Origin of the sequence: uncultured Jatrophihabitans sp. (assembly GCF_964246335.1) — a bacterium.
Classification (GTDB): Bacteria; Actinomycetota; Actinomycetes; order Mycobacteriales; family Jatrophihabitantaceae; genus Jatrophihabitans.
Window position 1 is genome coordinate 1 of sequence record NZ_CAXTQF010000007.1, and the last position, 86,715, is coordinate 86,715.

The following is an 86,715-nucleotide window of genomic DNA, read 5'->3' on the forward strand; positions in this document are numbered from 1 at the left end:
CGAAGCCCTCGCGCCACTCGTTGGTCTCCGGGTCGAAGCCCTCCGGGTAGATGTAATTGCCCTTGTCGTCGTACTGGGCTTCCATGCCGTACTGCGCCGGGTCGAAGCTGTCCTCGGTCAGCGCACCCTCGTTGGCCTGCTTGAGCGACAGCGAGATGCGCCGGCGCTCGAGGTCGATGTCGATGACCTTGACCAACAGGTCGTCGCCGACCTGCACGACCTGCTCCGGGATCTCCACGTGCCGCTCGGCGAGCTCGGAGATGTGCACCAAGCCCTCGATGCCGTCCTGGACACGCACGAACGCGCCGAACGGGACGAGCTTGGTGACCTTGCCGGGCACGACCTGGCCGATCTGGTGGGTGCGGGCGAAGTGTCGCCACGGGTCTTCCTGCGTCGCCTTGAGCGACAGGGAGACACGCTCGCGGTCGAGGTCGATGTCGAGCACCTCGACAGTGACCTCCTGGCCGACCTCGACGACCTCGGACGGGTGGTCGATGTGCTTCCAGGACAGCTCGGACACGTGCACCAGGCCGTCGACGCCGCCGAGGTCGACGAACGCACCGAAGTTGACGATCGAGGACACGACACCGGTGCGGACCTGGCCCTTGGCCAGCTTGTTCAGGAACTCGCTGCGCACCTCGGACTGGGTCTGCTCGAGCCACGCACGGCGCGAGAGCACCACGTTGTTGCGGTTCTTGTCGAGCTCGATGATCTTGGCCTCGAGCGTCTTGCCGACGTAGGGCTGCAGGTCGCGCACGCGGCGCATCTCGACCAGCGACGCGGGCAGGAAGCCGCGCAGGCCGATGTCGAGGATCAGGCCACCCTTGACGACCTCGATGACGGTGCCTTCGACGACCTCGTCGTTGTCCTTCTTCTCCTCGATCGTGCCCCAGGCGCGTTCGTACTGTGCGCGCTTCTTGGACAGGATGAGCCGGCCCTCCTTGTCCTCCTTCTGGAGAACCAGGGCCTCGACCTCGTCGCCCACGGAAACGACCTCGTTGGGGTCGACGTCGTGCTTGATCGAGAGTTCGCGGGAAGGGATGACACCTTCGGTCTTGTAACCGATGTCGAGCAGGACCTCGTCCCGGTCGACCTTGACGATGGTGCCTTCGACGATGTCGCCGTCGTTGAAGTACTTGATGGTCTTGTCGATGGCGGCGAGGAAGTCATCGGTGGAACCGATGTCGTTCACTGCGACTTGCGGCGTTGCGGGTCGGGCTTCGATGGTGGACGTCATTGAGTGGGTTGGTCCTGACGGTTGGTAGTCGGTGCAGACGAATCCGAACCGGGCCGGCTGTGCCGGTACGGGCGATCCACTCCATGTCGAGACCGCGGATTCATCCATTCACAGCCTAGCAATTCCGGGCTTCGCGTGGAAATCACGCTTGCGGGGAGCGGCGGTGGCCGGCGTTCGACGCCGGGCGAACGGCTGATGTGTTCGAAACGCGCGTCAGAGGTGTGCTATTCCGCCGGCGCGACCACGTCCGCGGACCGCTCGACCAACGCATCCTCGAGCACCGCCACCGCCTCGCCGAGTGCCTGGTCGGCACCGATCGTGACGTTGCGCAGCGACACGTAACCGTGCACCGCCCGGACGTAGTTCGTCAGCCGCACCGAGACGCCGGCCGCCCGCAGCGCCGCCGCGTAGACCGCACCCTGGTCGCGCAGCGGGTCGTACTGCGCGGTCTGGATGAGCGCCGGCGGGAGGTCGTGGTGCTCGGCGTAGAGCGGCGAGGCGTACGGGTCGTGCATCTTCGACTCGTCGGGCAGGTACAGGTGCCACGTGGTGTCGAGATCCTTGCGGGTGAGGACGGGCGCGTCCGCGTTCTCGTGCTTGGACGGGTAGTCGGCGCCCAGATCGACCGACGGGTAGATCAGCGCCTGCAGCCGGATGCGTGGGCCGCCGCGATCGCGCGCCATCAGACTGACCACCGCCGCCGCGTTGCCGCCGGCGCTGTCGCCCATGACGGCGAGCCGATCGGCGTCGACGCCGAGCTCGCGCGCGTGCTCGGCCACCCACACGGTCGCGGCATAGCAGTCCTCGACCGGCGTCGGGAACGGATGCTCCGGGGCGAGCCGGTAGTCGACGGACACGACGACCGCGCCGGCGCCGGCTGCCACGCCGGCGCACCACCACTCGGACTGCCACGGGTCGCCGGACACCCATCCCCCGCCATGGAAGTACATCACCACCGGCAGCGCGTCGGCCGCGGCATCGGTGGTGCGGACCTGCGGGCGGTAGATGCGCAGCGGCAAGGTGGTGCCGTCCGGCAGCGTCGCCGCGGTGTCCTCGGCCACGGCGCCGCGGTCCGGGCGGCCGGTCAGCAGCGAGCTGCCCGGCATCCGCGACATCTTGCGTCGGCGGTCGCTCGCGGCGCGCACCTTGTCCGCGCCCTGCTGCATCACCGGGTCGCGCTCGACGCGGCGATAGATCGACCAGAAGACCTTGGTACGCAGCGGGAGCGACATCGAAGCACCGTAGCGCCGATCTCCATCGCCTTCCCACCTGAGGTGGCCGTTCTCGCGCTGCAAATCACGACCACCTCGGGTGGGAAGGCGATGGATGGTTAGGGTCGGGGCGTGCCTGAGCCGCCGGACCGGCCTGCCGCGGTCGGGGTCGGTCGCCGCCACACATCGCCGGCTGCGACCGTGCGCGCTAACCGCGGCTCGTGGGACGCCGACGCCGACAACTACCACGACGAGCACGGCGCCTTCCTCGGCGTGGCCGACTTCGTGTGGTGCCCGGAGAACCTGCGCGAGGACGACGCGCACCTGCTCGGCGACGTCACGGGCAAGCACGTGCTCGAGGTCGGCTGCGGGTCGGCGATGTGCGCGCGCTGGCTGGCGGCGCACGGCGCGCACCCGGTGGCGTTCGACCTGTCCGCGGGCATGCTGCACCACGCAATCGAAGGTGCACGGCGCACCGGCATCGAGGTGCCGCTGCTGCAGGCCGACGCGCAGCATCTGCCCTTGCGCGACGAGTCGTTCGACATCGCGTGCACCGCGTTCGGCGCGGTCTCGTTCGTCGCTGACAGCGCGCGGCTGATGCGCGAGGTCGCGCGGGTGTTGCGCCCGGGCGGCCGGTGGGTGTTCGCGACGACGCACCCCACCCGGTGGTCGTTCCCCGACGACCCGGGGCCCGCCGGGCTGACCGCGACGATGTCGTACTGGGACACCACGCCGTACGTCGAGTTCGCCGCCGACGACACCCCGACCTACGTCGAGCACCACCGCACGCTGGGTGAGCGCGTCCGCGAGATCGACGCGGCCGGCCTGCGACTGGTTGATGTCGTCGAACCGCGGTGGGCGCCCGGCCATACGCAGATCTGGGGTCAGTGGTCGCCCCTGCGCGGCGCGATCCTGCCGGGCACCGCGATCTACGTCTGCGAGAAGTAGGTCAGCGCGCGCCGACGGGCTCGTGCGGACCGTCGGACGGGACACCGCCGGCGGGTCCGCCCGTGGGATGCGTTCCGCCGTCGCGGTGCACGCCGCCCTCACCGTTCGGGCCGTGTCCCGCGCGGCGCGAGCGGCGCAGTAGGAACACGCCCAAGACCAGCAGCACGAGGCCGACGATCCCGGCGATCAACGGCCCGGTGATCTTGGCCTGGTTCAGCTTGTCGATCTTGCCCTGTGCGAAGTTCGTCTGGTACTTGATCGCGGAGTCGTCGAAGTTCAGCGTGGTGTCCAGCGCGACCTGTCCGCTGTCGAGCGTCTGCACCTGGTGCTCGGTGCCGTTGACGATGGTGCCGGTCTGCGGCTCGACGTAGACGGTCCGGGTGTCGTTGTAAGTGCCGGGCAACGTCCCCAGGATCTTGTACGGCTGGGTGCCCGTCCGTGAGACGAATTTGTAGACGGTCAGGCCGTCGACCTTCGTCGTGCCCTCGTATCTCGCCGGGAACGCCTTGGCGACGTCCGGCTGGAAGAACTGATACGTCGTCTTCTTCGTCGGGATCGGGAACTTGTAGCTGAGCCCGGTGTGCCGCGCGGCCTTGCCGTTGATGTTCTCGTTGTACTTGGCCACGTGCACGGACTCGGCGCTCTTGCGATCGGCCGTGACCCGGTCGGTGCTGACCGTCAGCAGCCGCGAGTCGGTGGCCGGCACGCAATTGGGCGTCGTGCCGCGCACGACGACGATGCACAGCGACTCGACGACGGTGGTGTTCGTGTCGTCCGAGGCGTGCGAGTCGGTACGCACATGGCGGGTGGCCCGCAGCTGCACCGTGTCGATCTTGCCGGTCTGTGCGTTGAGCAACCGGGCGCTGCCGCTCGACACCTGCGTGATGTCCAGGTTCAGCGGCGTCTTGCTGGACGCCGGGACAACGACGAAGGGCAGCAGGAAAGCAAGCACGATCCCGAAGATGCCGATCCCCACCAGCACCGCACCCAGCGCCTTGCGCACTCTTACCCCACAGTCAAGTTGATGTTACCGGCAGGTTAACCGCACGGTATCAGCACGCGAACCAAGCGGATAGCATCCAGTTGCCCGGTACGGGGCTGGACGAAATGGAAACGCGCCGTGAAACCTGACGTGGCCGAGGCGCCGACGCAGCCCGCCGCAGGCGACACGTCGACGGCCCCGGACGCGGCGCCGAGCACCCGACGCCTGCGACCCGGACTCGCGCTCGTGCTCGTTGCCCAGGCCGCATGGGTCGCCGTGCTCTGCGCGCGCGGCTGGTTCTACCAGGACGACCTCAGCTCCATGGACGCCGCGGCGGGCCGTCCGCTCGGCTGGCGCTACCTGACCGATCCGGTCAACGACCACCTCGTCCCCGGCCTGCGCCTGGTCTTCTGGCTCCAGGAACGGGCCGGGGCGCTGGACTGGGCACCGACCGTCGTCGCGCGGGTGGCCCTGCAGACCCTTGCCGTCTACCTGCTGCACCGCCTCTTGACGATGCTGTGCGGAGATCGTCCCGGCGTATTGGTGCTGACCGCGCTGTATGCGCTCAACCCGCTGATCGTGTGCAACCTGACCTGGCTGACCACCGCCGCCGGCCTGGTCCCTGCGCAACTGACCGCCATCCTCGCTGTGCACCACCACGTGCGGTACACGATCACCGGCCGGCTCCACGATGCCGGTTACGCCGGACTCGCGTTGCTGGTCGGGATGTGTTTTTGGGAGAAGACCGCGATCATCGCGGTGCTGCTGCCAGTGATCTCCGCCGGATACCTCACGTCCGGTTCGGCAAGATCACGCGTCAGCATGCTGCTGCGCCGCTGGCCGGGCTGGCTGTGCACGCTGGCGCCGCCGCTCGTCTTCGTCGGGTACTTCGTGATCGGCGGCTACGGCGGCCACGCCCGCGGCGTCAGTGCGACGAACCTGCTCGCGGTGCTGCGCACCACGTGGTGGCGCACGATCGCGCCGTCGATGCTGGACGGTCCGTGGAGCTGGACGAGCACCCCGGAACTGGCGGTGTCGTTCACGGCGTCACCGATCTGGTTGTGCGTCGTGGCGCAGGTGCTGACGGTCGTCCTGCTCGTGGCCGGTTGGCGGCGCAACGGCGTGCGGTCGCTGTGGGGGTGGTCGCTGCCGCTGATCTCGCTGGTCATCGGCACGGCGCTCGTCGCCGTCGGCCGCTACCAGTTCTACGGCGAACTGCTCGCGACCACGATCAGGTACAGCTTCGACGTCACGCTCGTGCTCGTACTCGGCATCGCCCTTGCGCTGCTGCCGAGTACGCCGACAGCGATCGCCGCTCGCGTGGCCGGGAAACTGCCGCCGGCCGCTGCCGTCGCGACCCCGCGCGTCCGGTCCCGCCGCGCTGCGCTGCTGCGCACCGGGATCGCCGTGCTCACCGTGTTCGCGATCGTCGACGCGGGACTGTCGGCGCTGCGGTTCGAGCGACGCTGGGTCGAGGACCCGACACACGCCTACGCCGACACCCTGTCGCGCAGCGTGCGGACCGCCGGCCCCACAGCGAACCTCTACGACACCTCGGTGACCACCCGCGTCCTGCCGTCGTTCGGCGGCCCGACGGTCCACGTCTCACGGCTGATCGGTTGGCTGGGGCTGCCGGCCCGCTTCGACCGGACCGACACGGACGCGACGATCGTCGATGCCCATGGGCGGCTGCGACCGGCCGGTCTGTTCGGCGTCGCCTACGCGCGCACCGCGGGCCCGAACAGCCTGTGCAACGACCTGGTCCGCGGCGTCGGCACCCGGACCCAACCGCTGATCGGCACGCCGTCGAAGAACGAGTACTTCCTGCACATCGAGTACTTCCAGCGGCGACCCACGACGGTGTACATCCGGCTGCTCGACGCGCAGGGAAAGGCCGTCGAACCCGTCCGTGGCACGCGCGTGTCGCTGACCCGGACGCTCGGCGCGCTCACCCTGCGGCTGCCCTACGCGACACCACGGGTGCTGCAGATCCGCAGCGAGAACGCCAGCACCAACGTGTGCGTGGCCAACGCGATGATCGGGTTTCCGGTCGCACGGGGCACCCGATGACCGTGGGCGCGGGTCGAGCACCCGTCGAACCCGACGCCGGCCGCCCCGGCACGACGCACCTGCGCTCACTAGACGGCCTGCGCGCCGTCGCCGCCTTCGGCGTCATCGCGACGCATGCCGGGTTCAACACAGGCCGCTCGCTGCAACGCAACGCCCTGGCGCCGTTCCTCGCGCGGCTGGACATCGGCGTCACGCTGTTCTTCCTGCTGTCCGGCTTCTTGTTGTTCCGACCGTTTGCGGCGTCGATCCTGGCCGGCTCCCCCGCGCCGCGCGCCGGGGCATTCTGGTGGCGCCGCGCGTTGCGCATCCTGCCCGCGTACTGGCTGGCCGTCGTGGTGACCCTGTCGGTGCTCTCCGCACGGCAGGCGACCCCGCGTGACTGGCTGGCCTATCTGACGTTGACGCACACGTACACGTCGCACGATCTCGATCCCGCCCTGCGCCAGATGTGGACGCTCGCCACGGAGATCTCCTTCTATGCCGTCCTGCCGCTGCTGGCGTGGCTGACCCGGCAGGCTGCGCGCCGGCTGGCTCCGCTCACCTGCCTGGTCGGGCTCACCGCGCTGATGATCGCCGGGGGTATCGCGGCGCAACTGTTCATCCACGCCGTGTCCGGCGCCACGACCGCCGCGCTGCAGTGGCTGCCGGCCTACCTCGACTGGTTCGGCCTCGGCATGCTCGTCGCGGTGATCAGCTGCGTTCCCACCGGCCGGGTCGCCGGCTTCGACGCGGTCCGCGCGTGGGCACAGCGGGCGCCCGGGACCTGCTGGGTCGTCGGCGGGCTGTTCTTCTGGCTCTCGACGCTGCCGGTCGCCGGACCCTACGACCTCAGCCCGCTGTCCACGTGGCAATGGACGATCCGGCACCTGCTCTACGGTGCGGCGGCCCTGTTCGTGGTGCTGCCGGCGATGCTGGGCCGGTCCGCGCTGACGCAGCGGGTGCTCGGCAACCCGGTGGTGGCGTGGCTCGGCGTCGTGTCCTACGGCGTGTACCTGTGGCACCTGCCGCTGCTGCTGGCGTTCCAGCGGTGGTTCGGCTGGCGGACCTTCGGCGGCCACTTCCTGCCGCTGTGGCTGCTGACGTCTGCCGCGGCGACCGCCGTGGCCGCGGTGTCCTGGTACCTGCTCGAACGCCCGTTGCTACGGCACGCCAGTCGTCCCTGGCGCCCGCGACCCGCTCGCGGGCTCGACCAGCGCGACGCACAGCGCGACAAGGCAGAGCACCTGGGACAGCCAGCTGCTCGTGAACGGATCGGCTGAGCCGGCGGGGTGCAACGCCGAGAGGGCGGCGACGAGCAGCAGGGCGCCTGCGACGACCGGCACGACCGGGAGGCGACGTCCGCCGCGCGCAAGGACGATGCGCGCGCCGAGCGCGACCACGCCGACCACGAGTCCCGCGACGCCGCCGAGCAACAACCCGGCGGCGACGCATGCGACCCCGGCACCGACCGGGCCGAGACGCCATCCCGCGAGGGCGGCCGCGCGCACCGGCCGGCGCGGCCGGAGCAGAGCGAGGACGGCCAGCGCGAGTACCGCCACCGCGCCGACGATGAGGCCCACGTCGACCGACCGTTGCGGCGTGTAACGCAGCACCGCGACGCCGTGCGCGCCGGCCGGTAGCGCCCAGCCCTGCTGCCAGCCGTCGACCATGACCGGGTGCAGCGTGCGGCCGTGCAGGGTGGCGCGCCACCCCGCGTTGAGGTTCTCGTGCACCACCAGCAGCGACGCTCGTGTGGTGTCCACGCGCACCGTGCGGTCGGTGCGCCCCCATTTCCCGATGCGCAACCGCGCCCCCGGCTCCGCCGCCGCCGGCGCCGGGGCCGTGCCCTGCCGCCGCAGGTCGAGCGCCTGGGGCAGCGCGAGCGGCGAGGCGCCCAACGCAACCTCGTGCCGGCCGGTCGAGAGCGGCACGCCCGACGTCCCGCACGGCGTCGCCGCGACCGGCGCGCCGGCCAGCACCTGCGCCGCGGGGCCGTTCACCTGCAACGCGGTCTCCCGGCCGTCCACGCCCAGCTGCAGTCCGCCGAGGCAGCCAATCCCTACGGTCGCGCTCGCGCGGCCGACCGGTACGTCCGAGCCGAGCAGCCGCACGTCACCGATGCCCACCGGCAGCAGATGTGCCTGATTGGTCAACGAGTCGGTGCTCGCCCGCAGCGTCGCCGTAGTCACGGTGATCGTGATCCGGTCGGCGCGCACCGCGGCCGGGAAGTGGATCGCGCCGTCCGCCGGCACGCGCGCGGCAAAGGTGCGACCGCCGACGTCGATGCGCACCGAACGCGCCCGGGTCACCGGCGCACCCACGAGCGGGTGCACAACGAGACCCGTCAGCGGGCGCACGGTCGGCAGCTGCAACGTCAGTGCCGGGTTGCGGTCGCCCTGGGCGGCCACCCACCCGGTGCGGTCGTCGCCGTCCACCGCCGCACCCGGCCGCTCGCGCGGGTCGGGCGCGTCGGTCGAACTTGCCGCGGCGCGGATGGGGTTCCCGGCGTCCAACAGGGCGTCGAGAGCCGGGCCCGGCCGCAGTACGAACCGTGCGACGGCCGAGTACGACGCCGCGCGGTCGAGGCTGAAACCGCGCACGAGCGCGTCGTCCTCCTCACCGGACCGCGCCCAGCCGCGCTCGCAGGCCGCCGCGGTGAGGTTGACGGTCAGGCACGCCGGCCGCCGTCCCGACTCCGCGGCGAAGGCAATTGCGTCCGGCGCCGACGGCCCGACGACGTTGAGCACCCGCGCGGGCACGACGCCCGGGATCGTCAGCGTCGCGATGCCGACCTGCTTGCCCACGTCCGAGCGGCGCACCCCGAGCACGGCGATGCGCAGGCGTTGCGTGGGTCCGGCCGGCAACCGCAGCTGCTGCCGCCGGGTGTCCGGGGAGACGTCCTCGTCGCGCGACCCGGCATCGGTGCTGATCCGCACCCGCGTGGGCACGGTGCCCGTGTCACCGGCGAAGGCCACCCCGACCGTGGCCGCCGTGACGGCGTGCGCCAGGTCGACCTGCAACCACTGGCCGACGCCGCCGCCGTACGTCGAGCTGCGCCAGGCAGACGCGGTGTCCGCGTCGAGCGCGGCCCACGGCGCGTACTGGGGGCCCAGGTACGCCGGCGACGTCGGGTCTGCCGCTGTGCTGGACGCCGTGACGTCGCTGATGCCGTTGTACGCAACAGTCGACAGCGTCCCGGCATCGTCGGGCAGGTAGTCGTGCGCCGCGCGGGCGTTGTGGAACGCGGCCGTCGGCGTGAGTGTCTGCGAATACTTGTCGATGCTGCCGAAACCGAACTCGCGTCGTCGGATGCCGTCGGTGAGCACCGCAGTGGTGCTCGCCGCGGCACGCACGGCCTTCGGGACGCGGCCGAACAGCACCGGCGTGCTGGCCGGCAGCCCGCCCTGACTCAACGGCAGGATCTCGTCACCGGACCCGTTCGCCACGACAGCGCCGGCGGTGGCGTCGAGGGCCGCGCGCCCGGTCCATGCAGTGTTCGCGTACACGTCCACCGCCCCCTGTGCCCGGGTCAGTCCGAGGTCGACGAGCCGGTTCGGATCGTCCTTCGGGCTCAGATCGGGACCGAACTGGGCGACCTTCGTCAGCCCCGGGGTGTTGTCCACGGCCGCGTGCACGAATCGCAGTGGGGTCGCCTCCGACTTCTGCGTGTCGAGGTCGTTGCGCACGACCACGTAGCGGATGCCGGACCGCGCGAGCACCGCGGGCAGCGCCGGATCGCCCCGGCCGCCGGCGAGATCGGCCTCGATCGCGTCGAGCAGCCGCACGTACCCCGGCTGCGCGATCGGCGCGACGTCGCGGACGGTCCAGGGCGAGTCGGCATAAGGCTGCAACGCGTCATCGCGCGGTTCACCCCACACGTAGGCCGGCGCGGCGGCGCCGGGCACCACGAGCGCCCGGCCGCCGTGCGCGTGCGTGCCGAGCCACGCCGCGGTGTGCGACCACCACGACGGGTCGTTGATCGCTCGCGTCTGCGACACCACCCGGCCGGTCAACGCCGGCAGCACGGCGACCACCGCCACGACGAGCACCGCGCCCGCAGCCACGAAGCGGGTCGTGAGTCGCCCGCCGCGCGGCACGACCAGGGTGGGCCGCGCGCGGATTCGCTCGGCGAGGGCGGCCGCCGTGTGCCCCACGCCGAGCGCGAGCGGCAGACGGATCAGCGCATCGAACTTGTGCACGTTGCGGAACGCGTTGAGGCTCCCGTCGAGCAGCGTGCGCAACGGGCCGGCGAACACCGGCCCCACGGTGCTGACGTGGCCCATCGAGAGCAGCAACGCGCCGACGACCACGGTGACGAGCAGGAAGCTGCGTTCGGGAATGCGGCATCGGGCCAGCCCACCTATCCCTGCTGCCGTGACGACGCCGAGCGCGAACACGACGCCGGACGCGGCGATGAACGCCCAGCCGATCGGCCACGCCGACGGACCGAGCAGGCTCTCCCAGTGGTCGGTGCCACGCAGCATGTCGGCCAGATCGGTCGGGAATGTCGTCACCGCGCTCGACTCGATCCAGTCGAGGAACGGCGGGCTGTACTTCCCGAGCGCGATGAGCGGCAGCGCCCACCAGAGGCAGGACAGCACGACCGCGACGATCCACCAACCGAGCAGGGAACGGCGCCGCGGACCGCCGCGTCGCGTCAGCAGGAAGAGCAGCGGCATCGGCAGCACGGCGAGCGTGGCGGTCGCGTTGATCCCGCCGGCGAACAGCAGCGCGACGCCCGAGCGCGCGGCGGCCCGCCGCGGCGAGCCGACCCGCGCGCCACGCACCAGCGGCACCATGATCCACGGCAGCACGACGTCGGGCAGCAGCTCTGAGGAGATGACACCCAGCTCGGTGAGGATGCGCGGCGAGAGTGCGTACGCCAGCCCCACGGCCACCCGCGGCCACGTCCCCGGCACGCGCAGCAACCGCGCGAGCCGCACCGCCCCGAGGAACGCGACGATCACGAGCAGCGACTCCCACGAGCGCTGCACCACCCACGGCGGCAGGGCCGACCACTTGCCCAGCACGTAGAACGGCCCCATCGGGAAGAGGTAGCCGTACGCCTGGTCCTGTGTCTGGCCGGCCCCCGAGGTCGGGACCCACATCTGCAGCGCGTTGCGCAGGAAACGCAACGGCGTGACGGCGAGGTCGAGCTTGGTGTCCGCGGCCCCGGCGCCCGCGCTCTGACTGAAGGTCAGCAGCGCGAGTCCGAGGCAGATGGCCGCGAGCCGTAGCCGGTGCACGCCGCGGGCCGAGCGGCGTGTCGGCAGCGCGTCGGACTCCGCGTCGTCCACGGCGACGTCGTGTGTCGCGCCGCGGCCGGCGCCGCGTTCCAGCACGTCCGGCACTCCGGCACGGTACCTGCGCCGGCACAGCGGGCCGAACCAGCGCCACCCGTCGCTTGCTAACCTTCGGTTAACTGATCACGACCTGCCGGGGTTCTTGTGAAGTCGGGTTCGCGCACCGTTGCGCGCCGCGTGGTTTTCCTCTCGTGGCGCGATCTCGCGCACCCCGAAGGCGGCGGCTCCGAGCTGTTCGTCGAGCGCATCGCCAAGCACCTGCACGAGCGCGGTTGGGACGTGACGATCTGCTGCGCCGCACACCCCGGCGCGCCCGGCGACGAGGTGCGCGACGGCGTCCGCTTCCGCCGCCGCGGTGGGCGGCTGACCGTCTACCTGCACGGGCTCGCCTTCCTGCTTCGCCGGTCGGGCCGGCGCGCCGACGTCGTCGTCGACGTGCAGAACGGACTGCCGTTCTTCTCCCCGCTGGTCCGCCGGCGGCGGCCGGTCGTCAACCTGCTGCACCACGTGCATCGCGAGCAGTGGCAGATGATCTACCCGGGGGCGGGCGGCCGGCTCGGCTGGCACATCGAGTCTCGGTGGGCGCCGAAGCTGTACCGAAGGGCTCGCTACGTCACCGTGTCCGCAGCGACGCGGGACGATCTCGGCTGGCTCGGTGTCGACGCGTCTCGGGTCGAGCTCGTGCACAACGGCATCGACACACCCCATCCGGACCGGCTGTCGCCGCGCAGTGTCACGCCGCGCATCGTCGTGCTCGGCCGGCTCGTGCCGCACAAGCAGGTCGAGCACGCACTCGAGGTCGCGGCTCGGCTGCGGGCGGCGATGCCGGAGCTGGTCGTCGACGTGATCGGGGACGGTTGGTGGCGGCCGACGCTGGACCGGCTGGTGCGCGATCTCGACATCGAGGACACGGTGACCTTCCACGGCAACATAACCGACGCCGAGCGCGATGATCTGCTCGGCCGGGCGTGGGTGATGCTCGCGCCGTCGGTCAAGGAGGGCTGGGGCATCGCGATCATGGAGGCCGCCGCGCACGGGGTGCCCGCACTCGCCTACAGCAGCGCAGGTGGCGTGCGCGAGTCGATCGTCGACTCGGAGACCGGCTGGCTGGTGACCGACCTGGACGAGCTGGGCAAGCGCACCGACGAGCTGCTGCGCGATCACACCCTGCGGGCGGCGATGAGCCGGGCGTGCCGCGAGCACGCCGACGGGTTCAGCTGGCAGAGCGCGGGAGCGCGCTTCGAGCAGGTTCTGGACCGGATGCTTACGCGCGGCACGCTGCGCTGAGCCGCGCGCGGCCGGTCAGCGGCTGCCGTAGTTGATGATCTGGCTGGAATCGGCCGGGTTGTGCTTCGGCGCGGCGGTGTTCGTGGACACGACACCCCAGGCGGTGAAGGCAGCGAGCGCAGCACCGACGAGGCCGGCGGCCGCCGCTGAGATCCACTTGGTCATGCCCTGCCTCCAGTTGTATTGACGAAACTATAACAAGAGATCACCCCGTCGGCGGCCCGCGCAGACCGCGTCGGCGGCGCAGCAGCGGGTAGCCGATCGCGGCCAGCACGGCGAGCGCTGCCACGGCGTCGCCGCCCAGCACGACGGCCGTGACCGCACCGGACCGACGCTCCGGCGCGACCCTGCCCGGCACCCGGTACAGCGAGACGTCCGCACCGTGGCGCACCGGCTGCAGGCCGGGCAGCGCCGGCACTGCCCCGGGCGTGCGGTGCTCGACGACGACCCACCCGACGTGCGCGGCAGCGAGCGCGTCCGCCAGGTCGGGACCGCTCGCCAGCGCGGCCGCGACCCGACGCACCCGCGGGTTCTCCCCGCGCAGGACAGTGCCGCCGACGGGAAGCCGGTCGTCCACCACGGTCGGCACCGGCAGCAGCCGGGGGGCCGGGTCCAGGACGGTACGGCCGGGCGCCCACGGGAAGCTGCGGTAGGCGGCGAACGGCAGTACGACGGCGTCCCGGGGCGGTTCGCTCGCCAGCGCGCGGGCCACCGCCGACCAATCGCGCGGGTAGTGCACCGGCCGCAGCGGCGTGCGCAGCGTGCCGGGCGCGTCGGGCAGCACGACGAGTGGGAGCGCCGCGGCAATCACGAGCAGGGTCAGTGGCCACGCACCGCCCGCGCGGCGCCGGACGAGGTCGGCTGCGCGGTCGAGCGCCGCGCCGATCAGCGATGCCTCGAGGACCACGAACGGCACCAGCCACTTCTGCGAATCGCGCAGCAGGCCGGCACCCGGCACGGCGTCGATCGTCGCGCGCAGCACGGCGCCACCGCCCGGCACGGCGGGCAGCGCGGCGAGCACGAACCCGATGGCCGCCGCCACGGCCGACCCCGTGACGGCGCGGGCGCCGAGCAGCTCGCGCAGTCGCGGCCAGCCGAAGGTTGCCGCGAGCACTAGCACGGCGAGCCACACGAACGCGTGCGGTCCGCCGCGACTGGACGGAACGACGTCCGCGTCCCAGATGCCGCCGCCGCCGAGCAGGCTCAGCACCGACCCGCCGGCGTGCTCGGCGCGCGGGCCGAACGCCGCGACCGCGCGCGCGTCGCTGGTGCCGGCCGAAGCGGACGTCAGCCCCGGCAGCAGCCAGGGCAACTGCACGGCGAGCGCCAGCCCCATGACGCCGAGCAGCGCACGCCTGCCGGGCCGCCCGACCGCCGCCATGATCACCGCCGTCGCACCACCGATCAACGCGCCGGTGGGCGTGATCGCCGCTGCCGCGAGCGCCACCGCGCCGATCGCCCAACTGCGCCGCCGCCGCGTATCGCGGAAAGCGAGCACCAGCCACGGCAGCGCCGCGTAGGACCACAGCAGCGCCCACTGCCCGATCGCGAGCCGCTCCACCACGAACGGGTTCCACACGCCCGCGGTGGCCGCGGCGATCCGCCCGGCGAGCGAAGCCCGGGCCAGTAGCGCCGCGCAGCCGAGACCCGCGCCGAGCAGGGGCACCAGCACCGCCACCCGCGCGACGACGGCGCCGTCGACGACGTGCTCGACCATGGCCACGAGCGCGTCCACCGGGACGGCGCGCGGCGCGGCGGAGGAGATCCCGAAGCTCGCCGCGTCCAGCGGCTGGTGCGGCGTGAACACCATGTCGTGGGCGAGCAGGTAACCGCGTCGGGTGATCGGCCACTCGAGCAGGCCGGCGAGGACCAGCAGCCAGACCGTCACGAGCACCCCGCCGCTGGTCGTCACCCGGCGGTCCGGCCGCGCGCGCTCGGTCAGGGGCGCGGCCGGCATCGCTGCACGATAGCCAGCACGCGCTGTCGGCCAAGCCGTCGGCTGCCGACGGCTCGGTACAGTCGGCGCGGCACGAGGAGCAGGAGGTCGCCGGTGACTCTCCCGAGCATGCGCACCGCCCGCTGGACTGCGGCCTCGGTGCCGGCAGCCTTCCTGCTGGCCAATGCGCTCAGCTACGCGCTACTGCTCGTGGCAGCGCACCGGATCTCCGCGGCTGCCTACGGCGAGCTGTCCTCGCTGCTCGGCCTGCTGCTCGTGGCGACGATCCCCGCGCTCGCGCTGCAGACGGTCGCCGCGCGCAGGGTGGCGGTGCACGGTACCGACGAGGGCGTGCGCGCCGGCACGGTGCGCTTCGGTCTCGGCGCCACGGTCGTGCTGGCGCTCGTCTCCCCCGCCCTCGCCGCGTTCCTGCACCTGCACGGCGTGCTTGGCGTGCTCCTGGTGGCAGCCACCGTGCCGCCGCTCGCGCTCATCGGCGCCGCGTCCGGCGTGGCACAGGGGCGCCGCGAGTTCCGCCGACTCGGTCTGCTGATCCTCGGCGGCACCGGCGGCCGCGCGCTGGGCGGCCTGGTGGCGATAGTCGCGTTCGGCACACCGGACGCTGCGCTCGCCGGGATCCTCGTCGGCGCAATTGCCGCCGCAACGTGCACCGCGCTCGACGTCGCCCGGCACTCCGCGCCGCAGGCATCCGGCACGGGAGCACCCGGCCTGGTGCTCGAGGCGGCCCACGCCACGCACGCACACGGGTTGTTCCTGCTGCTGACGAGCCTGGACGTGCTGCTCGCCAGACACGTGCTGACGTCCTCGCAGGCCGGCGTCTACGCCGTCGGCGCCGTCCTCACGCGGGCGGCACTGTGGCTGCCGCAATCGCTCGTCCTCCTGCTGTTCGCGTCACTGGCACAGCAGGCGAGCCGGCGCGCGGCAGGGCAACGCGCGGCGCTGATCACCACCGCCCTCGGTGCGGTTGCCGTCGCCGGCACGGCATTGCTCGGACCGTTGGTGGTCAGCGCGGTGGGCGGCAGCAGGTACCACCGGCTCGACTCGGTGGTCTGGCTCTGGGCCCTGCTCGGGGCGTTGCTCGCCGTCGTGCAGCTCGCCGTCCTGGCCGGACTCGCCCGACGCAGCCGACGTCGCGCCGTCCTGCTGTGGGCCATGCTCGTCGCGGACGTCGCGGTGGTGCTCGGCATCGGCGCCGTGAACACCCCGCAGCGACTCGTCGTCGGTCTGATCTGCGTCGCGGCCGTCGGGGCCGGGGTGTCGCTGTGGCTCGTGCTGCGCGAGCCACACGCGATGTTCGCGCCGGATGCGCCCGGCCACGCCGGCGGTCCGGCGGACCGGACCGCACTCGAGAGCCGATGAACAAGGCTGGCATCGTGCACGGTGTGGACGAGTCGTTCGCCGCGGCATGGGTCGCCGCCGACGCCGTCCCCGGCTGGCTCACCTGCGCGCAGGCACGGCTGCTCTGGGATGCCGCCGGATCGGTCGGACCGGACGGTCTGATCGCCGAGATCGGCAGCCATCAGGGCCGCTCGACGCTCGTGCTGGGCCGTCGCGCGCAGGCCCGGGACGCGCGGGTGGTCGCCATCGACCCGTTCGTCGCCGGCGGCATGTTCGGCGGCACGGCGACTCGTGCGCGCTTCGAGCAGAACATCTTCGCTGCCGGGCTGGACGATGTCGTGCGGCTCGTCGCGCGGCCCAGCACCGAACTACGCAGGACGTGGCGCGAGCCGCTCGCAATGATCTACGTCGACGGCAAGCACGATTATTGGACGACCCGCGACGACCTGCGCTGGCTGCAGTTCCTCGACGACGGAGCACCACTGCTGGTGCATGACTCGTTCTCATCCATCGGGGTGACTGCCGCATTGCTCGCACACGTGCTGCCCGGTCATCGGTTGCGATTCGTCGAGCGTGCGGGCTCGCTGGCCCGGTTCACGGTCGGCCGGCCGAATCGTGCCGACCGGCTGCGGCTGATCGCCCAACTGCCGTGGTTCGCCCGCAATGTTGCGGTCAAGGGCGCACTGCGCGCGCTGCGGGTCGTCGGTTACCGGCGCGCCGACCCGTACTGATCGTTACTTGGCCTGCGGCGCCGGCCACGGCGTGGGCGTGAACGCCGGATCGAGACCGGGCCCGAAGGCTCCACTCACGCCCTGCGGCGTCGGGTACACGCCCTTCTGGACCCAGTTGTTCAACGTGTCGATCAGTCCGACCCGCTGCTTGACGGAGAAGATGCAGTGCCCGGCACCGTACGGCGCGCCCGACGACGTCGAGTACGTGGTCGGCGGCGCGACGTAGAGCTGCACGAGGTCGCCGCTGCTCTTGCGCGTACGGGCGCGTTGCGCGAGCACCGATTCGTTCGAGACGAGTACGAGCGGGTCGTTCTCGGTGTGCATGGTCAACGTCGGCAGTTGGATCTTGCCGGTGGTGTCGCCGAGCTGTTCGAACCTCTTCCGCGCCGCGGCGTCCGCCGAGATCCGCGGTGCCGCGGCGAGCTGCTTCTCGTACGCCGCCGGATCGCCGCCGACGAGCTTGATCAACGCCGACTCGGGTGCAGAGATGCGTTGCGCGTAATCGGTGTCCACATTGGAGGAGGCGTTGCCGCCGACGCGCTGCTCGATCTCGTACCGGGCGGCGGTGCCGAACGCCAGCGCGGTGAGCGCCGACTCGACGACGGCCGCCACCTGCGACTGGATGTCGTGCCCGTCGTAGGTGGCGGTCTTGTGCGGCGCATCCACCAGCGAACCGATGAACAGAGCCTTCGCAGTGCCGCCGTGCGCGGTGTCCTTGGCGGCGGCGATCATCTTGGCCGCAGCCTGTTTCCACTGCGCGTCGGCCTGCTCGGCGCTCGCGTAACCGGTCAGCTGCAGCTGCGGGTCGATGAGCGTCTTGATGGCGAACGCGACGTCCAGCGCGACGTCGAAGTTCAGGTTGGGGCCGGCCACCGCGCCGCACATGGGGGCGGCGCCGTCGACGAACGACGAGTCCTTCTCGGCCAGGATCTCGGTGATCAGGCCGCCGAGCGAGTCGCCCCACACGTACGTGCGCTGGGGCTTGCCCACGAGCCCGACGAACTTCTTGTACAGCTGCTCCCCCGCCTGCACACCGTCGGCCACCGCCCAGCCGTTCGACTTGTACGACGAGCCGGCCAGTGCGTAGCCCTGTGCGAGCAGAGCCTTGCTGACAGCGTCGGTACCGCTGCCGTCCGCATCGAGCGAAGTCACCTGCGCGTTGGTCTGCACGGCCGAGAAGTCCGGTGGCCCAGGCGTCGCGAACCGGTAGCCGTGCGAGTAGAGCAGCAGTGTGCCGTTCCACTTGGCCGGCAGCTTGATCTCGTACTTGGCGCCGTCCAGCGTGCCGTCGCACTTACCCGCGCACTTGTGGAAGGACACGTCGGTGGACGTGGACTGGACCGTGCGTTGCCGGCCGGACACGGCGGTGGTGTCGCTCGAGCATGCGGTGAGCGCAAACGCGGTGACGGTGAGGACGGTGGCAACAGAGAGCACGCAGCGACGACGATGCATTGAGCCATCTTGCCCGACGGCGTGGAGCAGACGGTCGTGCGGCGTGCCGCGCGCGTTCGTGCCGCCTCAGACGGGCGCCGGCGCGGGCGCGGGCGCCGAGTTCAGTGCGGTGGACGTCAGCTGGCATGCCTCACGCAGCGCCGGGATCAGCCGGTGCGCCTGCGCGGTGTTGCCCTGGTGCGCTGCCTCGGCCATCTGGCGGCACACGCCGGCGAGCCGCCGCGCGCCCACGGTCTCGCTCGATGCGCGGAACACCTCGGCCGTCTCGAAAACATCCCCCGGCGAGGAGCGACGGATCGCGGCCTGCAGTCGTAGCCTGCGCAGGGGCAGCTCGGCGACAAAGGCCCGCCGCAGCTCGACGACCATCTCCGGCGCGTTGAGCTGTTCGGCCAGCACGCCCAGCACCCCGTGGTCGATGATGTCGTCCTGCGTGGTTGCCCGCGCGAGCGAGGCCGCCACCCCGTCCAGCGCGGCGCGCAGGTCCTCGAGATCGACCGGTTTGGTCAGGAAGCCGTCCATGCCCGCGGCCATGCACTCGTCGCGGTTGCGCGCCATCGCGTCGGCAGTCATCGCGATGACCGGGGTGCGCTGGCGTCCGGCACCGGCTTCGCCCGCCCAGATCTCGCGCGCCGCCTGGACGCCGTCGAGGTCGGGCAGGTGCCGGTCCATGAGGATCACGTCGTAACCGCCGTCGAGCGCGCACCGGACGCCGTCGGCGCCGCGGGTCGCGACCTGCAGATCATGGCCGAGCAGTTTGAGCTGGCGTTGCGCCAGGATCGCGTTGACGGCGTTGTCCTCCACGAGCAGGACGTGCAGGCGGCGCGGTGCGGGGCCGGCCACGACAGGCGGGGGCGCGTCAACTCGGGCCGGTGCCGGGTCCGCTTCCATCGCCGCGGGCGGCGGGTCGGCGGGCGGCACAGCGACCCGGACGCAAATCGTGTGGCGGCCCCCGGCGCTCGCGCTGTCCGTGACGCTGCCGCCGAGCCGCACGGTCGTGCGCCGCACCAGGTGCAATCCGACGCCGTCGCCCGGCCGCCCGGCGTCTGCACGGCCGCGCGTCAGGATGATGCGCTCGATGTCGGACAGGCCGCCGCCGCCGTCGGAGACCGAGAAGGCGAGCTCGTCCACGCCACCATCGCCACGCGACACGTGAACGAGGTAGGGACCGCAGGCATGCGTCACCGCGTTGTCCACGAGCTCGGTCAACAGCCGCCGAAGCGCGGCTTCGTCGCCGACGAGCCGCAGCGGGACGTCGACGTCGACCTTGACCGCTACCTCGGCGTGTACGCCGGCGGCGACGGCGCCGAGCAGCTCGGGCAGGACGAACGGTCGCTGCGCGACCGGCCCGTCGGCGATCTCGACGTGGCACAGCGACCGGAGCCGCTCGACGGCGTGCGCCATGCCGTCCGCCTCGACCATCAGACCGTCGAACGCAGCGCGCTGCTCACCGTCCAGCTCGCTCATGCCGAGCAGCTCGAGCGACCCGAGCATGGACCGAAGGGGCAAGCGCATGTGCTGTTCGAGAAGCCGGTCCACGGCGGTGGCGAGAATGTACGCGTGCTGGGACGACTGGTCGGTCATGGTGATCCTCCGGCGTGGGCTGCTCGACCCCTGGTGTTCTCGTCGGCGAGACCATGGGCGACCTGATCGGTTAGACACCCTCAGTGATCAGAACGACTACAGTGCGCCACGCGAGGCTCATTTACTTCACGCAGACCTTATACCCAAGCAAGAGTAAAGATCAACGGCCAACGGGGTGCCGAACCGGCTTCATGACCGGCCGTCGCTGCCGATGACGAGGACATGTCGCACGTCCCGGACACGCTCGCGCAGGCCACACCGCCGATCGGTGCTCTGTTGGGCGGCCTGCTCGACCCCGATAGCCTCGCCCGCGCTGTCGACGACGCGGTGCAGTGGACCAGCGAAGCCTTCGGTGCTCGAGCAGTGCGGCTCGTCGCGGCCGACGCCGACGGCCCATCCCTGTTGCACCGGCTGGGGCAGGACGGCTTCGGGAGGGGCGCTACCGCCGGGCTCGCCAGCGACGCCCTGCCGAAGCAGTTGCTCGCCCGCTGGCGGGCCGAGCCATCCGGGTCCGCCATCCGGTGCGAGACCACGGACCCGGTTGACGGTTCGCCGGCGACGCTCCTGCTCGTGCCGCTGCGCACGGCCGACCGTGCCCGGTACGCCATGGTCGTGCAGGTTCCCGGCGTGGCCGGGTTCGACGCGGCCGCGCTGGGCCAGCTCGACGCAATGGGTCTGCTGATCAGCGTCGCGCTCGCTCGGGCGTTCGCCATCGAGCAGGACCGGCAGCGCGCGCAACTCGACCGACTGTTGACGACGGTGTCCACCGACCTCATCCGCTTCCACGCGGGAGGCATGGAAGCGGCCATTCGCGAGGCGATGGGCTCGGTCGCGCAGTTCGTCGGCGCCGCACACGCACACGCTTTTGTCACCGGTCAGCTCGATGTGCACTGGCACATGTCCGGGGCGTCCCCCGAACCAGGCGACGAACTGGGCGCCGGCGTGCCGGACGGATGGCTCGCCCGTCTCGCGGACGGCCCGTTCCTGGCAGCGGGCGACGGCACCGCGGCCGATGCCCTGGTGCTGCCGTTGCGCGCGGACGGCGAGGTCATCGGCCGGGTCGTCCTCGTCGCCGGTCCGCGCGCACGGTGGGACGGCGCTTTGGCGCTGACCTTGCGCCAGCTCGGCGGCATGATCTCCCAGGTCGTCACGAGCGAGCGGCTGGGCCGCCAGCTCGCCGCGTCGGAGGCGCGTTACCGCTCCGTGGTCGAGCAGGTGCGCGACGTCATCGTGCGCATCGACGGCACCGGCAAGATCGTGTTCGTCAACCGGGCATGGACCGAGCTGACGGGTCTCACGATCGAGGAGACGCTGACACGCACGCCGTTCGACAGCATCCACCCCGACGACCACGCCGTGGCCGCGGCGCACCTCGCCTCGGTCGTCGCCGGCGAGGATCGCCGGGAGCGCGGCGTCCGCTTCGTCGCGAAGGACGGCAGCCACCGCTGGATGGAGATCCGCGGCCGGGCGATGTTCGACGCCGCGGGCGGTTTCGACGGGCTCAGCGGCGTGCTGCACGACGTCACCGAGCGACAGCGGGCACAGGATCGCGCGCAGCAGGCACTCGACGACGCGGTGGCGGCGCGCGACGAAGCGCAGCGCACCAGCCGCAGGCAAGCGCAGTTCCTGTCGCGGATGAGCCACGAGCTGCGAACCCCGCTCAACGCCATCCTCGGGTTCGCGCAGCTGCTCGAGTACTCCTCGCTCGACGAAGAAGGACTGGACGCAGTGCGGCTGATCCGCCAGGGCGGTCACCACTTGCGCGAACTGATCGACGACGTCATGGACATTTCCCGGGTCCAGTCCGGGGAGTTCGCCCTCAGCCCGGAGGCGGTCGACGTCGCCGAGGTGTGGTCCGAATGCGTCGGCCTGCTTGCCGCGAACGCGGCCGCGATGGAGGTCGACGTGGCCGACCTGACCCGCGACGGCGCGGCCGTGCAGGTCGATCGGCGGCGGTTCAAGCAGATCATGCTCAACGTGCTGTCGAACGCGATCAAGTACAACAAGCAGGGCGGTCAGGTGCACATCGACGTCCGACCGGCAGCAGCCGCGGCCGGCGATCGCACCGTCGTCGCAATTTCCGACACCGGGGTGGGCGTGCGCAGCGACCAACTGGGCGCACTGTTCGCGCCCTTCGAACGGCTCGGCGCCGAACTGACCCAGATCGAGGGCACCGGCGTGGGTCTGGCACTGACCAAAACGCTGGTCGAGGCGATGGGCGGCACGATCACGGTCGCGAGCGAGCCCCAGATCGGCACGACGATGTCGATCGCGCTGCCCCCGGCTGCGGTCGGCGCACCGTGACCACACGCATCGAGTGGTCAGTGGCTCAGTGCGCCGCGTCGTGCCAGGTGCGGCCGATGCCGACGGACACGTCCATCGGCACGTCGAGCTGATACGCGCCGCCCATCTCGCGACGAACGAGATCCTCGACCGCAGCGCGCTCGCCCTCGGCGATCTCCAGCACGAGCTCGTCGTGGACCTGCAGGAGCAGCCGCGACCGGAGCCCGGCCTCGGCCAGCCCGCGGTGCACGCCCAGCATGGCGACCTTGATGATGTCCGCGGCGCTGCCCTGGATCGGCGCGTTCAGTGCTGCACGCTCGGCCATCTCGCGCAGGTTGCGGTTGTCGCTGGTCAGGTTCGACAGGTAGCGACGGCGGCCCATGATCGTCTCGGTGTAACCGGTCTGCCGGGCGTCCTCGACCACCGAGCGCAGGTAGTCGCGCACGCCGCCGAAGCGGGTGAAGTACGCGTCCATCTGCCCCTTCGCCTCGTCCGGCGTGATCTTCAGCTGCCGGGACAGGCCGAAGGCGGACAGCCCGTACGCCAGCCCGTAGCTCATCGCCTTGATCCGCCGGCGCATCTCCGGGTCGACGTCGTCGGTCGGGATGTCGAACGCACGCGATGCGACGAAGGTGTGCAGGTCCTCGCCGGTGGTGAACGCCTCGATCAGCCCGGCGTCCTGGCTCAGCGTCGCCATGATGCGCATCTCGATCTGGCTGTAGTCGGCAGTCATCAGCGACTCGAAGCCGGCGCCGACGGTGAACGTCTCGCGGATGCGCCGGCCCTCCGCGGTGCGCACCGGGATGTTCTGCAGGTTCGGGTCGGTGGACGACAGCCGCCCCGTGGCGGCGATGGTCTGGTTGAACGTGGTGTGGATGCGCCCGGCGTCGTCGACCAGCGGCAGCAACCCGTCGACCACCGACTTGAGCCGGGCGACCTCACGATGGCGCAGCAGCAGCTCCAGCACCGGGTGCTCGGTCTTGACATAGAGGTCGGCGAGGGAATCGGCGTCGGTCGTGTAGCCGGTCTTGATGCGTTTCGTCTTCGGCAGCCCGAACTGGTCGAACAGGATCTCCTGCAGCTGCTTGGGCGAACCGAGGTTGAACTCGCGTCCGACAACCTCGTGTGCCTGCGCCTCGACGTCCTTCACGCCTGCGCCGAGCTCGCTCTGCAGGTTGGTCAACGCGTCGATGTCGGTGGCGATGCCGACGGCCTCCATGTCGGCCAGCACGTACGCGAGCGGCAGCTCCATGTCGGTCAGCAGCTCGGCGGCGCGGCTCTCCCCCAGCTGGGTGTCGAACGCGTCGGCGAGATCGCGCACGGCCGTCGCGCGGACGGTCTCGACCTGCGCCAGAGCGTCATCCGTCTCGTCCTCTCCGCCGTCGAGCGTCAGCTGGCCGGACTCCTCGATGTTGCTGCGCAGCTCGCGGTGCAAGGTGCGCAGCGCGAGGTCGGCGAGATCGAACGTGCGCTGGTCCGGCCGCAGCAGGTACGCCGCAAGCTGGGTGTCGCTGGCGACGCCGGCCAGGTCCCAGCCGTGCTGGCGCAGTGCCAGCAGCGGGCCCTTGACGTCGTGCACCGCCTTCGGCGCGTCGGGGTCGGCGAGCCAGGTGGCCAGCGCCTTGTCGTCGTCCGGGCTCAGCACCTCGGGGTCGACGTAGGCGGCGGCGCCGTCGGAGCCGGCCAGCGCGATGCCGGTGAGCGTGCCGATGCCGCGGCCCCACGTGCCGCGGAATGCTAGCCCGGTGCGCGCACCGCCGCGGGCGTGCTCGCCGAGCCACTGCGTGACGTCGTCGGTACCGAGTCGGGACACGGCGACGTCGAAGCCTTCCTCGGCCTCGGGTTGCGCAGCGTCGACGCTGGCGAACAGTCGTTCGCGCAGCACCCGGAACTGCAGGTCGTCGAAGAGCCGGTGCACCTCTTCGCGGTCCCACTGCTGGCGCGCAAGGTCGTCCAGCTGCGCGTCGACGTCGACGTCGCGCACCAGCTCGGTGAGCCGGCGGTTCAGCTCGACGGACGCCAGGTGTTCGCGCAGCGCGTCGCCGACCTTGCCCTTGACGGTGTCGACGCGGTCGATGAGATCGCGCAGCGAGCCGTACTCGCGAATCCACTTCGACGCGGTCTTCTCCCCCACGCCAGGGATGCCGGGCAGGTTGTCGCTCGGGTCCCCGCGCAGCGCGGCGAAATCCGGGTACTGGGCGGGAGACAGCCCGTACTTGGCCTGCACCTCGTCGGGCGTGAACCGGGTCATCTGGCTCACGCCGAGTCTCGGGTAGAGAACGGTGACGTGGTCGTTGACCAGCTGCAACGCGTCGCGGTCGCCGGTGCAGATCAGCACGTCGATCCCCTGGGCGACCGCCCGGGTGGTCACGGTGGCGATCACGTCGTCGGCCTCGAACCCGTCGACCATCATCGTCGGGATGCGCAGTGCGTCGAGCACCTCCCGGATCAGGGTGATCTGGCCCTTGAAATCGTCCGGGGTCTCGCTGCGGCCGGCCTTGTAGTCGGCGTAGGTCTCGCTGCGGAACGTCTTGCGGGAGACGTCGAACGCGACGGCGACGTGCGTGGGTTCCTCGTCACGCATCAGGTTGATCAGCATCGAGGTGAAGCCGAAGACGGCGGTGGTGGGTTGGCCCGTCGTCGTCGACATGCCGGTCTCGCGCAGCGCGTAGAACGCGCGGTAGGCCAGCGAGTGGCCGTCGAGCAGCAGCAGGGTAGCCGGCTTGGTCTTCACCGCAGTGCTCACCCGGCCACTCTAGAACCAGCCGCCGACACCCGGAGGGGGTGCCGGAACCGCGGTCAGTTGCTGCCGCGCACCGCTGAATACGAGGCCAAACCGGCGCGCTGCGCGCGGATCAGGCGGGCGCGGCGCAACACGGCGGCGCCCTGCATCGGCTCGGCCATACCGAGCGAACGACGCAGTCGGCTCGTCTGCGCGATGCGCTGCACCACCAGCGGCGCGAAACCGAGCCGGGCGAGGTAGCGGTTGCTCTCGCGCGAGTCGCTGGCGGTCGTCGCGAGCACGTGCTCGACGTCCGCGGCCTCGGCGAGCTCGACCGCGCTGGCGAGCAGGGCCCGACCGACACCGCGACGCCGCCGCCGCGGATCGACCATCAGGTGTGTGACGTGCAGCACGCCGGTCAGGTCGATGGCGCCGATGTCGTCGCACTGCGCGGCGAGCATCCCGACGATGCGTTCGCCGGCGCTGACACCCTCCTCGCCCGGCGGGTCCTCGACGGCCACCAAGAGGTCGCGCTCACCGCTGGAGATGATCTCGGCGAAGCGCTTGCTCAGCCGCGGGACGCCGGAATCGAGCAGTGGTCGGCCGCTGAAAACGCCCGATCGGGTGCCCACGGAGCGCACGAGGTGCGCGAGGCCCACGACGTCTCCTGTGTTCGCGGCGCGAACACGGATGTTCGAGCGAGCCACGGCATACGCCTCCCTGCCCGGTCAGCAGTGCACGATGAGTTGCCTCGGCAACCATAAGGGTGCGGCGGAGGTCCCGACAACGGGTGGTTCGTACCGGCCGGTACACATTCAGCCGGCGACGATCTCCTCGCCGAGGTAGGCGGCGCGCACGCGGTCGTCGGCCAGCAGTTCCGGGCCGGTGCCCTGCAGGACGATCTCGCCGGTCTCGAGCACGTAACCGCGGTCGGCCAGACTGAGAGCCTGGGCGGCGTTCTGTTCGACCAGCAGCACGGTGACGCCGAGCTCGTTGATCTCGCGGACGATGTCGAAGATCTGTGCCACGATCAGGGGCGCGAGCCCCATCGACGGCTCGTCGAGCAGCAACAGTTCGGGCTTGCCCATCAGCGCGCGGCCGATGGCCAGCATCTGCTGCTCGCCGCCGGACAGCGTGCCGGCGGGCTGCTTGTAGCGCTCGCGCAGCCGAGGGAACATCTCGAGCACGCGGTCGATGTCTTTACGGTCGACGGACTTGAACCGGAACGCGCCCATCTCGAGGTTCTCGGCGACGGTCATCCGCGGGAACACGTGCCGCCCCTCGGGAACGTGGCAGACGCCGAGGCGGATCAGGTCGTGCGCCGGAATGCCGTCGATGCGCCGGCCGCCGAGGGTGATCGAGCCACGGGCCGGGCGCATCATGCCGGACACGGTCTTCTGCGTGGTCGTCTTGCCGGCGCCGTTCGCGCCGAGCAGCGCGACGACCTCGCCCCGGCCTACGGTGAAACTGATCCCCTTGAGCGCGGCGATCGCGCCGTAGCGGACCTCGATGTCGTCGACGTCGAGCAGCGTCTCGCACGCAGCGACGGGCTTCGACAGGTCAGGTCGGGCGTCAGTCATGGTCGGTGCCATCCTCGTCCGCACGGGCGTGCTCGGCGGCCACCTCGTCGATGTCGATCAGGTGCATGGCCGGCTGGGGCGCGACGTCGTCACCGGCCTTGTCAGCCGCGTCGTCACCCGGTGTGCCGAGGTAGGCCGCCACCACGACCGGGTCCCGCTGAATTGCCTGCGGCGTGCCCTCGGCGATCTTCTCGCCGAAGTTGAGCACCACGATGCGATCGGCGATGGACATCACCAGTTTCATGTCGTGCTCGATGAGCAGCACGCTGGTGCCGCGGTCGCGGTTGATCCGGCGGATCAGTTCAGCGAGATCGCGCTTCTCCGCGGGGTTCGTGCCGGCGGCGGGCTCGTCGAGCAACAACACCCCGGGTGCCGTGCCGAGTGCGCGGGCGATCTCCAGTCGACGCTGCTCGCCGTAGGCCAGTGAGCCGGCGAGTTCGTTCGCCCGCTCGGCGAGCCGGACCTCACGCAACAACTCGAGCGCGGTCCGGCTGCTCTCGCGCTCCTCCCGTCGTTGCCACGGCAGGCCGAGCATCGAGGCGATGGGCCCGGACTTCTGCCGCGTCTCGATACCGATCTTGACGTTCTCGAGCGCGGTGAGGGCCGGGAAGAGCCGAATGTTCTGGTAGGTACGCGCGATGCCCAAGTGGTTGATGACGTGGGTCTTCATGCCGAGCACGCTGCGTGCCTGCTCCCCGGCCCGGCCGACCGCCACGATCGATCCCTGCTGCGGCTTGTAGACGCCGGTCAACGAGTTGAACAGTGAGGTCTTGCCGGCGCCGTTCGGACCGATCACCGCGAGGATCTCGCCGCGCCGCATCGTCATGGACACGTCGTTGAGGCTGACGACACCGCCGAAGCGCAGTGTGACGTGCTCGATGTCGAAGACCAGATCCTGCTCGGCCGGCGCGTCCGGCTCGGTTGCCGTGGTCATCTAGAGGCCTTCCGACGCAGGGACGGCGCGGGTCTCGGCGCTCGACGTCGCGTCGAGGCCCTCGAGCTCGGCGCGGCGCCGCTTGGCCGGCAGCAAGCCCGCCGGCCGGAAGATCATCATCGCGAGCACGAGCGCCCCCACCCACATCTGCCGGTCCTCGAGCGGCACCTGCGACTTGAGGAACTGCGGCAGCCAGGTCAGCACCGCGGCGCCCGCCATCGCGCCGGGCAACGAGCCCATGCCACCGAACACCACGTAGGCGACGATAAGGATCGACACCTGCAAGGTGAAAAGCGACGGGTCGAAATAGCCGACCTGGGTCGAGAAGAACCATCCCGCGAGCCCCGACGTCGAGGCGCCGATCGCGAAGGCGAGCAGCTTGACGCGGGTGGTGTTGACGCCGCTCGCCTGCGCTGCGATCTCGTCCTCACGGATGGCCGCCCACGCCCGACCGATCCGCGAGTTCTCCAGCCGGTAGAACAACACGATGACGATGACGAGGATCACGAGCAGCGCGTACCAGTAGGGCAGGAAGTCCTGCCCGAAGGTGATGTGCAGCAGCGGTATGTCGATGCGCGGGTGCGGGATCGTCGGGCCGACCGAGCCACCGGTCAAGCCACCGGGGTTGTTCAACGCCAGCACCTGGATGATCTCGCCGAAGCCGAGGGTGACGATCGCGAGGTAGTCGCCGCGCAACCGCAACGTCGGTGCTCCGAGCAGCACGCCGGCGATCAGGCAGGCGATCACCGCGACCGGGATGACCGCGTAGGCCGGCCAGTGCAGCCAGCTCGGCGGTTGCGCACCGGGCAACGCGCCGACGAAGTACGCGGTCGTGTACGCACCGATCTCGTAGAACGCGATGTATCCCAGGTCGAGCAGACCGGCCCAGCCCACGACCACGTTGAGACCGACGGCCAGCAGCAGGTAGACCCCGATCTGGCTGACGAGGACGTTCTGCCAGGTGCTGGGCAGCGTCGGCGGGTAGAACAGCGCGATGCCGATCGTCGCGACCAGGACGGCCCGTGATGCGGCCGAACGCCGCACTTGTTCCACGACCGCGGTGAACGGCAGCCGGATGTTGGCGCCGAGGCCGGTGCGCTCCGCCGCGCGGTCGCGCAGCGCCCCGGCTTCGGCACGGCGCTCGGCCCGCGCCACCGTGGCGCTCTGCAGGGCTGCGCCGAGCAAGATCACGAAGACCAGGCAGGCCGTCCAACCGCCCACGCCCAGGTTCTGCCATTTCGCGCCGTACTGCGGCGCTTCGCGGGTGGCCGTGCTGGTCATCGCCTCCAGCGTCGCGAAGGTCAGCACCATCGAGACCAGGGACAGCACAGCGATACCCCAGGCGAGCAACTCGATGCGCAGGTACGCCGCCACGAGCGCACCGATCGCGCACACCAGGAACAACGTCAGGCCGAGCCAACCCAGATACGCGCTCGGCAACGCTCCCACACCGGTGCCCTCGAACCGGTCGCTGGCCACCGAGAGCGTCCAGTTCGTCGGCGGTTGCGCCCCGAACCACCCGGCGCTGAGGAAGGCGAGCAGACCCCACACCGTCGCCAGTGCGCTGAACAGCAGGCCGGCGCGGTAGTCCAGTACCCGGCTCAGGAAGGCGCGCGGATCGGCGACCTCGGCGCGCGATACGGCGGCCGTGATTCCGGCCCCGGCCAGGACGAGGAACCCGATGATGTCGGCGTACACGCCGAACGAGTGGTCGGGACCGGAGTCGTTGATGGTGAAGTCGACGACGTCGGCGTGCGCGACATAGGCGAGGACTGCGCCGACGACGCCGAGCACGGCGGCTGCGATGCCGGCGGCCAACGAGAGCGTGTGCAGCACGGTGCGGAAACCGATCGCGACCGCGACGGCGATGACGCAGAGCACGAGCAACGTCCAGGCCAGCCACGCGAAGAAGGCGGTGGTCAATGCCGACAGCCCGTCCGTCTGCGACACCTTGTCCGCGAGCGGGCCGAACTTCGCGCTCAGCCCGTCCAACCAGTTCATCACGAACTGCGAGATGAGCACGGCCAGCACGCCGGCGACCATCGGTGCGACGCCCGGACGACGGAAATAGGGCTGGACATAGGGGTAGAAGGTGACCAGCAGGAACAGCGCGACGCCGATCAGCAGGAACCAGATCACGCGCACGTTGAAGATGGCCTGATGGAAGGCGAGCCCCAGGTCGTTCTGCGTTCCCTCTTGCGGGCCGATCATCAGCGCCAGGACGAGGCCGCCGGCCAGACACGCCGCGAGGCGCTTGATCATCGCGTTGGCCGAGGCGTTCACGCGGCACGCCCCAGCCGCTCGCCGAGGATGCCGGTGGGCCGCACGAGCAGAATCAGCACCAGCACGATGAAGCTGCTGATGTCCTCCCACTTCGGGTCGGTCAACCAGCCGACCATGACCTCCACCTCACCGAGGATGAGACCACCGATCATCGCGCCGCGGATGTTGCCGATGCCGCCGAGCACCGCGGCCGCGAAGGCCTTCACCCCGGGCGTGAAACCCATCAGGTAGAAGACGGTGCTGTACAGGCCGAACATGAAGCCCGCCATGCCCGCCAGCGCACCGCCGATGACGAAGGTGCGCGAGATCGTCTTGTCGATGTCGATACCCATCAGTGCCGCCGTAGGCGCGTCCTCCGCGACTGCACGGACGCTGCGACCGAGCTTCGTGCGGTTCACCAGGGTGTCGAGGAAGACCATCGTCACGAGCGCAACCACGATGATGATCGCTTGCAGAAGTTGGACCTTCGCGCCGGCGATCGAGAACAGCGCCTTGTCCTCGTTGAAGAAGTTGTTGATCTGGTTGTTCTGGATGTGGTTGAACAGCTTGCCGGCCAGGTTGGACAAGAACAACGAGGCACCGATGGCGCTGATCAGGAAGGCCAGCTTCGGAGCGCGACTTCGGCGCAGTGTCTTGTACGCGACCTTCTCCAGCGCGAACGCGACCGCGGCACCACACACCGCACCCGTCAGGCCGCCGACGATCATCACCAGGACAGCGTCGAGCCCGCTCGTATGGCCGCTTTTCGTCAGCTGATTGACGACGAGCAGACTGCCGAAGCCGCCGGCCATGAACACTTCACTGTGTGCGAAGTTGATCAGCTGCAGGACACCGTAGACCAACGTGTACCCGAGCGCGATCAGTGCGTAGATCGACCCTTGCTCCAGGCCCAGTATCAGGTACTGGACGAACTCCTGCCCGACGGATTGCGATGCGCTCACGAAAGAGACTCCCCTTGGCCCGACGACGTGTTGCTCGTCGGCTTCACGACGGATTTCGACGCTCTGACGAAGGTGGGCGAGCCGGAACCGGCTCGCCCACCTCCCGCACGTTGATCAGCCGGGCGGTTACTTCGCCTGGTTGATGTCGCCGAGCCCCTTGATCACGCCGCTCTCCTGCCGGAAGAGATTCACGACCAGGTTGGACGCCTCGACCTCGCCGTTGCTCTGGAACTTGATCGTGGTCGTGATGCCCTTGTAGTTCTCCGCGTTCAGCGCCGTCAGCAAGCTGGTGCGGGTGACCGGCCCGGACGACGACGCCTTGTTGATCGAGTCGATGAACAGGTTGGCTACGTCGAAAGCCTCGGGCGAGTACGTCGACGGCGCGGTCTTGAACTTCGCCTGGTAGGCAGCCGCGAACGCCTTCGCCCCCGGAGCGACGGTGGCGTCCTGGCAACCGCAGGTGAAGTACCAGCCGTTGCCGGCCGTGCCGGCGTTCTTGGTGAAGATCGACGACTTGCCACCGTTGCCGGTCACCCTGCGACCCTTGAAGCCGGCACCGGTCAGGGCCTTGGCCAGCAGCGCGGCCTGCGCGTCGTAACCGCCGTAGAAGACCGCGTCCGCGCCCGAGTTCGCAATCTTCTGCGCGATCGGCCGGTAGTTGGTCGTGGTCATACCGTTGATGCTGCCGGTCTGGACCTTGACGCCCTTCTTCTTGAGCTCCGAGCCCATGGTCCCGGCCACGCCCTGCCCGTACGCGCTTTGGTCGTCGAGCACGAAGACGTTCTTCGACCCGGTGCGCGCCAGCCAATCGGCGCCCTGCGTGCCCTCGACGTTGTCGTTCGGGATGATGCGATGCCAGCAGGTGTAGCCCTTGCTCTGCAGATCGCCTTCACTCGCCGAGGCGGTCACGATCGGCATGGGCGGGCTGGCCTTGCAGAAGCTCGGGTCCACGGCCTTGCTCTCACCGGAGAACGCCGGGCCGATCACGCCGATCACCTTGGCGTTGGAGATCAGCTGGGTGGCCGCGGCCGGCGCCTTGGCCGGGTCACCCTCGGAGTCGGCCGGCAGCAGGGTGACCTTGAACTTGTACTTGCCCGACGCGTTGGCCTGGTCGATGGCGAGCTGCGCGCCGTTGCGCTCGTTGATGCCGAGCTGGGCGTTGCTGCCGGACAGTGCACCGATGAAGCCGATGGTGTAGTTCTGCGCTGCGCCCCCGCTGCTGCCCGACGAGCTGCTGCCGCCGTTCAGGCCGCCGCCGCTCTTCTTCTTGCTCCCGCCGCTGCTGGAACAGCCGGCCAGCGCCACAGCCGCCGCCGTGGCCAGCACGACGGTCGTCGTCATTGCTCGTGATCGCACTGCTTTGCCTCCCGTAAGGCATCGGAATTCGTCGAGAGCGCGTGAGCGCGAACTCGGTTGGCGGGACGTTAGCCCATCGGCTGGCTCAGAGGAACCAAGTGCCCCACGCGACGTGGCGTCGTAACCAAATCTCCACCAGATTCGGGGGCCTACCGGGCAGTAGCCGGTGACTCTTCGGTGCTGCCGTTCAGTACCAACTCAGCGACCGAGCGCATCGACGTGCGGTTGTCCATCGCCGCGCGCTGAATCCACCGGAAGGCCTCCGGCTCGCTCAACGCGTGTTGGGTCATCAGCGCGCCCTTGGCCCGTTCGATCAGCTTGCGCGCCTCGAGCCGCTCGCGCAGGCCGGTGACCTCGGACTCCAGGGCGCGGATCTCGGCGAAGCGCGACGCCGCCATCTCGATCGCCGGCAGCAGGTCGCGCTTCTGGAACGGCTTGACCAGATAGGCCATCGCGCCGGCGTCACGCGCGCGCTCGACGAGGTCGCGCTGGCTGAAGGCGGTCAGCATGACCACCGGCGCGATGCGCGCCTCGGTGATCTGTGCCGCCGCGGCGATGCCGTCCATCTTCGGCATTTTGACGTCGCAGATGACGAGGTCCGGCGTCGTCTCACGCGCGAGGGCGACGGCCTGCTCACCGTCCGCGGCTTCGCCGACGACGACGAAACCCTCCTCCTCGAGCATCTCGCGCAGGTCGAGACGCAGCAGCGCCTCGTCCTCGGCGATGAGGACGCGCATCGGATCCGGTGCCGGCGAAGTCGCTGGTGCGGCAGCCACAGTGCTCCCTGTAGTTCCTCGTCGAACGGTTCACCAGACTAGACCGGCTAACATTTCCAACAGGTGACGCCCCTGTAGCCCAACCGGCAGAGGCCACGGATTCAAAACCCGTCCAGTGTGGGTTCGACTCCCACCGGGGGCACCGATGCGCGGGGCAATCCCGCGCCGTGTGGCGATGCTGCGGGGCGACACGCCGGCAAACAGCCCGCAGCGTCGCCACGGACCGCGCGGCACTCAGGATCGGACGCGGATCATGCCTTCTTGCACCACGCTGGCGGCCATCGTGCCGTCCCTGGTGAAGAACCGCCCGGTCGCGAGACCGCGACCACCCGACGCCGACGGCGACGTGCTCGCGTAGAGCAACCAGTCGTCGGCGCGGAACGGCCGCTCGAACCACATCGCGTGGTCGAGCGAGGCCATCGTGAGCTTGTCCGGGCCGTTCGCCAGCCCGTGCCGCGCGAGCACCGAGTCGAGCAGCGTCATATCCGAGGCGAAGGTCAACACACAGACGTGCAACAGCGGATCGTCGGGCAGCGTGCCGTCGGCCTTCATCCAGACGCGGCTCAGACCCGTGCGCGGACCGTGCGCGCGCTGCTGCCACGGCGGGTCGTCGACGTAGCGGATGTCGATGGGCCGCGGCAGCACGCGGTAGAACGCCGCGACCTCCGCGGCGTCACCGATCCTGTCGTCGAGCAGCGGCAGCGTGTCCGGCGCGGGTGCGTCGGGCATCGGCTCCTGGTGCTCGATGCCGTCCTGCACGAGCTGGAACGACGCCGACAGCGAGAAGATCGTCTGCCCGTCCTGCACCGCGATGACCCGGCGCGTGGAGAACGACCGGCCGTCGCGCACCCGGTCGACCTCGTACACGATCGGGATGGTCGGGTTGCCGGCGCGCACGAAGTACGAGTGCAGCGAGTGCACGCGTCGGTCCGGGTCGACGGTCCGCCCGGCCGCGACGAGTGCCTGGCCGGCCACCTGGCCGCCGAACACCCGCTGCCAACGCGACTTCGGGCTGACGCCGCGGAAGATGTCGTGCTCGATGCGCTCCAGGTCGAGCAGCCGGATCAACCCGTCCACGGCTTCCTGCCCGACGAGCGGTTCTGCCAAATCAACCATTGCGTACGACGTCGCCGATGTGGTGAACCCGGATCGTGTTGGTCGAACCGGGCGTCGACGGCGGCGTCCCGGCGACGACGATAACCAGATCGTGCGGGTGGCACACGCCGCGGTTGATGAGCGCGGAGTCCACCTGGCGCACCATGTCGTCGGTGGTGTTCACCGTCCACACGAGGTGCGCCTCGGCGCCCCACAGCAGGGCCATCTGCCGCTGCACGGTCTCCAGCGGGGTGAACACCAGCAACCGCTGGGTGGGTTGCAGCCGCGCCAGTCGACGAGCGGTGTCGCCGGTCTGCGTGAACGCGACGAGCGCCACGGCACCCAGCGCGTCGCCGATGTCCTTGGCCGCCTTGACGATCGCGCCGCCCGGCGTGCGCGGAGGCCGTTGCAGCGCGGCCGGCTTTGCGCCGGACTCCTCCACCGAGGAGATGATGCGGCTCATCGTGGCCACCGACTGCACCGGGTACTTGCCGACGCTCGTCTCGCCCGAGAGCATCACCGCGTCCGCGCCGTCGATGACGGCGTTGGCGACGTCGGACGCCTCGGCGCGCGTCGGGCGCGAATGCGTGATCATCGAGTCGAGCATCTGCGTCGCGACGATCACCGGCTTGGCGTTGCTGCGGGCGATCTGCACGGCGCGCTTCTGCACCACCGGCACCTGCTCCAGCGGCATCTCCACGCCGAGATCGCCGCGGGCCACCATCACGCCGTCGAAGGCGAGCACGATGTCCTCGAGGCTGTCGACGGCCTCCGGCTTCTCGATCTTGGCGATCACCGGCACCCGGACGCCGACGTCGTCCATGACGCGCTGCACGAGCTTGACGTCCTCGGGGTTGCGCACGAAGGACAGCGCGACGAAGTCGACGCCGAGCTTGAGTGCGAACTCCAGGTCCGCGGCGTCCTTGTCCGACATGGCCGGGACGCTGACGTCCACGCCGGGCAGTGACAGGCCCTTGTTGTTGCTGACCGGGCCGCCCTCGGTGACGTCGCACACGACGTCGGTGCCGTCCTCGACCTCGACGGCGATCAGTGCGACGTTGCCGTCGTCGACGAGCAGGCGGTCACCGGGGCGGACGTCGTCGGCCAGTTGCTTGTACGTCGTCGAAACGCGGTCGTGCGTACCGACGCAGTCCTCGACGGTGATACGCACCCGCTCGCCGGTGGCCCAGATGACCGGGCCGTCGCCGAACGTCCCGAGGCGGATCTTCGGGCCCTGCAGGTCCGCGAGCACCGCCACGTTGCGTCCGGCTGCCCGTGCTGCCTGGCGTACCTCGGCGAAGCGCCGGCCGTGGTCGGCGTGCGCGCCGTGGCTGAAGTTCAGCCGCGCGACGTCCATGCCGGCCTCGACCATGGCCCGGGCGCGCTCCGGCGTGTCCGTCGCCGGGCCCAGTGTGCAGACGATCTTGGCGTGCCGCGTCACGCGTCCAGGGTAGGGCTTGTCGCCCGGAAACCGCTTCCACCGCGTCCCAGCGGCGTCGTGGCCGCGGGGCGGCTGGCACGATCGCTGTCGTGACATCACCCGCCGAGCTGGCCGGCACCTGGCGTCTGGGGCGCCGCGTGCACGACCGCCGGCTCGGCGCGTTCGGCACGGTGACGGGCACGCTGACGCTCGAGCCGGCCGACGACGGGCTGCGCTGGCTCGAGCGCGGCCGGTTCCTGTTCGCGGGGCAGCGTTTCGACTCCTCGCGCGAGTTGCTGCTGACCCCGGACGGTCACGGCGGCGGCTGGACGATGCGCTTCGCCGACGGCGGCGTGTTCCATCCATGGCGCCCCGGCGAGGTCGTCACGCATCCCTGCCGCGCCGACATGTACCGCGGACTGGTCGACGTCGCGCCGCAGCGGCTGCGCATTCTCTGGGACGTCACCGGCCCCGCGAAGGATCAGCGACTCGTCACCCGCTGCACCCGCTGACCACCGTCCCGCTCGCTCTGCTTCTCCCGGTTCCGGATGACCACATTCCGGCGCCCAAAGTGGTCATCTCAGCATGCAAGAAGCAGAACGGGCGGCGGAACGGGTCAGGCCTTGGCGGCGGCCATGACGGCCTCGTCGACGTCCACGCCGTCGGCCTGCGCCTGCCGCGTCGCCTCGAGGACGCGCTTGAAGTCGCGCGGCACCACGGCGCTGAACCGGGCCACCGCCGCCGGCCAGTCGGCGAGCAACGCCCGGCCCACCGCGGAGTCCGTACAGCGCACGTGCTCGACGACGATCGCGTGCAGCCGCTCGGCGTCCTCGTCGGTCAGCGCCGCCGCGTCGACGAGTTCGCCGTTGACGAGAGACGCGTCGAGATCCAGCACGTAGGCATAACCGCCGGACATGCCCGCGCCCACGTTGCGCCCGGTGCGCCCGAGCACGACGGCCGTCCCGCCGGTCATGTACTCCAGCGCGTGGTCGCCAACGCCCTCGGCCACGACGGTCGCGCCGGAGTTGCGCACACAGAACCGCTCCCCCACGACGCCGCGCAGGTAGATCTCGCCGCTCGTCGCGCCGTAGGCGATCACGTTGCCGGCGATGACGTTGTCCTCGGCGACGAACTGCGCATCCGGGTGCGGACGCACTGCGAGCACGCCGCCGGACAGCCCCTTGCCCGCGTAGTCGTTGGTGTCCCCGAGCAAGCGCATGGTGATGCCGCGGGGCAGGAACGCGCCGAACGACTGACCGCCCGAACCGGTGAACGTGATGTCGATCGTGCCCGGCGCCAGGCCGTCCGCGCCGTACCGGCGAGTGACCAGTGAGCCGAGCATCGTGCCGACCGTGCGGTTGACGTTGCGCACCGGCAACTCGAGCTTCACCGGCGACGCGTCGAGCAGCGCGCCCTCGCACAGCTGGATCAGCGTGTTGTCCAGCGCGACGTCGAGCGCGTGGTCCTGTTCGCGGACGCGGCGCACCGCCTGCTCGTACGGGTTGGCCGGCACGGACAGGATCGGCCCGAGATCCAGCCCGTCGGCCTTCCAGTGGTCGATGGCCTTCGCGGTGTCCAGCGCGTCGACCCGGCCGATCGCCTCGTCCAGGGAGCGGAAGCCCAGCGACGCGAGGATCTCGCGCACCTGCTCGGCCACGTAGGCGAAGAACGTCTCGACGAACTCCGGCTTGCCGTTGAACCGTTCGCGCAGGACGGGGTTCTGGGTCGCGACGCCGACCGGACACGTGTCGAGGTGACAGACACGCATCATGATGCAGCCCGAGACGATCAACGGTGCGGTGGCGAAGCCGTACTCCTCGGCACCGAGCAGCGCGGCGACGACGACGTCACGCCCGGTCTTCATCGCCCCGTCCACCTGCACCGAGATGCGGTCGCGCAGCCCGTTGAGCAGCAGCGTCTGCTGGGTCTCGGCGAGGCCGAGCTCCCACGGCAGGCCGGCGTGCTTGAGCGACGTCAGCGGTGCCGCGCCGGTGCCGCCGTCGTGGCCGGAGATGAGTACGACGTCCGCGTGCGCCTTCGACACGCCCGCAGCCACCGTGCCGACCCCTGCCTCGGACACGAGCTTGACATGCACGCGGGCCTGCGGGTTGGCGTTCTTCAGGTCGTGGATCAATTGCGCGAGATCTTCGATGGAGTAGATGTCGTGGTGCGGCGGCGGCGAGATCAGCGAGACACCAGGTGTGGAGTTCCGGGTCCGCGCGATCCACGGATACACCTTGAATCCGGGCAGCTGGCCGCCCTCGCCCGGCTTCGCGCCCTGCGCAACCTTGATCTGGATGTCGTCGGCGTTGACGAGGTAGTGCGACGTGACGCCGAACCGGCCGGACGCCACCTGCTTGACCGCGGAACGGCGCAGGTCGCCGCGCTCGTCGGCCTCGAAGCGGCGCGCGTCCTCGCCGCCCTCACCGCTGTTCGACTTGCCCCCGATCCGGTTCATCGCGATGGCAAGCGTCTCGTGCGCCTCGGCCGAGATGGACCCGTAGCTCATCGCACCGGTCGCGAACCGCCGGACGATCTCCTCGGCCGGTTCGACCTCGTCCAGCGGCACCGGCGGCCGGTCGCCGGTGCGCAGTTCGAACAGCCCGCGCAGCGTGCCGCCGTCGCGGTTCATCTGCTCGACCTTGTCGGTGTATTCGCGGAACACCTCGTAGCGGCGCTGCCGGGTGGCGTGCTGCAGCAGGAACACCGTCTCCGGATTGAACAGGTGCAGCTCACCCTCGCGGCGCCACTGGTACTCGCCCCCGACGTCCAGGCGCCGGTGCGCCCGCGACGACGCGACGAGCGGGAACGCGGCGTCGTGGCGGGCTGCGACCTCGTCGGCGATCGTCGACAGGCCGATGCCGCCGAGCCGCGACGGCGTCGCGCCGAAGTACTCCTCGACCAGTGACTTCGACAGACCGAACGCCTCGAAGACCTGCGCACCCGTATAGCTCTGGATCGTGGAGATGCCCATCTTGGACATCACCTTCAGCACGCCCTTGCTCAACCCCTTGACGAAATTCTGGACGGCGCTGCGCGCGTCAGCGCCCGGCGCGGCGCCTGCGGCGCCTGCGATGTCTCGGATTGCTCCGGAACTGACCAGATCCTCGATGGTCTCGAAGGCGAGATACGGGTTGACGGCTGCGGCGCCGTAGCCGAGCAGCAGCGCGATGTGGTGCACCTCGCGCGCCTCGCCCGTTTCGGCGATCAGGCCGACCTGGGTGCGCTCCCCGGTGCGGATGAGGTGCTGATGCACTGCCGAGGTCAGCAACAGCGACGGGATCGGTGCGTGGTCGGGATCGCAGTTGCGGTCGGACAGGATGAGGATGCGCGCGCCCGCGTCGACGGCCGCGGAGCACTCGCGGCGCACCCGCTCGAGCGCCGCGGCCAGCGCCTCGCCGCCGCCGTGCACCCGGTAGCGGCCGTCGATCAGCTGGCAGCGCAGGCCGGGCATGTCGCCGTCGGCGTTGATGTGCCAGATCTTGGCGAGCTCGTCGTTGTCGAGGACCGGACGCGGGATGACGACCTGCCGGCAGGATGCCGGCCCGGGGTCGAGCAGGTTCCGTTCAGGACCGATCGCACCGGCCAGTGACGTGACCAGTTCCTCGCGGATCGCGTCCAGCGGCGGGTTGGTGACCTGCGCGAACAGCTCGGTGAAGTAGTCGAAGAGCATCCGGGGACGTTTGGACAGCACCGCGACCGGTGTGTCGCTGCCCATCGACCCGATCGGCTCGGCGCCGGCCTTCGCAGTCGGCGCGATCAGCACCCGCAGCTCTTCCTCGGTGTAGCCGAAGATCTGCTGCCGGCGGGTCACCGACTCGTGCGAGAACACCACGTGCTCACGCTCGGGCAGGTCGTCCAGGTGCATCAGGCCCGCGTGCAACCACTCGTCGTACGGCTGCTCGGCGGCGAGCTCGGCCTTGAGGTCGTCATCGCTGGAGATCTCGCCGCGCGCCGTGTCGACCAGGAACATCCGGCCCGGCTGCAACCGGCCCTTGGCGACGACCGTCGCAGGGTCTAGGTCGAGCACGCCGGACTCACTGCCCAGCACCACGAGGTCGTCGCTGGTCCGCCACCACCGGCCGGGCCGCAACCCGTTGCGGTCGAGCACCGCGCCGATCACCGTTCCGTCGGTGAAATTGACGCACGCCGGGCCGTCCCACGCCTCCATCAGGCACGAGTGGAACTCGTAGAAGGCGCGCCGCGCCGGGTCCATGCCCGGGTTGTTCTCCCAGGCCTCCGGAATCATCATCAGCACCGCGTGCGGCAGGCTGCGCCCGCCCAGGTGCAGCAGTTCGAGCACCTCGTCGAACGTGGCGGAGTCGCTGGCGTCCGGCGTGCAGATCGGGAACAGCCGCTTGAGGTCCCCGGGGATCAGGTCGGACTCGAGCAGCGCCTCGCGGGTGCGCATCCAGTTGCGGTTGCCGCGGATCGTGTTGATCTCGCCGTTGTGCGCGATGTAGCGGAACGGGTGCGCGAGCGGCCAGGACGGGAACGTGTTCGTCGAGAACCGGCTGTGCACCAGGCCGATCGCGCTGACGAACCGCTCGTCGGACAGGTCCGGGAAGACCGCACCGAGCTGGTCGGTGGTCAGCATGCCCTTGTAGACGAGCGTGCGCGTGGACAGCGACGGGAAGTACAGCTCGGCGCGTTCCTGCGTGGCGCGCCGCTCGGCCACCTTCCGCAGCGCGAAGGCGCGCCGCTCGAGATCCATGCCGTGCTCACCGGCCGCCCCGGCGACGAACAGCTGCGCGAACGACGGCATGACGCTGCGCGCCGTCGGGCCCAGGCTGTCGACGACGGCCGGCACGCTGCGCCAGCCGAGCACGGTGAGGCCCTCCTCGGCCGCGACGTCCTCGACGAGCGCGCGCACCCCGGCCGCGGCTTCCTCGTCGGCCGGCAGGAACGCGATGCCCGTCGCGTAGGCGCCCGCGGCGGGCAGGGCGAACTCGACGACGGCCCGCAGGAACGCGTCCGGGACCTGCACCGTGATGCCCGCGCCGTCGCCGGAGGACGGTTCGGCGCCGGCCGCGCCGCGGTGGTCGAGGTTGTGCAGCGCGGTCAGCGCATGGGCGACGATGTCGTGGCTGGCGCGTCCGTGCAGATCCGCGACGAACGCGACACCGCAGGCGTCGGATTCGTGCTGCGGGTCGTAGAGCCCCTGTGCCGGGGGCAGCGCGGAAAAGGCGGGCACGCGGTCTCCTGACGACTGTCGACGCATCGGGTACTGGGGGCGACCGGCGCTTGCGGGAGCCGCCGGACCGCGACCGGGACGACATCGGCCCGTGGAGCAAGGTTGAGGTTACCGGCAGGTTTCGCGGAATTGACAAGCGCGACTGTGACGATCCCCGCACGCCCGGCGCGTCGGCCCAGGCACGTCAGGCGCAGCGCAGCGCGGCGGCCAGCTCCGCCCGGCGTTCTGCGGGGATCTGGGCGTCGCCGTCGGTGACGTAGAACGCGTCGACGACGAGGCCGGCGACCGAGGACACCCGCGCGGACTGCACGTTGAGCCCGGCGCGTTCCAGCTCGGCAGTGATCCGGTACAGCAGCCCGATCTCGTCGCGGCCGCGGAACTCCACGACGGTCGCGGCCGTCGCGTCGTCGAACCAATGCACGGCGAGCTCGGGACGCGGCTCGTCGACCGCGCGGCGGGAGTAGATGCGTTCCTTCTCGGCGAGCTTGTCGGCCAGGCCGAGTTCGCCCTGCAGCGCCCGGGCGAGGTCGCCGCGCACCCGCGTCGGGTCGGGCATCTGACCGAACCGCGGCGACACCACGAACCGGTTGACCGCCATCCCCGCATGCGTGCGGATCGACGCCTGGCGTACGTCGAGCGAGTGCAGCGCGAGCACACCCGCGGTGCGGTAGAGCGTCCCGTGGGCGTCCGGGGCGGCCACCACGACCTCGTCCGGACGGATCACGACGGCGAGTTCGCCCGCCTCGGCCAGCGCGACCCGTTCGGCGTCCAGTGGCGACACAGCCGGCGGCCGCGACCCGCCGATGGCCGCCTGGGCGCGGCGCACCAGATCCGCGATCAACGACGCCTTCCATTCGCTCCAGGCAGCCGGTCCGGTCGCGTGGGCGTCGGCCCAGGCGAGCGAGTGCAGCAGCTCGAGCAGCTCGGCGTCGTCGCCCACCGCCGCACGCACGATGCTGATCGTCTTCGGATCGTCCGGGTCGCGACGCACGGCGGTGTTCGGCAGCAGCAGGTGATGGCGCACCAGCCCGACGACGGTTTCCAGGTCGGCGCCGGTGAAGCCGAAGCGCTGCGCGACGGTGTGAGCGACGCGCGCCCCGACGACGGAGTGGTCCTCGGGCGGGTACCCCTTGCCGATGTCGTGCAGCAGGGCTCCGACGACGAGCAGGTCGCGGCGTTCCGGCGGCGGCGAATGGTCGGCGGCCGCGGCGGCCGTCTCGAGCAGATGGCGGTCGACGGTGTAGCGGTGCACCGGGTTGTGCTGCGCGCGGCAGCGCACCGCGTCCCACTCCGGGATCAGCGACACGAGCAGTCCGGCCTGGTCCAGCGACTCCAGTACGCGCACCGCGGGCTCCCCCGCCCCGAGCACGCCGAGCAGGTCGTCGAGCGCGCTGCGCGGCCAGGGCTGCGGCAACGGTGCCGACTCGGCGGCCAGCCGCTCCAACGCGAACGGCGCGATCGGCAGGTCGTGCTCGGCGGCCACCCGCGCCACGCGCAGCACCAGCCCCGGGTCGGCCCACGGGTCGGCGTCGCGCGCCAGCACGATCTCGCCGTCGTGTGCGACGACGTCGCGGGCGAGCCCGACGCGCTCCGGCTCCGGCCGTGCTGTGCCGAACATCCGCCACCGACTCGGCCGCGGCCGGCTCTGCTGCGCATCGACGCGCCGCATCGCGAGCTCGAGCGCGTGCGCGATGGAGCGCGCCGCCTCGTTGACCCGGCGCAGCAACACGTCGCGCGCCTGGCCGTCGCCCGGCTCGTCCGACTCGGTGTCGACGATGCCGAGCGCGGCCGCGACCGTGTCGTGTTCCTGCTGGTGCAAGACGTCGTCCGGCCGGCCGGTGACGCGCTGCAACTCGCCACGCACGTCGAGCAGCGTCGGGTACGCCTCGCGCACCCACACCGGGTAGTCGACCAGCTGCGCCGCCGCGAGGGCGTGCAGTGCCTGCGCATCACGCAGGCCGCCGCGCGACTCCTTGAGATTCGGCTCGAGCAGGTACGCCGCCTCGCCGGCGAGCGCCCAGCGGGCACGGCACAGCTCGCGCAGTTCGGCGAAGCGTTTGACGGCACCGGCGCGCCATACGTCGAGCACCGCGCTGCGCACCCGGCCGGTGATCCCCGCGTCACCGGCGACGTGGCGGATGTCCAGCAGCCCGAGCAGCGCCTTGAGGTCGTTCTTCGCGACGTCTATCGCGTCGTCGGGCGTGCGCACGGAATGGTCGAGGCCGACCTTCGCGTCCCAGATCGGGTACCAGATCGCATCGGCGATGTCCGCGAGGTCGGCGATCCGGCCCTCGTGCAGCAGGACCAGGTCCAGGTCCGAGTACGGGGCGGGCTCGCGCCGGCCGAGACCGCCGACGGCAACAAGCGCCAGCCCGGGCCGGTCGGCCAGGTGCGCACCCAGCCAGGCGTCGTATGCGGCGGACAGCTGCGCACGCAGCGCAGCACCGACGAGCCCGGGCCGGCGCAGAACGCCGGCCCGGGCCTCGGTGAGCGACAACGCGCTCGATGCTTGTGGGTCAGATCGCGTCGGCGTCGCGTTCTCCCGTCCGCACCCGCACGAGCGAGTGCACGTCGGTGACCCATACCTTGCCGTCGCCGATCTTCCCGGTCCGGCCCGCCTCGATGATCGCCTCGACGAGCTTGTCGACGTCACCGTCGGAGACGACGACCTCGATCTTCACCTTGGGCACGAAATCGACTGTGTACTCGGCGCCGCGGTAGACCTCGGTGTGCCCGCGCTGACGGCCGAAGCCCTGCACCTCGCTGACGGTCAGGCCCTGCACGCCCAGCACCTCGAGCGCCGCCTTGACGTCGTCGAGCTTGAACGGCTTGACGACCGCCGTGATCTGCTTCATGCCGCTCCTCCGTTCGAGTCGGATGTGCTGAACGCGCCGATGCGCAGCCTACGGTCGCTCATGCGTCCACCTTCTCCTTGGGCGTGCCGATCGGCGCGCCCAGGCCACCGATCGAACCGCCGATCGGCCCGAATTCGTAAGCCGACTCGCCGTGGATCGCAGTGTCCAGGCCCTCGTCCTCGGCCTCCTCGGTCACCCGGTTCTTCATGAAGATGTTGATCACGAGCGCGATGATCGCCGTCGCGACGAACGAGTAGACCGTCACCGCACCGGCCGCGAGGAACTGATGCAACAGCAGGTTCCAGCCGCCGAAGTGACCACCGCCGCCGTAGAAGATGCCGTCGTTGCCCAGCGAGTTGGTCTTGCTCGTGCTGAAGAAGCCGACGGACAGCGTGCCGATCCAGCCGCCGACGAAGTGCACGCCCACGACGTCGAGCGAATCGTCGAAGCCGAACTTGGACTTCAGGCTGATCGCGAAGGCGCAGAGGAAGCCGGCGATCGCACCGATGAACAGCGAGCCGACCGGCGAGACCCAACCGGCACACGGGGTGATGGCGACGAGACCGGCGACTGCGCCGGAGGCCGCACCGAGTGCCGTCGACTTGCCGTAGCGCAGCTTCTCGGCGACCAGCCAGCCGAGCATCGCGGTAGCGGTGGCGCCGTTGGTGTTCACCCACGCAAAGCTCGCGGTCGGGTCGGCGGCAAGCTCGGAACCCGCGTTGAAGCCGAACCAGCCGAACCACAGCAGACCGGCGCCGAGCATGACGAACGGAATGTTGTGACCGCGCATGTTCGTGCCCGGCCACCCCTTGCGCTTGCCCAGCACGAAGGCCATCGCCAGGCCGGCCGCGCCGGCGTTGATGTGCACGACCGTCCCACCGGCGAAGTCCTGGGCGAAGAACTTGTTGCCCGGCTCGAACGCCGAACGGTTCAGCCAGCCCCACGCGTCGAACACCCAGTGGGCCACGGGTGCGTAGACCACGATGGACCACACGGTCACGAAGGCGACGAACGAGCCGAACTTCCAGCGGTCCGCGGTCGAGCCGGTGATCAGCGCCGGCGTGATGATCGCGAACGTCAGCTGGAACGCGAAGAACACCGGTGTCGGAATCGTCTGTAAAGCCCCGAGCGTCGGTGACGCGTCGGCCATGCCGTGCATGAGCGCGAAGTGCAGGTCGCCGAGGTACTTGTTCGTACCTCCGAAGGCCCAGGAGAACCCGATCAGCGCCCAGGTGACGCTGACGACGCCGATCGCAGCGAAGTTCTGCATCAGCATGGCCAGCACGTGCTTGGCGCGCACCATCCCGCCGTAGAAGAACGCCAGGGCGGGCGTCATCAGCAGCACCAGCGACGACGCCGCGAGGATCCATGCCGTGTTGCCGGAGTCGACCTGCGGCGTGCCGGGGCATGCCGTCGACCCGTCCTTGCCCGTCAGACCGAGCGGGATGTACTTACCGAGGGATTTCGGGTCCGGGCAGCCGGCGACGGCCAGTTGATGGACGAGGAGCAGGTGAGACACGTACAGGTCCCCCGATCGACGGTGACGCGCCGCCGCTTCCCCGCGTCGGCGCCTGGTTTCGCGCAAGGTTCTAAGTTCCCTGTTTCGCGGAACACACCGACATGTTTCGCGCAGGTAACCAGCCGTCCGGCAGCTGTGACGTTCGCGGTCAGTCGACGGCGGTGCTCACCGCGTCGCGGGCGGCGACGAATGCCGCCACCGCAGTGTCGACGTCCTCGGCCGTGTGCGCGGCGGACAGTTGCACCCGGATGCGCGCCCGGCCCTTGGGCACCACCGGGTAGCTGAACGCGATCACGTACACGCCGCGCTCGAGCATGGCCTCCGCGACCCGTGCGGCGAGCACCGCGTCACCGAACATCACGGGCACGATCGCGTGCTCGCCGGGCAGCAGGTCGAAGCCGGCGTCGGTCATCGCGGCGCGGAACCGTTGTGCGTTGGCCTGCAGCCGCGCGCGGTCGTCGGCACCGTCGCACACCAGTTCCAGCGCGGCGAGCGACCCCGCGACCACCGACGGCGCCAGCGCGTTCGAGAACAGGTACGGCCGCGCCCGCTGCCGCAACAGCTCGACGATCTCGCTGAACGCACTCACGTAGCCGCCGGACGCGCCGCCGAGCGCCTTGCCCAGCGTGCCGGTGTTGACGGCGACGCGGTCCTGCACGCCGAACAGCTCGGGCGTCCCGCCGCCGTTGCGCCCGACGAAGCCGACGGCATGCGAATCGTCGACCATGACCAGCGCGTCGTGCTTCTCGGCCAGTGCGCAGATCTCGTCGAGCGGCGCGAGGTAGCCGTCCATCGAGAAGACGCCGTCGGTCACGACGAGCCGGCGCCGCGCACCGGCCGCGGCCGTCAACTGCGCTTCGAGATCGGCCATGCCGCGGTTGCGGTAACGCAGCCGCTGCGCCTTGCACAACCGGATGCCGTCGATGATCGACGCGTGGTTCAGCTCGTCGGAGATCACCGCGTCGCGTTCGTCGAGCAGCACCTCGAACACGCCGCCGTTGGCGTCGAAACAGGAGGAGAACAGGATCGTCGCCTCCGTGCCGAGCAGTCCGGACAGCTCCTGCTCCAGCTGGGTGTGCTGCGTCTGCGTGCCGCAGATGAACCGCACGCTTGCCATCCCGAAGCCCCAGTCGTCCAGCGCGTCGCGGGCGGCGGCGACGACGTCGGGGTGGTCGGCGAGGCCCAGGTAGTTGTTGGCGCAGAAGTTCAGCACGGCCGTCTCCCCGGCCCCGTCCTGCACCGCCACATGCGCGCCCTGCGGCGACGCGAGCCGGCGCTCGGACTTGTAGAGGCCGTCAGCCCTGATCTGGTCGAGGGTCGCGCGCAGCTCGGACCGCACGTCGGCGGGCATGTTCATACCTGCGTCCAATCGATGACGACCTTGCCGCAATTGCCGCCGCGCGCGGTCGCGAACGCGTCGGCCCAGTCGCGCGCCGCGAACCGGTGGGTGATCACCGCGCTGACGTCGAGCCCGGAGCGTTGCATCGCGCTCATGGCGTACCAGGTCTCGAACATCTGCCGGCCGTAAACACCCTGGATGGTGATCATGTGCGTGACCACCCGCGACCAGTCGACCTCGATCGGCGCGCTGGGCAGGCCGAGCATGGCGATCCGGCCGCCGTGGTTGAGGTTCGCGATGACGTCGGGCAGGGCGCTGGCGTGTCCGCTCATCTCCAGCGCGACGTCGAAGCCCTCGACCATGCCGAGCGCGCGCTGCGCGTCGGCTACCGACTCGCGCGAGACGTCCAGCGCACGGTCGACACCCATCTTGCGGGCGAGCTCCAGGCGGTACGGCGAGATATCGGTGATCACGACGAAACGCGCGCCGACGTGCCGCGCCACCGCAGCGGCCATCAGGCCGATCGGCCCGGCGCCGGTGATCAACACGTCCTCGCCGACGAGCGGGAAGGTCAGCGCTGTGTGCACGGCATTCCCGAACGGGTCGAAGATCGCGCCGAGGTCCGGGTCCACCGGTGCGTGGTGGACCCACACATTCGACTCCGGCAGCACGACGTACTCGGCGAACGCGCCGTCCCGGTTGACGCCGATCGACGACGTGCGGATGCACAGGTGCCGCCGCCCGGCGCGGCAGTTGCGGCAGATGCCGCAGACGACGTGTCCCTCGCCGGATACGAGATCACCCACCCGCACGTCGTGCACCGCATTGCCGACTGCGACGACCTCGCCGCAGAACTCGTGCCCGGTGACCAACGGCGCGTTCACGGCGCCGGCCGCCCACGCGTCCCACGATTCGATGTGCAGGTCGGTGCCGCAGATACCGGTCCGCAACACCCGGATCTTGACGTCCGCGGGCCCCGCCGCCGGCTCCGGCCGATCGGTGTAACTCAGACCCGGCGCCGCTGCATCTTTGAAGAGCGCCTTCACCCCACGACCGTATCTCGCCGCACTTAGTTCGCCTTCCCACCCGAGATGGTCGCGATCCGGCGCCCGGATCGCGACCATCTCAGGTGGGAAGGCGCGGGATCAGCCGAGCAGCGCGTCGACGAACTGCTCCGGCTCGAAGGGGGCGAGATCGTCCGCGCCCTCGCCGAGCCCGACCAGCTTCACCGGCACACCGAGTTCGCGCTGCACGGCGATGACGATGCCGCCCTTGGCGGTGCCGTCCAATTTCGTCAGCACGATGCCCGAGACGTCGACGACCTCGGTGAACACGCGCGCCTGCGTCAGGCCGTTCTGGCCGGTGGTCGCGTCGATGACGAGCAACGTCTCGTCCACCGGCCCCTGCCGTTCGACGACGCGCTTGACCTTGCCGAGCTCGTCCATCAGCCCGACCTTGGTGTGCAGGCGTCCGGCGGTGTCGATGAGCACGGTGTCGACACCTTCCGTGGTGCCCTGCTTGACCGTGTCGAAGGCGACCGACGCGGGGTCGCCGCCCTCGGGACCGCGTACCGTACGCGCACCGACCCGCTCGCCCCACGTGGCGAGCTGGTCCGCGGCGGCGGCCCGGAACGTGTCCGCCGCGCCGAGCAGCACGCTGCGGCCGTCGGCGACGAGGACGCGGGCGAGCTTGCCGCACGTCGTGGTCTTGCCGGTGCCGTTGACCCCGACGACCATCACGACGGCGGGCCGCTCGCCGCTCGGCGTCGAGTGCAGCGTGCGGTCGAGCTCGGGCTGCAGCGCGGTGACGAGCTCGTCGGCCAACAATGCGCGCAGCTCGCCCTGCGATCGCGTGCCCAGCACCTGCGTGCGGGTGCGCAGCCGTTCCACGATTTCGGTCGTCGGCCGCACGCCCACGTCGGCGCTGAGCAGCGCCTCTTCGATCTCTTCCCAGGCGTCGTCGTCGAGGTGCTGACGCGAGAGCACGGACAGCAGGCCGCGGCCCAGCGTGTTCTGCGAGCGCGAGAGGCGGCTACGCAGCCGGACGAGCCGGCCCGCGGTCGGCTCCGGTGTCTCGACCGCCGGCGTCTCCGTGGCCGTCTCCGGCGTTGGAGCACCAACCGTGGCGCCCGGCGGCACGGCCGTGCGGGTGTCGGTGGGCAGCGCACCGGCGTCCGGCACCACCGGCGGCGGGGTCGGCGCCGGGCGCGGCGTCGTGTCGACGGGCGGCGGCTCGATCGTCGTGCCGCGCCGCCGCGGGATCACCAGTGCGGTGATCAGCAGCGCGGCGACCACCAGGATCGCGAGCGCAATGATGAGAATGACCACGAACTCATCCTGTCAGCGGCGCCGGGCACGGCGCGTCCGGGCTGTGGGCTACGGCGCCGCGGCAGCCGGGAAAAAGCGTCAGGCGGTGGTGCTGACCAACCCGCCGGTCTGCCAGTCGCCCCACGAGACGTTCCAGTCGCCGTAACCCATGCCGAGCTGCATGTGCTTGCCGTTGGCGTTCGGGTACTTGACGACGTCGCCGACGCGCAGGAAGTGGTAGAGCCGCTCGGCGTCGGCCGGCAGCAGGTTGGTGCAGCCGTTCGACGAGTCGACACCGCTGTCGATGTGCTTGACGTTCCACGGTGCCGAGTGCAGGTACTCGCCGCCGTAGGTCAGCCGCTGCGTGTACTTGATGCCGCACTCGTCGTAACCCGGGCCGTGCATGCACACGCTCAGGCCCTTCTCCATGATGACCTTGGTGCCGTTGGCGGTCGGCGTGTCGCTGGCACCCAGCGAGACCGGGAACGTGCCGTACTGGCGGCCGTCGTTGGTGATCGTCAGCTTGTGCGTGGCGTCGTTGACGATGCCGATGTGCGCGGCGCCCGTGCTCCAGCTCGAGTTGAGGCTGTTGCCGAAGCCGTAACCGCCGCCGGCCGACAGGCCCTTGACCGGCATGTTGATGAAGATCTTGGCGTGCGCCGGCCAGTAGTTCTGCGTCCGGAAGTGGCCCTCGATCGGATAGCCCTTGTTGGCGTCGGAGTACTCGAAGTACCAGGCACCCTTCGCCGGCTTGCCGTTGATCGTGACGGTGGTCTTGGCCTGCAGCTGCTTGGCGTCGGTGATCCGGTGGTTGAAGTACGCGATGAGCGGCATGCCGACCCCGTAGGTGGCGCCGTCGGTGTTCAGCAGCTTCATGTGCACCGGCTTGAGCGCGACAGCGGGCTTCGTCGCGCTGGACGACGCCGAGCTCGGCGCGCTGCTGCTCGAGGCGCCGCTCGAGGACGTGCCGGTGCCGCCACCAGCACCGCTGCTGGCGCTGCACGCGCTGGTGAGCAGGGCGCCCGAGACGAGCGCGGCGGCAAGGACGAAGACCGGGCGACGACGGCCGGAGAGCAGGTTCAGCACGATCGCAACCGTAATTGACCGCAGCCGCAGTCCGAAACGATCCGGATTTTCTTCACAGGTTGGCAACCTTTGCCCCGGCCGACGTCCGGTACGGGTCAGCCGGCGTCGCGCAACCGCTGGCTGATCACCTGGGTGACGCCGTCGCCGCGCATCGTCACGCCGTACAGCGCGTCGGCGATCTCCATCGTCCGCTTCTGGTGGGTGATCTGGATGATCTGGCTGCTCGCCCGCAGCTCGCTGACCAGTTCCAGCAGCCGGCCGAGGTTGGTGTCGTCCAGCGCGGCCTCGATCTCGTCCATGACGTAGAACGGGCTGGGCCGGGCGCGGAAGATCGCGACGAGCAGCGCCACCGCCACCAGCGAGCGTTCGCCGCCGGACAGCAACGACAGTCGCTTGACCTTCTTGCCCGGCGGCCGCGCCTCGACGTCGATGCCGGTCAGCAGCATGTCGTCGGGCTCGGTCAGCACGAGCCGTCCCTCGCCACCGGGGAACAGCGCGGCGAACACGATCTCGAACTCGCGGGCGACGTCGGTGTAGGCGCTGGTGAACACCTCGAGGATGCGGTCGTCGACCTCCTTGACGACGGTCAGCAGGTCGCGGCGGGTGGCCTTGAGGTCCTCGAGCTGCGTCGAGAGGAACTGGTGCCGCTCCTCGAGCGCTGCAAACTCCTCGAGCGCCAGCGGATTGACCTTGCCGAGCAGCGCGAGGTCGCGCTCTGCGCGATTGGCGCGCTTCTGCTGCGTCGCGCGGTCGTACGGCCCGGGCTGCGGCGCGACGACCTGCTCACCACGTTCGCGCGCCTGCTCGTACTCCGCGGTCTCGACCGCGCTCGGCGGGCAGGGCAGATGTGGGCCGTACTCGTCGACGAGCGCGTCCGCGCCGATGCCGTACTCGTCGGCGGCGCGGGTCTCCAGCGCCTCGATGCGCAGCCGCTGCTCGGCGCGCAGGACTTCGTCGCGGTGCACCGCGTCGGTGAGCTGGGCCAGCTCCCCGGCAAGTCCGCGCACGCGTTCGCGCACGGTCGCAAGCTCGAGTTCGCGTTCGGCTCGGCCCTGCTGCACCTCGTCGCGCTCCTGCTCGGCCTGCGCGACCGAGTCCCCGATGCGCGTCAGGACCCGGCGGGCGACGTCGCGCACCTGCGCCGCCACGACCGCACCGCGCTCGCGCGCCGCACGCGCTCGCGCCTCGCGCAGCCGCGCCTCGCGTTCGGCAGCGGCGGCCCGCAGCAGTTCGTCCGCCCGTCCGTGCACGGCGCGGACGCGTTCTTCGCCGCTGCGCACGGTGAGCCGGGCGTCGATCTCGCCCTGCCGGGCGGCCACGACCTGCTCGCGCAGCGCGTCGCGCTCGGCGGTGTCCGACTCGACCGGCTCGTCGGCGGCGGATTCGGCGAGGCGCAACCGTTCCTCGAGCTCGGCCAGACCGGCGACGTCCTGCTCGCGCCTGCGGTCGATGGCAGTCCGTGCGTCGTCCTGGCGTGCAGCCTCTGCGCCGGCCGAACGGGCCACCTGCCCCAGCTCGGCCAGCTGTTCGGCGACCGCGGACAGCTTGGCGTCTGAGGCGTGCAGCTCGTCGAGGGCACGCTCGACGTCCCCCCGAAGCACTTCGGCCTGAGCACGCGCGTCGGTCAGCTCGGCATGCATGCGGTCGTGGCGTACTGCGGCCTCGTCGGCCTTGGTCCGCGCTTCGTCGACGGCGGCGCTGATCTCAATGGCGCTCGGCGCCGACGCCGAGCCGCCGAACGACCAGTGCGCACCCAGGACGTCGCCGTCGCGGGTGACCGCGCGGACGCCCGGCCGGTCGGCCACCAGCGCCGCGGCCGCGCCGAGGTCGGCGACGATCGCGACGCGGTGCAGGGCGGCACGCAACGCGGGCTGCAGCGACGGCGGGGCGGTGACCGCGTCGTGCGCCCACCGGCAGCCTTCGGGCAGGCTCGGCGCGTCCGCGTCGTCCGATGCGGCTGTGTTGCCCGCGTCGCCCACCAGCAGACCGGCGCGTCCGCCGTCGTCGGCCTTCAGCAGCTCGAGGGCGTGCACGGCGTCGTCGGTGCCGCGCACGGCCACGGCGTCCGCCACATTGCCGAGCGCGGCGGCCACGGCGGCCTCGCACCCGTGCTCGACGGCGAGCAGGTCGGCCACCGAGCCGAGCACGCCGGGCAGCTGCGAGCGCGCGTCCAGCAGCGCGGCCGTGCCGTCCTTGCGGGTCAGCCCGACGACCAGGGCGTCGGCACGGGCGGTCCAGGTGGTGCGTTCGCGTTCGGCGTCGCGTTCGGCGTCGGCACATTCGCGCACCCGGGCCTCGACGGTCTCGTAGGCGGCCACCGCGTTCTCGTGCCGGGTGTCGAGGCCCAGCTCGCCGGCGTCGAGCGCCCCGACCTCGTCCTGCACGTGCCGCAGCTGCGCCTCGGCCTGTTCGGCGCGCTCGCGGGCGTCTTCGGCAGCCGCTGCGAGCCGCGCACTCTCCTCGCCGCTGGCGGCCACTCGGGCCCGGACCGCATCGGCCTGCCCGCGCAGCTTGGCCAGACCCTCGCGGCGGTCGGCGACGGCCCGGGCCGCCGCGACGAGCGCCCGGTCGGCCTCGACGAGCCGGGTCTCGACGTCGTTGCGCGCGCCGACGGCTGACGTCAAGAGCCCCTGCGCGGCGTCCAGCTCCCCGGCGAGCCGGGCCTGCTCGGCGCGCACCTGCTGCGCCTCGGCCTCGAGCTGTTCCGGGTCACGGCCGGCGCGGGTCTCCTGCGGTGCCGCGGCCAGGTGCCGGGCCCGTTCGGCGGCCAGCGACGCCGTGCCGCGCAACCGCTCCTCGAGCGCCGAGAGCCGGTACCAGGTGTCCTGGGCCTGGGCGACGCGCGGCGCGTCCTGCGCCAGCTGCGCCGCCAGCGCGGCCTCGCTGCCCTGCGCGGCGCCGAGCGCATTCTCGACCTCAGCGCGCCGGGCGCGGATGGCTTCTTCGTCGGCCACCTCGCGTTCGAGCTCGCTGCGCAGCGTGCCGAGGTCGTCGGCGAGCAGCCGCAGCTTGGAGTCACGCAGCTCGGCCTGCACCCCGGCCGCGCGGCGGGCGATCTCGGCCTGCCGGCCCAGCGGCTTGAGCTGGCGACGCAGTTCGGTCGTCAGGTCGGTGACGCGGGTCAGGTTCGCCTGCATCGCGTCGAGCTTGCGCAGCGCCTTTTCCTTGCGCTTGCGGTGCTTGAGCACGCCGGCGGCTTCCTCGATGAACCCGCGACGGTCCTCCGGGCGTGCCTGCAGCACGGCGTCGAGCTGACCCTGCCCGACGATGACGTGCATCTCCCGGCCGATGCCGGAGTCCGAGAGCAGTTCCTGGATGTCGAGCAGCCGCGCGTTGTCGCCGTTGATCTCGTACTCGCTGGTGCCCTCGCGGAACATCCGGCGAGTGATCGACACCTCGGTGTAGTCGATCGGCAGCGCGTTGTCGGTGTTGTCGATGGTCAGCGTGACCTCGGCGCGGCCGAGCGGCGGGCGCCCTGCCGTGCCGGCGAAGATGACGTCTTCCATCTTGCCGCCGCGCAGCGCCTTCGCGCCCTGCTCGCCGAGCACCCAGGCGATCGCATCGACGACATTGCTCTTGCCCGAGCCGTTCGGGCCCACCACGGCGGTGATGCCCGGCTCGAAGCGCAAGGTGGTGGCCGAGGCGAAGGACTTGAAGCCTCGCAGCGTCAGCGACTTCAGATGCATGGCATCAGTGGTTGGTCGCGATGCAGCGCATCGGGCTCATCGAAATGCACGGAACTCCACGGGAATTCTGGGTGGACGCAGCTGCGGTGCGTGCAGCGCTGCCAACCTATCGCGACGTGGCGGTGGCACGACGCTGCTGCCCGGCGCGTCAGCCGGACCTGGCGCCTGTCACGGCGGCCCGGCGGTCAGGCGAGGGCTGCAGCGTCCTCGGTCATCTGATGCAACTCGAGATCGATCTGCGTGCCGCGGGCCCGAAGCTGCGTCAGCTCGGCCTCCAGCTCGCGCACCCGTCGGCGCAGCCGGGCGACCTCGCCAACGAGGACCTGATCGTTGGTCAAGCCGACATGACCCATGAGGGCGCGTGCCATGAGGCGACCCTTTCCTCGAACGGCCGGGCTGCGGCGCGGCCCGGTAGGGCGCGGCACACCTCGGACTGCGGTGGTTGGCAGTACAGCTCGGGCCGGCGGCGGCGACATCGGCGGGCGCTCGTAGGGCACGCGAGGTGCCGCGTCGAAAGGCCCGGGCTGTTCCACCATGGTCTCACTCGTGTAACGACGGGGTCAACATTGCGGTCAAACCGGACATTGGACGCTGTACTGGCGCACAGGTCCGCGGGCAATCCGGGCGACGTTGCGGTCAGCGCGGCGGGCGGGGTGGCCGCTGGCAGACGGGGCAGAAGAAGCTGGACCGGTTCATGAACGTCGCCCGGCGGATGGGCGTGCCGCACCGCGGGCACGGTTCACCCGCACGGCCGTACACCGCCAGCGCGCGGTCGAAGTAGCCGCTCTCGCCGTTGACGTTGACGTAGAGGGCGTCGAACGACGTGCCGCCGGCTCGCAGGGCATCGGTCAGCACGTCGCGCACGTGCCCGAGCAGCCCGGCCACGGTCGTGCGACGCAACGCACGGGTGCGCCGCGCGCCGTGCAGCTTCGCGCGCCACAGCGACTCGTCGGCGTAGATGTTGCCGATGCCCGACACCAGCGACTGGTCGAGCAGCGCCCGCTTCAGCTCGGTGTCGCGGCGCCGCAACCGCTCGATGAACGCTGCGTCGTCGAAGTACGGGTCGAGCGGGTCGCGGGCGATGTGCGCGATCTGGGCCGGCAGGTGCTCGGCGGGCCGGTCGGCGGCCGGTACGAGGTCGTCGAGCAGCAGGCCGCCGAAGGTGCGTTGGTCGATGAAGCGCAGCTCGGTGCCGCGGCCGGTCTCGGCGTCCAGCGGTGCGGTGCTGTCGGTGAACCGGACGCGCACGTGCAGGTGTTTCTCGTCCGCGGCGTCGAGCGGACGTACGAGCAGCTGGCCGCTCATCCCCAGGTGCAGCACCAGCGCCTGTTCCGCGTCGCCGCCCGCCAGCAGGGGCAGCCACAGGTACTTGCCGCGTCTTGAGACCGCGGCGACCGTCAAGCCGGTCAGCCGTGCAGCGAGGTCAGCGCCGCCGGCGACGTGCCGGCGCACCGCGCGGGGGTGGCGCACCTCGACCAAGGCGACCGTGCGTCCGGTGACCCACCGGTCCAGACCGGCGCGGACGGTCTCGACCTCCGGCAGTTCGGGCACGGAACGCTGGTGCGCTCAGCCGGCGTCGGGGTGCCGCGCCGTGATCGTGCGCCACGCCGTCTCGGCGGCCTGCTGCTCGGCCTCCTTCTTGCTGCGCCCGGTCGACGCGGCGAACAGCTCCCCCGCGACGTTCGCCTGCGCGGTGAACGTCTTCTCGTGGTCGGGGCCCTCGGAGGTCATCGCGTAGTCGGGCACGCCGAGGCCGAGTCGCGCGGTGAGCTCCTGCAGGCTGGTCTTCCAGTCGAGCCCGGCGCCGGCTTCGGCGGCTTCGTCGAGCGCGCCGTCGAACAGGTCATGGATCACCCGGGTGGCGACGTCCAGGCCGTGGCTCAGATAGACGGCACCGAACACCGCCTCGAGGGTGTCGGCGAGGATGCTCGCCTTGTTGCGGCCGCCGGTCGACTCCTCGCCGCGGCCGAGCAGCACGAACGATCCGAGGCCGCCGTCGCCGATCCCGCGTGCGATGGTCGCGAGCGCCCGCATGTTGACCACCGAGGCGCGCAGCTTCGCCAGCTTGCCCTCGGTCTGGTCCGGGTGCACACGGTAGAGGTGATCGGTGACGACGATGCCGAGCACGGCGTCGCCGAGGAACTCCAGCCGCTCGTTGTGCGGCAGCCCGCCCTGCTCGTAGGCGTAGGAGCGATGCGTGAGGGCACGGCGCAGCAGCTCGGCGTCGACGTCGACACCGAGCGCGCCGGCCAACAGCGTTTGATCGGCCGGCACGGTGCCGTGGACTGCTGCCTTCACGCCGGGCGCGTCCGAGATCAGACCGACAGGACTTGCTTGCCGTCGTACTGGCCGCAGTTGTCACACGCAGTGTGCGGCAGCTTCAGCTCGTTGCACGCGCGGTTCGGGCAGCGCACGAGCGTCGGCGCCGACGTCTTCCACTGCGAACGGCGCGCGCGGGTGTTGCTGCGCGACATCTTGCGCTTCGGTACGGCCATCTGGAACTCCTGCTCCTCTTACTCGATACGTCGTGCGGTCGTGCCCGGCGCCTACTGCTCGGCGCCGTCCTCCGGCTGGGTGAACGCGGCCAGTGCCGCCCACCGCGGGTCGAGCCGCTGGTGCGTGTGGTCGGCCGGCAGATCCTCGAGCCGCTGCCCGCAGTCGGGGCACAGGCCGGGGCAGTCCGGTCGGCACAGCGGCGTCCAGGGCAGTGCCAGGACGATCGCGTCGCGCACCATCGGCTCGACGTCGAGCAAGTCGCCGTCGACCCGGTGCACCTCGTCCTGCTCACTCGTCTCGTCGGTCGTGCTGTTGGCGTAGGCGAACAGCTCGCACATCTCGACGGTGAGCTCGTCGCGGATCGGATCGAGGCAACGCCCGCACTGGCCGGTGAGCGGTGCGGAGACGGTGCCGGTGACCAGCACGCCCTCGGACACCGACTCGAGCCGTAGATCCAGGTCGAGCGAGGCACCTTCCGGTACCGCGATGAGGTCGAGGCCGAGCTTCGCACCCACGGGAACGCTGCGCCGGTGCTCGCGCATCGCACCCGGCTGACGGCCGAGTTCGCGCAGGTCGAAGACGAACGGGCTGCGCGCGGAGGTGCGGTGCGATTGCATCGGTGTGGTGTTCTCGAGGTGCGACGGACGGTCTCGATCAGGTTGAGGCCGTTCTACAGCCTAGCCGAGCGCGGTCGACGGGCGCGAATCCGCGGTCATCGGCGAGCGGCAGCGTCAGGCCGACAGCGAGGTCGGGCCGTCGCCCGCACGGTGGGTGTCGCCACCGACCCATTCATCCGCACGCCGGTTCGCCAGCGACGAGCGGCCCTGGTCGACCGTGCCGACCGCCTTGTGCAGGACACCGGACAGGTCGGCCAGTGTGCGCTCGACGTAGCCGTCCGCGTCGGCGGTGAGCTTGGTCGCGTACCGCTCGGCGTCCGAGCGCGCGTCGGCGGCGTACCGGTCGGCCTCGGCGCGGATCTTCGAGTCGTAGAGCTGGGCATCGGCGGACAGCTGCGCCTGGTACTTCTCCGCATCGGCGCGCAGGGCCGCGGCAGCCTGGGCGGCCGCCTGGTGCACGGTGGTTGCCGCGACGAGCCGGCCGTGCTCCTCCCGGCCGGCGGCGACCGCCTCGGCAGCGGACGCCTCGGCCGCCTGGGTGATCTGCTCGGCGCGGTGCCCGACGTCGGCGAGCACGGCGTCGGCCTCCTTGACCGCGCGGATGCGGGTCTGCTCGGCGCGCTCGTACGCCTCCTTGAGCACCCGCTCGCGGGTGGCGATGACGGTGCGCGCCTCGTCCATCTCCGGCGGCAGCACCTCGCGCAGCTCATCGAGCAGGTCGAGCAAGCGCTCGCGCGGCAGTACGCACGACACCGACATCGGCAGCGCGCGTGCGGTCTCGACGACCTCGATCAGTTCGCTGAGCAGTTCGTCAGCACGCCGCAGGGCCTCGTCGGTCATGCCTAGACCTTCTTCCGCCGACGGCGCCGCCCGCGGCACGAAAGATCAGGTCGACGGGCCGGCGCGCTCGATAAGACGTTTGAGAACGTTCGGCGGGACGAGCGAGGCGACGTCGCCGCCCCACTTCGCGATCTCCTTGACCAGGCTAGAGGCCAGGAAGCTGTATTCCGGGTTAGTCGGCATGAACAGCGTGTCGATGCCGGCGAGGCCGCGGTTCATCTGCGCCATCTGCAGCTCGTAGTCGAAGTCGCTCACTGCGCGCAGCCCTTTGACGATCACCGGGATGTCGTGCTCGCGGCAGTAGTCGACGACCAACCCCTCGAACGTGTCGATCTGCACGTTCGGGTACTCGGCGCTGACCTCGACGAGCATGGCCTTGCGCTCGTCGACGGAGAACAGGCTCGACTTGGACTGGTTGACGAACACCGCCACGGTGACCTCGTCGTAGAGATTCGCGGCACGGCCGATGATGTCGATGTGGCCGTTGGTGACCGGGTCGAAGGAACCAGGGCACAGGGCGCGGCGGACCTGATCGGTGCCGCCCTCGGCGCTGGGCTTCATCGTGTGCTGGCTGCGCTGGCGCTCATCGGCGGCGACCGTACCAAAGCACCGTGTCCCCGTACCGCTTCTCGAAGTCCGGTGTGACGAAGGTTTCGGCCGCGACCAACCTCTCGCTGTGGGCCGACCGCTCCATGACGAGGCGCGCTTCCTCGGCCAGCCAGCCGCCGGCCCCGAGTCGGGCGACGACCTCCCCGATCTTGTCGCGGTCGAGCGCGTAGGGCGGATCGAGGAACACGAGGTCGAACGGTTCCGGCGCTTCGTCGGCCAGGTACTGCGCGACCGGGCGCGCGATCACGGTGGCGCCGGGCAGCGCGACGGTCTCGATGTTGCGGCGCAGCACGGCGAGCGCGGCGCGGCCCTTCTCGACGAACACCGCCTGCGCCGCCCCACGTGAGAGCGCCTCGAGCCCGACGGCGCCGGTGCCCGCGAACAGGTCGAGCACCCGCGCACAGTCCATGCTCATCGACGCTGCCAGCGTGTTGAACATGGCTTCGCGCACCTGGTCCGACGTGGGCCGGGTGCCCTCCGGCGGCGGCGCCAGGCGGCGCCCCTTCGCCGCCCCGGCGACGATCCTCATGCCGACTCCGAGGTCATGCCTTCTCCAGGAACTCGGCCTGCTCGTCGCGTACCAGGTCGGCGACCTGCGCGGCGAGGACCGGATGCTCGGCCAGCGTCGGGTCGGCCTCGACGATCGTGGTGGCCTCGGCACGGGCGGCGACGATCAGCTCCTCGTCGCGCAGCAGCGAGAGCAGCTTGAGCTGGCGTCGCCGGCCCGACTGCGCGGCGCCGAGCACGTCACCCTCGCGCCGTTGTTCGACGTCGAGGCGCGCCAGCGCGAATCCGTCCAGCGTGGCGGCCACGGCGTCGAGCCGATCGCGCGCCGGGGTGCCGGCCGGCGCGTCGGTGACGAGCAGACACAGACCGGGGTGCCCACCGCGGCCGACGCGGCCGCGCAACTGGTGCAGCTGCGAGACGCCGAACCGGTCGGCGTCCAGCACGGCCATCACCGTCGCGTTGGGGACGTCGACGCCGACCTCGACGACGGTGGTTGCGACGAGCACGTCCGTCGCCCCGGCGGCGAAGTCGTCCATCGCGCGGTCCTTGTCCTCGGGCGTCAGCCGACCGTGCAGCACGCCGATCCGCAGACCGGCCAGCGGACCGTCGGCGAGCATGGGCGCGACATCGGACACTGCCACCGGCGCTCGCCGCCCGGTCGCTTCGTCGTCGTTCAGCTCGACGTCGTCCACGTCCTCCTCGAACTCACCGGTGTCGACACCGATGCGCGGGCAGACGACGTAGGCCTGGCGCCCGGCCGCGACCTCCTCGCGGATGCGCGTCCACGCGCGCTCGAGCCAGGCCGGCCGCTCGTGGGCGGGCACGACGCTCGTCGCGATGGGTGAGCGGCCTGCGGGCAGCTCCGCGAGGGTGGACGTGTCGAGGTCGCCGAACACCGTCATGGCCACGGTGCGCGGGATCGGCGTCGCGGTCATCACCAGCAGGTGCGGCGGGTTCGTCGCCTTGTTGCGCAGCGCGTCGCGCTGTTCGACACCGAAGCGGTGCTGCTCGTCGACCACGACCAGGCCCAGCTCGGCGAAGGACACCTGATCCTGGATGAGCGCGTGCGTACCGACGACGATGCCGGCCGCGCCGCTGGCCACGTCGAGCAGCGCCGCGCGTTTCGCAGCCGCGGGCAGCGAACCGGTGAGCAACGCGATGCGCGTGGCGTCGTCGGCGCCCCCGAGCCGGCCGCCGTGGGCCATCGGACCGAGCAGCCGTTCGATGGTGCGCGCGTGCTGCGCGGCGAGTACCTCGGTGGGGGCGAGCAGCGCGGCCTGTCCCCCGGCGTCGACGGTCTGCAGCATGGCGCGCAGCGCGACGACCGTCTTGCCGGAACCGACTTCGCCCTGCAGCAGCCGGTGCATCGGGTGCTCGCGGGCGAGCTCACCGGACAACACGCCGCCGATCTCGCGCTGCCCGTCGGTCAGCGTGAACGGCAGCTGGGCGTCGAACGCCGCGAGCAGGCCGCCGACCTGCACCGGGCGCGGCGTGGCCGGGTTCGCGCCGGCCAGCCGGCGTCGCTGCGCGAGTGCGAGCTGGACGCCCAGGGCCTCGTCCCACGCCAGGCGCCGGCGCGCGGCGTACCACTGCGCAAAGTCGTCCGGCTCGTGCATGGCCCGCAGCGCGGCGTCCGCGCCGAGCAGGCCGTGCCGCGCGCGGGTGACGTCGTCCAGGCCGTCGGGGACAGGGTCGAGCATGCCCAGCGTCAGCGACACCGCGTTGGCGATCGTCCACGTCCGGACCGCCTGCGTGGCCGGATAGACGGGGATGAGCCGGCCGGCGTAGACGTCGGCCTCGGCATCGTCGAAGTCGTCACCGCGCAGCAGCTGGTAGTCCGGGTGCACGAGCTGGCGCACGCCGCGGAACTCGCCCACCTTGCCGGAGAACAGCCCACGCCGGCCGGGGACGAGATCCTTGCCGCGCCACACCGCGCGGCCGAAGAAGACGAGCTGCAGCCGGGCCTTGCCGTCGCCGACGACGACCTCGAGCCGCTGGTTGTTGTGGTAGCGCTTGGTGCTGCTCGACAGCACGTCGGCGACGACGGTGACCTCGTCGTCCACGCGCAGCGACGCGAGTTCGGTGAGCTCGCCGCGCTCGGCCATCCGGCGTGGGTAGTGCGTGAGCAGGTCGCGCACGGTCTGCATGCCGAACGCCTTCTGCAATGCCTTGGCGGTACGCGCGCCGACGGTGTCGATCAGGCCGGTGTCCAGCGTGGGCACGTCGTCACTCCACCCCGATGATCACCGGGTGCTCGGACTGCCCGGCGTCGTACACGGCGACGTCGGTGAGCGGGGCCCGCCCACGCACGTGCGCCTGCAGCAGGTCGCCCGTGCGAGCGGGTGCCGCACTGCCGACGAGCACCGTCATCAGTTCGGCGCCGACCGCCAGCAGCCGGTCGACGAGGGTGAAGGCGACGGCCAGCAGGCTGTGCCCGATCTGCACGACCTCGCCGTCGATCAGGCCGAGCACGTCGCCCGCCTGGCAGACCCCCACCGCGGTCAGCGCCTGCGAATCGGCGACCGCGATCTCCGCGTAGCGGGTGGCGGCGGCCGCCTCGGCCATCGCCACGACGTCGTCGTCGAAGCGGCGGCCCGGGTCGTGCACCGCGACTGCGGCAAGGCCCTGTACGGCCGAGCGGGTCGGCACCACGGAGGCGCCGATGCCGTCGGCGCGTGCCCGGACGGCCGCGGCCTCGGCGACACCGGTGACCCGGGACGCATTCGGCAGCAACACCACCTGCGCCGCGCCCGTGGCGTGCACGGCCGCGACGACGTCGGCGACCGCGGGAAGATCGTCGGCGCCGCCGGCCACGACGTGCACGCCGTCGACGCCGGCGTTGTCGAACAGGTGCGCGAGGCCGGCGCCCGGAGCGATGGCGAGCACCGCGACCCCGCCGGTCCGCTCGTTGTCGTGCGTATGTGCCCGCCCGTGCACGTGCAGCGCGACGACCTTGATGTCACGCGGCCGACCCACCTCGACGCCCGCCTCGACCGCAGCGCCGACGTCGTCGACGTGCACGTGCACGTTCCACGCGTCGGGCCCGACGTCGACCACGGCCACCGAATCGCCGATGCGAGCCAGCGCGGTGCGCAGCTCGGCCAGCCGATCCTGCGGCGCGTCGAGCCGGTACTGCACCTCGTACCCGTAAGCCGTGTCGTCGACCGTGTGCAGATCACGCTCGGGCCGGCGGGCCGGGGTGAGCGGCACGGTCGTGCCGGTGATCGTGTGCGTCAGCGCGGCCAGCAGCACCACCAGCACCCGGCCGCCCGCGTCGACCACGCCGGCGCGCGCGAGGTCGGCCAGCTGCTCGGTGGTGCGTTGCAGGGCGTCGTCGGCCGCACGGGTGGCCGCGACGACGGTGTCGCCGAGCGAGCCGCCCGTCCCGGCCGTGCTGCGGGCCGCGCTCGCACCTTCCTCGGCGACGGTCAGGATGGTCCCGGCGACCGGCGTGACGACGGCCTCGCGCGCCAGGATGGCGCCGGTGTGCAGGCCGTGCGCCAACGCGGCGGCGCCGTGGGTGGTGCCGACGTGGCCGGCGCTGCCGTCCGTGGTGCTGTGCGCCACGGCCAGGCCGCGCAGGATCTGCGACGTCAGGAAGCCGGAGTTGCCGAGCGCGTCGCGGGCGGCGCCGTCGGCCATCGCCGCGAACGCGGCCCCGACGGTCTCGACCGAGGGCATCGCGGCGAGAGCGGCATCCGCGGCGCGCATGGTGGTCAGCGCGTTGCTACCGGTGTCCGAGTCGGCGACGGGGAACACGTTCAACGCGTCGATCTCGTCGCGGTGGGCGGCGAGCAGGTCCAGCGAGGTGGCGCTCCAGCGGCGCACGGCGTCCACGTCGAGCGCGTCGAGCACTGTCCCGTCCCTTCCGATGCGCGGCACTCTACTGGCCGGGGACGTCAGCCCTGTTCCGGCGCGGCGCCCCGCGCGGCGGTCACCGGCCGGGCGCAACCTCCGGCGCCGGTCGGCGGGACGCGCGGTTTGGCCGGTCCGTGGCGCAGCCGTTAGACTGCTCTGGTTGCCCGCGTTTCGCCGGGCGTCACCATCTTCGTCGTGCAAGGAGTTCACAGTGGCCAGCGTCTGCGATGTCTGCGGCAAGGGTCCCGGCTTCGGCATGTCGGTCTCACACTCGCACCGGCGCACCCACCGCCGCTGGAACCCGAACGTGCAGTCGGTCCGCGCGCTGGTGGCCCCGGGCACCCGCCGGCGCATCGACGTGTGCACCTCGTGCCTGAAGGCCGGCAAGGTCACCCGCGGCTGACCCGCCGTCCTTTTCGAGCAAGCCCGCTTCGCCGTCGCGGAGCGGGCTTTTCTCTGCCCGCCCGCCGCGGCGGTCGATCGCCGCACCCGCGCTCACCAGCGGGTCGTGGCCGGCACGAGGTCCTTGCCCAGGAACACCGCACTCGGTGAATCCGCGTAGTGCCCGAACGGCGCCGCCGGCCGGTAGCCCGCGCTGCGGTACAGCGCGATCGCCGGTTGCTGCGGCTGCCCGGTGTTGAGCACCAGCCGCCGCACGCCGGCGGCCAGCGCCGTCCGCTCGAGCTCGGCGAGCACGAGTCGCGACAGCCCGCGGCCGCGCGCGGCCGGCGCGACGTACATCCGCTTGATCTCGGCCTGCGCGCCGTCCTGCTCACTGCGCCGGCGCCACCCGCCGGTCGCCACCGCGAGGCCGTCGAGCACCCCGACCACGAACAGGCCGTCCGGCGGGGCGAACTCGGTCAGCGTGACGACGGCGCTGTCCGGGCCGCCGTACATGCCGACGTATTCGGCCTGCACGTCGGCGACCATGCGCACGACGTCGGGATCGTCGTAGGGCCGTACCTCGAACTCGAACGCCACGTCTGCCGAAGGTACGCAGCCGGTCACCTGCCGATGACATTCACCGCGCTAGCGGTAGTGCTCGTGCCCACCCACGGACCAGCGGCGCCCGTCGACGCGCACGCCCTCGCCCTCGGTCACCGCGCCGATCACCCGCCATTCCGCGGGCACCGCGATCGTGCGCGGGAAGGTCGCGGCCAGTGCGTAGTCGTCACCGCCGGTGAGCACCCACACCAGCGGGTCGGTGTTGAGCGCCGCCCCGACCTCGCGCAGCTTGGCGGGCACGTCGAGCAGCTCCGCGCGAAGATCGATGCGCACCCCGCTCGCGGCGGCGACGTGGCCGAGGTCGCCGACCAGCCCGTCGCTCAGATCGGTCATCGACGTCGCGCCGAGCTGCGCCGCGACCGGCCCCTGCGCATACGGCGGTTCGGGCCGGCGGTGCGCCGCGACGACCTGCACCGGCGAGCGGAACCCGCGGCTGAGGACTGCGAAGCCGGCGGCTGCCCAGCCGGTACGACCGCACACCGCCACGAGGTCGCCGACCCGGGCGCCGGCCTGCGTCACCGGCTCGCGGCCCTCGAGATCGCCGAGCGCGGTGAGGCCGATCATGACGGTGTCGGCGGCCGTGACGTCGCCGCCGACGATGGCGCCCTCGGCCTGTGCGCACTCCGCGCGCAGCCCGGACATCAGGCCGTCGATCCAGGTCAGCTCGAGGTCCCCGGGCGCCGCGAGCGCCACGACCAACGCGGTCGGCCGGGCACCCATCGCAGCGATGTCGGAGAACGCGCGGGCCGCGGCTTTGTGCCCGACGTCCTCGGCGCTGGACCAGTCGCGGCGGAAGTGCCGGTTCTCGAGCAACGTGTCGGTGGACACCACCACGCGGCCGTCCGGCGCGGCGACCACGGCAGCGTCGTCGCCCGGGCCGAGCAACGTGCCCGGCGACGGCGCCAGCCCCTGCGTCACCCGCGCGATCAGCCCGAACTCGCCGACATCGGAAACCGTGATGGTGCTCGCCCCTTCGTCCACTGTCGGTCACAGCCGGCCGGCCGTGGGCCGTCCGTCCTGCGGCGTCTGCACGACACCGCCTGCGCTACGTTCTACCGGAGTTACATCGAACCGTACGTAGCGACGAATGCACGCGCGCCCCTGCCGGATGGCGCGTCGGACCGGAGGATCACCGTGAGCGTCAGCGCCTACATCCTGATCCAGACCGAGGTCGGCAAGGCCGCCGCGGTGGCCTCGCGCATCGGCGCTCTCAGCGGCGTCACCACCGCCGAGGACGTCACCGGCCCGTACGACGTCATCGTGCGCGTCGAGGCCGAGACGGTGGACGAGCTCGGCCGCATGGTTGTTGCGAACGTGCAGTCGGTCGACGGCATCACCCGCACGCTGACCTGCCCGGTCGTCCATCTCTAGAACGCGCAACGGATGAGCGACCCCGTCCTGCGCCGGGCCGCGCTGATCGCGACCGCCGTGACGATCCCGTTCATCGTGATCGCCGCCTTCGTGATCAACGGCATCACCGGCGGGACGCCGACCACCCCGTCGCCCTCAGCCACCGCCGGGCCGGTGACCGCGGCCGCCCCACCGCTGGCGCAGCAGCAGACGGCCAACTGCGCCAAGGTGCTGGCGAAGCTGCCGGTGAGCCTGGACGGCCTGCCGCCGCGGGTCGTGCACACCACGCCGGACACGCCGTTCGTGGTGGCCTGGGGCAACCCGGCCGTGGTGCTGCGCTGCGGTGTCGCGAAGCCCGCGCAGCTGCATCCTGGATCCGCGGTGCAATACCGCGTGATCAACGATCTTGCCTTCGTGCTCGGCCTCGGCAAGAAGGCCGCGATCTACACGAGCGTCGACCGTGCGCCGTGCGTGTCGGTCGACTTCCCCGCGGGCGTGCAACCGGCGACGTACCTGCCCACGGTGGCCGCGGCGATCAAGGCGGCACTGCCCGCCGTATGCTCCACCGACTCGACGATCGCCGACCCGGACAAGCTGTGCACCCGACGCAGCTGAGTCAGCTCTCCAGCCGGCGGTGTGCGGCCTGGTCGGCCGCGTGCGCGAACGCGCCGAGCAGGCCCTGCAGGGCCATCGGCCGCAACCGGGTGAGGATCGACATGACCTGTTCGTGATCGAGCTCGCCGCGCTGGTACGGACCCCAGATGGCGCTGGCGAACACGTCGGTGAGGCCCTCGGCGACGGCCTCGGCGTGCTCGCGGATGATGTGCGCGGACCGTTCGAGCACGTTGCGCGGCACCCGCAGGTTCAACAGCTCCGCGGCGTGCCCGAGCATCGACGGCGACACCCGGAACCGGTCGTCCTCCGTGCGTTCGAGCGCGCCCACGGACTCGAGGAAGTCCAGTTCGACGTCGTCGGCGGGACGGCCCAGCCGGCGCAGCAACGTCGGCCGGTCGACGATCTCGGTCTGCTCGGCAAGCCACGGCGCCAGCACAGCGCTCTGCACGGCGTACTCGACGGGCGCCGCGTCGGCCGGGATGCGGGCGAGCACCCGCTGGATCGCCGACAGCGTGTAACCGTGCTCCTGCAACGTACGGACGAGGTCGAGACGCAGCCGGTGCCGTTCGTCGTAGTAGGCCACCCGGCCCCGGCGCTGCGGGGCCGGCAGCAACCCCTCGCTGGCGTAGAAGCGCACGGTGCGCACGGTCAGCCCGGTGCGCTCGGCGAGCTCGTCGACGGTCAGTTCACCGTCGACCACCGCCTCACCCGCCGCGCTCATGGCGCGAGGGTAACCGCCGGGGCCCGTGGTGTGCCGACGTGCACATCGACACAATGGCTGGCGCACAGCGACCGTGACAGTAAGACTGGCATCCTCAAGTCGGGCCGGGTCTCCGACCTCGCGAATCACACAGAACGGTAGGCGAGATGACCGAAGCATTCATCTACGACGCCCTGCGCACGCCGCGCGGGCGCGGCAAGAACACCGGCTCGCTGCACGGCACCAAGCCCGTGTCCCTGGTCGTCGGGCTGCTCGACGAGGTGCGCAAGCGCAACCCCGGGCTGGACACCGCGGCCGTCGAGGACGTCATCCTCGGCTGCGTGTCGCCGATCGGTGAGCAGGGCGCGGACATCGCCCGCACCGCCGCGCTGGCCGCCGGATACGAGACGTCCGGCCCGGGCTTCCAGCTCAACCGGTTCTGTGCCTCCGGCCTCGAAGCCGTGAACGTCGCCGCGCAGAAGGTGCGTTCCGGCTGGGAGGACCTGATCATCGCGGGCGGCGTCGAGGCGATGTCGCGGGTGCCGATGGGCTCCGACGGCGGCCCCTGGGCCCAGGACCCGGAGACGGCCTACGACACCAGCTTCGTGCCGCAGGGTGTCAGCGCCGACCTGATCGCCACGCTCGAGGGCTTCAGCCGCACCGACGTCGACACCTACGCCGCCGAGTCACAACTGCGCGCGGAGAAGGCGATGGCCGACGGCGCGTTCGACAAGTCGATCGTGCCCGTCCGCGACATCAACGGCGACGTCGTGCTCGACCGCGACGAGTTCCCGCGCCCCGGCACCACGGTCGAGTCGCTCGCCGGCCTCAAGCCGTCCTTCCAGGCTGTCGCCGAGATGGGTGGCTTCGGCGCCGTGGCGCTGCAGAAGTACCACTGGGTCGAGAAGATCAACCACGTCCACACGCCGGGCAACTCCTCGGGCATCGTCGACGGCGCCGGGCTCGTCGTCATCGGCAGCGAGCAGGCCGGCACCGACAACGGCCTCACGCCGCGCGCCCGGATCCGCTCGGTCGGCGTCGTCGCCACCGAGCCGACGATCATGCTGACCGGCCCGACGCCGGCCGCCCAGAAGGCGCTGGCCAAGGCGGGGCTGACCGTCGACGACATCGAGCTCTGGGAGCTCAACGAGGCGTTCGCCGCGGTGGTCATGAAGTTCATGAAGGATCTGAACATCCCGCACGAGAAGATCAACGTGAACGGCGGCGCGATCGCGCTGGGCCACCCGCTCGGCGCCACCGGCGCGATGATCCTCGGCACGCTCGTCGACGAGCTCGAGCGCCGCGACCAGCACATCGGCCTGGCCACGCTGTGCATCGGCGGCGGCATGGGCGTTGCGACGATCGTCGAGAGGGTCTGACCGTGAGCACGAACATCATCAACTGGGACCAGGACGCCGACGGCGTCGTCACGCTGACGCTCGACGACCCCAACCAGCGCGCCAACACGATGAACGACGACTTCCGCTCGTCGCTGTCCGACGCCATCGACCGCCTCGAGGCCGAGAAGGACTCGATCACCGGCGTCATCGTCACCTCGGCCAAGGACACGTTCTTCGCCGGCGGTGATCTCAAGCTGCTCTCCCAGGTGACGCCGGAGAACAAGGACGAGTTCGCGGCAGGCGTCACGAAGATCAAGGCCGACTTCCGTCGGCTCGAGAAGCTCGGCAAGCCCACCGTCGCGGCACTGAACGGCGCGGCGCTCGGCGGCGGGCTGGAGATCGCGCTCGCCTGCAACCGGCGCATCGCGCTGGACAACCCGAAGGCGCAGTTCGGCCTGCCTGAGGTCACCCTCGGGCTGCTGCCCGGTGCCGGCGGCGTCACCCGTATCACCCGGCTGCTCGGCATCGCCGACGGCCTGATGAAGGTGCTGCTGCAGGGCAACCGCTACAAGCCGGCGCAGGCCGTCGAGGTCGGCATCGTCGATGAGATTGCCTCGACGCCGGACGAGATGTTCGCCAAGGCCCGTGAGTGGATCAAGGCCAATCCGGAGACGGTGCAGCCCTGGGACGACAAGGGCTACCGCATGCCCGGCGGCGCTCCGACCAGCCCGAAGCTGGCCGGCATGCTGCCCGCCTTCCCCGGCAACCTGCGCAAGCAGCTCAAGGGCGCACCGATGCCGGCGCCGCACCACATCATGTGCGCCGCCGTCGAGGGCGCGGGCGTCGACATCGATACCGCTCTCACCGTCGAGGGCCGCTACTTCGTCAATCTGGCCACCGGGCAGGTCGCGAAGAACATGATCCAGGCGTTCTGGTTCGACCTGAACTCGATCAACGGCGGCGGGTCACGTCCGGACGGCTACGAGAAGCGCAACGCGCAGAAGGTCGCGGTGCTCGGCGCCGGCATGATGGGTGCCGGCATCGCCTACGTCAGCGCGCGTAACGGCATGGAGGTCGTGCTCAAGGACGTCTCCATCGAGGCGGCCGAGAAGGGCAAGGGCTACTCGCAGAAGCTGCTCGAGAAGGCCGTTTCCCGGGGCAAGATGGAGCAGGCGAAGGCCGACGAGGTGCTCGCCCGCATCACGCCCACCGCCGACTACGCCGATCTCGCCGGCTGCGATCTCATCGTCGAGGCCGTGTTCGAGAAGGTGTCGCTCAAGCACGAGGTGTTCGGCGAGGCCGAGAAGGTCGTCGGTGACGACGCGCTGCTCGGCTCGAACACCTCGACGCTGCCGATCACGTCGCTGGCCGAGGGCGTCGGGCGCAAGAAGGACTTCATCGGGCTGCACTTCTTCTCCCCCGTCGACAAGATGCCGCTGCTGGAGATCATCCGCGCCGAGCAGACGTCGGATGCCGCCCTGGCCCGTGCGCTCGACTACGCGGCGCAGATCAAGAAGACGCCGATCGTCGTCAACGACAGCCGCGGCTTCTTCACCTCCCGCGTCATCGGCACGTTCGTCAACGAAGCGGTCGCCATGCTCGGCGAGGGCGTTGCGCCCGCGACCATCGAGCAGGCGACGACGCAGGCCGGGTACCCGGTCGGCGCGCTGCAGCTGGCCGACGAACTGAACCTCGAACTGTTCCTCAAGATCCGCAACGAGACGCGCGACGCCATGGGCGACGCGTACGTGCGGCACCCGGCCGAGGACATCGTCGAGAAGATGGTCGAGCTGGGGCGTCCGGGGCGACTCAAGGGCGCGGGCTTCTTCGACTACGACGAATCGGGCAAGCGCACCGGCCTGTGGCCGGGCCTCGCCGAGCACTTCCCGGTCAAGGGCGATCCGTCGCAGGTCGATCTGCACGAGCTCGAGGAGCGGATGCTGATCATCGAGGCGATCGAGTCCGCCCGCTGTGTCGACGAGCAGGTGCTGATCACCACCGCCGACGCCAACATCGGCTCGATCATGGGCATCGGCTTCCCGCCGTGGACCGGTGGCGTGCTGCAGTACATCAACGGCTACGAAGGTTCGACCGGCCGGGGCGTGGCCGCATTCGTGCAGCGCGCCGAGCAGTTCACCAAGGCCTACGGTGAGCGGTTCGCGCCGAACGAGCTGCTGCGCACCAAAGCGGACAAGAACGAGACGTTCTGACGTTCTGACGTCCCCACCCCCTACCGTTGATCAACAGCAGGTTCTGGTCGTCCTGGCGACCAGAACCTGCTGTTGATCAGCAACCGTTGGCACTTGTTGCTGAGCATTCGACGTTGTCAGCTGCTGTTGATCAGCAACCGTTGGTCACTTACCGTTGATCAACAGTATGTTTTGGTCGCCCAGGCAGCCAGAAGCTGCTGTTGATCACGGGTGGGGGTTGCGATGCCGGGTCCGCTGAGCGGGGTGCGGGTGCTGGAACTGCCGGCAATCGGGCCGGTGCCGTTCCTCGGCATGTTGCTGGCCGACCTGGGCGCCGAGGTCGTGCGCATCGACAAGCTGCCCGGCGGCACGCCCGGTCTGGCCGACGCCATGGTGAGCAGCCCGATGGGCCGCGGCCGGCGCTCGATCGGGCTGGACCTGCGCAAGCCGGGCGGTGCGGAGGTGGCGCTGCAGCTCGCGCAGACCTGTGACGCGTTGATCGAGGGCTTCCGGCCCGGTGTCGCGGAACGGCTGGGGGTCGGGCCGGACGTCGTCCTCGCGCGCAACCCGAAGCTCGTCTACGGCCGGATGACGGGCTGGGGGCAGGACGGCCCACTGGCCGCGACCGCCGGCCACGACATCACCTACCTCGCGCTCACCGGCCTGCTGCACGGCATCGGGCCGGCCGCGGGTCCGCCGACGCCACCGGTCAACTACGTCGCGGACTTCGGCGGCGGCGCGATGTTCCTGGCCACCGGGCTGCTCGCCGCCCTGCTGCACGCGCGCGCCACCGGCGAGGGCCAGGTCGTCGATGCCGCGATGACCGAGGGCGCCGGCTACCTGGGCTCCATGACGCGAACGTTCGCCGCGTCCGGCGGGTGGAAGGACGAGCGCGAGGCGAACCTGCTCGACGGCGGCGCGCCCAACTACCGCTGCTACGAGACGAGCGACGGCAAGTGGGTGGCCGTCGGCCCGTTGGAACCGCAGTTCTGGGCGGCGCTGGTCGTGGCACTCGGTCTCGACGCCGACTCCGCGCCGAGCCCGTACTCACCCGCCGAGTGGGCCGGCTGCACGAAGCTACTGGCCGAAACGTTCCGTACCCGCTCGCGCGACGAGTGGACGGCGCTGTTCGAGGCGACCGACGCCTGCGTCGCGCCCGTGCTGACGCTCGAGGAGGCGCCGCAGCACCCGCACGCCGTCGCGCGGGGCTCGTTCGTCGATGTCGCCGGCGCGACGATGCCGGCGCCCGCGCCGCGCTTCTCGGCCACGCCCGGCGCAGCCGGCGAGGTCCCGCAGGTCGGTACGGCGACCGAGGAGCTGCTCGCCGAGCTCGGCTACGACAACGCCGCCGTGGAGCAACTACGAACCGACGGTGCGATCGCCTGACGACAGCCGGGCGAGCCGCTCTGCCCCCTTGTTGCATGCTCGGATGACGAATTCGGGCGGCCAAAAGTGGTCATCTCGAACCGGGAGATGTCGAAACATGGCTAACCGCGGTCCGGCACCTCCAGCCGCGCGAGCCGCTCGGCGACGATCTGCCGCACGGCGGGGTCGGTGCCCATCCCGGTGTGCGACGACGCCACCGCGACGCACTCGGCGGCCGGGTCGAGGCAGGTGTGCCAGTCGATGATCGCGTCGGACTCGGAGTAGACCGAGGTGTACTGCACGCCGGCGGGAAAGGGCGCGACCAGCTCGGCGGCGATCCGCGCTGCGCACTCCCCCGTCACGCAGTCCTCGCTCATCACCGAACCGACACCACGCCGGTTCAACCTGAACAACAGCTCGAGCTGCGCGCGGACGTGCGTGGCAACCCGCAGCGTCCCGGTGACCGGCGCGGCGAGCACGACGATCCCGGCAACGAGATCAGGACGGCGCTGTGCGGCCAGCTTGACGATCATGCCGCCGCGACTGTGCCCGACGACCGCCACCGGACATCCTTCGGCGGCGACGACACCCGCCAACCGGTGCACGAGCCGGTCGACCATCGCGTCGGTGCAACCGAGGTTGGCGCCGATCCGGCTGCCGAACGTGCGGTGCCCGCTGCGGCGCAGTTCGCGCGCGAGGATGGTCAGCGACACATCCCCGGAGATGAAGCCGGGCACGAGCACCACCGGCACCGCGACGCCATGCGCCGGCTGGCGCACCGGGCGGCGCAGCAGTCCGACGAACGCGCGGTACGAGCGCATCTCCGCCTCGCGCGCGGCGGCGGACGGCACGAAGTCCGATTCACGTCGAAGGCTCGGCACCTCAACCACTGCAGCCCCTCCCGGCATCCGAAGCGCGTAACGCCAGCCTAGGCTCGTGGTCGTGCCCGAGGGCGACACCGTCTACCGACTCGCGCGCCGGCTCGAGGCGGCCCTGGACGGCCGGACGCTCGAGCGCGGCGAGCTGCGCGTCCCGCGACATGCAACCGAGAACCTGCGCGGCTACCGAGTCCTCGGCCACGACACGCACGGCAAGCACTTGCTGACCCGGCTTTCCGGTGGCCTCACGCTGCACACGCATCTGAAGATGACCGGCTCGTGGACCGTCACCCGCGCCGGCAAACGGTTGCCCAGCCGGCTGCTGCCCGACGTTCGCGTGCTGCTGGCGTGCACGGACGGGACGAGCGCGTACGGCATCTCGCTGCCGGTCGTCGACCTCCTGCGCACCGTCGACGAACGGGACGTGGTCGGCCACCTGGGCCCGGACCCGTTGCGCGCCGACTGGGACGCCGGCGCCGCCGTGCAGCGGCTCGGCGCCGACCCGCAGCGCGCGGTGTCCGACGCGCTGCTGGATCAGCGGCTGATCGCGGGACTCGGGAATCTGTGGGCGAACGAGCTGTGCTTCCTGCGCGGTCTGCACCCGACGCGGCCGGTCGGCGACGTCGATATGCCGGCGCTCGTGACGCTCGCCGCGCGAGCGTTGCGCGCCTCCGCGACCAAGCCCGGCGCCATGCAGATCACGACTGGCGACCGGCGCCGGGGCGAGCAGCACTGGGTGACCGGCCGGGCCGGGCGCCCGTGCCTGCGGTGCGGCACCGTCGTCCGGGTGCTCGATGACGATCGTGCGGCGTCCGGGCGACGGACGTGGTGGTGTCCGAGCTGCCAGCCCGCGACGGACACCTCGGCCCGCACGGCCTAGCGCGGACGGCTCAGCGCGACTCGAACGGATCGCGCGGTACCGAGAGCCGCGGTACGCCACCGAGACCGAGGTTGTAGCGGGTGTGCTCGGCGTATTCGGCGAGCTTGTCCCAGAGCGCGGCGTGCGCGGGCCACGGGATCGGCTCGTCGCCGTCCTGCCAGCTCTCACCGAAGGTGATCCACACCAGCGTCCAGTCGGCGGCCAGCGCCCACTTGCCCTGGCTCCATTCGAGCAGCGACCGGCGGATCTGAAAGGCCAGCCGTGCCGCATCCGGGAACGTCGTGACGGCGCTGACGACCCAGACGCGGAAATCGCGCGACATGAGATCGAGCTCGAAGTCGGCGAGGACCGCGGGGTCGACGAGCACCGTCGCAACGTTCTCGTGGCCCCGTCCGCTCACCCGTCCAATTATCCATGCGCGACCGACATCCGGCCCAATGGTTCTTCCGTACCGTTGCGGTTACGTAACCAATTCGGTACGTTAGGCGAATGGACGCCGTCCTGCACGCCCTGGCCGACCCGCACCGGCGCACGGTGCTGGAGATCCTGCGCGACCACCCGGCCACCGCCGGCGAGCTGGCCGCGGCGCTGCCCATCGCCCGGCCCGGGGTGTCGCGGCATCTGCGGGTGCTGCGCGAGGCGCAGCTGGTGACCGCCGAACAACAGGCGCAGCGGCGCGTCTACCGCCTTGCGCCCGAGCCACTTGCGGATCTGGACAGCTGGCTGGGCCCGTACCGCGACATGTGGCAGCAGCGGATGGCTGCGCTGCACACCGAGATCGCCCGCGGCAACCGAGAGAACAGGGAGAAATGATGAGTCGGATTCTGGGCACGATGCGTCGGCTTGACGACACGCACGGGGCCGTCCGGGTCGAAGATGTCTACGACACCGACATCGACGACCTGTGGTCGGCGATCACCGAACCGCAGCGCCTCGCCCGCTGGATCGCCACCGTCGAGGGCGAGTTGCAGGTGGGCGGCACCGTCTATGCCCGATTCACCAGCACGTGGGAGGGGCCGGGCCGCGTCGACGTGTGCGACAAGCCGCACCGCCTGCTGCTCACGATGCAGGTCGGCACCGACGAGGAGGCCGTCATCGAGGCCGTACTCAGCGCAGAGGGCCCGCGCACCCGGTTGGTCGTCGAGGAACGCGGCCTGCCGCTGGAACCGCTCTACAAGCACGGCGCGGGCTGGCAGGCGCACATCGAGGACCTCGGCCGATACCTCGCCGGGCAGGGCTCGGCGTGGCAGGACCGATGGAGCCAGCTCTCTCCCGTCTACGAGGCGCTCGAGATCACCTGATGCGCTGACACCCTGACACCGTCGGAGGCGAGCGCTAGCGTGCGCAGCACCCAACCGGTCCGACGCAGGAGGCCACCGTGGACTACAAGCTCGAGCTGTTGTGCGTCCCCGTCAGCGATGTCGACGCTGCCAAGGAGTTCTACGTCGACAAGGTCGGCTTCGCCGCGGACCACGACCAGCGCGTCGACGAGTCGTTGCGTTTCGTGCAGCTGACGCCGCCCGGCTCCGGGTGCTCGATCTGCATCGGTGAGGGCCTCACGACCATGACGCCCGGTTCGCTCGAGGGATTGCAGCTGGTCGTCGAGGATGCCGACGCCGCGCACGCCGAGCTGGCCGAGCGCGGCGTGGACGTCAGCGACGTCGACGACCTGGCCTGGGGCCGGTTCGTCTACTTCGCGGACCCGGACGGCAACAAGTGGAACGTCCAGGAGATCAAGATTCCCGGCTGATCCGCTGTGCAGCTGACGCCGGACTGACGCCGGACGCGCTCAGCCGGCGTTGAAGGACGTCGGCTTGGACTGGGTCGACAACCAGATGCGAAAGAACGTGGTCAGGTTCTGACCGGACACCTTCTGCGCGAGCGTGACGAACTGCGCCGTCGTGGCGACCGAATACCGGTGCTGAGCCGTCCAGGTGCGCAGCAGCGTGAAGAACTTCGCATCGCCGATGCGGTGCCGCAGCGCCGCGAGCGTCATGCCCCCGCGGGAGTAGACGGCGCTCGAGAACATGGTGTTGCGCTTCGGGTCGGCGATGGCCTGGTGCCAGAACCCGTCGCTCGCCGGAATCTTCGCGAACAGCTGCGAGAAGTAGCTGTAGGTCGACGGGCCGCCGGTGTGCTCGGCCCACAGCTGCTCGGCGAACGTCGCGAAACCCTCGTTGAGCCAGATGTTGCGCCACGTGGCCACGGACACGCTGTCGCCGAACCACTGGTGCGACAGCTCGTGCGACATCGTGGTCGGATCCGGCGAGAAGCCGTACAGCGGCCGGGTCTGCGTCTCGAGGGAGAACCCGACGTCCGGCACGTTGTCGACGATCGCGCCGGTGGAGGTGAACGGGTACCGGCCGAACGTCTTCGACCAGTAGTCGGTGATCGCGCCGGTCAGCGCGAACACCTTGTCCGAGCTCGCCTGCTTGGCCAGGTGGGGATCGACGGCCATGGTCTCCCGGATACCCCCGGGCGTGTGCCCGAACCGGAATTTCCACTTGCCGATGTCGATCGTCGCCAGGTAGGTGGCCATCGGGCTGGTCTCGTGCCATGTCCACACCGAGCTGTGCCGGGTGGTGCGGTGGTGCTGCAGGTTGCCGTTCGCGACGACCTGCCGGCCGCGCGGCACGGTGATGTGGAAGGTGTACGTGGCCTTGTCGCTGGGGTGGTCGTCGGACGGGAACCAGGTGTGTGCCGCGTTCGGTTCGTCGCCGACGAATGCGCCGTCCGGGGTGTACTGCCAGCCGTAGTCCGCGCCGAAAACGACGGGCGAGCCGGTGATCGTCCGCGGCGACCCGGCGTAGCTGACCGCTGCGTGGAACCTGTGGCCGCGCCGAAGGCCGTGCCGCGGCGTGATCTGCAGCTCTTGGCCGCGGCGGTGCCACCTGGCGTGCGCGCCGTTCACCACGATGCTGCGCACGTGCATGCCGGACAGGTCGAGATCGAAGCGGGACAGGTTCTGCGTGGCGCGGGCGGTGATGTGCGCAACGCCGGACAGGTAGTGCGAACTCGGCAGATAGTGCAGGTCCAGCGTGTAGTGGCCGACGTTGTAGCCACCGTTGCCCTCGAGCGGGAAGTACGGATCACCGACGCCGGCAGCGCCGTGCGTGAAGTGCGTCGCCGCGCCCGCGACAGCAGTGGGGCCGGCCAGCGGCGCGACCAGCGCGACGGTCACGGCGACCACGCCGGCGGTGCGGCGAAGACGAAGAGGCATGGCAGTGCTCCCGGCGATTCGTGGTGATCACGTAGACCATCGCCGGGCAACGCGGCAAGGTCAAGACCTATCCGCCGGTCGGTGCCGACGCCCGGGGCGTCAGCGGTCGCGGCGCAGCGCTGCTGCGATCAGCCGGTCGACGACCTCGGGGTACGGCACGCCGGTAGCTGCCCACATCTTCGGGAACATCGAGATCGGCGTGAAACCGGGCATCGTGTTGATCTCGTTAACGATCACGCGCTCGTCCGGCGTGACGAAGAAGTCGACGCGCGCCAGACCCGCGCAGTCGATCGCGGTGAACGCACGGCACGCCGCGGAGCGAACCTCCTCGATCACCGCGTCCGGCAGGTCGGGCGGGATGTCGATCTCGCAGGCGTCGTCGAGATACTTGGCTTCGAAGTCGTACCACTCGTGCCCGGGCAGCAGGGTGATCTGCGCCGGCAGGCTGGCTTCGGGTTCACCGTCGACGTTCTCGAGCACGCCGCACTCGATCTCCCGGCCGGTGACCGCGGCCTCGACGAGCGCCTTGGGGTCGTGGGACCACGCAAGTTGCAGGGCGTCGTCGAGATCAGCCCACGAGTCGACGCGGGTGATGCCCACGCTCGACCCGGCGCGCGCCGGCTTGACGAACAGCGGCAGGCCGAGGCGATGCAGATCGACCTGCGCGTACGGGCGGCCGCGGTGCAGCACCGCGAACTCGCCGACGTCCAGCCCCTCGGCGCGCAGCAGCTTCTTGGTGAACTCCTTGTCCATGCCGGCAGCGCTCGCGAACACGCCTGCCCCGACGTACGGCACGCCGGCCATCTCCAGCAGGCCCTGGATGGTGCCGTCCTCGCCGAAGCGGCCGTGCAGCACCGGGAAGACGACGTCGACGTCGGTCAGCGCGTGCACTGCCGCGCCCGGTTCGACCGCAACGAGCGACGGGCCGGTCGGGTCGCCGGGCAGGATCACCTCGGTGCCCTTCGCCACCTGCGGCAACGCGCGGTCCGTGATGCGCAGCTGGTCCGGCGCTTCGTCGGTCAGCAGCCAACGCCCGTCCGGCGTGATGCCGAGCTGCACCACCTCGTAACGCTGCGGGTCCAGCGCGGACAGCACCGCGCTCGCCGACACCACCGAGATGCCGTGTTCGGAGTTGCGGCCGCCGTACACGACGGCGATGCGGGTGCGCCGGCCCGGAGGCGTCACGGCGCGGTCACCGGCCGCGAGCCCTCGGACTTCACGGACCGTGACATCAGCAGCTCGACCATCCGGCGTGGTGTCATCGCGCCCGAGCAGACCGCGTCGACGGCTGCGGTGATCGGCACGTCGACGTCGTGGTGCTGGGCGAGTTCGAGCACCGACCGGCAGGACTTGACGCCCTCGGCCACCTGGCCGTGCGTCGCCTCCTGCGCCTGCTCGATCGTCTCGCCGCGGCCCAGCCGCTCGCCGAAGGTGCGGTTACGGGCGATCGGCGAGTTGCAACTGGCCACGAGGTCGCCCAGGCCGGCCAGCCCGGCGAAGGTGAGCGGGTCGGCGCCCAGTTGCTGACCGAGTCGCGCGATCTCCGCGAGGCCGCGGGTGATGATCGAGGCGACCGAGTTGTGCCCGAAGCCCATGCCCTGCCCGATGCCGCACGCGAGCGCGATGACGTTCTTCACCGCGCCGCCGAGTTCGCAGCCGATGACATCGGTGTTCGTGTACGGCCGGAAGTACGGCGTACTGCAGCGGGCCTGCACCGCCGCACCGCGCGCCTCGTCGGTGCACGCGATCACCGTGGCGGTCGGTTGCCGGGCCGCGATCTCCGGTGCGAGGTTCGGGCCGGTGACGACGGCGATGCGCTCAGCCGGCGCCGCGGCGACCTCGGAGATCACTTCACTCATCCGCTTGGTCGTGCCCAGCTCGACGCCTTTCATGAGGCTGATGAGGGTCGCGTCGGCGGCCAGGTGCGGCGCCCAGCCGAGCAGGTTCTCGCGCAGGGTCTGTGACGGGATGGCGAAGGCGACGAGATCCGCGCCGTCGAGCGCGGCCGCGGCGTCGTGCGTCGCGGCGAGCGCATCCGGCAGCTCGATCCCCGGCAGGTACCCCGAGTTGCGGTGCGTCGAGTTGATCTGCTCGGCCAGACTCTCGCGCCGCGCCCACAGCGTCACGTCGTTGCCGGCTTCGACGAGCACTTTCGCGAACGTGGTCCCCCAGCTTCCCGCACCCAGCACTGCGGCGCGGGTCATGCAGCATCGCCCTGCCGCGACCGTTGCCACACGAACAACTCCCCGCCCGGTTCGGGTTCGCAGCGCAGGTCGGCGAGGTCGTGGCGCAACCGGCGGACGATCACATCGGTCATCTCACGCAGCACCCTCGGGGTCGGCTCGCGGCCGCGGAACGCGCTCAGATCGATGGGCTCGCCGACCGAGAGCGTGTGGCGTGGGCGGGGCACGAGCTTGAGCTTCTTCCGGTACAGATCGACCTGTTCCTGGACGCCCCACTGCACGATCGGGATGACCGGTACGTCCGGCACCAGCGACGCGAGGCGTGCGGCGCCCGTCTTGCCGGCCATCGGCCACCACTGCGGGTCGCGGGTCACCGTGCCCTCCGGGTGCAGCACGATAACGCCGCCACGCTCGAGGCACGCCACCGCAGCGGCCAGCGACTGGCGCGCGTCGGTGGTGCCCCGTTTGACGGGGATGTGCCCCATGGCCCGCATCGCCGGGCCCACCGCAGGCACCTCGAAGATCGACTCCTTCGCGAGGAAGCGCGGCGTGCGGCCGGCGTCGAGGATGAATTTCGAGACCAGAAAGGGGTCCACGTGCGACACGTGATTGACGACCACGATCATCGGGCCGTCGAGCGGTAAGCGCTCCATGTGCCGGTACCGCAACTTGAACACCGCCGAGAACGGGTAATAGAGCACCAGCCAGACGAAGCGCCAACCCGGCCCCATCTTCTCCCCGACGCCGGGCCTGCGCCGCTTGTGCAGCCGTGCCACCTGTTCCTCCTGACCGTCCTTGCCGCTAGCAGTCTGCCGTATCGACGCCGCCCGGCCGTCATTCGGCACGGCGGATGGCCTGGCACACCCCGGCTCCGCAGCGACGTTCGTAGACTCGTTACGTGCGCTGGACCCTGCTCATCCCGGCGAAAGCGCTGCCCGCGGCCAAGTCCCGGCTGGCCGACGCCAGCTCCGACACCGCCGCGCACGCCCGCCTCGTGGAAGCCATCCGGGCGGACACCGTTGCCGCCGCCGAGGCCGTTCCCGACGTCGCACGCATCGTGCTGGTGCACGACCGGCCGGTGCCGGTGGCCGCCCACACCCCGGACTCGCCCGAGCGGCACGTGTTCGTGCAGCGCACGCCCGGCCTCAACGCGGGCCTGGACGAAGCCGCACGACAGGCCCACGCGTCGTGGCCGGGCGACGGTGTTGCCGTGCTCGTCGCCGACCTGCCTGCCCTGCGCTCGGCGCAGTTGGCCGCGGCACTGGCCGCCGCTGCGGCCCACCCCCGCGCGTTCGTCGCGGACGCCCAGGGCACCGGCACCACGCTGCTTACCGCCGCTCCCGGGACTGCGCTCGATCCCCTGTTCGGCGAGGACTCGGCGCGCCGGCACGCGGTCGACGCAGCGCGCCTCGTCGCCGGCGCGGGTCTGCGTCGGGACGTCGACACCCCGCAGGACCTGCGTGCCGCGGCGGAACTGGGGGTCGGAGCGTGGACGGCCGCCGTCCTGGCCGCGGCCCGACCGGCCGACGCCGCAGGCGGGGATACCGTTCGTTCAACTTCGCGCGGCATGATGCACGGCATGAACGACCTCTGCAGGCCCGAGGCATGAGTATTCAGTCGGCCGACGTCCCTGCGTCCGCCATCGACCTGTCGGCTGACGAGGTGCCCGACGAGCTCGACTCGGGCCCGCTGCCACCCGCCGACGACCTGCCTGACGACCGCTTCGGCAACCGTGAGCTGTCCTGGCTGGCGTTCAACGAGCGGGTGCTGAGCCTCGCCGAGGACGATGCGCAGCCGCTGCTGGAACGCGTGAAGTTCCTCGCGATCTTCGCGAGCAATCTCGACGAGTTCTACATGGTTCGCATCGCCGGGCTGAAGCGTCGCGCGGACATGGGCCTGCAGGTCGCCTCCCCCGACGGCTTGTCGCCGCGGGTGACGTTGGCCAAGCTCGCCGAACGCATCCGCGAACTCGTCGACCGGCACGCGCGCTGCTTCCGCGACGTCGTCAACCCGCAACTGGCCGACGCGGGCATCCACATCCGTCGCTGGGACGACCTCGACGATGACGAACGCGCAACGCAGGCGCAGTACTTCCGCGAGAAGCTGTTCCCGCTGCTGACCCCGTTGGCCGTCGATCCCGCGCACCCGTTCCCGTACATCTCCGGGTTGTCGCTCAACCTCGCCGTGTTGGTTCGTGATCCGGACGAGGAGATCCAGCGGTTCGCGCGCGTGAAGGTGCCGAACAACGTCCCGCGCTTCGTCGTCGTGTCCGAGTCCTCCGCCGAGGTCGAGCTGCTGCCGCTCGAGGACCTCATCGAGGCACACCTGGACATGCTGTTCCCCGGCATGGAGGTCGTCGAGCACCACCTGTTCCGGGTCACGCGCAACGCGGACTTCGAGGTCGAGGAGGACCGCGACGAGGACCTGCTGCAGGCACTCGAACGGGAGCTGACCCGCCGGCGCTTCGGGCCGGCGGTGCGCCTCGAGGTCACGGACGACATCGACGAGGACGTCGTCGACCTGCTCGTCAGCGAGATCGAGGTCGAGAGCGACGACGTGCTGCGGGTGCCCGGCCTGCTCGACCTCAGTTCGCTGATGCAGGTGTACGACATCGACCGGCCGAAGCTCAAGGACCGCCCGTTCGTGCCGTCGACCCCGCCGCGCTTCGCCGAGGGCGAGACGCCGAAATCGGTGTTCGCCACCATGCGCGACGGCGACGTGCTGGTGCACCACCCGTACGAGTCGTTCGCGACGAGCACCCAGCGGTTCATCGAGCAGGCGGCTGCGGACCCGCGGGTGCTGGCGATCAAGCAGACGCTGTACCGCACCTCCGGTGATTCACCGATCGTCGAGGCGCTGATCGACGCCGCAGCGGCCGGCAAGCAGGTCGTCGCCCTCGTCGAGATCAAGGCGCGCTTCGACGAGCAGGCCAACATCAAGTGGGCCCGTGCGCTGGAGCGTGCCGGCTGCCACGTGGTGTACGGCTTCATGGGTCTCAAGACGCACTGCAAGACCGCGTTGGTCGTGCGTCAGGAGGGCAACCAGATCCGCCGATATGCGCACATCGGCACCGGCAACTACAACCCCAAGACCGCACGCATGTACGAGGACCTCGGTCTGTTCACCGCCGACCCGGACATCTGCGCAGATCTCACCGATCTGTTCAACGTCCTGACCGGGTACTCGCGGCAGACGGACTACCGCTCGCTGCTCGTCGCACCGCAGGGCATCCGGGCGGGGCTGATCGAACGCATCGAGCGCGAGGTCGAGTTGGCCCGCGCCGGCAAGGACGCGCACATCCGGTTCAAGACCAACCACCTCGTCGACGAGCAGACGATCGATGCGCTCTACCGAGCCTCCAAGGAGGGCGTGCGCATCGAGCTGCTGGTCCGCACGTTCTGCACGATCCGCTCCGGCGTGCCGGGCCTGTCGGACAACATCCGCACCCGTTCCATCCTCGGCCGCTTCCTCGAGCACTCGCGCGTCTACTACTTCGGCAACGACGGCGACCCCGAGTACTGGATCGGCTCGGCCGATCTCATGCACCGCAACCTCGACCGGCGTGTCGAGGTGCTGTGTCAGGTGTCCGACCGGCAGGCGCGCAGCCAACTCGCCGCGTTGCTCGACGCCGCGTTCGACGACGACACGGCCGCCTGGGACCAACAGCCCGACGGCGAGTGGACCCGGACGCGGGGCGCGCACAACGACTACCAGGACCTGCTGATGCGTCAGCTGGTCGCGCGCGGCGAGTAAGCGCCGGTGGCTCGCCGGACACCGCCGGATGTGCGCGCCGCCGGCGGCGTGGTGTGGCGGGTGCGCGACGGGCGCACCGAGGTCGCGCTCGTGCACCGGCCGCGCTATGACGACTGGTCCCTGCCGAAGGGCAAGCTGAATCAGGGCGAGACCGATGTGCGCGCCGCGGTCCGTGAGGTCGAGGAGGAACTTGGTTCGCAGGTCGCCGTGTCGCGCTACATCAGCGCGGCGACGTACCAGACGCACGCCGGTCGCAAGCAGACCACGTACTGGGTGATGCGCCACCTGCGCGGCGAGTTCGCGCCGAACGACGAGGTCGACGAGGTGCGGTGGTTGTCGCCCACCGCCGCCCGCGACGTCATGAGCTACCAGGTCGACAAGCACATCATGGCCGACTTCGCCGCCGTGCCGGTGCCGGACACGGTTGTCGTGCTCGTCCGGCACGCGAAGGCCGGCAAGCGCAGCGAGTGGCGCGGCAACGACGACCTTCGCCCGCTCGACGACACCGGACGCACGCAGGCCGACTCGCTCGTGTCCTTCCTGACGTGTTTCGCGCCGACGCGCGTGGTGTCCGCCGCCCCGGTCCGGTGCACGCAGACCGTCGCGCCGTTCGCCGACAAGTACGGTTTCGACATCTCGATCGAGTCGGCGTTCGGCGACAAGCAGTTCGCGAAGTCGCCCGCGACATCGGAGACCACGTTCTGGTCACTGGCCAAACCGGGAACCGTGAACGTGATCGCCAGCCAGGGTGACACCATCCCCGGCCTGATCGATCGCCTCGCCCGCGGGGTGCGGCCGGCAGACACCCGTAAGGGCGCGGCGTGGGTGCTGTCGGTGGTCGACGGCACCGTCGTGTCAGCCGACTACTACGACGACGCGTCGCGCTGACAGCACGACCCCCGCGAACCCACAAAACCCCGGTGATCAACAGCACGATCTGGTCGTCCTGACGACCGGAATGTGCTGTTGATCACCGGGGTTCGGTGACGGGTCGGGCGCGTCAGCGCGACTTCTTGGCGGCCTTCTTACTTGCGGTCTTCTTCGCCGCCTTCTTGCTTGCGGTCTTCTTCGAGGCCTTCTTGGCTGCGGTCTTCTTCGCCGCCTTCTTGCTTGCGGTGTTCTTCGCGGCCTTCTTGGCCGCCGACTTCTGCGCGGCGGACTTCGACGCCAGGTTCTTGGCCGCCACCTTCTTCGTGGCCGGCCCGCTCGACTTCTTCGCCAGGCTCTTCGCGGCGGCCGACTTCTTCGTGGCACTCGCCTTCTTGGCCGGCGCTGCCGCTGCCTTCTTCGCTGCCTTCTTCGCCGCCTTGGCCTGCTTTGCCGCGCGCTTGCGTGCCCGGTCCGCAGCCTTCTGCGCGGCCTTGGTCGCCGGGGTGTTGCGCACCGCGTCCGCGACGTCGCGTACCGCCGTCGAGGCGAGATCCTGCGCGTCGGAAACGGCATTGGTGACGCGGTCCTGAGCGTCGGAAACGGCATTGGTGACGCGGTCCTGTGCATCGCGCACCGCGGCGGCGGCACGGTTGGGCGCGTCGCGCACGCTGTCGGCGGCACGGGTCAGCGACGCCTGCGCGCGTGCGGTGCGCTCAGCGGTGAAGTCCCGCGCGCCGCTCGCGATCTCGCGGAACTCCGTACCGGGGCGGAACGCGGGCACCCGCGAGGCGGGCACCGACACGGTCGCGCCGGTGGCAGGGTTGCGCGCGGTACGCGCTGCACGGTCGCGTCGCTCGAAGACCCCGAAGCCGGTGATCGCGACTTTCTCACCACGTGCAATGGCGGCGTACACGTTGTCGATCACCGCGTCCAGCGCGGCAGCTGCACGCCTGCGATCACCGTCCAGGCGCTCGGCAAGCTGATCGATGAACTGGGCCTTGTTCGGCACGTGTCCCTCCAAGGACGAATCTGCGTTAAGGCGGCTGCAGGACACGCTAGGCGCTCACGAGCGCGTGGACAACGCCACAGTGCCTGTGTCGCAACAGATTCCCGTCACACGACGCACGCAATTCAACTCACTCGATCACCCGACGACGGTCGGCAACCACGCGTTGCGCGCGGCTTCGTACCGATCGATGTCGTCGGTGTGGCGCATCGTCAGCCCGATGTCGTCGAGTCCTTCGAGCAACCGCCAGCGGGTGTAGTCGTCGAGTTCGAAGTCGTGGATCTCGCCCGCCCAGCGCACATTGCGCTCGACGAGATCGACGGTCACCTCGGTCTTCGGGTCGGCCTCGATGTCGTCCCACAACCGCTGCACGATCTTCTCCGGCAACTGCACGGTGAGCAGTCCCGACTTGAGCGAGTTGCCGCGGAAGATGTCGGCGAAGCGCGGCGAGATGACGGCTCGGAAGCCGTAGTCGACGAGCGCCCACACCGCGTGCTCGCGCGAGCTGCCGGTACCGAAGTCGGGGCCGGCGACGAGGATCGACGCGCCGTCGTACTCGCTGCGGTTGAGCACGAAGTCGGGCTCGTTCGTCCGCCAGGCACTGAACAGGCCGTCCTCGAAGCCGGTGCGGGTCACCCGCTTGAGGTAGACGGCCGGGATGATCTGGTCGGTGTCGACGTTGCTGCGCCGCAGCGGCACAGCAGTGCCGGTGTGCACGGTGAACTTGTCCATGCTCAGGCCTCCTGCAGATCAGCGGGACTGGCGAGATGGCCGGTGATGGCGGTCGCCGCGGCGACCAGCGGCGAGACGAGGTGTGTGCGGCCGCCCTTGCCCTGCCGCCCTTCGAAGTTGCGGTTGGACGTCGACGCGCTGCGCTGGCCCGGTGAGAGCTGGTCGGGGTTCATGCCGAGGCACATCGAGCAGCCGGCCTGGCGCCACTCGCCGCCCGCGGCCGTGAAGATGGCGTCCAGGCCCTCTGCCTCGGCCTGCTCGCGCACCCGCATGGAACCCGGCACGACGAGCAGCCGGACCGAGTCGGCGATCCTGCGCCCGTCGAGGATCGCCGCCGCCGCGCGCAGGTCCTCGATCCGGCCGTTGGTGCACGAGCCGACGAAGACGGTGTCGACGGCGATGTCGCGCAGCGCGGTGCCCGCGGTGAGACCCATGTAGGCCAATGCCTTCTCGGCGGCGGCGCGGTCGCCCTCGTCCTCGAGCTCCTGCGGGTCCGGGACGGTCGACGCGAGTGGCGCACCCTGCCCGGGGTTGGTGCCCCAGGTGACGAACGGCGTCAGCTCGGCGGCGTCGACAACGATCTCGGCGTCGAACTCGGCGTCGTCGTCGGTGCGCAGGCTCGTCCAGTACTCGACGGCGGCGTCCCACTCGGCGCCCTTCGGCGCGTGGTCGCGGCCCTGCACATAGTCGAACGTCGTCCGGTCCGGCGCGATCATGCCGGCGCGCGCGCCCCACTCGATGCTCATGTTGCAGACCGTCATCCGGCCTTCCATCGACATGTTCTCGAACACCGAACCGCGGTACTCGACCATGTAGCCGGCGCCCCCGCCGGTGCCGGTCCGGGCGATCACCGCAAGGATGACGTCCTTCGGCGTGACGCCCGGCGGCAGCTCGCCGTCGACGGTCACCGCCATCGTCTTGGGCCGGTCCAGCGGCAGGGTCTGCGTGGCGAGGACGTGCTCAACCTGGCTGGTGCCGATGCCGAACGCGAGCGCGCCGAACGCACCGTGGGTCGAGGTGTGCGAGTCGCCGCAGACGATGGTCATGCCCGGTTGGGTGATGCCGAGCTGCGGTCCGATCACGTGCACGATGCCCTGCTCGGCGTCACCCATCGGGTACAGCCGGACGCCGAACTCCGCGCAGTTGCTGCGCAAGGTCTCGACCTGCGTACGGCTGACCGGATCGGCGATCGGCGCGAAGATGTCGACGGTCGGCACGTTGTGGTCTTCGGTGGCGAGGGTCAGGTCTGGCCGGTGCACCGGCCGACCAGCGAGGCGCAGTCCCTCGAAGGCCTGCGGGCTGGTCACCTCGTGCACCAGATGCATGTCGATGTAGAGCAGATCCGGCTCGCCCTGCTTGGCACGTACGACGTGGTCGTCCCAGAGCTTCTCTGCCAGTGTGCGGCCCATCAATCACTCCTTGCATCTCAGATACTGAGATTCTAGTATCGTTCTGTGGGACAGCCTAGCAGCGGGATCGGCGTCGTCGACAAGAGCGTCGCTGTCCTCGCCTCCGTGGCGGCGGCACCTCGGTCGCTCGCCGAACTCGTCGAGGACACCACCCTGCCGCGCGCGACCGCGCACCGTCTCGCGCTGGCGTTGGAGACGCATCGGCTCGTGGCCCGCGACGCCGATGGTCGCTTCGTCCTCGGCCCGCGCCTGGGCGAGCTCGCCGCAGCCGTGCCCGACCCCGTCGTCGCGGCAGCCACTCCCGTGCTTGCCTGGCTGCGCGACGAGAGCGGCGAGAGCGCTCAGCTGTACCGCCGCGACGGCGCGGAGCGCGTCTGCGTGGCGGCCGCGGAGCGCACGCACGGGCTGCGCACCACGGTGCCGGTCGGCAGCCGGCTGCCGATGACCGCCGGGTCCGGCGCTCAGGTGCTCAGCGCGTGGACGTCGGCAGCGCGCGCGGTTGGCGGCGGGTTCAGCGAACGCACGCTGGCCGAGGTGCGCCGGCGCGGTTGGGCGCAGTCCGTCGGGCAGCGCGAGGCGGGTGTGGCGTCGGTGTCCGCGCCGGTGCGCGGACTGCGCGCCGACCCCGCGAACGTCGTCGCGGCCGTCTCGGTGTCGGGCCCGGTGGAACGGCTCGGCCGGTCCCCCGGCGCCCGGCTCGCGCCACTGGTGACGGCTGCCGCGCAACGCATCGGCGCTGCCCTCGGTTGAATCCCGCCGCCACCCTCGGTGATCAACAGCAGGATCTGCGCCCTATGACGACCACACACTGCTGTTGATCACGGGGAGGAAAGGAACCGGAC

At 70.7% G+C, this 86,715-nt stretch carries 70 protein-coding genes, 1 tRNA gene and 1 pseudogene; 23 read left to right on the forward strand and 49 right to left on the reverse strand.

The window, feature by feature from the left end; genetic code table 11:
• Together rpsA and ACFFCN_RS03535 are read right to left on the reverse strand one after the other, a co-directional pair.
• Positions 1 to 1,237: 30S ribosomal protein S1 (rpsA, locus tag ACFFCN_RS03530; protein WP_375489746.1), on the reverse strand; the 1,237-nt coding region annotated here is incomplete at its 3' end.
• Between the two features lie 224 nt (positions 1,238 to 1,461).
• A complete protein-coding gene (locus ACFFCN_RS03535) occupies positions 1,462 to 2,469 on the reverse strand; it encodes an alpha/beta hydrolase (RefSeq protein ID WP_375489747.1) in 1,008 nt (335 codons plus the stop codon).
• A gap of 111 nt (positions 2,470 to 2,580) precedes the next feature.
• Between ACFFCN_RS03535 and ACFFCN_RS03540 the strand changes: the two genes are divergently transcribed.
• Positions 2,581 to 3,396 (forward strand): class I SAM-dependent methyltransferase, encoded by an 816-nt coding sequence (locus tag ACFFCN_RS03540; protein WP_375489748.1) that lies wholly within the window; start codon positions 2,581 to 2,583, stop codon positions 3,394 to 3,396.
• A 1-nt stretch (position 3,397) separates the two neighbouring features.
• Here the strand turns inward: ACFFCN_RS03540 and ACFFCN_RS03545 are convergent, their stop codons facing one another.
• The gene (locus ACFFCN_RS03545) at positions 3,398 to 4,399 is read right to left on the reverse strand and encodes a DUF3068 domain-containing protein (protein ID WP_375489749.1); all 1,002 of its coding nucleotides are present in this window, start codon (positions 4,397 to 4,399) and stop codon (positions 3,398 to 3,400) included.
• A 117-nt stretch (positions 4,400 to 4,516) separates the two neighbouring features.
• Between ACFFCN_RS03545 and ACFFCN_RS03550 the strand changes: the two genes are divergently transcribed.
• On the forward strand, positions 4,517 to 6,448 hold the full coding sequence (locus ACFFCN_RS03550; RefSeq protein WP_375489750.1) for a hypothetical protein: 1,932 nt from the start codon (positions 4,517 to 4,519) through the stop codon (positions 6,446 to 6,448).
• Positions 6,445 to 7,707, forward strand: a complete 1,263-nt coding sequence (locus tag ACFFCN_RS03555) for an acyltransferase family protein (RefSeq protein ID WP_375489751.1) — start codon at positions 6,445 to 6,447, stop codon at positions 7,705 to 7,707. The genes ACFFCN_RS03550 and ACFFCN_RS03555 overlap by 4 nt, the downstream gene beginning before the upstream one ends.
• Here the strand turns inward: ACFFCN_RS03555 and ACFFCN_RS03560 are convergent.
• A complete protein-coding gene (locus ACFFCN_RS03560; protein WP_375489752.1) occupies positions 7,588 to 11,778 on the reverse strand; it encodes an alpha-(1->3)-arabinofuranosyltransferase family protein in 4,191 nt (1,396 codons plus the stop codon). The genes ACFFCN_RS03555 and ACFFCN_RS03560 overlap by 120 nt on opposite strands.
• Positions 11,779 to 11,907: 129 nt before the next feature.
• Between ACFFCN_RS03560 and ACFFCN_RS03565 the strand changes: the two genes are divergently transcribed.
• The gene (locus ACFFCN_RS03565) at positions 11,908 to 13,017 is read left to right on the forward strand and encodes a glycosyltransferase family 4 protein (protein ID WP_375489753.1); all 1,110 of its coding nucleotides are present in this window, start codon (positions 11,908 to 11,910) and stop codon (positions 13,015 to 13,017) included.
• 15 nt (positions 13,018 to 13,032) lie between these two features.
• Here ACFFCN_RS03565 and ACFFCN_RS03570 read toward each other — a convergent pair whose 3' ends face one another.
• A complete protein-coding gene (locus ACFFCN_RS03570; protein WP_375489754.1) occupies positions 13,033 to 13,182 on the reverse strand; it encodes a DUF2613 family protein in 150 nt (49 codons plus the stop codon).
• A gap of 40 nt (positions 13,183 to 13,222) precedes the next feature.
• The gene (locus tag ACFFCN_RS03575; RefSeq protein WP_375489755.1) at positions 13,223 to 14,974 is read right to left on the reverse strand and encodes a hypothetical protein; all 1,752 of its coding nucleotides are present in this window, start codon (positions 14,972 to 14,974) and stop codon (positions 13,223 to 13,225) included.
• 93 nt (positions 14,975 to 15,067) lie between these two features.
• On the opposite strand from ACFFCN_RS03575, the gene ACFFCN_RS03580 reads away from it, so the two are divergent.
• Positions 15,068 to 16,333 (forward strand): hypothetical protein, encoded by a 1,266-nt coding sequence (locus ACFFCN_RS03580; protein WP_375489756.1) that lies wholly within the window; start codon positions 15,068 to 15,070, stop codon positions 16,331 to 16,333.
• On the forward strand, positions 16,330 to 17,043 hold the full coding sequence (locus tag ACFFCN_RS03585; protein ID WP_375489757.1) for a class I SAM-dependent methyltransferase: 714 nt from the start codon (positions 16,330 to 16,332) through the stop codon (positions 17,041 to 17,043). The genes ACFFCN_RS03580 and ACFFCN_RS03585 overlap by 4 nt, the downstream gene beginning before the upstream one ends.
• Positions 17,044 to 17,046: 3 nt before the next feature.
• Here ACFFCN_RS03585 and ACFFCN_RS03590 read toward each other — a convergent pair whose 3' ends face one another.
• Both ACFFCN_RS03590 and ACFFCN_RS03595 read right to left on the reverse strand, forming a co-directional pair.
• On the reverse strand, positions 17,047 to 18,495 hold the full coding sequence (locus tag ACFFCN_RS03590; RefSeq protein ID WP_375489758.1) for a hypothetical protein: 1,449 nt from the start codon (positions 18,493 to 18,495) through the stop codon (positions 17,047 to 17,049).
• 66 nt (positions 18,496 to 18,561) lie between these two features.
• The gene (locus ACFFCN_RS03595) at positions 18,562 to 20,076 is read right to left on the reverse strand and encodes a response regulator (protein ID WP_375489759.1); all 1,515 of its coding nucleotides are present in this window, start codon (positions 20,074 to 20,076) and stop codon (positions 18,562 to 18,564) included.
• Positions 20,077 to 20,298: 222 nt separating this feature from the next.
• Here ACFFCN_RS03595 and ACFFCN_RS03600 point away from each other — a divergent pair, with 222 nt between their 5' ends.
• Complete coding sequence (locus tag ACFFCN_RS03600) at positions 20,299 to 22,380, forward strand: PAS domain S-box protein (protein ID WP_375489760.1); 2,082 nt, start codon at positions 20,299 to 20,301, stop codon at positions 22,378 to 22,380.
• A gap of 25 nt (positions 22,381 to 22,405) precedes the next feature.
• On the opposite strand, the gene polA is transcribed toward ACFFCN_RS03600, so the two are convergent.
• The 8 genes from polA to ACFFCN_RS03640 all read right to left on the reverse strand — a co-directional run bounded on the left by polA (position 22,406) and on the right by ACFFCN_RS03640 (position 32,912).
• Positions 22,406 to 25,105, reverse strand: a complete 2,700-nt coding sequence (gene polA, locus ACFFCN_RS03605; RefSeq protein WP_375489761.1) for a DNA polymerase I — start codon at positions 25,103 to 25,105, stop codon at positions 22,406 to 22,408.
• A 53-nt stretch (positions 25,106 to 25,158) separates the two neighbouring features.
• Entirely contained in the window at positions 25,159 to 25,740 is a 582-nt protein-coding gene (locus tag ACFFCN_RS03610; RefSeq protein ID WP_375489762.1) for a GNAT family N-acetyltransferase, read from the reverse strand.
• A gap of 156 nt (positions 25,741 to 25,896) precedes the next feature.
• Positions 25,897 to 26,661 carry an ABC transporter ATP-binding protein gene (locus ACFFCN_RS03615; protein ID WP_375489763.1) on the reverse strand — a complete coding sequence of 255 codons (765 nt, stop codon included), beginning with the start codon at positions 26,659 to 26,661 and terminating at the stop codon, positions 25,897 to 25,899.
• Entirely contained in the window at positions 26,654 to 27,595 is a 942-nt protein-coding gene (locus ACFFCN_RS03620) for an ABC transporter ATP-binding protein (protein ID WP_375489764.1), read from the reverse strand. The genes ACFFCN_RS03615 and ACFFCN_RS03620 overlap by 8 nt, the downstream gene beginning before the upstream one ends.
• A complete protein-coding gene (locus ACFFCN_RS03625; protein WP_375489765.1) occupies positions 27,596 to 29,878 on the reverse strand; it encodes a branched-chain amino acid ABC transporter permease in 2,283 nt (760 codons plus the stop codon).
• Positions 29,875 to 30,819, reverse strand: a complete 945-nt coding sequence (locus ACFFCN_RS03630) for a branched-chain amino acid ABC transporter permease (RefSeq protein ID WP_375489766.1) — start codon at positions 30,817 to 30,819, stop codon at positions 29,875 to 29,877. Before ACFFCN_RS03630 ends, ACFFCN_RS03625 begins: the two co-directional genes overlap by 4 nt.
• A gap of 126 nt (positions 30,820 to 30,945) precedes the next feature.
• Entirely contained in the window at positions 30,946 to 32,160 is a 1,215-nt protein-coding gene (locus ACFFCN_RS03635) for a branched-chain amino acid ABC transporter substrate-binding protein (RefSeq protein ID WP_375489767.1), read from the reverse strand.
• Positions 32,161 to 32,324: 164 nt separating this feature from the next.
• On the reverse strand, positions 32,325 to 32,912 hold the full coding sequence (locus ACFFCN_RS03640) for an ANTAR domain-containing response regulator (protein ID WP_375489768.1): 588 nt from the start codon (positions 32,910 to 32,912) through the stop codon (positions 32,325 to 32,327).
• A 107-nt stretch (positions 32,913 to 33,019) separates the two neighbouring features.
• Here ACFFCN_RS03640 and ACFFCN_RS03645 point away from each other — a divergent pair.
• Positions 33,020 to 33,093 (forward strand) — tRNA-Leu (locus ACFFCN_RS03645).
• Positions 33,094 to 33,185: 92 nt separating this feature from the next.
• On the opposite strand, the gene ACFFCN_RS03650 is transcribed toward ACFFCN_RS03645, so the two are convergent.
• Positions 33,186 to 34,067: an acyl-CoA thioesterase gene (locus ACFFCN_RS03650; RefSeq protein WP_375489769.1), complete on the reverse strand. Its 882-nt coding sequence runs from the start codon at positions 34,065 to 34,067 to the stop codon at positions 33,186 to 33,188.
• A complete protein-coding gene (gene pyk, locus ACFFCN_RS03655; protein ID WP_375489770.1) occupies positions 34,060 to 35,487 on the reverse strand; it encodes a pyruvate kinase in 1,428 nt (475 codons plus the stop codon). Before pyk ends, ACFFCN_RS03650 begins: the two co-directional genes overlap by 8 nt.
• Before the next feature lie 89 nt (positions 35,488 to 35,576).
• Between pyk and ACFFCN_RS03660 the strand changes: the two genes are divergently transcribed.
• Positions 35,577 to 35,978, forward strand: a complete 402-nt coding sequence (locus tag ACFFCN_RS03660; protein ID WP_375489771.1) for a DUF6314 family protein — start codon at positions 35,577 to 35,579, stop codon at positions 35,976 to 35,978.
• 104 nt (positions 35,979 to 36,082) lie between these two features.
• On the opposite strand, the gene gltB is transcribed toward ACFFCN_RS03660, so the two are convergent.
• The 19 genes and pseudogenes from gltB to ACFFCN_RS03755 all read right to left on the reverse strand — a co-directional run bounded on the left by gltB (position 36,083) and on the right by ACFFCN_RS03755 (position 62,375).
• A complete protein-coding gene (gene gltB / locus ACFFCN_RS03665; protein ID WP_375489772.1) occupies positions 36,083 to 40,687 on the reverse strand; it encodes a glutamate synthase large subunit in 4,605 nt (1,534 codons plus the stop codon).
• A gap of 157 nt (positions 40,688 to 40,844) precedes the next feature.
• A pseudogene (locus ACFFCN_RS03670) lies at positions 40,845 to 43,160 on the reverse strand ([protein-PII] uridylyltransferase); the annotation flags it as partial.
• Positions 43,161 to 43,176: 16 nt separating this feature from the next.
• Entirely contained in the window at positions 43,177 to 43,515 is a 339-nt protein-coding gene (locus ACFFCN_RS03675; RefSeq protein ID WP_375489773.1) for a P-II family nitrogen regulator, read from the reverse strand.
• A 58-nt stretch (positions 43,516 to 43,573) separates the two neighbouring features.
• Positions 43,574 to 44,950: an ammonium transporter gene (locus ACFFCN_RS03680; protein ID WP_375489814.1), complete on the reverse strand. Its 1,377-nt coding sequence runs from the start codon at positions 44,948 to 44,950 to the stop codon at positions 43,574 to 43,576.
• 232 nt (positions 44,951 to 45,182) lie between these two features.
• Positions 45,183 to 46,385, reverse strand: a complete 1,203-nt coding sequence (locus ACFFCN_RS03685) for a glycine C-acetyltransferase (RefSeq protein ID WP_375489774.1) — start codon at positions 46,383 to 46,385, stop codon at positions 45,183 to 45,185.
• Between the two features lie 2 nt (positions 46,386 to 46,387).
• Positions 46,388 to 47,419 carry an L-threonine 3-dehydrogenase gene (tdh, locus tag ACFFCN_RS03690; protein ID WP_375489775.1) on the reverse strand — a complete coding sequence of 344 codons (1,032 nt, stop codon included), beginning with the start codon at positions 47,417 to 47,419 and terminating at the stop codon, positions 46,388 to 46,390.
• A 99-nt stretch (positions 47,420 to 47,518) separates the two neighbouring features.
• Entirely contained in the window at positions 47,519 to 48,700 is a 1,182-nt protein-coding gene (ftsY, locus tag ACFFCN_RS03695; protein WP_375489776.1) for a signal recognition particle-docking protein FtsY, read from the reverse strand.
• A 78-nt stretch (positions 48,701 to 48,778) separates the two neighbouring features.
• Positions 48,779 to 49,765, reverse strand: coding sequence for a L,D-transpeptidase (locus ACFFCN_RS03700; protein ID WP_375489777.1), 987 nt, complete (start codon positions 49,763 to 49,765; stop codon positions 48,779 to 48,781).
• 95 nt (positions 49,766 to 49,860) lie between these two features.
• Positions 49,861 to 53,451 (reverse strand): chromosome segregation protein SMC, encoded by a 3,591-nt coding sequence (gene smc, locus ACFFCN_RS03705; protein WP_375489778.1) that lies wholly within the window; start codon positions 53,449 to 53,451, stop codon positions 49,861 to 49,863.
• A 185-nt stretch (positions 53,452 to 53,636) separates the two neighbouring features.
• On the reverse strand, positions 53,637 to 53,819 hold the full coding sequence (locus ACFFCN_RS03710) for a hypothetical protein (protein WP_375489779.1): 183 nt from the start codon (positions 53,817 to 53,819) through the stop codon (positions 53,637 to 53,639).
• A gap of 268 nt (positions 53,820 to 54,087) precedes the next feature.
• Positions 54,088 to 55,002: a bifunctional DNA-formamidopyrimidine glycosylase/DNA-(apurinic or apyrimidinic site) lyase gene (mutM, locus tag ACFFCN_RS03715; protein ID WP_375489780.1), complete on the reverse strand. Its 915-nt coding sequence runs from the start codon at positions 55,000 to 55,002 to the stop codon at positions 54,088 to 54,090.
• Positions 55,003 to 55,017: 15 nt separating this feature from the next.
• Positions 55,018 to 55,749, reverse strand: a complete 732-nt coding sequence (rnc, locus tag ACFFCN_RS03720) for a ribonuclease III (protein WP_375489781.1) — start codon at positions 55,747 to 55,749, stop codon at positions 55,018 to 55,020.
• Positions 55,750 to 55,766: 17 nt separating this feature from the next.
• On the reverse strand, positions 55,767 to 55,946 hold the full coding sequence (gene rpmF, locus ACFFCN_RS03725) for a 50S ribosomal protein L32 (protein ID WP_375489782.1): 180 nt from the start codon (positions 55,944 to 55,946) through the stop codon (positions 55,767 to 55,769).
• 51 nt (positions 55,947 to 55,997) lie between these two features.
• Positions 55,998 to 56,564, reverse strand: coding sequence for a DUF177 domain-containing protein (locus ACFFCN_RS03730; RefSeq protein ID WP_375489783.1), 567 nt, complete (start codon positions 56,562 to 56,564; stop codon positions 55,998 to 56,000).
• A 114-nt stretch (positions 56,565 to 56,678) separates the two neighbouring features.
• Entirely contained in the window at positions 56,679 to 57,404 is a 726-nt protein-coding gene (locus ACFFCN_RS03735; protein ID WP_375489784.1) for a hypothetical protein, read from the reverse strand.
• A 45-nt stretch (positions 57,405 to 57,449) separates the two neighbouring features.
• On the reverse strand, positions 57,450 to 57,965 hold the full coding sequence (coaD, locus tag ACFFCN_RS03740) for a pantetheine-phosphate adenylyltransferase (protein WP_375489785.1): 516 nt from the start codon (positions 57,963 to 57,965) through the stop codon (positions 57,450 to 57,452).
• 22 nt (positions 57,966 to 57,987) lie between these two features.
• Positions 57,988 to 58,542 (reverse strand): 16S rRNA (guanine(966)-N(2))-methyltransferase RsmD, encoded by a 555-nt coding sequence (gene rsmD, locus ACFFCN_RS03745; protein WP_375489786.1) that lies wholly within the window; start codon positions 58,540 to 58,542, stop codon positions 57,988 to 57,990.
• Positions 58,543 to 58,555: 13 nt separating this feature from the next.
• Complete coding sequence (gene recG / locus ACFFCN_RS03750) at positions 58,556 to 60,742, reverse strand: ATP-dependent DNA helicase RecG (protein ID WP_375489787.1); 2,187 nt, start codon at positions 60,740 to 60,742, stop codon at positions 58,556 to 58,558.
• Positions 60,743 to 60,746: 4 nt separating this feature from the next.
• On the reverse strand, positions 60,747 to 62,375 hold the full coding sequence (locus tag ACFFCN_RS03755; RefSeq protein ID WP_375489788.1) for a DAK2 domain-containing protein: 1,629 nt from the start codon (positions 62,373 to 62,375) through the stop codon (positions 60,747 to 60,749).
• A gap of 214 nt (positions 62,376 to 62,589) precedes the next feature.
• On the opposite strand from ACFFCN_RS03755, the gene rpmB reads away from it, so the two are divergent.
• Positions 62,590 to 62,781 (forward strand): 50S ribosomal protein L28, encoded by a 192-nt coding sequence (gene rpmB / locus ACFFCN_RS03760; protein ID WP_375489789.1) that lies wholly within the window; start codon positions 62,590 to 62,592, stop codon positions 62,779 to 62,781.
• Between the two features lie 92 nt (positions 62,782 to 62,873).
• On the opposite strand, the gene ACFFCN_RS03765 is transcribed toward rpmB, so the two are convergent.
• Together ACFFCN_RS03765 and ACFFCN_RS03770 are read right to left on the reverse strand one after the other, a co-directional pair.
• Positions 62,874 to 63,359: a GNAT family N-acetyltransferase gene (locus ACFFCN_RS03765; protein WP_375489790.1), complete on the reverse strand. Its 486-nt coding sequence runs from the start codon at positions 63,357 to 63,359 to the stop codon at positions 62,874 to 62,876.
• A gap of 48 nt (positions 63,360 to 63,407) precedes the next feature.
• Positions 63,408 to 64,364 (reverse strand): thiamine-phosphate kinase, encoded by a 957-nt coding sequence (locus tag ACFFCN_RS03770; RefSeq protein WP_375489791.1) that lies wholly within the window; start codon positions 64,362 to 64,364, stop codon positions 63,408 to 63,410.
• A gap of 147 nt (positions 64,365 to 64,511) precedes the next feature.
• Between ACFFCN_RS03770 and ACFFCN_RS03775 the strand changes: the two genes are divergently transcribed.
• Both ACFFCN_RS03775 and ACFFCN_RS03780 read left to right on the forward strand, forming a co-directional pair.
• Entirely contained in the window at positions 64,512 to 64,754 is a 243-nt protein-coding gene (locus ACFFCN_RS03775; RefSeq protein WP_375489815.1) for an Lrp/AsnC ligand binding domain-containing protein, read from the forward strand.
• 12 nt (positions 64,755 to 64,766) lie between these two features.
• Positions 64,767 to 65,348 carry a DUF3515 family protein gene (locus tag ACFFCN_RS03780; RefSeq protein ID WP_375489792.1) on the forward strand — a complete coding sequence of 194 codons (582 nt, stop codon included), beginning with the start codon at positions 64,767 to 64,769 and terminating at the stop codon, positions 65,346 to 65,348.
• A gap of 1 nt (position 65,349) precedes the next feature.
• On the opposite strand, the gene ACFFCN_RS03785 is transcribed toward ACFFCN_RS03780, so the two are convergent.
• The gene (locus ACFFCN_RS03785; protein WP_375489793.1) at positions 65,350 to 66,069 is read right to left on the reverse strand and encodes a MerR family transcriptional regulator; all 720 of its coding nucleotides are present in this window, start codon (positions 66,067 to 66,069) and stop codon (positions 65,350 to 65,352) included.
• A gap of 146 nt (positions 66,070 to 66,215) precedes the next feature.
• Between ACFFCN_RS03785 and ACFFCN_RS03790 the strand changes: the two genes are divergently transcribed.
• The 3 genes from ACFFCN_RS03790 to ACFFCN_RS03800 all read left to right on the forward strand — a co-directional run bounded on the left by ACFFCN_RS03790 (position 66,216) and on the right by ACFFCN_RS03800 (position 70,963).
• Positions 66,216 to 67,427, forward strand: coding sequence for an acetyl-CoA C-acetyltransferase (locus ACFFCN_RS03790; RefSeq protein WP_375489794.1), 1,212 nt, complete (start codon positions 66,216 to 66,218; stop codon positions 67,425 to 67,427).
• Between the two features lie 2 nt (positions 67,428 to 67,429).
• Entirely contained in the window at positions 67,430 to 69,598 is a 2,169-nt protein-coding gene (locus ACFFCN_RS03795) for a 3-hydroxyacyl-CoA dehydrogenase NAD-binding domain-containing protein (protein WP_375489795.1), read from the forward strand.
• Positions 69,599 to 69,820: 222 nt separating this feature from the next.
• Positions 69,821 to 70,963, forward strand: coding sequence for a CaiB/BaiF CoA transferase family protein (locus ACFFCN_RS03800; protein WP_375489796.1), 1,143 nt, complete (start codon positions 69,821 to 69,823; stop codon positions 70,961 to 70,963).
• Between the two features lie 101 nt (positions 70,964 to 71,064).
• Here the strand turns inward: ACFFCN_RS03800 and ACFFCN_RS03805 are convergent, their stop codons facing one another.
• Positions 71,065 to 71,823: a lipase family alpha/beta hydrolase gene (locus tag ACFFCN_RS03805; protein WP_375489797.1), complete on the reverse strand. Its 759-nt coding sequence runs from the start codon at positions 71,821 to 71,823 to the stop codon at positions 71,065 to 71,067.
• A gap of 61 nt (positions 71,824 to 71,884) precedes the next feature.
• Here ACFFCN_RS03805 and ACFFCN_RS03810 point away from each other — a divergent pair, with 61 nt between their 5' ends.
• Positions 71,885 to 72,700 (forward strand): DNA-formamidopyrimidine glycosylase family protein, encoded by an 816-nt coding sequence (locus ACFFCN_RS03810; RefSeq protein ID WP_375489798.1) that lies wholly within the window; start codon positions 71,885 to 71,887, stop codon positions 72,698 to 72,700.
• Positions 72,701 to 72,710: 10 nt separating this feature from the next.
• On the opposite strand, the gene ACFFCN_RS03815 is transcribed toward ACFFCN_RS03810, so the two are convergent.
• Positions 72,711 to 73,100, reverse strand: a complete 390-nt coding sequence (locus tag ACFFCN_RS03815) for a hypothetical protein (RefSeq protein WP_375489799.1) — start codon at positions 73,098 to 73,100, stop codon at positions 72,711 to 72,713.
• An 89-nt stretch (positions 73,101 to 73,189) separates the two neighbouring features.
• Between ACFFCN_RS03815 and ACFFCN_RS03820 the strand changes: the two genes are divergently transcribed.
• From ACFFCN_RS03820 to ACFFCN_RS03830, 3 genes are all read left to right on the forward strand, one after another.
• Entirely contained in the window at positions 73,190 to 73,513 is a 324-nt protein-coding gene (locus ACFFCN_RS03820) for an ArsR/SmtB family transcription factor (protein WP_375489800.1), read from the forward strand.
• Positions 73,513 to 74,001, forward strand: a complete 489-nt coding sequence (locus tag ACFFCN_RS03825; protein WP_375489801.1) for an SRPBCC family protein — start codon at positions 73,513 to 73,515, stop codon at positions 73,999 to 74,001. The genes ACFFCN_RS03820 and ACFFCN_RS03825 overlap by 1 nt, the downstream gene beginning before the upstream one ends.
• Positions 74,002 to 74,078: 77 nt before the next feature.
• The gene (locus tag ACFFCN_RS03830) at positions 74,079 to 74,450 is read left to right on the forward strand and encodes a glyoxalase superfamily protein (RefSeq protein ID WP_375489802.1); all 372 of its coding nucleotides are present in this window, start codon (positions 74,079 to 74,081) and stop codon (positions 74,448 to 74,450) included.
• 39 nt (positions 74,451 to 74,489) lie between these two features.
• Here ACFFCN_RS03830 and ACFFCN_RS03835 read toward each other — a convergent pair whose 3' ends face one another.
• The 4 genes from ACFFCN_RS03835 to ACFFCN_RS03850 form a co-directional block, all read right to left on the reverse strand.
• Entirely contained in the window at positions 74,490 to 75,920 is a 1,431-nt protein-coding gene (locus tag ACFFCN_RS03835) for a M1 family metallopeptidase (RefSeq protein WP_375489803.1), read from the reverse strand.
• Positions 75,921 to 76,019: 99 nt separating this feature from the next.
• Complete coding sequence (locus ACFFCN_RS03840; RefSeq protein ID WP_375489804.1) at positions 76,020 to 77,105, reverse strand: D-alanine--D-alanine ligase family protein; 1,086 nt, start codon at positions 77,103 to 77,105, stop codon at positions 76,020 to 76,022.
• Positions 77,102 to 78,124, reverse strand: a complete 1,023-nt coding sequence (locus ACFFCN_RS03845) for an NAD(P)H-dependent glycerol-3-phosphate dehydrogenase (protein ID WP_375489805.1) — start codon at positions 78,122 to 78,124, stop codon at positions 77,102 to 77,104. Before ACFFCN_RS03845 ends, ACFFCN_RS03840 begins: the two co-directional genes overlap by 4 nt.
• The gene (locus tag ACFFCN_RS03850; RefSeq protein WP_375489806.1) at positions 78,121 to 78,948 is read right to left on the reverse strand and encodes a lysophospholipid acyltransferase family protein; all 828 of its coding nucleotides are present in this window, start codon (positions 78,946 to 78,948) and stop codon (positions 78,121 to 78,123) included. Before ACFFCN_RS03850 ends, ACFFCN_RS03845 begins: the two co-directional genes overlap by 4 nt.
• 53 nt (positions 78,949 to 79,001) lie before the next feature.
• Between ACFFCN_RS03850 and cofC the strand changes: the two genes are divergently transcribed.
• The 3 genes from cofC to ACFFCN_RS03865 are packed head-to-tail and all read left to right on the forward strand — an operon-like array spanning position 79,002 to position 82,744.
• Positions 79,002 to 79,712, forward strand: coding sequence for a 2-phospho-L-lactate guanylyltransferase (gene cofC / locus ACFFCN_RS03855; protein WP_375489807.1), 711 nt, complete (start codon positions 79,002 to 79,004; stop codon positions 79,710 to 79,712).
• The gene (locus ACFFCN_RS03860; protein WP_375489808.1) at positions 79,709 to 81,856 is read left to right on the forward strand and encodes an RNA degradosome polyphosphate kinase; all 2,148 of its coding nucleotides are present in this window, start codon (positions 79,709 to 79,711) and stop codon (positions 81,854 to 81,856) included. Before cofC ends, ACFFCN_RS03860 begins: the two co-directional genes overlap by 4 nt.
• A gap of 6 nt (positions 81,857 to 81,862) precedes the next feature.
• Complete coding sequence (locus ACFFCN_RS03865; RefSeq protein ID WP_375489809.1) at positions 81,863 to 82,744, forward strand: NUDIX domain-containing protein; 882 nt, start codon at positions 81,863 to 81,865, stop codon at positions 82,742 to 82,744.
• Between the two features lie 112 nt (positions 82,745 to 82,856).
• Here the strand turns inward: ACFFCN_RS03865 and ACFFCN_RS03870 are convergent, their stop codons facing one another.
• From ACFFCN_RS03870 to leuC, 3 genes are all read right to left on the reverse strand, one after another.
• Entirely contained in the window at positions 82,857 to 83,735 is an 879-nt protein-coding gene (locus ACFFCN_RS03870; RefSeq protein WP_375489810.1) for an HU family DNA-binding protein, read from the reverse strand.
• A 135-nt stretch (positions 83,736 to 83,870) separates the two neighbouring features.
• Positions 83,871 to 84,464, reverse strand: coding sequence for a 3-isopropylmalate dehydratase small subunit (leuD, locus tag ACFFCN_RS03875; RefSeq protein ID WP_375489811.1), 594 nt, complete (start codon positions 84,462 to 84,464; stop codon positions 83,871 to 83,873).
• Positions 84,465 to 84,466: 2 nt separating this feature from the next.
• Positions 84,467 to 85,873 (reverse strand): 3-isopropylmalate dehydratase large subunit, encoded by a 1,407-nt coding sequence (gene leuC, locus ACFFCN_RS03880; protein ID WP_375489812.1) that lies wholly within the window; start codon positions 85,871 to 85,873, stop codon positions 84,467 to 84,469.
• 45 nt (positions 85,874 to 85,918) lie between these two features.
• Between leuC and ACFFCN_RS03885 the strand changes: the two genes are divergently transcribed.
• Positions 85,919 to 86,623 carry an IclR family transcriptional regulator gene (locus tag ACFFCN_RS03885; protein WP_375489813.1) on the forward strand — a complete coding sequence of 235 codons (705 nt, stop codon included), beginning with the start codon at positions 85,919 to 85,921 and terminating at the stop codon, positions 86,621 to 86,623.
• The last annotated feature ends 92 nt before the right edge of the window (positions 86,624 to 86,715 follow it).

What these genes read in the sequence shown, in the direction of transcription:
- rsmD (WP_375489786.1), bottom strand. Translation starts at nt 58,542, where the DNA reads ATGAGGATCGTCGCCGGGGCGGCGAAGGGGCGCCGCCTGGCGCCGCCG.
- ACFFCN_RS03835 (WP_375489803.1), bottom strand. Translation starts at nt 75,920, where the DNA reads ATGCCTCTTCGTCTTCGCCGCACCGCCGGCGTGGTCGCCGTGACCGTC.
- ACFFCN_RS03620 (WP_375489764.1), bottom strand. Translation starts at nt 27,595, where the DNA reads ATGACCACGGCAACCGAGCCGGACGCGCCGGCCGAGCAGGATCTGGTC.
- coaD (WP_375489785.1), bottom strand. Translation starts at nt 57,965, where the DNA reads ATGAAGCCCAGCGCCGAGGGCGGCACCGATCAGGTCCGCCGCGCCCTG.
- ACFFCN_RS03555 (WP_375489751.1), top strand. Translation starts at nt 6,445, where the DNA reads ATGACCGTGGGCGCGGGTCGAGCACCCGTCGAACCCGACGCCGGCCGC.
- ACFFCN_RS03595 (WP_375489759.1), bottom strand. Translation starts at nt 20,076, where the DNA reads ATGACCGACCAGTCGTCCCAGCACGCGTACATTCTCGCCACCGCCGTG.
- ACFFCN_RS03800 (WP_375489796.1), top strand. Translation starts at nt 69,821, where the DNA reads ATGCCGGGTCCGCTGAGCGGGGTGCGGGTGCTGGAACTGCCGGCAATC.
- ACFFCN_RS03820 (WP_375489800.1), top strand. Translation starts at nt 73,190, where the DNA reads ATGGACGCCGTCCTGCACGCCCTGGCCGACCCGCACCGGCGCACGGTG.
- ACFFCN_RS03570 (WP_375489754.1), bottom strand. Translation starts at nt 13,182, where the DNA reads ATGACCAAGTGGATCTCAGCGGCGGCCGCCGGCCTCGTCGGTGCTGCG.
- leuD (WP_375489811.1), bottom strand. Translation starts at nt 84,464, where the DNA reads ATGGACAAGTTCACCGTGCACACCGGCACTGCTGTGCCGCTGCGGCGC.
- ACFFCN_RS03845 (WP_375489805.1), bottom strand. Translation starts at nt 78,124, where the DNA reads ATGACCCGCGCCGCAGTGCTGGGTGCGGGAAGCTGGGGGACCACGTTC.
- gltB (WP_375489772.1), bottom strand. Translation starts at nt 40,687, where the DNA reads ATGCGTCGACAGTCGTCAGGAGACCGCGTGCCCGCCTTTTCCGCGCTG.
- smc (WP_375489778.1), bottom strand. Translation starts at nt 53,451, where the DNA reads ATGCATCTGAAGTCGCTGACGCTGCGAGGCTTCAAGTCCTTCGCCTCG.
- ACFFCN_RS03635 (WP_375489767.1), bottom strand. Translation starts at nt 32,160, where the DNA reads ATGACGACGACCGTCGTGCTGGCCACGGCGGCGGCTGTGGCGCTGGCC.
- ACFFCN_RS03790 (WP_375489794.1), top strand. Translation starts at nt 66,216, where the DNA reads ATGACCGAAGCATTCATCTACGACGCCCTGCGCACGCCGCGCGGGCGC.
- ACFFCN_RS03640 (WP_375489768.1), bottom strand. Translation starts at nt 32,912, where the DNA reads ATGCGCGTCCTCATCGCCGAGGACGAGGCGCTGCTGCGTCTCGACCTG.
- ACFFCN_RS03685 (WP_375489774.1), bottom strand. Translation starts at nt 46,385, where the DNA reads ATGCCCGCCGACGTGCGGTCCGAGCTGCGCGCGACCCTCGACCAGATC.
- ACFFCN_RS03615 (WP_375489763.1), bottom strand. Translation starts at nt 26,661, where the DNA reads ATGACTGACGCCCGACCTGACCTGTCGAAGCCCGTCGCTGCGTGCGAG.
- ACFFCN_RS03825 (WP_375489801.1), top strand. Translation starts at nt 73,513, where the DNA reads ATGAGTCGGATTCTGGGCACGATGCGTCGGCTTGACGACACGCACGGG.
- ACFFCN_RS03590 (WP_375489758.1), bottom strand. Translation starts at nt 18,495, where the DNA reads ATGCATCGTCGTCGCTGCGTGCTCTCTGTTGCCACCGTCCTCACCGTC.
- ACFFCN_RS03860 (WP_375489808.1), top strand. Translation starts at nt 79,709, where the DNA reads ATGAGTATTCAGTCGGCCGACGTCCCTGCGTCCGCCATCGACCTGTCG.
- ACFFCN_RS03585 (WP_375489757.1), top strand. Translation starts at nt 16,330, where the DNA reads ATGAACAAGGCTGGCATCGTGCACGGTGTGGACGAGTCGTTCGCCGCG.
- ACFFCN_RS03785 (WP_375489793.1), bottom strand. Translation starts at nt 66,069, where the DNA reads ATGAGCGCGGCGGGTGAGGCGGTGGTCGACGGTGAACTGACCGTCGAC.
- ACFFCN_RS03535 (WP_375489747.1), bottom strand. Translation starts at nt 2,469, where the DNA reads ATGTCGCTCCCGCTGCGTACCAAGGTCTTCTGGTCGATCTATCGCCGC.
- leuC (WP_375489812.1), bottom strand. Translation starts at nt 85,873, where the DNA reads ATGGGCCGCACACTGGCAGAGAAGCTCTGGGACGACCACGTCGTACGT.
- ACFFCN_RS03710 (WP_375489779.1), bottom strand. Translation starts at nt 53,819, where the DNA reads ATGGCACGCGCCCTCATGGGTCATGTCGGCTTGACCAACGATCAGGTC.
- ACFFCN_RS03675 (WP_375489773.1), bottom strand. Translation starts at nt 43,515, where the DNA reads ATGAAGCAGATCACGGCGGTCGTCAAGCCGTTCAAGCTCGACGACGTC.
- ACFFCN_RS03730 (WP_375489783.1), bottom strand. Translation starts at nt 56,564, where the DNA reads ATGCAATCGCACCGCACCTCCGCGCGCAGCCCGTTCGTCTTCGACCTG.
- ACFFCN_RS03735 (WP_375489784.1), bottom strand. Translation starts at nt 57,404, where the DNA reads ATGACCGACGAGGCCCTGCGGCGTGCTGACGAACTGCTCAGCGAACTG.
- ACFFCN_RS03650 (WP_375489769.1), bottom strand. Translation starts at nt 34,067, where the DNA reads ATGGTTGATTTGGCAGAACCGCTCGTCGGGCAGGAAGCCGTGGACGGG.
- rpmF (WP_375489782.1), bottom strand. Translation starts at nt 55,946, where the DNA reads ATGGCCGTACCGAAGCGCAAGATGTCGCGCAGCAACACCCGCGCGCGC.
- ACFFCN_RS03600 (WP_375489760.1), top strand. Translation starts at nt 20,299, where the DNA reads ATGTCGCACGTCCCGGACACGCTCGCGCAGGCCACACCGCCGATCGGT.
- ACFFCN_RS03780 (WP_375489792.1), top strand. Translation starts at nt 64,767, where the DNA reads ATGAGCGACCCCGTCCTGCGCCGGGCCGCGCTGATCGCGACCGCCGTG.
- ACFFCN_RS03575 (WP_375489755.1), bottom strand. Translation starts at nt 14,974, where the DNA reads ATGCCGGCCGCGCCCCTGACCGAGCGCGCGCGGCCGGACCGCCGGGTG.